The organism is Nonomuraea sp. IBHARD001 (assembly GCF_056106265.1).
Map to the genome: position 1 here is coordinate 4,977,149 of NZ_JBWBBW010000002.1, position 112,806 is coordinate 5,089,954.

103 protein-coding genes and 1 pseudogene (2 of these 104 only partly in view) are annotated in these 112,806 nt (G+C 71.9%); 61 read left to right on the forward strand and 43 right to left on the reverse strand.

Features of this window, described 5'->3' with window-relative positions:
• The 5 genes in view from ACTWNK_RS24740 to ACTWNK_RS24760 are tightly spaced (at most 17 nt apart) and all read left to right on the forward strand, a layout consistent with a single transcriptional unit that may run on beyond the window.
• On the forward strand, nt 1-398 hold the 3' portion of the coding sequence (locus tag ACTWNK_RS24740; RefSeq protein WP_474306883.1) for a MauE/DoxX family redox-associated membrane protein. The gene continues 100 nt to the left of window position 1, outside the view; the window shows 398 of its 498 coding nt (coding positions 101-498); the start codon falls outside the window, past its left edge; it ends in the stop codon at nt 396-398.
• A complete protein-coding gene (locus tag ACTWNK_RS24745; RefSeq protein WP_474306884.1) occupies nt 395-901 on the forward strand; it encodes a TlpA disulfide reductase family protein in 507 nt (168 codons plus the stop codon). The genes ACTWNK_RS24740 and ACTWNK_RS24745 overlap by 4 nt, the downstream gene beginning before the upstream one ends.
• Nucleotides 898-2,688 carry an ABC transporter ATP-binding protein gene (locus ACTWNK_RS24750; protein ID WP_474306886.1) on the forward strand — a complete coding sequence of 597 codons (1,791 nt, stop codon included), beginning with the start codon at nt 898-900 and terminating at the stop codon, nt 2,686-2,688. Before ACTWNK_RS24745 ends, ACTWNK_RS24750 begins: the two co-directional genes overlap by 4 nt.
• Entirely contained in the window at nt 2,685-3,134 is a 450-nt protein-coding gene (gene lepB / locus ACTWNK_RS24755; RefSeq protein WP_474306887.1) for a signal peptidase I, read from the forward strand. Before ACTWNK_RS24750 ends, lepB begins: the two co-directional genes overlap by 4 nt.
• 17 nt (nt 3,135-3,151) lie before the next feature.
• The gene (locus tag ACTWNK_RS24760; protein ID WP_474306888.1) at nt 3,152-3,331 is read left to right on the forward strand and encodes a hypothetical protein; all 180 of its coding nucleotides are present in this window, start codon (nt 3,152-3,154) and stop codon (nt 3,329-3,331) included.
• A gap of 60 nt (nt 3,332-3,391) precedes the next feature.
• On the opposite strand, the gene ACTWNK_RS24765 is transcribed toward ACTWNK_RS24760, so the two are convergent.
• Nucleotides 3,392-3,718 carry a hypothetical protein gene (locus tag ACTWNK_RS24765; protein WP_474306889.1) on the reverse strand — a complete coding sequence of 109 codons (327 nt, stop codon included), beginning with the start codon at nt 3,716-3,718 and terminating at the stop codon, nt 3,392-3,394.
• 181 nt (nt 3,719-3,899) lie between these two features.
• On the opposite strand from ACTWNK_RS24765, the gene ACTWNK_RS24770 reads away from it, so the two are divergent.
• The 5 genes from ACTWNK_RS24770 to ACTWNK_RS24790 all read left to right on the forward strand — a co-directional run bounded on the left by ACTWNK_RS24770 (nt 3,900) and on the right by ACTWNK_RS24790 (nt 6,928).
• Complete coding sequence (locus ACTWNK_RS24770) at nt 3,900-4,289, forward strand: VOC family protein (RefSeq protein WP_474306891.1); 390 nt, start codon at nt 3,900-3,902, stop codon at nt 4,287-4,289.
• The gene (locus ACTWNK_RS24775; protein ID WP_474306892.1) at nt 4,289-4,723 is read left to right on the forward strand and encodes a hypothetical protein; all 435 of its coding nucleotides are present in this window, start codon (nt 4,289-4,291) and stop codon (nt 4,721-4,723) included. Before ACTWNK_RS24770 ends, ACTWNK_RS24775 begins: the two co-directional genes overlap by 1 nt.
• A 26-nt stretch (nt 4,724-4,749) precedes the next feature.
• Complete coding sequence (locus tag ACTWNK_RS24780) at nt 4,750-5,397, forward strand: SDR family oxidoreductase (protein WP_474306893.1); 648 nt, start codon at nt 4,750-4,752, stop codon at nt 5,395-5,397.
• Nucleotides 5,398-5,430: 33 nt separating this feature from the next.
• Nucleotides 5,431-6,150: a helix-turn-helix transcriptional regulator gene (locus ACTWNK_RS24785; RefSeq protein ID WP_474306894.1), complete on the forward strand. Its 720-nt coding sequence runs from the start codon at nt 5,431-5,433 to the stop codon at nt 6,148-6,150.
• A gap of 109 nt (nt 6,151-6,259) precedes the next feature.
• Complete coding sequence (locus ACTWNK_RS24790; protein ID WP_474306895.1) at nt 6,260-6,928, forward strand: hypothetical protein; 669 nt, start codon at nt 6,260-6,262, stop codon at nt 6,926-6,928.
• On the opposite strand, the gene efeB is transcribed toward ACTWNK_RS24790, so the two are convergent.
• The 4 genes from efeB to ACTWNK_RS24810 form a co-directional block, all read right to left on the reverse strand.
• Entirely contained in the window at nt 6,898-8,160 is a 1,263-nt protein-coding gene (gene efeB / locus ACTWNK_RS24795; RefSeq protein ID WP_474310973.1) for an iron uptake transporter deferrochelatase/peroxidase subunit, read from the reverse strand. The two genes, ACTWNK_RS24790 and efeB, sit on opposite strands and share 31 nt — an antisense overlap.
• Before the next feature lie 52 nt (nt 8,161-8,212).
• A complete protein-coding gene (gene efeO, locus ACTWNK_RS24800; protein WP_474306896.1) occupies nt 8,213-9,352 on the reverse strand; it encodes an iron uptake system protein EfeO in 1,140 nt (379 codons plus the stop codon).
• A 14-nt stretch (nt 9,353-9,366) separates the two neighbouring features.
• Nucleotides 9,367-10,191, reverse strand: coding sequence for an iron uptake transporter permease EfeU (gene efeU / locus ACTWNK_RS24805; RefSeq protein WP_474306897.1), 825 nt, complete (start codon nt 10,189-10,191; stop codon nt 9,367-9,369).
• A 100-nt stretch (nt 10,192-10,291) separates the two neighbouring features.
• The gene (locus ACTWNK_RS24810; protein ID WP_474306898.1) at nt 10,292-10,693 is read right to left on the reverse strand and encodes a hypothetical protein; all 402 of its coding nucleotides are present in this window, start codon (nt 10,691-10,693) and stop codon (nt 10,292-10,294) included.
• 293 nt (nt 10,694-10,986) lie between these two features.
• Here ACTWNK_RS24810 and ACTWNK_RS24815 point away from each other — a divergent pair, with 293 nt between their 5' ends.
• Nucleotides 10,987-11,217, forward strand: a complete 231-nt coding sequence (locus tag ACTWNK_RS24815; RefSeq protein WP_474306900.1) for a hypothetical protein — start codon at nt 10,987-10,989, stop codon at nt 11,215-11,217.
• A gap of 241 nt (nt 11,218-11,458) precedes the next feature.
• On the opposite strand, the gene ppk2 is transcribed toward ACTWNK_RS24815, so the two are convergent.
• Entirely contained in the window at nt 11,459-12,256 is a 798-nt protein-coding gene (ppk2, locus tag ACTWNK_RS24820) for a polyphosphate kinase 2 (protein WP_474306902.1), read from the reverse strand.
• A gap of 231 nt (nt 12,257-12,487) precedes the next feature.
• Between ppk2 and ACTWNK_RS24825 the strand changes: the two genes are divergently transcribed.
• On the forward strand, nt 12,488-13,249 hold the full coding sequence (locus tag ACTWNK_RS24825) for an SDR family NAD(P)-dependent oxidoreductase (protein ID WP_474306903.1): 762 nt from the start codon (nt 12,488-12,490) through the stop codon (nt 13,247-13,249).
• Between the two features lie 17 nt (nt 13,250-13,266).
• Here ACTWNK_RS24825 and ACTWNK_RS24830 read toward each other — a convergent pair whose 3' ends face one another.
• The 4 genes from ACTWNK_RS24830 to ACTWNK_RS24845 form a co-directional block, all read right to left on the reverse strand.
• Nucleotides 13,267-14,730, reverse strand: a complete 1,464-nt coding sequence (locus ACTWNK_RS24830; RefSeq protein WP_474306904.1) for a catalase — start codon at nt 14,728-14,730, stop codon at nt 13,267-13,269.
• A 111-nt stretch (nt 14,731-14,841) separates the two neighbouring features.
• Nucleotides 14,842-15,807, reverse strand: a complete 966-nt coding sequence (locus ACTWNK_RS24835; RefSeq protein WP_474306905.1) for a phosphotransferase — start codon at nt 15,805-15,807, stop codon at nt 14,842-14,844.
• A 113-nt stretch (nt 15,808-15,920) separates the two neighbouring features.
• The gene (locus ACTWNK_RS24840; protein ID WP_474306906.1) at nt 15,921-16,442 is read right to left on the reverse strand and encodes a snapalysin family zinc-dependent metalloprotease; all 522 of its coding nucleotides are present in this window, start codon (nt 16,440-16,442) and stop codon (nt 15,921-15,923) included.
• Between the two features lie 75 nt (nt 16,443-16,517).
• Nucleotides 16,518-16,817 (reverse strand): hypothetical protein, encoded by a 300-nt coding sequence (locus tag ACTWNK_RS24845; RefSeq protein WP_474306907.1) that lies wholly within the window; start codon nt 16,815-16,817, stop codon nt 16,518-16,520.
• A gap of 182 nt (nt 16,818-16,999) precedes the next feature.
• On the opposite strand from ACTWNK_RS24845, the gene ACTWNK_RS24850 reads away from it, so the two are divergent.
• The 4 genes from ACTWNK_RS24850 to ACTWNK_RS24865 are packed head-to-tail and all read left to right on the forward strand — an operon-like array spanning nt 17,000 to nt 20,510.
• Complete coding sequence (locus tag ACTWNK_RS24850) at nt 17,000-18,211, forward strand: cytochrome P450 (RefSeq protein WP_474306908.1); 1,212 nt, start codon at nt 17,000-17,002, stop codon at nt 18,209-18,211.
• A gap of 58 nt (nt 18,212-18,269) precedes the next feature.
• Nucleotides 18,270-18,839: an ArsR/SmtB family transcription factor gene (locus tag ACTWNK_RS24855; protein ID WP_474306909.1), complete on the forward strand. Its 570-nt coding sequence runs from the start codon at nt 18,270-18,272 to the stop codon at nt 18,837-18,839.
• Nucleotides 18,836-19,792: an ABC transporter ATP-binding protein gene (locus tag ACTWNK_RS24860; protein ID WP_474306910.1), complete on the forward strand. Its 957-nt coding sequence runs from the start codon at nt 18,836-18,838 to the stop codon at nt 19,790-19,792. Before ACTWNK_RS24855 ends, ACTWNK_RS24860 begins: the two co-directional genes overlap by 4 nt.
• Nucleotides 19,773-20,510 (forward strand): ABC transporter permease, encoded by a 738-nt coding sequence (locus tag ACTWNK_RS24865; RefSeq protein WP_474306911.1) that lies wholly within the window; start codon nt 19,773-19,775, stop codon nt 20,508-20,510. The genes ACTWNK_RS24860 and ACTWNK_RS24865 overlap by 20 nt, the downstream gene beginning before the upstream one ends.
• Here ACTWNK_RS24865 and ACTWNK_RS24870 read toward each other — a convergent pair.
• On the reverse strand, nt 20,484-21,692 hold the full coding sequence (locus ACTWNK_RS24870) for a cytochrome P450 family protein (protein ID WP_474306912.1): 1,209 nt from the start codon (nt 21,690-21,692) through the stop codon (nt 20,484-20,486). The two genes, ACTWNK_RS24865 and ACTWNK_RS24870, sit on opposite strands and share 27 nt — an antisense overlap.
• A 91-nt stretch (nt 21,693-21,783) precedes the next feature.
• On the reverse strand, nt 21,784-23,808 hold the full coding sequence (locus tag ACTWNK_RS24875; RefSeq protein ID WP_474306913.1) for a M4 family metallopeptidase: 2,025 nt from the start codon (nt 23,806-23,808) through the stop codon (nt 21,784-21,786).
• A 203-nt stretch (nt 23,809-24,011) separates the two neighbouring features.
• Between ACTWNK_RS24875 and ACTWNK_RS24880 the strand changes: the two genes are divergently transcribed.
• The gene (locus ACTWNK_RS24880; RefSeq protein ID WP_474306914.1) at nt 24,012-24,569 is read left to right on the forward strand and encodes a GNAT family N-acetyltransferase; all 558 of its coding nucleotides are present in this window, start codon (nt 24,012-24,014) and stop codon (nt 24,567-24,569) included.
• A gap of 69 nt (nt 24,570-24,638) precedes the next feature.
• Here the strand turns inward: ACTWNK_RS24880 and ACTWNK_RS24885 are convergent, their stop codons facing one another.
• Complete coding sequence (locus ACTWNK_RS24885) at nt 24,639-25,142, reverse strand: RICIN domain-containing protein (protein ID WP_474306916.1); 504 nt, start codon at nt 25,140-25,142, stop codon at nt 24,639-24,641.
• Between the two features lie 89 nt (nt 25,143-25,231).
• Nucleotides 25,232-26,629: an MFS transporter gene (locus tag ACTWNK_RS24890; protein ID WP_474306917.1), complete on the reverse strand. Its 1,398-nt coding sequence runs from the start codon at nt 26,627-26,629 to the stop codon at nt 25,232-25,234.
• A gap of 140 nt (nt 26,630-26,769) precedes the next feature.
• Between ACTWNK_RS24890 and ACTWNK_RS24895 the strand changes: the two genes are divergently transcribed.
• Together ACTWNK_RS24895 and ACTWNK_RS24900 are read left to right on the forward strand one after the other, a co-directional pair.
• Complete coding sequence (locus ACTWNK_RS24895; protein ID WP_474306918.1) at nt 26,770-27,237, forward strand: MarR family winged helix-turn-helix transcriptional regulator; 468 nt, start codon at nt 26,770-26,772, stop codon at nt 27,235-27,237.
• 5 nt (nt 27,238-27,242) lie between these two features.
• A complete protein-coding gene (locus tag ACTWNK_RS24900; RefSeq protein WP_474306919.1) occupies nt 27,243-28,460 on the forward strand; it encodes an epoxide hydrolase family protein in 1,218 nt (405 codons plus the stop codon).
• A gap of 26 nt (nt 28,461-28,486) precedes the next feature.
• Here ACTWNK_RS24900 and ACTWNK_RS24905 read toward each other — a convergent pair whose 3' ends face one another.
• Nucleotides 28,487-29,365: a methyltransferase domain-containing protein gene (locus ACTWNK_RS24905; protein WP_474306920.1), complete on the reverse strand. Its 879-nt coding sequence runs from the start codon at nt 29,363-29,365 to the stop codon at nt 28,487-28,489.
• 143 nt (nt 29,366-29,508) lie between these two features.
• Here ACTWNK_RS24905 and ACTWNK_RS24910 point away from each other — a divergent pair, with 143 nt between their 5' ends.
• The 4 genes from ACTWNK_RS24910 (at nt 29,509) to ACTWNK_RS24925 (ending at nt 34,021) form a co-directional block, all read left to right on the forward strand.
• A complete protein-coding gene (locus ACTWNK_RS24910) occupies nt 29,509-31,605 on the forward strand; it encodes a peptidase domain-containing ABC transporter (RefSeq protein WP_474306921.1) in 2,097 nt (698 codons plus the stop codon).
• Between the two features lie 107 nt (nt 31,606-31,712).
• Nucleotides 31,713-31,868, forward strand: coding sequence for a hypothetical protein (locus tag ACTWNK_RS24915; protein WP_474306922.1), 156 nt, complete (start codon nt 31,713-31,715; stop codon nt 31,866-31,868).
• An 87-nt stretch (nt 31,869-31,955) separates the two neighbouring features.
• Nucleotides 31,956-32,954: an MvdC/MvdD family ATP grasp protein gene (locus tag ACTWNK_RS24920; RefSeq protein WP_474306923.1), complete on the forward strand. Its 999-nt coding sequence runs from the start codon at nt 31,956-31,958 to the stop codon at nt 32,952-32,954.
• Complete coding sequence (locus tag ACTWNK_RS24925; RefSeq protein WP_474306924.1) at nt 32,951-34,021, forward strand: TIGR04500 family putative peptide maturation system protein; 1,071 nt, start codon at nt 32,951-32,953, stop codon at nt 34,019-34,021. The genes ACTWNK_RS24920 and ACTWNK_RS24925 overlap by 4 nt, the downstream gene beginning before the upstream one ends.
• A gap of 32 nt (nt 34,022-34,053) precedes the next feature.
• Here the strand turns inward: ACTWNK_RS24925 and ACTWNK_RS24930 are convergent, their stop codons facing one another.
• Nucleotides 34,054-35,805, reverse strand: coding sequence for an SPFH domain-containing protein (locus tag ACTWNK_RS24930; RefSeq protein ID WP_474306925.1), 1,752 nt, complete (start codon nt 35,803-35,805; stop codon nt 34,054-34,056).
• Nucleotides 35,802-37,223 carry a TIR domain-containing protein gene (locus tag ACTWNK_RS24935; RefSeq protein WP_474306926.1) on the reverse strand — a complete coding sequence of 474 codons (1,422 nt, stop codon included), beginning with the start codon at nt 37,221-37,223 and terminating at the stop codon, nt 35,802-35,804. Before ACTWNK_RS24935 ends, ACTWNK_RS24930 begins: the two co-directional genes overlap by 4 nt.
• A gap of 574 nt (nt 37,224-37,797) precedes the next feature.
• Here ACTWNK_RS24935 and ACTWNK_RS24940 point away from each other — a divergent pair.
• From ACTWNK_RS24940 to ACTWNK_RS24955, 4 genes are all read left to right on the forward strand, one after another.
• Complete coding sequence (locus ACTWNK_RS24940; RefSeq protein WP_474306928.1) at nt 37,798-40,503, forward strand: helix-turn-helix transcriptional regulator; 2,706 nt, start codon at nt 37,798-37,800, stop codon at nt 40,501-40,503.
• Nucleotides 40,504-40,578: 75 nt separating this feature from the next.
• A complete protein-coding gene (locus ACTWNK_RS24945) occupies nt 40,579-43,332 on the forward strand; it encodes an AAA family ATPase (protein ID WP_474306929.1) in 2,754 nt (917 codons plus the stop codon).
• 254 nt (nt 43,333-43,586) lie between these two features.
• A complete protein-coding gene (locus ACTWNK_RS24950; protein ID WP_474306930.1) occupies nt 43,587-43,757 on the forward strand; it encodes an alpha/beta fold hydrolase in 171 nt (56 codons plus the stop codon).
• Between the two features lie 94 nt (nt 43,758-43,851).
• Nucleotides 43,852-44,646 carry an alpha/beta hydrolase gene (locus ACTWNK_RS24955; protein ID WP_474306931.1) on the forward strand — a complete coding sequence of 265 codons (795 nt, stop codon included), beginning with the start codon at nt 43,852-43,854 and terminating at the stop codon, nt 44,644-44,646.
• 52 nt (nt 44,647-44,698) lie between these two features.
• Here ACTWNK_RS24955 and ACTWNK_RS24960 read toward each other — a convergent pair whose 3' ends face one another.
• The 3 genes from ACTWNK_RS24960 to ACTWNK_RS24970 all read right to left on the reverse strand — a co-directional run bounded on the left by ACTWNK_RS24960 (nt 44,699) and on the right by ACTWNK_RS24970 (nt 47,585).
• A complete protein-coding gene (locus tag ACTWNK_RS24960; RefSeq protein ID WP_474306932.1) occupies nt 44,699-45,493 on the reverse strand; it encodes an alpha/beta fold hydrolase in 795 nt (264 codons plus the stop codon).
• A gap of 121 nt (nt 45,494-45,614) precedes the next feature.
• Nucleotides 45,615-46,841 carry an MFS transporter gene (locus ACTWNK_RS24965; protein ID WP_474306933.1) on the reverse strand — a complete coding sequence of 409 codons (1,227 nt, stop codon included), beginning with the start codon at nt 46,839-46,841 and terminating at the stop codon, nt 45,615-45,617.
• 96 nt (nt 46,842-46,937) lie between these two features.
• On the reverse strand, nt 46,938-47,585 hold the full coding sequence (locus tag ACTWNK_RS24970; protein WP_474306934.1) for a DUF998 domain-containing protein: 648 nt from the start codon (nt 47,583-47,585) through the stop codon (nt 46,938-46,940).
• A gap of 138 nt (nt 47,586-47,723) precedes the next feature.
• Between ACTWNK_RS24970 and ACTWNK_RS24975 the strand changes: the two genes are divergently transcribed.
• From ACTWNK_RS24975 to ACTWNK_RS24990, 4 genes are all read left to right on the forward strand, one after another.
• Nucleotides 47,724-48,047, forward strand: coding sequence for a YciI family protein (locus tag ACTWNK_RS24975; RefSeq protein WP_474306936.1), 324 nt, complete (start codon nt 47,724-47,726; stop codon nt 48,045-48,047).
• Complete coding sequence (locus ACTWNK_RS24980; RefSeq protein ID WP_474306937.1) at nt 48,047-50,071, forward strand: sigma-70 family RNA polymerase sigma factor; 2,025 nt, start codon at nt 48,047-48,049, stop codon at nt 50,069-50,071. The genes ACTWNK_RS24975 and ACTWNK_RS24980 overlap by 1 nt, the downstream gene beginning before the upstream one ends.
• Before the next feature lie 78 nt (nt 50,072-50,149).
• Entirely contained in the window at nt 50,150-52,072 is a 1,923-nt protein-coding gene (locus tag ACTWNK_RS24985) for an NACHT domain-containing protein (protein WP_474306938.1), read from the forward strand.
• Nucleotides 52,073-52,245: 173 nt separating this feature from the next.
• Complete coding sequence (locus ACTWNK_RS24990) at nt 52,246-53,304, forward strand: hypothetical protein (RefSeq protein WP_474306939.1); 1,059 nt, start codon at nt 52,246-52,248, stop codon at nt 53,302-53,304.
• A gap of 84 nt (nt 53,305-53,388) precedes the next feature.
• On the opposite strand, the gene ACTWNK_RS24995 is transcribed toward ACTWNK_RS24990, so the two are convergent.
• Both ACTWNK_RS24995 and ACTWNK_RS25000 read right to left on the reverse strand, forming a co-directional pair.
• Nucleotides 53,389-53,598 carry a hypothetical protein gene (locus tag ACTWNK_RS24995; protein ID WP_474306941.1) on the reverse strand — a complete coding sequence of 70 codons (210 nt, stop codon included), beginning with the start codon at nt 53,596-53,598 and terminating at the stop codon, nt 53,389-53,391.
• 15 nt (nt 53,599-53,613) lie between these two features.
• Nucleotides 53,614-54,585, reverse strand: coding sequence for a GTPase family protein (locus tag ACTWNK_RS25000; RefSeq protein WP_474310975.1), 972 nt, complete (start codon nt 54,583-54,585; stop codon nt 53,614-53,616).
• A 146-nt stretch (nt 54,586-54,731) separates the two neighbouring features.
• Here ACTWNK_RS25000 and ACTWNK_RS25005 point away from each other — a divergent pair, with 146 nt between their 5' ends.
• Both ACTWNK_RS25005 and ACTWNK_RS25010 read left to right on the forward strand, forming a co-directional pair.
• Entirely contained in the window at nt 54,732-58,154 is a 3,423-nt protein-coding gene (locus ACTWNK_RS25005; protein ID WP_474306942.1) for an AAA family ATPase, read from the forward strand.
• A gap of 97 nt (nt 58,155-58,251) precedes the next feature.
• Entirely contained in the window at nt 58,252-59,094 is an 843-nt protein-coding gene (locus ACTWNK_RS25010; RefSeq protein ID WP_474306943.1) for an SMP-30/gluconolactonase/LRE family protein, read from the forward strand.
• A 61-nt stretch (nt 59,095-59,155) separates the two neighbouring features.
• Here ACTWNK_RS25010 and ACTWNK_RS25015 read toward each other — a convergent pair whose 3' ends face one another.
• Nucleotides 59,156-60,763 carry a helix-turn-helix domain-containing protein gene (locus tag ACTWNK_RS25015; protein ID WP_474306945.1) on the reverse strand — a complete coding sequence of 536 codons (1,608 nt, stop codon included), beginning with the start codon at nt 60,761-60,763 and terminating at the stop codon, nt 59,156-59,158.
• 128 nt (nt 60,764-60,891) lie between these two features.
• Between ACTWNK_RS25015 and ACTWNK_RS25020 the strand changes: the two genes are divergently transcribed.
• From ACTWNK_RS25020 to ACTWNK_RS25050, 7 genes are read left to right on the forward strand one after another with little or no spacing between them, the layout of a single operon-like run.
• A complete protein-coding gene (locus tag ACTWNK_RS25020) occupies nt 60,892-62,757 on the forward strand; it encodes an SIP domain-containing protein (RefSeq protein ID WP_474306947.1) in 1,866 nt (621 codons plus the stop codon).
• Nucleotides 62,758-62,797: 40 nt separating this feature from the next.
• Entirely contained in the window at nt 62,798-63,814 is a 1,017-nt protein-coding gene (locus ACTWNK_RS25025) for an ABC transporter substrate-binding protein (RefSeq protein WP_474306948.1), read from the forward strand.
• Nucleotides 63,811-64,854: a FecCD family ABC transporter permease gene (locus tag ACTWNK_RS25030; RefSeq protein ID WP_474306949.1), complete on the forward strand. Its 1,044-nt coding sequence runs from the start codon at nt 63,811-63,813 to the stop codon at nt 64,852-64,854. Before ACTWNK_RS25025 ends, ACTWNK_RS25030 begins: the two co-directional genes overlap by 4 nt.
• Complete coding sequence (locus tag ACTWNK_RS25035) at nt 64,851-65,891, forward strand: FecCD family ABC transporter permease (RefSeq protein WP_474306950.1); 1,041 nt, start codon at nt 64,851-64,853, stop codon at nt 65,889-65,891. Before ACTWNK_RS25030 ends, ACTWNK_RS25035 begins: the two co-directional genes overlap by 4 nt.
• A gap of 52 nt (nt 65,892-65,943) precedes the next feature.
• Complete coding sequence (locus tag ACTWNK_RS25040) at nt 65,944-67,128, forward strand: alpha/beta hydrolase (protein WP_474306951.1); 1,185 nt, start codon at nt 65,944-65,946, stop codon at nt 67,126-67,128.
• Nucleotides 67,125-68,867, forward strand: a complete 1,743-nt coding sequence (locus ACTWNK_RS25045) for an ABC transporter transmembrane domain-containing protein (RefSeq protein WP_474306952.1) — start codon at nt 67,125-67,127, stop codon at nt 68,865-68,867. The genes ACTWNK_RS25040 and ACTWNK_RS25045 overlap by 4 nt, the downstream gene beginning before the upstream one ends.
• A complete protein-coding gene (locus ACTWNK_RS25050; protein ID WP_474306953.1) occupies nt 68,864-70,615 on the forward strand; it encodes an ABC transporter ATP-binding protein in 1,752 nt (583 codons plus the stop codon). The genes ACTWNK_RS25045 and ACTWNK_RS25050 overlap by 4 nt, the downstream gene beginning before the upstream one ends.
• Nucleotides 70,616-70,802: 187 nt before the next feature.
• On the opposite strand, the gene ACTWNK_RS25055 is transcribed toward ACTWNK_RS25050, so the two are convergent.
• A complete protein-coding gene (locus ACTWNK_RS25055; RefSeq protein WP_474306954.1) occupies nt 70,803-71,222 on the reverse strand; it encodes a pyridoxamine 5'-phosphate oxidase family protein in 420 nt (139 codons plus the stop codon).
• 181 nt (nt 71,223-71,403) lie between these two features.
• Here ACTWNK_RS25055 and ACTWNK_RS25060 point away from each other — a divergent pair, with 181 nt between their 5' ends.
• Entirely contained in the window at nt 71,404-71,646 is a 243-nt protein-coding gene (locus ACTWNK_RS25060) for a universal stress protein (protein ID WP_474306955.1), read from the forward strand.
• Nucleotides 71,647-71,678: 32 nt separating this feature from the next.
• Nucleotides 71,679-72,341 (forward strand): CBS domain-containing protein, encoded by a 663-nt coding sequence (locus tag ACTWNK_RS25065; RefSeq protein WP_474306956.1) that lies wholly within the window; start codon nt 71,679-71,681, stop codon nt 72,339-72,341.
• A 53-nt stretch (nt 72,342-72,394) separates the two neighbouring features.
• On the opposite strand, the gene ACTWNK_RS25070 is transcribed toward ACTWNK_RS25065, so the two are convergent.
• Nucleotides 72,395-72,826 carry a hypothetical protein gene (locus tag ACTWNK_RS25070; RefSeq protein ID WP_474306957.1) on the reverse strand — a complete coding sequence of 144 codons (432 nt, stop codon included), beginning with the start codon at nt 72,824-72,826 and terminating at the stop codon, nt 72,395-72,397.
• A 469-nt stretch (nt 72,827-73,295) separates the two neighbouring features.
• On the opposite strand from ACTWNK_RS25070, the gene ACTWNK_RS25075 reads away from it, so the two are divergent.
• Nucleotides 73,296-75,479, forward strand: a complete 2,184-nt coding sequence (locus ACTWNK_RS25075) for a hypothetical protein (RefSeq protein WP_474306958.1) — start codon at nt 73,296-73,298, stop codon at nt 75,477-75,479.
• Between the two features lie 385 nt (nt 75,480-75,864).
• Here the strand turns inward: ACTWNK_RS25075 and ACTWNK_RS25080 are convergent, their stop codons facing one another.
• Nucleotides 75,865-76,461: a CBS domain-containing protein gene (locus tag ACTWNK_RS25080; protein ID WP_474306959.1), complete on the reverse strand. Its 597-nt coding sequence runs from the start codon at nt 76,459-76,461 to the stop codon at nt 75,865-75,867.
• A 2-nt stretch (nt 76,462-76,463) separates the two neighbouring features.
• Nucleotides 76,464-76,907, reverse strand: a complete 444-nt coding sequence (locus tag ACTWNK_RS25085; protein WP_474306960.1) for a CBS domain-containing protein — start codon at nt 76,905-76,907, stop codon at nt 76,464-76,466.
• A gap of 165 nt (nt 76,908-77,072) precedes the next feature.
• Here ACTWNK_RS25085 and ACTWNK_RS25090 point away from each other — a divergent pair, with 165 nt between their 5' ends.
• The 3 genes from ACTWNK_RS25090 (at nt 77,073) to ACTWNK_RS25100 (ending at nt 81,062) form a co-directional block, all read left to right on the forward strand.
• Entirely contained in the window at nt 77,073-77,291 is a 219-nt protein-coding gene (locus tag ACTWNK_RS25090) for a hypothetical protein (RefSeq protein WP_474306961.1), read from the forward strand.
• Between the two features lie 780 nt (nt 77,292-78,071).
• Complete coding sequence (locus tag ACTWNK_RS25095) at nt 78,072-79,067, forward strand: Acg family FMN-binding oxidoreductase (RefSeq protein WP_474306962.1); 996 nt, start codon at nt 78,072-78,074, stop codon at nt 79,065-79,067.
• Nucleotides 79,068-79,346: 279 nt separating this feature from the next.
• Nucleotides 79,347-81,062, forward strand: a complete 1,716-nt coding sequence (locus ACTWNK_RS25100) for a sensor histidine kinase (protein ID WP_474306963.1) — start codon at nt 79,347-79,349, stop codon at nt 81,060-81,062.
• 101 nt (nt 81,063-81,163) lie between these two features.
• On the opposite strand, the gene ACTWNK_RS25105 is transcribed toward ACTWNK_RS25100, so the two are convergent.
• Both ACTWNK_RS25105 and ACTWNK_RS25110 read right to left on the reverse strand, forming a co-directional pair.
• Nucleotides 81,164-81,472, reverse strand: coding sequence for a hypothetical protein (locus ACTWNK_RS25105; protein ID WP_474306964.1), 309 nt, complete (start codon nt 81,470-81,472; stop codon nt 81,164-81,166).
• Nucleotides 81,473-81,515: 43 nt separating this feature from the next.
• Nucleotides 81,516-81,938, reverse strand: coding sequence for a pyridoxamine 5'-phosphate oxidase family protein (locus ACTWNK_RS25110; RefSeq protein ID WP_474306965.1), 423 nt, complete (start codon nt 81,936-81,938; stop codon nt 81,516-81,518).
• Nucleotides 81,939-82,204: 266 nt separating this feature from the next.
• Between ACTWNK_RS25110 and ACTWNK_RS25115 the strand changes: the two genes are divergently transcribed.
• Genes ACTWNK_RS25115 through ACTWNK_RS25140 form a run of 6 tightly spaced genes read left to right on the forward strand, consistent with a single transcriptional unit; the run spans nt 82,205 to nt 85,217 of the window.
• Nucleotides 82,205-83,071: a universal stress protein gene (locus ACTWNK_RS25115; RefSeq protein ID WP_474306966.1), complete on the forward strand. Its 867-nt coding sequence runs from the start codon at nt 82,205-82,207 to the stop codon at nt 83,069-83,071.
• Nucleotides 83,072-83,092: 21 nt separating this feature from the next.
• A complete protein-coding gene (locus ACTWNK_RS25120; protein ID WP_474306967.1) occupies nt 83,093-83,860 on the forward strand; it encodes a DUF6544 family protein in 768 nt (255 codons plus the stop codon).
• A gap of 42 nt (nt 83,861-83,902) precedes the next feature.
• Nucleotides 83,903-84,214, forward strand: coding sequence for a flavodoxin family protein (locus ACTWNK_RS25125; RefSeq protein WP_474306968.1), 312 nt, complete (start codon nt 83,903-83,905; stop codon nt 84,212-84,214).
• Nucleotides 84,211-84,687 (forward strand): CBS domain-containing protein, encoded by a 477-nt coding sequence (locus ACTWNK_RS25130; RefSeq protein WP_474306969.1) that lies wholly within the window; start codon nt 84,211-84,213, stop codon nt 84,685-84,687. Before ACTWNK_RS25125 ends, ACTWNK_RS25130 begins: the two co-directional genes overlap by 4 nt.
• A 1-nt stretch (nt 84,688) precedes the next feature.
• A complete protein-coding gene (locus ACTWNK_RS25135; RefSeq protein WP_474310976.1) occupies nt 84,689-85,000 on the forward strand; it encodes a PLD nuclease N-terminal domain-containing protein in 312 nt (103 codons plus the stop codon).
• Nucleotides 84,993-85,217, forward strand: a complete 225-nt coding sequence (locus ACTWNK_RS25140; protein WP_474306970.1) for a hypothetical protein — start codon at nt 84,993-84,995, stop codon at nt 85,215-85,217. Before ACTWNK_RS25135 ends, ACTWNK_RS25140 begins: the two co-directional genes overlap by 8 nt.
• 37 nt (nt 85,218-85,254) lie before the next feature.
• On the opposite strand, the gene ACTWNK_RS25145 is transcribed toward ACTWNK_RS25140, so the two are convergent.
• Nucleotides 85,255-85,896 carry a TetR/AcrR family transcriptional regulator gene (locus ACTWNK_RS25145; protein WP_474306972.1) on the reverse strand — a complete coding sequence of 214 codons (642 nt, stop codon included), beginning with the start codon at nt 85,894-85,896 and terminating at the stop codon, nt 85,255-85,257.
• Nucleotides 85,897-85,997: 101 nt separating this feature from the next.
• Here ACTWNK_RS25145 and ACTWNK_RS25150 point away from each other — a divergent pair, with 101 nt between their 5' ends.
• A complete protein-coding gene (locus ACTWNK_RS25150; protein WP_474310978.1) occupies nt 85,998-86,948 on the forward strand; it encodes an NAD(P)-dependent alcohol dehydrogenase in 951 nt (316 codons plus the stop codon).
• A 60-nt stretch (nt 86,949-87,008) separates the two neighbouring features.
• On the opposite strand, the gene ACTWNK_RS25155 is transcribed toward ACTWNK_RS25150, so the two are convergent.
• From ACTWNK_RS25155 to ACTWNK_RS25185, 7 genes are all read right to left on the reverse strand, one after another.
• On the reverse strand, nt 87,009-90,239 hold the full coding sequence (locus tag ACTWNK_RS25155) for a S8 family serine peptidase (RefSeq protein WP_474306973.1): 3,231 nt from the start codon (nt 90,237-90,239) through the stop codon (nt 87,009-87,011).
• Nucleotides 90,240-90,498: 259 nt separating this feature from the next.
• Nucleotides 90,499-90,774: a DUF6355 family natural product biosynthesis protein gene (locus tag ACTWNK_RS25160; RefSeq protein ID WP_474306974.1), complete on the reverse strand. Its 276-nt coding sequence runs from the start codon at nt 90,772-90,774 to the stop codon at nt 90,499-90,501.
• Nucleotides 90,775-90,948: 174 nt separating this feature from the next.
• Nucleotides 90,949-91,329 carry an immunoglobulin domain-containing family protein gene (locus ACTWNK_RS25165; protein WP_474306975.1) on the reverse strand — a complete coding sequence of 127 codons (381 nt, stop codon included), beginning with the start codon at nt 91,327-91,329 and terminating at the stop codon, nt 90,949-90,951.
• A 58-nt stretch (nt 91,330-91,387) separates the two neighbouring features.
• Nucleotides 91,388-92,203 carry a lysostaphin resistance A-like protein gene (locus ACTWNK_RS25170; RefSeq protein ID WP_474306976.1) on the reverse strand — a complete coding sequence of 272 codons (816 nt, stop codon included), beginning with the start codon at nt 92,201-92,203 and terminating at the stop codon, nt 91,388-91,390.
• A gap of 396 nt (nt 92,204-92,599) precedes the next feature.
• The gene (locus ACTWNK_RS25175) at nt 92,600-93,394 is read right to left on the reverse strand and encodes a hypothetical protein (protein ID WP_474306977.1); all 795 of its coding nucleotides are present in this window, start codon (nt 93,392-93,394) and stop codon (nt 92,600-92,602) included.
• 183 nt (nt 93,395-93,577) lie between these two features.
• A complete protein-coding gene (locus ACTWNK_RS25180) occupies nt 93,578-94,060 on the reverse strand; it encodes a transcriptional regulator (RefSeq protein ID WP_474306978.1) in 483 nt (160 codons plus the stop codon).
• Complete coding sequence (locus tag ACTWNK_RS25185; protein ID WP_474306979.1) at nt 93,967-94,230, reverse strand: hypothetical protein; 264 nt, start codon at nt 94,228-94,230, stop codon at nt 93,967-93,969. The genes ACTWNK_RS25180 and ACTWNK_RS25185 overlap by 94 nt, the downstream gene beginning before the upstream one ends.
• A gap of 187 nt (nt 94,231-94,417) precedes the next feature.
• On the opposite strand from ACTWNK_RS25185, the gene ACTWNK_RS25190 reads away from it, so the two are divergent.
• Nucleotides 94,418-94,870, forward strand: a complete 453-nt coding sequence (locus ACTWNK_RS25190; RefSeq protein WP_474306980.1) for an SRPBCC family protein — start codon at nt 94,418-94,420, stop codon at nt 94,868-94,870.
• 70 nt (nt 94,871-94,940) lie between these two features.
• Here ACTWNK_RS25190 and ACTWNK_RS25195 read toward each other — a convergent pair whose 3' ends face one another.
• Both ACTWNK_RS25195 and ACTWNK_RS25200 read right to left on the reverse strand, forming a co-directional pair.
• Nucleotides 94,941-98,027, reverse strand: coding sequence for an AfsR/SARP family transcriptional regulator (locus ACTWNK_RS25195; protein WP_474306981.1), 3,087 nt, complete (start codon nt 98,025-98,027; stop codon nt 94,941-94,943).
• Between the two features lie 39 nt (nt 98,028-98,066).
• The gene (locus ACTWNK_RS25200) at nt 98,067-98,381 is read right to left on the reverse strand and encodes a hypothetical protein (RefSeq protein WP_474306982.1); all 315 of its coding nucleotides are present in this window, start codon (nt 98,379-98,381) and stop codon (nt 98,067-98,069) included.
• Between the two features lie 40 nt (nt 98,382-98,421).
• Here ACTWNK_RS25200 and ACTWNK_RS25205 point away from each other — a divergent pair.
• Nucleotides 98,422-98,604, forward strand: a pseudogene (locus ACTWNK_RS25205) (DNA-binding transcriptional regulator); the annotation flags it as partial.
• Between the two features lie 160 nt (nt 98,605-98,764).
• Here ACTWNK_RS25205 and ACTWNK_RS25210 read toward each other — a convergent pair.
• Both ACTWNK_RS25210 and ACTWNK_RS25215 read right to left on the reverse strand, forming a co-directional pair.
• On the reverse strand, nt 98,765-99,382 hold the full coding sequence (locus ACTWNK_RS25210; RefSeq protein WP_474306983.1) for a hypothetical protein: 618 nt from the start codon (nt 99,380-99,382) through the stop codon (nt 98,765-98,767).
• A 92-nt stretch (nt 99,383-99,474) separates the two neighbouring features.
• A complete protein-coding gene (locus ACTWNK_RS25215; RefSeq protein WP_474306984.1) occupies nt 99,475-101,748 on the reverse strand; it encodes an ATP-binding cassette domain-containing protein in 2,274 nt (757 codons plus the stop codon).
• A 98-nt stretch (nt 101,749-101,846) separates the two neighbouring features.
• Here ACTWNK_RS25215 and ACTWNK_RS25220 point away from each other — a divergent pair, with 98 nt between their 5' ends.
• From ACTWNK_RS25220 to ACTWNK_RS25240, 5 genes are all read left to right on the forward strand, one after another.
• On the forward strand, nt 101,847-102,566 hold the full coding sequence (locus ACTWNK_RS25220; RefSeq protein WP_474306985.1) for a MerR family transcriptional regulator: 720 nt from the start codon (nt 101,847-101,849) through the stop codon (nt 102,564-102,566).
• A gap of 140 nt (nt 102,567-102,706) precedes the next feature.
• Nucleotides 102,707-104,674 carry a GTP-binding protein gene (locus tag ACTWNK_RS25225; RefSeq protein WP_474306986.1) on the forward strand — a complete coding sequence of 656 codons (1,968 nt, stop codon included), beginning with the start codon at nt 102,707-102,709 and terminating at the stop codon, nt 104,672-104,674.
• Between the two features lie 3 nt (nt 104,675-104,677).
• Complete coding sequence (locus ACTWNK_RS25230) at nt 104,678-106,396, forward strand: ABC transporter ATP-binding protein (RefSeq protein ID WP_474306987.1); 1,719 nt, start codon at nt 104,678-104,680, stop codon at nt 106,394-106,396.
• Entirely contained in the window at nt 106,393-108,180 is a 1,788-nt protein-coding gene (locus ACTWNK_RS25235; RefSeq protein WP_474306988.1) for an ATP-binding cassette domain-containing protein, read from the forward strand. The genes ACTWNK_RS25230 and ACTWNK_RS25235 overlap by 4 nt, the downstream gene beginning before the upstream one ends.
• Before the next feature lie 32 nt (nt 108,181-108,212).
• Nucleotides 108,213-109,163 (forward strand): extracellular catalytic domain type 1 short-chain-length polyhydroxyalkanoate depolymerase, encoded by a 951-nt coding sequence (locus ACTWNK_RS25240; protein ID WP_474306989.1) that lies wholly within the window; start codon nt 108,213-108,215, stop codon nt 109,161-109,163.
• 4 nt (nt 109,164-109,167) lie between these two features.
• Here ACTWNK_RS25240 and ACTWNK_RS25245 read toward each other — a convergent pair whose 3' ends face one another.
• Together ACTWNK_RS25245 and ACTWNK_RS25250 are read right to left on the reverse strand one after the other, a co-directional pair.
• Nucleotides 109,168-111,402: a glycoside hydrolase family 3 C-terminal domain-containing protein gene (locus tag ACTWNK_RS25245; RefSeq protein WP_474306990.1), complete on the reverse strand. Its 2,235-nt coding sequence runs from the start codon at nt 111,400-111,402 to the stop codon at nt 109,168-109,170.
• Nucleotides 111,399-111,983: a TetR/AcrR family transcriptional regulator gene (locus ACTWNK_RS25250; protein WP_474306991.1), complete on the reverse strand. Its 585-nt coding sequence runs from the start codon at nt 111,981-111,983 to the stop codon at nt 111,399-111,401. Before ACTWNK_RS25250 ends, ACTWNK_RS25245 begins: the two co-directional genes overlap by 4 nt.
• A gap of 45 nt (nt 111,984-112,028) precedes the next feature.
• Here ACTWNK_RS25250 and ACTWNK_RS25255 point away from each other — a divergent pair, with 45 nt between their 5' ends.
• Nucleotides 112,029-112,806: the 5' portion of an alpha/beta hydrolase gene (locus ACTWNK_RS25255; protein ID WP_474306992.1), read on the forward strand. It continues 158 nt past the right edge of the window; only the first 778 of its 936 coding nucleotides appear in the window; its start codon is at nt 112,029-112,031; its stop codon lies off the right edge, out of view.

The window sequence follows — 112,806 nt, forward strand, 5'->3', positions numbered from 1 at the left end:
TCGTCCGGGCGCGCCTGGCGCCGGCGCGCGCGAGCACCGCGATCGCCGCCGCCGTGCTCGCCGCCGAGGCCGCCGTCGTCCTCCTGCTGCTGCCGCCCGCGACCGCCGCGTACGGCCTGGCCGGGGCCACCGGGCTGAGCGCCGTCCTCACCGCGGCCGTCGCCGTGACCATGGCCAGGGGCGTACGGGCGCCGTGCCTGTGCTTCGGAGCTTCGAGCACGCCGATGGGTCCGGCGCACCTGGCGCGCAACGCCCTGCTCACCGCGCTCGGCGTGCTCGGCTGGGTCACCGAGGGAGGCGCCGTCCCCTGGGAGACCGCGGTGCCCGCCTGGCTGACCGGCGCCGTCGCCGCCGCCCTGCTCATCAGGTTCGACGATCTCAGGAGCGTGTTGCGATGACCTATCTGACGATTTTCTCCACCGTGCTCGGCCTGGTGAACCTGCTGCTGTTGCTGGCGCTGCTGTCCAGGCTGCGCAGCCAGGCGCAGGGCGTGCGCGAGCAGCAGATCAAGATGCCGGTCCTGCCGCCCGGCACCAGGCCCGATCACTTCGTCGCACCGGCGCTCGGCGGCGGCCAGGTCGAGAGCGGCGACTTCCGGCTGGTGGCCTTCATGTCGCCCGCCTGCTCGCTGTGCCACGACCGGCTGCCCGAACTGCTCGACTACTCCAGGCGCACCGGACTCGGCCTGCTGGCCGTACTCGCCGGGACGCCCGAGGAGGTGGCCGGGCTCGCCGAGGAGGTCGGCCCGCACGCCAGGGTGGTCGTGGAGGAGCCGGAGGGCACGGTCTGGCGTGCCTTCGGCGTGCGCGGCCTGCCCGCCTACTACCTGCTCGACGCCCAGGGGGTGGTCCGCGCCTCCGGCGTGGAAGTGGTCGACCTGCCCGCAGCGGAGTACGTGTGAGCCCGCGCGCCGTCGGCGCCGCCGTCGCCCTGGCCTGGGCCGCCTGCCGTTGGGCCGTGGCGCTGCAGGTCGTGCTGACCTGCGTGGCGGGAGTCGTCCCGGTGCTCGCCGCCTGGTACACCAAGCTGGTCCTCGACGGCATCGTCGCCGGTGGCGCCGGGGTCGTGCCGTACGTCGTGGTGTTGCTGGTGCTGGCGGCGCTGGCCGGGACGGTGCCGCATCTGATGACGTTCGCCGAGGCCGAGGCCGAACGCCGGGTGGGGCTGCTGGCCCGCGACCGGCTCTATGCCTCGGTCAACCGGATGCCCGGTCTGGCCAGGCTCGAGGACCCGGCCTTCCAGGACCGGCTGCACCTGGCCGAGCAGGCCGGGCGCTCGGGGCCCGGCCGGGTGGTGACCAGCGGGCTCGCCCTGGTCCAGGCGCTGATCACGATGGGCGGGTTCCTGCTCACGCTGGTGCGGGTCGGCCCGGTCGTGGCCGTCCTGGTGGCGCTGGCCGCACTGCCGCTGCTGCGGGTGCATCTGCGCCTGAGCAGGGAGCTGGCCGAGGTGCTGTGGAAGAGCGGGCACGGGCAGCGCAGGGAGATGTTCTTCGCCGCGCTGCTGAGCATGCCGCACGCGGCCAAGGAGATCCGCCTGTTCGGGCTCGGCGACTTCTTCCGGGCCAGGATGCTCGCCGAACTGCGGGCGATCAACGACGAACAGCGCCGCAACGGCCTGCGCCAGGTACGCGGGTACGGCGGGCAGGCGCTGCTGGCCGCCGTGATCGGCGGGGCCGGACTGGTGTGGATCGTCGGCGAGGCGGTCGCCGGGCGCGCCTCGGTCGGCGACCTGTCGGTGTTCGTCGCGGCGATCGCGGGCACACAGGCCGGGCTCGCCGGGGCCGTCGGCGGGTTCGCCGCGGCGCACCAGGCCCTGCTGCTGTTCGAGCACTACCGTGCCGTCAGGAGCGCGCCGCCCGATCTGCCGCTCGCGAGCGCGCCAGCCCCGCCGCTGGCCGAGGGCGTGGAGCTGCGCGAGGTGTGGTTCCGCTACGGCGAGGACCAGCCGTGGGTGCTGCGCGGGGTCAATCTGCACATCGCGTTCGGCCGCTCCCTCGCCCTGGTCGGACTGAACGGCGCGGGCAAGTCCACCCTGGTCAAACTGCTGTGCAGGTTCTACGACCCGACCCGGGGCGCCATCCTGTGGGACGGCGTCGACCTGCGCGAGATGGACCCCGCCGCACTGCGGGCCCGGATGGGCGCGGTCTTCCAGGACTTCGAGACCTACGACCTGAGCGCCGCCGAGAACATCGGCGTCGGCGACCTGTCGGCCGATCGCGGGCGCATCGAGGGCGCGGCGGTCAGGGCCGGGGCCGATGCGATGGTCCAGGCGCTGCCGCACGGCTACGACACGCTGCTGACCAGGATGTTCATGCGGGGCGGCGCGGACGAGGACGAGCAGTCCGGCGTGCTGCTGTCCGGCGGGCAGTGGCAGCGCGTGGCCCTGGCCAGAGGGCTGCTGCGCGACCGGCCCGACCTGATGATCCTCGACGAGCCGAGCTCCGGGCTCGACCCGGCCGCCGAGCACGAGGTGCACACGATCCTGCGCGAGCACCGACAGGGCCGTACCACGCTGCTGATCTCGCATCGGCTCGGCACCGTGCGCGACGCCGACGAGATCGCCGTGCTCGACGAGGGCAGGGTCGCCGAGCGGGGCACGCACGCCGCACTCGTCGAGGCGGGCGGGCGTTACGCCGAACTGTTCGCCGTCCAGGCCAGCGGCTACCTGCCCGCGGGCGCCCGATGATCGCGGCGACGGGCGGCGGCCTGGCCCTGGCGGTGCTCGTGCTCCTGCTCGTGCTGAGGGCCAGGTTCGCGACCGTGACCGTGCGGGGGCGCAGCATGGAGCCCACGCTGCACGACGGCGACCGGGTGCTGATCCGCAGGACGCGTCTGCGCGAGGAGCACCGGGGCCGGCTCGTGGTGCTGGCCGCCGTGCCCGAACTCGGCACCGACCGGATGGTCAAACGGGTGCGCGCGGTGCCCGGCGATCCCGTGCCCCGCGCCGACGTGCCCGCGCTCGCCGTGCATCCCTCCCCTGTCGTCCCCGCCGGCCAGTTGGTCGTGCTCGGCGACAACCAGGTGCTCAGCCTCGATTCCCGCAGGTTCGGCTACGTCTCGGCGCGGCACCTGCTCGGCGTCGTCGTACGGCGCCTGCCCATGACTCCGCACCGGCGCCTCGCCGGGCGGTGAGGAAAAGGAGAACAGCAATGCTCAAGCTCGCGGAGCGTATGCTCGCCGGCGTCCTGCCTCAGACCACTGCCAGCGCCGCCTGCACCCCGAGGAACTGGTGCGACCACTGTGGCGGCAGCTTCTACAAGCGGATCTTCTTCCGCTCCGACTGCACCGTGGACTACACCGCGTGCAACAACCCCTGCCCGTGGTCGTAGCCACCCGCTGACGGACGTGGCCGGGTGTGCGCCCGGCCACGTCTGCGGCTCGCGGGCGGGTCAGCGGTCCTGGCCGGTGTCCAGGCCGCCGACCACCGCGTCCAGGCAGACGTGCTCGCCGAACACCTCGTCGTAGGGGCAGTCCTGCGGCCGGTGCGGGCCGAGCAGCCCTCTGGCTCTGTGGGCCAGGGTGGCGTTGCCCTCGGCGATCAGCCGCTGGATCTCCTTCGACAGCTCCTCGGCCGTCAGCCTGTCGTACACCTGCGGATCCAGGTCGACCCCGCCGAGCATGCCGCCGAACCTGACCGTCACGCCGATGAGCCCGTCGGCCGATCTGGCCGTGGTCTCCAGGCTCCTGATCTTCTCGATGTCTCCCGCTGCCACCACACTTCCCTCCCTGCAGACCTTGGCCATTTCGTCCCAGCCGATACTCCACTGGAAACGTTTAACGATCTTCGTGGGTCGTGCGAAGCGCCGCAATACCCGCAAAGGTCAAACAACGCACCATTCCTGCCTTCGATGGCCGTTCGCCGGGCAGGTGAACCGGATCTCCGGCAAGATCTCCTCCATGGTCTCGGTAGTACAGAACGTGGCGATCGACTGCGCCGACCCCTATGAGCTGGCCCTCTTCTGGAGCGAGGTCACCGGCGGCGAGCTGAACCCCGACGACGTGCCCGGCGGCGACGAGGCGCAGGTGCTCCTGCCCGAAGGGCCGGTGCTGCACTTCAACCAGGTGCTCGAACCCAAGGAGGGCAAGAACCGGCTGCACCTGTGCCTGCGCCCGGAGACCTCGCGTGAGCCCGAGGTCGAAAGGCTGCTCGGGCTCGGCGCCACCCTCGTCACCGACCGCCGCCGCCGCGACGGCTCCGGCTGGGCCGTGCTCGCCGACCCCGAGGGCAACGAGTTCTGCGTCCTGCGCAGCGAGTCCGACCGTGCCGCCATGGGCGACTACTACTGATGATCGAGAAGTCGGGGCAGTGGTGGCGCGGCGACAGCTTCGACGACCTCGCCGCCTACATCAGGGAGTTCAAGGCCGAGGGCCATCCGGTGTCGACGGTCGTGGAGTCGGTATGCGGGGCGTGCGGGGAGCGGCGCTTCCGCGTGTTCGTCGAGGAGCACGGCGGCTGCGCCCAGCGGGTGTGCGCGGGGTGCGGCGAGGTCTGCTTCGTCGCCGACAGCGGTGACTACTGGGGCGAGGAGGAGCCGGGCGCGTGCGAGTGCCCGTGCGGAGGCGGCGAGTTCGCGGTCGGCGTCGGGTTCTCGCTTCTGGCCGACGGCGAGGTGCGCTGGGTCAGCGTCGGCCTGCGCTGCCTGAGCGACGGCACGCTGGGCGTCTACGCCGACTGGAAGATCGACTACGGCCCCTCCGAACACCTGGTACGCCAAGCCTGACCACCCTGTGTGACATAGTGGGCACTATGCGCGTTTTTGTCATCGGAGGACACGGCAAGATCGGACGACGCCTGCTGCACCTGCTGCCGGCGGCCGGGCACACCGGCGTGGGAGTCGTCCGAGCCGAAGGCCAGGTCGGCGAGCTCGCGGGCGACGGGCTCGACGGCGTACACCTCGACCTGGAGCACTCCTCGGCCGAGGACGTCGCCGCCGTGCTCAAGGGCGCCGACGCGGTCGTCTTCGCGGCCGGAGCCGGAGGCGGCAGCCCCGTCGAACGCACCTACGCCGTCGACAGGGACGGCGCGATCCTGGCCGCGGCATCGGCCGAGCCGGCCGGGGTACGACGCTTCCTGCAGATCTCCTCCGTCGGGGCCGGGTCGCCGGTCGCCGAGGGCAGCGAGCCCGGCTGGGTGGCGTACATGGCCGCCAAGACGGCCGCCGAGCAGGACCTGCGCGGGCGCGACCTGGACTGGACGATCGTGCGCCCCGGCTATCTGAGCGACGACCCCGGCACCGGGCGCGTGCTGCTGAAGGAGCCGCCGGTGCCGGTCGGCGGCGTGCCTCGCGACGACGTGGCCGCCGTGCTGGTGGCGCTGCTGCCGGTGGCGTACGGCAGGACGCTGGAGCTGATGGGCGGCGACACCCCGATCGCCGAGGCCGTCGCCGCGCTCTGACCACGCCGGACCCGCCCCCGGTAGGCTGCGTGGGTGCACTCCCTCGACGCTCTGGCCAGTCGCCTGGAAGAGGTGGTCGGCGAGCTGCGGGGCCTGCCCGTCGACGTCACGCGCCTGGAGGGCGGCGAGCAGGTCCGGCAGGAGATCGCCCGCCTGGCCGGCACCGCGCGCGAACTGCGTGCCATGCACCCCGTGGGCACGGCGCAGCAGGGGCGCGAGGAGCAGCGCAGCCGCAGGGACGTCCTTGACGCCCTGGCGCGCGGTATGAGCATGCGCACGATCGTGCACGCGGGTGTCCTGGACGACGAACGCCGCGCCGCCCGCCTCGGCCAGCTGCATGCCGCGGGCGATCTGCACCGCGTGATCGACGAGCCGATCCAGCAGATGCTGATCTTCGACCGGGACGCCGCCTTCGTCCGGATCACACCGGTCGACCGCTCGCCGGGTGCGCTGCTCATCAGGCAGCAGAGCCTGATCACCCTCCTCATCGACCTGTTCGAGCGCACCTGGGCATCGGCACGCGACCTCGGCGCACCGCCCGCCGTCCCCCTGAGCCCGCGCGAGCGCGAGGTGCTCGCCCTCATCGCCGAAGGCCGCTCCAACGCGGCCGTGGCCAAGGCCCTGTCGATCAGCGAGGCCGCGGTCGGCAAACACGTGGCCGGGGTGTTCACCAAGCTCGACCTGCCCGCCGGAGACGAGGTCAACCGACGCGTCCTCGCGGTGCTGGCCTTCCAGCGGGGCGCGGCCAGGTAGGGGCGGGCCAGGTAGGAGCGGGCCGGGTAGGGGTGGCCATACCCGGGCCTATGGCCAGCACCCGTGCGCCGGGCGTGGCCGGGGGGCTTGGATGGCGGACATGCAACGGATGACCGGATTACTGGTGGGCGCCGTGTTCGGCGCGGTCTTCGTGTTCGTCAACGCGGGCAGCCCGCTGGACGACGTGGTGACGATGGTGTCGCGGGTGCTCGCGGGGCTGGGCGCGGCGGCGGTGCTCGCCCTGTGGTTCGGTACGGCGAAGCGCCTGAGGGGCGAGGGATCGGCTACCGAGATGCCTGCCGTACCGGGCAGGGTGGCCGTGGCGGCGGAGGTCACGGGAGGCGACGCCGGGCGGCAGGCGGGAAGCGGCACGGGGAGCCCTGCGGTGCGCGGTGGGCGGCCCGCGGGGATGTTCGGGCGCGGGTACCTGGTCGTGGTCGGCGTCGAGGTGGTGGCGTTGTTCGGAGGGCTGCGGGTGCTCGGCGCGCTCGGTGTGGACGAGCGGGCCAATGTGGCCTGGGTGGCGATCGTCGTGGGTGTGCACTTCCTGGCCCTGGCCCCCGTCTGGAAGGACAAGGCCATCGCCGTGCCGGGCGCGCTGCTCACCCTGCTCGGCCTGGCCGGGTTCCTGCTGGCCTGGACGGGTACGCCGGACTGGGTGCCGATCGTCAGCGGGGTGGCGTCGGGCCTGGTGCTGCTGGCCGGATGTGTGACGTCCGGCTGGCTGCTGTCACGCGGAGCCGGGTCCTACCCCTCCAGCAGCCCCCTCCCCCAGTAGTCCCCCGCGTCCTGCACACCGGGCGGCACCGCGTACAGCCCGCTGGAGACGTGCTTGATGTACTCGTTGAGCACGTCCTGCCTGGCCAGCGCCATCTGCACGGGCACGAACTGCCGATGCGGGTCGCGCTGGTAGGAGATGAAGAACAGCCCGGCGTCCAGCCGCCCGAGCCCGTCGGAGCCGTCGACGAAGTTGTAGCCGCGCCGCAGCAGCCGGGCGCCGTTGTGGCTGCTCGGATGGGCAAGCCGGACATGAGCGACATCGGCGATCAGCGGCAGTCCGTCGGGCCCCTTCCGCGCGAAGTCGGGCTCGTCGAACTCACGCCTGCTGCCGAGCGCCGCGCCCTCCCCCTTGTTCCTGCCGAAGATCGCCTCCTGCTCGGCGAGCGAGGTGCGGTCCCACGTCTCGACATGCATCATGATCTTGCGGGTGACCAGGTAGCTCCCGCCGGTCAGCCAGGCGGCCCCGTCGCCCGGCGCCACCCACAGGTGCTCCTTCAGCATCGCGGTGTCCTCCAGCTTCAGGTTGGCGGTGCCGTCCTTGAAGCCCATGAGGTTGCGCGGCGTCGCCTGGGCCCGCGAGGTGGAGGAGGTACGGCCGAAGCCGAGCTGGGAGTAGCGCACCGACACCCGGCCGAACCCGATCCTGGCCAGATTGCGTACGGCATGCACGGCGACCTGCGGATCGTGCGCGCAGGCCTGGACACAGATGTCTCCGCCCGAGATCTCCGGCCTGAGCGCGTCACCGGGGAACCTCGGCAGGTCGGCCAGCCGCTCGGGTTTCCTGGCCGCGAGCCCGAACCTGTCGTCGAACAGCGACGCCCCGAACCCGATCGTCAGCGTCAGCCCGGAGGCGGGCAGGCCGAGCGCCTCGCCGGTGTCGTCGGGCGGAGCCTCGGGCACCCCGCCGACCGCGCCGAACGTGCCCGCCTCCCTGCCCTGCGTCATCCGCGCGGCGGCGGCCGTCCACTCCTGCAGCAGTTCGGCCAGTTCCGCACGCTTGGAGGTGACGACGTCGAAGGCCACGAAGTGCAGCCGGTCCTGGGCGGGTGTGACGATTCCGGACTGATGCGCGCCGTAGAAGGGCACGGCGTCGGAGGTCGAGGCGGCATGCGCCCCCGTCCGCTCCTGGGCCCGGTCGCCGGCCGAGGTGATCGCGATGGCGCCCGCCCCGACGACCGCCACCCCGGCGGCGCCCGCCGCGCCCATGCCGAGCAGCCTCCTGCGACTCATTCCGCTCACGATCTCCCCTTTCCCCGCCGCGCCCGCGCTCCGTGCCCGCCCGCTACTTGGCGACGACGGCCGAGATCTTGCTGACCGGCTCGCCGAGCGCGTTGATCGCGTCGGACAGGACCTTCAGCTCCTGCTTGGACAGCTCCGTGTGCAGCTTCCAGCCGTCGCCCTTGCGGTGCGCCTCCAGCGCGCTCTCGGCTCCGGCGAACTTCTCGTCCAGCGTCTTGACCAGGTCCGGCGCCCGCTCCTCGAGCACGGGACGCAGCGCCTGCACGGCGGCCTTGGAACCGGCCAGGTTGGCCGCGAAGTCCCACAGGTCGGTGTGGGAGTAGCGGTCCTCCTCACCGGTGATCTTGCCGGTCGCGACCTCGTCGAGCAGCTCCTTGGCGCCGTTGCCGAGCTGCAGCGGGGAGAGCTTCTCGGCGTTGGCCTTCTCCACGACGAGCTTCACGTCCGCCATGAGCCGATCGGCCATCGGGCCGGAGGAGGAGATGTCCTTGGTCTGCCAGAGGTCCTTCTCCAGGCGGTGGTACCCGGTGAACTCCATGCCCTCCTCGATGACCTCCTCGCGGCCGTCGATCTTGGGGTCGAGGTCGCCGAAGATCTCCGCGACGGGCTCGATGCGCTCCCAGTACGTGCGCGAGATCGGGAAGAGCGTCTTGGCCTTCTCCGCGTCGCCCGCCTTCACCGCGTCGACGAACTCCTGCGTCTTGACCAGCAGCGCGTCGGTCTGGCTCTTGACGTAACGCTGGTAGCTGGCCGCCGCGCCCGCGAGTGCGGCGTCGTCCGACAGCGGCGTGTGCTGACCGGTGACCTTGAGCGCGTTGCGGATGCCCTTGCCGATCATGCCCGGCTTGCAGGCCGTCTCGTACGTGCCCGCGGGCAGTTCGACGACGAGTTCGCGGGTCAGGCCGGGGACGATGTTCTCCACCTCGCCCATCACGCGGTCGCCCGCGGCGAAGACGTAGAACTCGGTGACCTTGCTGCCGCCGTTGGTGATCGCGAAGGTGGAGGTGCCCGCGGCGACCTCGGCCGAGGCGACCGCGCACTCGGTGTCGTTGGCCGCCACCGCGACCTTGCCGGGCGCGGCGGCTGCCGCACCCGAGGGTCCGGCGGTCCCGGAGCTCTCCACGCCCGCGCACGCGGTGAGGGTGGCCAGGGCGAGCGCCCCGAGGAGGAGGGACTTGCGCATGGGAGTACTCCTGATCACGAAACGGGCTGGGGGGCGGCCTTGTCGCCGACCGGCCTGAGGAAGAGGAAGAGGACGGGCACGACATACGCCGCCCAGGCCACGACCTCGAGCACGGTCGGCTGGGCCGTGATGTTGAACATGCCGCCGAGCAGCGCCGAGTACCAGGCGCCGGGGTCGAGCACGGCGCTGATGTCGAAGGCCTGGACGTTCAGGCCGGGCAGGATGCCCGCCTCCTGGAGGTCGTGCACGCCGTACTTGAGGATGCCACCGGCGACCAGGATCAGCAGCAGGCCGGTCCAGGTGAAGAACGTGGTGAGGTTGACCCTGATCGCACTGGCGTAGATGCCCCAGCCGATCACGATCGAGGTGAGGATGCCGAGGCTGATGCCGATCAGCGGCGTCGAGGTGGTGGCCGCGCCCTGGGCCGAGGCGAAGAACAGCAGCGAGGTCTCCAGCCCCTCCCTGACCACCGACAGGAAGGCCATCACGGCCACCGCGACCGATCCGACCTGCAAGGCTTCGCCGAGCTTGGCCCGCAGGTCCCCGGAGATCCTTCTGGCCGCCCCTCGCATCCAGAAGATCATCCAGGTGACGAACACCGTGGCCGCGATCGACGCCACGGCCTCGAACAGCTCCTGGTGCTCGTACTGGAGCCGGGCGGCGGTGAACGACAGCAGGGCGCCGAAGCCGATCGACAGCGCCACCGCGGCGGCGACCCCGATCCACACCAGCGGCAGTTTGTCGCGCCGGTCGCTCTTGACCAGGAACGCCACCAGAATCGACACCACCAGCGTCGCTTCCAGCCCTTCCCGCAAGCCGATGAGGTAGCTGGCGAACACGTGAACGCTCCTGGGGGTGAGCCATACCTAATTTAGGTGAGGGTTACCTTACCCAGAGCCGAGCCCGGCCATGCGTCGCGGGGTCCCCGACCTGTGTCGATCAAGGATGGCGGTCCTCGCTCAACCCGTCGGCGGGCGGCGGTGTCATCGTGAGCAGGCCACCGGCGAAGGCACGCTGGGTGAGCGCGCCGAGCCTGACGACGGAGCTGGGGTAGACGCTGCCGCAGCTGGTGTCCTGGGCGACGAGGTCCGGCCTGATGACCGCCAGGTCGATGACGCCCTGCCCGTATCCGGCGAGGAAGGCCTGCAGCGCCACCGGGTCCGGCGGCATGCCCTCGGCCTCGATCGCCTGGTCCAGGGCCGACATCTCCCTGGCGATCGCCTCCGACAGGGCCGGATCGGCCGCCGCCTGCGCCAGGATGTCGCGCCCGAACCTCGCATAGAGGAACTCCAGCGACAGCCCGGAGTGGCTGCGCGTCCTGTTCAGACGATGCTGTCGCAACCTGGCCAACAGCCTGATCCACGCGATTCTCATACCTAACGAGACGACGGCGGAGCCCATCTGGTTGCGCAAGTGCATCAAATCGTTACCCACGGTCATCGGTCTCCTCCCCCTCGGGACACCGTCGCCAACCCGGCGAAAGGGCGTCAAGAATGGCGTCACTAAATCGGCCGCGACCGATTCAAACAGCGGAAAAAGAAATGGCCGGACCGGCGATCCGGCTATCTTGGCAGCCCGTGTTCACGTGACTACAATGAGCGACTATTGGTCAGCCTGAGAGTCAGGAGAGTTCCATGTCCGACCTAGCCGCAGCCGCTGCGGATCTCGAAGCCAAAGCCCGTCATCTGGCCCGCCAGGCCGAAATTCTGCACGACGTCCTGGAGGGCGGCAACGGTCACGCGCCGCCCACGCCCGCACACGCCGCCAGCGCGACCGCGCGCTACCGCACCGCACACGCCGACCTGCTCGGCGCCATCAAGACACTCGACAACCGGGCCAGGACACAGGGCACCGGCCCGACCTAGCCACGCGCCGCAGCCACCCAAGTACTCGGTGGGTACTTGGCCGCATGCCCGGAGCGGCGCGCCGCTCCGGGCATGCGCACAACACATTGTCCGACAAAAGGCCGGAGAGCCCCTCTCTCCGGCCTTGACGTAAACCCGGGGGCCTTGACTAAAACCCGGGGATTGAAGACACCCTCATTCTTCAAGCCCCCGGCTTCTTCAAGCCCCCGGCGCCTTTTACCGCGCCCGCCGGAGAAAAGGCTCAGTCGTCCAGTTTCGCCGCCGCGTCCGGCACTTCGGTCTCCGCACGGCGAGGCGGCCTGCGGTAGCCGGAGGCGGGCGGCCTGGCCGGGATGCGCAGCTTGGGCGGCTTGACCGGCTGGTAGGGAATCGTGGACAGCAGGTGCGAGATCATATTGATCCTGGCCCGGCGCTTGTCCTCGCTCTCGACGTCGTACCAGGGCGCCTCGGGGATGTCGGTGTGCACGAGCATCTCGTCCTTGGCCTTGGAGTAGTCCTCCCAGCGGGTGATCGACTCCAGGTCCATCGGCGAGAGCTTCCAGCGGCGCATCGGGTCGTCGAGCCTGGCGTTGAAGCGCCGTTCCTGCTCCTCGTCGCTGACCGAGAACCAGTACTTACGCAGCAGCACGCCGTCCTCGACGAGCAGGCGTTCGAAGATCGGGCACTGGTGCAGGAACCTGGTGTACTCCTCCTGCGTGCAGAAACCCATCACCTTCTCCACGCCCGCACGGTTGTACCAGCTCCGGTTGAACAGCGTGATCTCGCCCGCCGCGGGCAGATGGGCGACATAGCGCTGGAAGTACCACTCCGAGCGCTCGCGGTCGTTCGGCGCGGGCAGGGCCGCGATCCGGGCCACCCGGGGGTTGAGGTACTCCGACACGCGCTTGATGGTCCCGCCCTTGCCCGCCGCGTCGCGCCCCTCGAAGACGATGACCACCCGCTGCCGCTCGGCGCGTACCCACTCCTGCATCTTCACCAGCTCCCCCTGCAGCCGGAAGAGCTCCTTCTCGTACGGCTTGCGCGCCAGTCTCTTGCCCATCGCCCGGACCTCCACCCCACCTGATGATCACGCCATGGTAGAAGACCGGCACGGCGCGAGACCGCCTGCCGCACGGCCCGATCTGCGACCTTTGCCGCAGCGTGAGGCGACGATCACTGAACGGAATATTCTTCCCCCTGACCGCGCTGTCGCAAAGGTAAGCGGAAAGTGCCGCCCCGTGCGCTCTGACCTGCGCACATGGGGCGGGCGACAGCGTGGGGGGATGCGGCGATGAAGCTGCTCGAAGGCAAGAACGGACTCGTCACAGGCGCGGGAAGCGGCATCGGGCGTGCGATCGCCGCGACGTTCGCCGCCGAGGGCGCACGGGTGGTGGTGGCCGACATCAACGAGGCCGCGGCCAAGGAGACCGTCCAGCAGATCGAGCGCGCGGGCGGCACCGCCTTCGCCGTACGCGCCGACGCCGCCTCCGAGGACGACGCCAGGACCCTGGTCGAGACCGTGGGCGAGCAGTACGGCTCGCTCGACTTCGCGGTCAACAACGCCGGGCTGTCCGCGCCGACCGCCCCGGTCACCGAGCAGACCGCTGCCAACTGGGACAAGGTCCTGCAGATCGATCTGGTCGGCGTGATGTTCGGCCTCAAGCACCAGATCGCCCGCATGCAGGCCCAGGGCACCGGCGGCAGTATCGTCAACATCGCCTCGACCGCGGGCCTGACCGGGCAGTACGGCCTGTCGGCCTACGTCTCGGCCAAGTGGGGTGTGATCGGCCTGACCAAGACCGCCGCCCTGGAGAACGCCCGCGCCGGAATCCGCGTCAACGCGGTCGCGCCGGGCATGACGCTCACGCCCGCCGTGGCCTCCTGGACGAACGAGGTGCCCGAGCAGGCCGCGATGGTGCTCGACCGCATCCCGATGGGCCGGGCGGCCGAGCCGGAGGAGCAGGCGCAGGCCGCGCTCTGGCTGGCGGGCGACCGCTCCTCCTACGTCACCGGCATCGTGGTGCCGGTCGACGGCGGCGACACCATCGACTGATCGCTCCGGCTGATCGCTCAGCCCCTGCCCATCCCGGCCGCGATCCGGTCCCCGACCGTCCGGTCGATGCTGCGCCAGTACGCCAGGGCGTTGCCGAGCACCTCGTCGGTGACGCCCTGGGACAGATGGCCGACGACATTGCTCACCAGGCGGTCGCGGGCCGCCTGGTCCATCACCTTGTTGATCAGGTCGTTGGCCTGGCGGAAGTCGTCGTCCTCCGGGTGCGCGGAGTAGGCCTCGCGGACCAGGTCCGCGCCCGCCACCTGCCAGCTCGCGTAGTCGGCGCCCTGCTGCGAGGCGGCCTCGGGCCCGCCGTAGGAGTTGGGGTGGTAGACCGCGCCGACATTGGCCGGGACCTGCCGCATCGGCCCGTCCTTGGCATAGGAGCGCACCTCGACGCGCGGCCGGTTCGGCGGCAGCTCGTTGTAGTTCACGCCGATCCGGTAGCGATGGGTGTCGGGGTAGGAGAACAGCCGCCCGAGCAGCATCTTGTCCGGCGAAGGCCCGATGCCGGGCACGAGGTTCGACGGCTCGAACGCGGCCTGTTCGATGTGCACGTGATAGTCGGGCGGGTTCTCGTTCAGCGTCATCCGCCCGACCTCGATCAGCGGGTAGTCGCCGTGCGGCCATACCTTGGTCAGGTCGAACGGGTTGAACCGGTAGCCGGCCGCGTCCGCCAGCGGCATGATCTGCACCTTGAGCGTCCACGACGGGTGCTCGCCCCTGGCGATGGCCTCGCGCAGGTCGCGCAGGTAGTGGTCGGTGTCCTGCGCGACCATGGCGTCGGCCTCGGCCTGGGTGTAGAACTCGTTGCCCTGGTCGGTGAGGAAGTGGTATTTCACCCAGACCTTCTCGCCCCCGGCGTTGATCCACATGTAGGTGTGGGAGGAGAAGCCGTCCATGTGCCGCCAATTGCGCGGGATGCCCCGGTCGCCCATCAGCCAGGTCACCTGGTGCGCCGACTCGGGCGAGAGCGACCAGTAGTCCCACTGCATGTTGTTGTCGCGCAGGTGGGTCTCGGGATGGCGCTTCTGCGAGCGGATGAAGTCCTGGAACTTGTTCGGGTCGCGCATGAAGAACACCGGGGTGTTGTTGCCGACCATGTCGTAGTTGCCGTGCCGGGTGTAGAACTTCAGCGCGAAGCCGCGCGGGTCGCGCCAGGTGTCGGGGCTGCCGAGCTCGCCCGCCACACTGGAGAACCTGGCCAGCATCGGCGTGCTGCGGCCCGGCTGGAACAGGTCGGCGCAGGTGTACTGACTGACGTCGGCCGTCGTCTCGAACGTGCCGTAGGCGCCGCCGCCCTTGGCGTGCACGACCCGCTCGGGCACACGTTCGCGGTTGAACTGCGCCATCTTCTCGATGAGGTAGATGTCGTGCAGGGCGATCGGGCCGTCGCGGCCGACGCTGAGCGAATGCTCGTCGCTCGCCACCTCCGTGCCCGCGTTGGTGGTGGTCACACCCCTGGATGATGTGTCGCTCATCGTCGTTCTCCCCCGAGAATGCACTTCTGACGTCCGAACGCGTCGATACCCTGCTCTTCTCGCCGGGTACGTCAATGTGGGGTCGAAAGCTCTTTACCTTCGCATTCTTCGTCAGGTCAGGCGGGTCAGGATCGAGACGAGCTCGTCCCAGGACTGCCGTGCGTCCGGGCCGTCGCCGTGCGCGCTCCTGAAGGCGTCGGTGTAGACGGCGATCTCCTCCAGGTCCCACCGCATGCCGTACATCGCGATGGCCTGGCGGTCCGGCCGTCTGCCCGTCGCCTGTTCGTAGTGGTCGAGGTCCTGCTCGCCGCCGGTGAGCAGCCACAGGTCACGCTCAGGTACGGCCAGGCCGGCGGTGTCCCAGTCGACCAGGCGCCACCCTTCGTCCAGGCGCAGCAGGTTGCCGGGGTGCGGCTCGCCGTGCGTGAGGACGAGCGCGCCGCCGTCGGCCCGCACACGTGCGACCGTCTCGTCGTATCCGGCCAGCAGCGCCCGCAGCCCGTCCACGCGTGCGGCGAGCAACTGCCTGGCCGGCTCGGAGTACGGCCCGCCGTGCCAGGGGACGCCGAGCTCGGCCAGTGCGGTGTCGAGCCTGGCCCTGGTCCACAGCTCGGGCGCCTGGACGGGGGCGACGGCCGGGGCGGGGGCGGCGTGCAGGGCGGCCAGCAGGTCGACGATCTCACCGCGTTCGCGCTCGGTCCGCTCCTGGCCGTACTGCCCGTCCAGGCCGTCGAGGTGGGGGAAGAGCGCGACGGCGTGATGGGCGCCGAGCCTGACGGCGCTGCGGCCTTCGCGGGTGGGCAGCGGCGCCACCACGAACGGGTGCTCGCCCAAGGCCAGTGCGGTGTCCATCGCGCGGCGCAGGCCGTGCCATGCGGCGGCCGTGCCGTCGCCGCAGTGCGTCTTGGCCCGCAGGTCGGACACGGTGACGAACCAGCGCGCCTGCTCGCCGGTCGCGATCCAGTGGTGGTCGCCGAAGCCCACGGGCGTGTGCGCGAGCGAGACGGGCCCGACGTCCCAGGCCGTCAGCGCCTGGGCGAGGTCGTCGTCGTCCAGCCCTTCGGGCCGCTCCTTCATGCGGCCGAAACTAGCCCGGCGACCGTGTCGTGCGCATCGGCTTTTCGCGCTCGGGACGTGAGAAGGCCGTGAGGTCCATGTCCTCACGGCCTGTTCCCGGTGTGTTGCCGCGGTCAGCGGTCCACGTGCAGCGTGTCGAACTCCACCAGCGGAGTGGCTCCGGCGAAGTTACGGTCGACCTCGGCCCGCTCGGCCGCATTGGGGTTGGGGTTGGTGCAGCTCGTGCCCGCGCTCGCACCCGACATCAGGTCCGTGCACCGGCCGGTGCGCCGGTCGGGCAGGCCCAGGATGTGGCCGATCTCGTGGGTGGCGATGCGCAGGGCGTTGTGCCCCTGCTGGGTGGCCTGCCTGCCGATCCACACCGTGCCCCTGCCGAGGCTGGTGGGCAGCGCCCTGGGCCAGCCGTTGTCGGCGTAGACCACGAACTGGGCCGGTGTGCCGGGGACGAGCCTGACGTTGCTCACGCTGGAGTTCCAGATCTGGGCGGCCTGGTCCACCGCGCCCCTGAACTCGGCCGCCCTGCTGGCGTCGTACTTGAGCACCCTGACCATGGACACGGCGTGCGCGGGCGCGCTGATCAGCAGGAAGGTGAGGCTGAGGACGATGGAGAGCGTGATACGGAGGGCTCTTGTCATGGGGTCTCCTCGGACATTGGGGGGTGTTGTCACGGTATGCGTGACCCCATGTCAGGGGAATGTGTCAATTGACCCCTACTCCGGTGATATGCCCCCCTCATGGCAATAGGAGGCCCCTATGGACCCGTTCCACGGGAAGACCGTGCGACAGGTGTGCACACCGGCGGCCGGGCCGAACTGCACGGTGATCACCACCCCGGCCAGCCCCCAGCCGTCGCAGCCGAAGCCGGACAGGCCGTAGCCCTCCGAGCTCGGGGTGCGCTCGGCCCAGAAGCAGGTGTGCTCCCCCGCGGCCCACGCGGCGGGCGCGGGCGTCAGCGCCACGGCGAGCAGCGCCGCGGCAGCGACCACACTCCATCGTCGGGCGAGTCTCACGATGTCCACCTCCTGGTGCGATCTGTGACGGGCGCCCCACACGCTAACCAGTGCGGCGCCGGGCGCCCAGAGTGATTCCGCACCGCCACCCAGTGGATTTCACACGGTTGACGGTCCGCATCTGCTTTCGTACGTTCCGCTGGGGCGGCCCATCGGGGCCGTCCGGGACGGAAAGGGTGGCGATGACCGCTGAGCCGGATCCGACGCGAGAATGGCCCGACCTGAAGCCGGGCCCGCTGGGCACCCCCTCTCCCGAGTTCGCGCACCGGCGCGAGTCCGGGCCGCTCGCCCCCGCCGCGATGCCGAGCGGCGACCTGGTCCCGCTGGCCGTCGGCTACGAGGACGTGCGCGCGCTGCTGGCCTCGCCCGCCTCCAGCAGGAACCTGCGGCTGCCGGGCCTGCCCAGGTTCGTCAGCGGCATCGGCATCGACGACGACCCCGACTCCCTGGTCAACCAGGACCCGCCCGAGCACACGCGCTACCGCCGGATCATGCAGGGCACCTTCACCCCGCGCCGGATCGAGCCGTGGCGGCCCCGGGTCACCCGGATCGCCGAGGACCTGCTCGACGGGCTCGGCGAGGAGTTCGAGCTGATGGAGGACTACGCGCTGCAGCTGCCCGGCCGGGTGATCTGCCTCATGCTCGGCATCCCCATGGCCGACTACCCCAGGTTCCGCCGCTGGACCGACCTGTTCCTGACCACCTCGACGGCCGACGAACAGGTCCGCCACCAGGCCTACGCCGACTTCATGTCCTACGCCACCCGCCTGGTCGCCGAGCACCGGGCCGCGCCGGGCGAGGAGCTCATCGACCTGCTCGTCCAGGCCAGGGACGAGGGCGACAGGCTGAGCGAGGGCGAACTGGTCAACACCGTGTTCTCGCTCATCACGGCCGGGCACGAGACGACCGCGTCGATGATCGGCAGGGGTGTGTTCAGGCTGCTGCTGCACCGCCCGCAGTGGGAGGAGCTCGTCGCCGACCCCTCGCTCACCGCGACGGCCGTCGAGGAGATCCTGCGCTACGACGGGCCTCCGGCCAGCGCCTTCATGCGCAGGCTCACCCAGGACGTCGAGGTGCCCGGCGGCTCGCTGTGCGCCGGGACGGTCGTCATGCCCGACCTCAACGCCGCCAACCACGACCCGGCCGCCTTCCCCGACCCCGGCCGTTTCGACATCCACCGCTTCACCGAGCACCCGCCGCACCCGCACGTGGCCTTCGGGTACGGCCCGCACCGCTGCCTGGCCGCCGCCCTGGCCAGGGTGGAGCTGACCGAGGCGGTCAAGGCGCTGGTCACGCGACGTCCCGCCCTGCGCCTGACGGGGACACCGGAGTCGGTGGAGTGGACGACGGGACTGGTCTACCGGCCCTACCGCCTCCAGGTGACGTCCGCCTGACGATCCCATCTTGCCAAGAGGTCTTGGCCAAGAGCTCTTGGCAAGATAGTGTTCCGCCATGCCGTACACGCACCGCAACCTGGACGCGCACGCCCTGCGCGGCCTGGCGCACCCGCTGAGGGTGCAGATCCTCGACCTGCTCAGGCTGGAGGGCCCGGCCACCTCGACCACACTCGCCGAGCGCCTGAACGTGCGGTCGGGCTCGACCAGCTGGCACCTGCAGAAGCTGGCCGAGCACGGCTTCATCGAGGAGGTCGCCGAGCGCGGCACCCGGCGCGAGCGCTGGTGGCAGGCCGTGACACCGCTGTGGGGCGTGGACGGCGCCGACATGCTGGCCGACCCGGAGCTGTCGGAGGCGACCAAGGTGCTCATCGACTCGGTCATCGGCCTGCAGATGCGCAGGGCCGGGCAGTTCTTCGAGCAGGAGTGGTCGCACGCCTGGCGCCGGGCCGCCGTGCTCACCTTCGAGGACGGCCTCACCCTCGACCCCGCCTCGCTCGACGCCCTGCGCGAGGAGTTGCGCGACCTCATCGACCGCTACCGCGAGCGGCCGAGCGACGCGGGCGACGCCGAGCTGGTCGCCATCCAGATCCAGGGCTTCCCCTACCGGGCCGGAGGCGAGTCGTGAGCCTGCTCAGGGTCGAGCACGTCACCAAGGACTACGGACGGGTGCGCGCCAACGACGACATCTCGATCGAGGTCGCGGCCGGATCGGTGTTCGGGCTGCTCGGGCACAACGGCGCGGGCAAGTCGACACTCCTCAACCAGATCGTCGGCCTGGCCAGACCCACCTCGGGCTCGATCACGATCGACGGGCACGACGTGGTCGCCGCACCGGCGATCGCCAGGCGGCTGTGCTCGGTGCAGCCGCAGTCCTCGGCCCCGCTGGAGGGCGTGACGCCGAGACAGGCGGTGGAGTTCATGGCACGGGTACGCGGGCTCGGGCGGGCCGAGGCACGGCGGCGGGCCCGGCACCTCATCGACGCGCTGGAGCTGCAGCCGTGGGCCGACCGGGTCTGCGACCATCTGTCGGGCGGGGTGCGCAGGCTGACGGCCTTCTGCATGGCCGCGGTCGAGCCGGGGCGGCTGGTGCTGTTCGACGAGCCGACCAACGACGTCGACCCGGTGCGCCGCAAGCTGCTGTGGCAGCAGGTGCGGGCACTCGCCGACGACGGCCGCGCCGTCCTGCTGGTCACCCACAATGTCGTCGAGGCCGAGCGCGCCGTCGACCGGCTGGCCGTACTCGACCGGGGCCGGGTGCTCGCCCAGGGCAGTCCGGCGCAGATCAGGGGGCCCGAGCGCGACACGCTGCGCCTGGAGGTCGTGGCGGGCGGCGACGAGACGGTCGCCGCACTGCTGCGGCGCTTCCCCTCCGCCCGCACGCACTCGGGGCGGCGCGTCACCGCCGCGATCGCCTCCGCGCAGGCCATGGAGACCATCGCGTACGTCCAGGCGCTGCACCGGCAGGACGAGATCGAGTCCTACGCGCTGACCCCGACCAGCCTCGAAGACGTCTACGTCGCACTCGTGGGCGCCCGCACCGACGAACCGGGGAGGGCCGATGCGGCACTGGTCGCGTAGCTATGGCCTGCTCCTGCGCTGGGGGCTGCTGCAGCGCAGGTCGACGCTGCCCTTCGTGGTGCTGCTGCAGACGGGGATGGCCGCGGCGATCGTCGTCGGCTTCTCCTTCCTGGTGCCGCGGGCCGATGCGGTCACCGTGCTGTACCTGACGACCGGCGGCATGACGTTCACCCTCGTGCTCATGGGCATGGTCGTCACGCCGCAGACCGTCTCGCAGCAGAAGATCGCCGGGGTGCTCGACTACCAGAGGACGATGCCGGTCCCACGCATGGCGATGCTGGCCGCCGACGCCACCGTGTGGGTGCTGGTGGCGCTGCCCGGTGTGGCGGCGGCCGCGATCGTGGCGGCGCTGCGCTACGGGATGACCTTCAGGCTCAGCCCGCTGCTCGTCCCCGCCGTGCTGCTGGTGGCGCTCGGCTCGGTCGCGATCGGGTACGGCATCGCCTACGCCACCCGGCCGCAGACCACCAATCTGATCACGCAGGCGGTCGTCATGCTCGCCCTGGTGTTCGCGCCGATCAACTTCCCCGCCGATCGCATGCCGGCCTGGCTGGCCTCGGTGCACGAGGTGCTGCCGTTCGCCTCGATGGCCCAGGTCATCAGGGAGACGGTGCTCGTCCCGCCCACGGGGGTCAGCCCGCTGCCCTTCGCCGTGCTGGCCGCATGGGCGTGCGCGGGGCTCGCGCTCACCTCACGGGTGATGATCCGCCGCAGCTGAGCGGGTGATCGGCAGGCTCTCCAGACCGCGCATGACCCGCGAAGGCCGCCACCGCAGCCGCTCGGCGGGCACCGCGAGCCGGGCTCCCGCCAGGCGCCTGGCCAGCAGAGGGAAGGCCACGACGCCTTCGAGCCTGGCCAGCGCCGCGCCGATGCAGAAGTGCGGGCCCCTGCCGAGCGACAGGTGCTCGTTGGGACGGCGCAGCAGGTCGAGCGTGTCCGGGTCGGCGAAACGGGCGGGATCGCGGTTGGCCGAGCCGATCACCAGGCTGACCACCTCGCCCGCCGGGATGCGACCAGAAGGCGTCTCGATCGGCTCGGCGGCGACCCGGAACGTGGCCTTGCGCACGGGAGCGTCGTAGCGCAGCAGCTCCTCCACCGCCGAGCCCGCGACATCGGGCCCGGCCCGCAGCAGCTCCAGGCTCCCGGGGTCGCGCAGCAGGGCGAGCATGCCGTTGCCGATCAGGTTGACGGTCGTGTCGTGCCCGACGAGCAGCAGGATGTAGGCGGTGCCGACGAGCTCGTCGGGCGTCAGCGCCTCCCCGCTGTCGCAGGCCTCGACGAGCAGGCCGAGCAGATCGCCGTCGGCGCCGCCGCCCTCACGCCGTTTGAACTCCACCAGCTCACTCAGATAGGCGTGCAGCCGACGCTCCAGATCGGCCTGCGCCTCCCGGCCCGCGGTGTCGCCCGCGAGACTGTCGAGCAACATCGTGCGCAACTGCGGCCCGGCGAGCCGGTCGGGCACACCCAGGATCGTGCGGATCATCGCGAACGCCAGCGGAGCCGCGAAGTCGCCGACGAGATCGGCCCGCCCCTCGGGCAGCCTGTCGAGCAGCTCATCGGCCCTGGCCTCGATCAGCGGCCGCAGCGCCGCCACCCTGGCGGGCGCGAACGCCTTGCTCACCAGGCGCCTGAGCCTGGTGTGGTCGGGCGGGTCGGCATTGACCAGGTTGTGGCGCAGGCTCTGCGGCCCCGCCGCCCTGGCCCCGCACTCCCCCGCCTGCCCCTTGCTCAGCCGGGGATCGGCCAGCAGCCGGTGCACGTCGTCGTACCTGGTGACCTGCCATACCGGCAGGCCGCTCGGGCTGAGCTCCCGGTGGAAGGGCGCGTGCTCGCGCAACCACGCGAAATACGGATAGGGATCGCGCAGCCGCGCCGCGACCAGCTCGTCAGGCACGCTCACGGAGAGCACAAGAGACATGACTCCATGTAATCATCTCATCACGCGAGGTCAGGCCGCGCCCGAGCGGAGCGCGGCCTGACGGTTCAGCGGGTCAGACCCGGCTCCACAGCGCGGGTACGGCGGGCGGTGTCCAGTTCGGCAGCGAGGTGTGGGCCACGCGGCAGCGGTAGATCACACCGCGGTAGGTGACCTTGTCGCCCTTGGCATAGTGCTTCCACGCCTTCCAGGCGGGCGGGCTCGGCGGGGCCTCGACGACGAGGGTGTAGGTCGCCTCCCTGTCGACCTGGCGGCCGTCGGCCAGGATGCGGATGGTGTAGGTGCCGGGAGCCGTCGTCGCCGACGTCATCAGCGTGAGGGTGGAGGGGTCGCCCGCGTTGACGGCCGAGGGGTTGAACGACGGCGCCACGCCGGGAGGCAGCTGGGTCGCGGCGAAGGTGATGACGTCGCGGGTGGGGCCGGTGGCCCTGGTCTCGATCGTGGTGGTGACCGCCTGACCGGGGAGGGCACGGCCGGACGACGGGTTGACCTGGATCTCGAACCCGGCGCCGTCGCAGATCGGCTCGGCCTGGGCCGGAGGCACGTTGACCGCGTTCCAGGCCGCCTTCACCGCGTTGTACTCGGCGCAGGAGGTGGGGAACAGCGCCGCCGCGGCGCGCACGGTGGCGGCCCTGGCCTTGGCGTGCGTCCACGGCACGGTCTTGAGGTTGAGCCCGGCCATGTAGATCATCCCGGCCTTGTGGATGCCGATCCCGCCGAGCACGGCGGGCCCGGCGCACACCGGGCTGGCCGGCTTACCGACCGGGTTGGTGCCCTCGGCGAGCAGGTAGAACCAGTGGTTCTGCACACCCGATGCCTCGTGCGGCTCGGCGCCCGGGATGGTGGAGGAGAAGCAGTTGGGGTGCCCGGCGAGCGACGGGTCGTACATGTAGCGGATCGGGCCGGTGCCGAAGATGTCGACCGACTCGCCGACCGTGTAGTCGGGCGTGTCGACCGGGTTGTTGGCGTAGTGCTCGGTCAGCGCGCCGAAGATGTCGGCGGTCGACTCGTTGAGCGTGCCCGCCTCGTTGCCGCTGCCCGCGCCGCCCGAGCCGGACGTCTGGAAGATGCCGTGGCCGTACTCGTGGGCGACGACGTCCATCGAGGTGAGTTCGGCGGTGTTGGGCTGGTTGCGGCCGAAGACGGCGTGGGTGTCGCCCCAGTACGCCGCGACGTCGTTGAAGCCGACCCTGGCGGGCCAGCCTCTGCCCGCGCCGTCGAATCCGTTGCGGCCCAGCCAGGCGCGCAGCATGTCCCATTCGCGTTGCGCGCCGTACATGACGTCGACGCAGGCCTTGAACAGCCGGTCGGGCACCTCGGGCGGGTAGCGGTAGGACTCGCCGGTCATACTGCCGCAGGCCAGGCCGGACCTGGTCGGGTCGACCATGGTGTAGCTCTCGGGGGTGCCGGTGACCTCGATCTTCACCCGGCCGTTGTGGTGGCCGTCGGCCTCGACCTCGATCTGCCTGACGTTCTCCACCGTGTCGACGATCGAGCCGTCGGTGGCGTCGACGAACACGCGCAGCACGCTCGGCCTGTCGCCCTCTCCCCTGCCGGTGACCTTGACCTCCCAGGCCAGCACCGGCTTCGCGCCCGCCGCGTGCACGACCAGGACGGGCGCCTCCGAGCCGGAGGCGTCGCGCACCTGGGCCCTGGCCTTGGCCAGCGCCGCCTGCGCGGTCAGGACGGGCTTGGTGCCAACGGTGATCGCGGCACGCTGGCCGGTGACCACGTCGTGGACGAGGGTGCCGTCGCGGTCGGTGTTGACGATGACATCACCGCCGTATACCGGCAATCCGGCGTGGACCCGCCGGTAGGAGAGGTACTGCAGGCCCTGGGCTCCGGCGACGGTCCTGCTCAGGACGTAGGAGTCGGCGCCGGTCGTGCGTAACTCCGCGGCCCTGTCGGCCAGGACCGACTGTGAGGTGGAAAGGGCGGCCTGGCGCTGTTCGGCCGTCGGCGGGGCGAATACCGAAGGGGTGGGTGGGGGTGGCGCCGCCTGCGACGGCGCGGACGCCATCGTGGTGATCATCGTCGCGGACAAGGCGGCGACGGCGGCCGATCTGAACACACGCTTCATCAGTGGGAGTTCCTCTCAGGAGATCACTTCCAAACTCCACCGAGAACGGCTCCGCGAGTACCAACCACCTCTCCATAGGACGCCGTTATGGCCCCGTCCGGATCACCCGGCGAACGCGGTTCGGGCAGGACCGGAACCCGGGTGCGTAGAAGCTGCTGAAAACGCGTTGCGGGCGGCGGCGGCCGTTGGCGACCATCGACGGCATGGGGCTGCAACCGGTGATCGACAGGGGCGAGGTAGTCCTGCGGCGCTGGCGGCTGACACGGGACTTCGCCGTGCTCTTCCGGCTCATCGAGGAGTCGCTGGAGCACCTGACGCCCTGGATGCCGTGGGTCGCGGGTCACAGCAGGCTGGCCACGGCGGCCTTCCTCACCGGCTGCGGCCCGCAATGGGATCGCGGCGAGGCCTACAACTACGCCATCACCCGGCGCGGCGACGTCGTGGGCAGCTGCTCGGTGTTCGGCGACTCCGACCCGACCGGCCGGGAGATCGGCTACTGGCTGCATCCGGCCGCGACCGGCCAGGGCCTGGCGACGCTGGCCGCCACCGCCCTGACCGAGCAGGCGTTCACCCTGCCCGGTGTGACCTATGTCGAGATCGTGCACGACGCGGCCAACGCGGCGAGCGGCGCGGTGGCCAGACGGGCCGGTTTCGTCGAGGTCAGACGCCAGATGGCCAGACTGCCCCTGGCGCCGGGCGAGAGCGGCCTCGACATCGTCTGGCGCCGCCTGCGCCCACTGGATGCCACCCGATCCCTCTGACGCCTCTCGGGCCTGCCGCCTTTCCCTCCTTTCGTGACAGCCCGCCCCCTTCGACAGGAGACCCGTCAACTACACCTTCGTCTGCACCCAGCGCGCCCTGTCGCTGCCGCACGCCATGAGGGTGATCCTGCCGATCATGTCGGGCGCTCCCTCGACCGCGCCGAGGCAGAGGGCGGCGTGGTGGAGCGGCTTGTAGCTGCGGACGGTGGCGCCCGCACTCTTGTCCTCGTAGAAGGCCTGGTAGTTGCTGTTGTTGCAGTGGTTCAGGGAGATCTTCTTGTCCAGGTCGACGTCCAGGCACCTGCCGGTCGACACGTGCATGAGCGACACCGTGCCGCTGGGGTAGGTGGTGACCTTCCACTTGTCCGCGCTCTTAGCGGCGCAGAGGTTGGAGCCCAGCCACACCCCGGAGTGGCTGCCCACCAGGCACTTGCCCGAGGCCACGTTCTTGTAGGTGTAGGGGCCGTACACGCCCGCACCGGCAGGGGTGGCCGCCAGCAGGGTCAGGGTCGCGGCGGCGGCGAGGGCGAATGCCGCTCCGCGGCCGGTTCGGCGGTATGCGTGGACAGACATGTGGTGCTCTCCCTTGCTGGGGCCGGTTCGTGGCGCCACCGTAGGGCGGCGCCGTTGGGCGGCCGTTGGCCGGCCCCGGCACGGGCGGCTCACACCTGCGCGGGTACGGCCTTGCTCCTGCGGATGAGGAGGGCGGACAGCAGGGCGCCGAGCAGGGCCACGGCGGCGGCACCGGCGAAGGCGGCCTGGAAGCCGTCGGTGAGCCTGGCCGGGTCGCCGAGTTCGGCCGCGCCCCGCGAGGTGGCGACGGCGGTCATCAGGGCCAGGCCGAGCGCGGAGCCGACCTGGTAGGTGGTGTTGACGATGCCCGAGGCCAGACCGCTCTCCTCCGGCCGCGCGCCGGACATGGCCGACATCATCGCCGGAATGTAGGCCAGCGACATCCCGACCGCGGCCACCAGCGAGGCGGGCAGCACATCGCTCACGAACGCCCCGTCCGGCCGTACCAGCGACAACCCGGCCACGCCCGCGGCCAGCACCAGCAGTCCGACCACGATGAGCGGCTTTGCGCCGAACCTGCCGAGCAGCCGGGCGGTGACACCGATCATGAAGATCATGATCGCGACGGTCATGGGCAGCAGCGCGGCCCCGCTGGGGAAGGCGCCGTAGCCGAGAACCTGCTGCAGGTAGAGGTTGAGGAAGTACCACATCGGGATCCACGCCGCGCCGAGCAGCGCCATCGCCAGGTTCGCGGTCGCCAGTCCGGGCGTGCGCCAGATGCCGAGCGGCATGAGCGGCTCGCGCACCCTGCGCTGGAGGACGAGGAACAGCCCGAGCAGCACCACCGCGCCCGCCGCCTCCAGCAGCGTCACACTCACGCTCTGCCCTGGAGCACGCACGATGGTGTAGACGGCCAGCGCGATCCCCCCGGTCACCGCGACCGCGCCGAGCACGTCGACCGACCCCCGCCTGCCCTGTACGGCGGGCAGCAGCGCGGGCACGGCCGCCAGCGTCGCCAGGCCGATCGGGACGTAGACGATGAAGACCCACGGCCAGCTCAGGTACTCGGTGATGACCCCGCCGAGGAACACACCGGCCGTGCCGCCCGCCGGGGCCGCGGCGCCGTACAGGGCCATGGCCTTGCCCAGTTCCTTGGGCGTGTGCCCGAACAGCATCATCAGCAGTGTCATGGAGGCCGGTGCGATCAGCGCGCCGCCGACGCCTTGGACCGCGCGGCCCAGGATCTCCACCCAGGCGGTGCTCGCGGCGGCGGCCAGCACCGATCCGGCGATCAGGACGAGCCATCCGGTGGTGAAGACCCGGCGGGCGCCGAACAGGTCGGACAGGCGTCCGCCGAGGAGCAGTAAGCCGCCGAACGCGATGACGTAGGCGTTGAACACCCACTGCAGACCGCTGGGCGAGAAGCCGAGTTCGCGCTGCATGTCGGGGAGGGCGACACCGATGATCGAGGTGTCCATGATGACCATGAACTGGGCGGTGGCGAGCACGATGAGCGCCCACCACCTACGCGGATTGACGGCGTCCATGCCGTTTTCCTTTCTCGGACAGGGCCTGAGGTTACCCCCATGGGGTATGTCTGCGAGCGACGATAACATACCCCTAGGGGGTTCTATTTCCAGCCTGCTTTACATTAGGGATTTATATAAATTGCTGCTACATTTCGGCCATGAGCATGACGGGGCAGGACAGGCCCGAGCTGGATCCGGGCGAGATGGCGGCGGCCGTGGAGGAGTTCAACGGCTTCTACATCCGGCTGCCGTCGGTCCAGCGGCTCAGCTTCACCACCCTGTCCGTCCTGCACACGCTGGCCGGGCGCGGTCCGATGCGGCTCGGCGAGCTGACCGCGACCGAGCAGGTCACCCAGCCGGGCATCACCCAGATGGTGACCAGGCTTGAGGACGACGGCCTGGTCGAGCGGCGGCCCGACCCGCGTGACGGCCGGGCCGTGCTCGTGCACATCACCGCGGCGGGCGCGCAGATCGTCGCCGCCCGGCGCGCCGACCGGGTGGCCAGGCTGGCCCCGGTCCTGCTGCGGCTCACGGCCGACGAGCGCGCCGCGATCGCCGCCGCGCTGCCCGTACTGCACCGCATCGCCGCACTCGGCCGCAACCACGACGACGACCAGCGAGGATGACCGGCATGCCCCTGCCCCTGACGCCGACGCCCGTCCAGGTGCCGGACGACGTGCTCACCGACTTACGCAGGCGGCTCGCCGCCACCCGATGGCCGGACGACGAGGGCAACGACGACTCCTACTACGGCGTCGACCGGCGCTATCTGCAGGAGCTGGTCGAGTACTGGCACGACGGCTACGACTGGCGCGCGGCCGAGGCGGCGATCAACGCCTACGAGCACTACCGGGTCGAGGTCGACGGCGTTCCGGTGCACTTCATGCGCCGTCCGGGCGCCGGGCCCGACCCGACGCCGCTCATCCTCACGCACGGCTGGCCGTGGACGTTCTGGCACTGGTCCAAGGTCGTCGATCCGCTGGCCGATCCCGGGGCGTACGGGGGCGATCCGGCCGAGGCGTTCGAGGTGATCGTGCCTTCGCTGCCGGGGTTCGGGTTCTCGGCGCCGCTGACCGGACGGCCGGACATGAACTTCTGGAAGATCGCCGATCTGTGGCACACGCTGATGACGGAGGTGCTCGGCCACAGGCGCTACGCCGCCGCCGGGTGCGACGTCGGGGCGTTGATCACCGGGCAGCTCGGGCACAAGTACCCCGGCGAGCTGCACGCCCTGCACATCGGCTCGGCGCTGAAGCTCGACCTGTTCAACGGCGACCGGGCCTGGGACCTCAGCGGCGGCAGGCCCATACCCGAAGGCCTGCCGCCCGACGTCCACGCCCGGATCGTGGCCCACGACCGGCGCTTCGCCGTGCATCTGGCCGCGCACGTGCTGGACTCAGGCACGCTGGCGTACGGACTGTCGGACTCGCCCGCCGGGATGCTCGCCTGGATCCTGCGGCGCTGGATGAGCTGGAGCGACAACGGCGGCGACATCGAGACCGTGTTCACCAAGGACGACCTGCTCACCCATGCCATGATCTTCTGGGCGAACAACACGATCGGCACCTCGATCCGCACCTACGCCAACAACAACCGCTACCCGTGGACCCCCTCGCACGACCGCCTGCCGGTTGTCCAGGCGCCCACGGGCGTCACGTTCGTCGCCTACGAGAACCCGCCGGGCGTCACGACCGCCGAGCGCGTGGCCCACTTCCTCGGCACCGACCGCGCCGCCTGGTACAACCACGTCAACCTCACCGTGCACGAGCACGGCGGCCACTTCATCCCCTGGGAGATCCCCGGCGAGTGGATCGCCGACCTGCGACGCACGTTCCGGGGACGCCGCTGACCCCGCGGCCTCCGGCGCGCCCGCCGTCAGGCCGGTTTGCGCAGCAGGAACAGGTAGGAGCCGAGGTGGTCGGCGATGAACGCGCGGACGAGGGGGACGGCGAGGTCCATGTGGGCGACGGCCTCCTCGCCGTAACGCGCGACGATGTCGGCGCGGCGCTCCTGGTAGAGCAGGCCCATGAGGTGGCCGGTGAAGGCGCAGTTCTGGGTCATGCTCTCGGCCCTGAGCACCTCGAACCCGGCCGCCTCCGCCATCGCGACCAGGCCGGGCAGCGTCGTCGGCGCCGGGCAGCACCAGGTGCGCACGTAGGCGTCGAGCTCCTCGGGCGTCGGCACGCCGATCAGGGTGAAGTCGCTCATCAGGAAGATCCCGCCCGGCCTGAGCACCCGCGCCGCCTCGTGGAAGCCGCGCGGCCGGTCGGAGAAGTGGGCGAACGCCTCGATCGACAGCGCCGCGTCGAACGTCGCGTCGGCGAAGTCCAGCGCCATGGCGTTGCCGTGCACGAACCTCACCCGGTCGGCCACGCCTTCGGCCTCGGCCAGCGAGGTCGCGATCTTGATCTGCTCACGGCTGACGGTGACGCCCGTGACCCTGCCCCCGCCGCTCAACGCGGCCTGGACGGCGGGCCGGCCCGTCCCGCACCCGATGTCGAGCAGGTGATCGCCCGGCTTCAGGGCCAGGGTGCGCAGGTGGTGCTCGGTCTGCCGTTCCTGTGCCCGGTTGGCCAGGTCGGCGAGGGTGGAGGCGGGGGCCCGTTCGCCGGGCGGCGTCCACATGCCCAGGTGGATGCCCACGTCCCCGATGGTCAGCGCGTAGAGATCGCCGAACTGGTCATAGGTGGCGCCGACCTCCTCCGGAGTCGGCGCCGTCGTGCTCGCGGGTCCTGCATCGTCCGACACCGTCACGGCGCGCTCCCACCCTCGAACCTCACCATGTGATCCACATCACGCTAACACCGGCCGGGCGGCCCGGCCAGGCTCGTGTCCGGAGGTGGCCGACGAGCCCGCTGCAAGCCGGATCCAAGCAGCGCCGTGCAGAGTGCCGCCCTGTGAAGGTTCCGGTGGCGCTGCAGCAGAGCACGGTCGAATGCGGGGCCGCGTGCCTGGCGATGATCCTCGGCGCGCACGGGCGGCACGTGCCGGTCCGGGTGCTGGCCGAGGAGATGGGCGTGGGGCGTGACGGCGTCACCGCACTGGCCCTGGTCCGCACCGCGCGGGCGCACGGCCTGGACACTCGGGCGCGCTCGGTGCCCGCCGGGGCGGTGGCGCGGGTGGCGCTGCCCGCGGTGGCGTACTGGAGGCACAGTCACTTCGTGGTGGTCGAGCGGGTGTCGGCGCGAGGCGTGGTGGTGGTCGACCCGGCGCTCGGCCGGGTCGGGCTGACCCCTGCCGAGTTCGCCCGGGATCACAGCGGCGTGGTGATGACGTTCGCGCCCGGTCCGGGTTTCGTCAGGGAGCGGGTCGGCGGGGCGTCGAGCTGGTGGTCGCGGTACGTGCGGGTGGTGGTGGCCAGGCATCGGGGGCTGCTGGCCGTACTGGTAATGCTGAGCGTGGTGGTGCAGGCGCTCGGGCTGGTCCTTCCGGCGGCGACCGAGGTCGTCGTCGACCGGGTGCTCGGTGCGGGGGCGGCCGGGCTGCTGCCGCTGCTGGGGGCGGGGCTGGTGGTGATGGCCGTCGTCCAGCCCGCCGCCGGGGTGCTGCGCGCGTGGGCGATGGTCGCGCTGCGGACCCGGGCCGACACCGCGCTCCTGGACGAGCTGGCCAGGCGTCTGCTCGCGCTGCCGTTCCGGTTCTTCGCCCATCGCGGGTCGGCCGATCTGGTGTCGCGGGTCGCGGGGGTGGGCCTGTTGCGGGAGATCCTCACCGGGCAGGCGTTGACGGCGCTGCTGGACGGGCCGCTGGCGCTCGGCTATCTGATCATGGTGGGGGTGCGCGCGCCGCTGCTCGGCGCGATACTCGCCGCCTTCGCCGTGGCGCAGATCCTGGTGCTCACCCTCACCCACCGCCGGGTCGCCGACCTGCTCCACCGCGAGACCGACGCCCGCAGCCAGGCCCAGGGCCTGCTCGTCGAGACCGTTCGTGGCATCGAAACGGTGCAGGCCGCCGGGGCCGGACCGCGCGTCCTGCACCGCTGGTCACGACTGCTCGACGCCCAGATGACCCAGGTACGGCGTGCCGGACTGGCCCAGGGCGTGCAGGACGCGATCCTGTCGGCCCTGCGCTTCGCCACTCCCCTGGCCCTGCTGTGGGCGGGAGCCTGGCAGGTGGTGCGCGCCGAGATGAGCGCGGGTGCGATGCTCGGCGTCCTGGCCCTGGTGGCGGCCACGCTGGGACCGCTGGCCGCCCTGACCGGCAGCCTGCGCGGACTGCAACTCGCCCGGGTGCACGCCGAACGCCTCTCCGACATCTGGGACACCCCTCCCGACCCCGCCCCCGTGTCCCGGGTGTGCGGCACGCAGGAGGCGGGCATCGAGCTGCGCGGCATCGGCTTCCGCTACGCACGCGAGAGCCCGTGGATCGTCAGGGGCGTCGACCTGCGGATCCGCCCGGGACAGAAGGTCGCCCTCGTCGGGCGTTCGGGGTCGGGCAAGTCCACCCTGGCCCGCCTGCTGCTCGGGCTGCTCACCCCGACCGAGGGCGAGATCCGCTACGGCGCGGGGCCCGACGACGGCCGGTTCGGGGTGGTCACCCAGGACCCCGCCCTGTTCACCGGGACGATCTTCGACAACATCACCCTGACCGCGCCCGATGCCCCCATGGAACGGGTCGTCGAGGCCGCCCGCACGGCCGCCGTGCACGAGGAGATCGCCGCCATGCCCATGGGGTACGCCACCCGCCTGGCCGAGGGCGGCGGCGTCTCGGGCGGCCAGCGCCAACGGCTCGCCCTGGCCAGGGCCCTGCTGCCGCGCCCGGCGGTCCTGCTGCTCGACGAGGCGACCAGCCAGCTCGACACCGAGACCGAGGCGGCCGTCGACGCCGCGCTGAGCCGGCTCGCCCAGACCCGCATCGTGATCGCCCACCGCCTCAGCACCGTGCGCGACGCCGACCTGATCGTGGTGCTCGACGGCGGCCGGATCGTCGAGTCGGGCACCCACGACACCCTGCTGGCGCTCGACGGCCTGTACGCCCGCCTGGCCGCACGGTAGGCGCAAGCCGAGCACAAGAGCGCGACAGGCGTTTCCAACCGGCTCACAAGATCGGCCGCCCAGGATGATCTCGACAACGTTCCCACGTCTCAGGAAAGGACGGACAGATGAGCTTCACGACGCACACCGAACTGGGCGACATCTCTGTCGTCGGAGCCGAGCTCGACGAGAGCGAGCTGCTCGGTCTCAGCGGCGGCGCGATGCCGGTCTACGGCACCTACACCTACGCCGACCCGCCCGGCGTCTGCCGCCACGACGACTGATCCTCCCGTACGGCGAAAGCCGGCCAGGAGCGGAGTGCGAGGGCCGCGCGCCCTCGCACTCCCCCGCAGACCATCGGAGAAACGGCCATGCCAGCCCCGCACGTTCTCGTCCTCACCGGCGACGGCGACCACCACGCCGACCGGGTGCACGGCCTGCTGTCCGGCCGCGGCGCCCGCGTCACGGTGTTCGATCCGCTGCACTATCCCGCCCGCGCCCACCTCGAGCTGGCCTACACCTCGGGCGGCCCGCGCGGGCGGCGGCTGATCACGCCCGAGCGCACGCTGGACCTGGACACGCTGAACGCCCTGTGGTGGCGCCGCCCGCGGCAGCCGCTCCCCCATCCCGACCTCACCGGCCCCGGCGCCGACCCGGCCGTGGCCGCCTACGCCGCGGCCGAATCGCTGGCGCTGACGCTGGACGTGTGGGAGCAGCTGCCCTGCCGCAAGGTGCCCGCCGCCGAGTCGGTGCTCAGGCGGGCCGCCCGCAAGCCGTCGCAGCTCGCGCTGGCCGCCGAGCTCGGCTTCGCCGTACCGGACACGTTGATCACGACGCGGGGCGAGGCGCTGTGGGACTTCCACGACCGTCACGACGGTGAGATCGTCACCAAACCGCTGTACCGGCCCTGGGTCGACGACGTCGGCGGGGGCGTGGTCACGCGCTACTGCCAGCCGGTCTCGCCCCGCGACCTCGCCTATGCCGACGCGCTGCGGCTGTGCCCGGTCATCGCGCAGCAGTACGTGCCCAAGCGGCTGGAGCTGCGGGTGACCGTGGTGGGTGAGCGCGTCTTCGCGGCGGAGATCCACTCCCAGGCGTCGAACCGGTCGCGCCTGGACTGGCGTCGCTACGACGCCGGTGTCACCCCGCATCGCGTGCACACCCTGCCCGAGGAGGTCGCCCGCCGCTGCCTGGCCATGCTGGAGCGTCTGGGGCTGTGCTTCGGCGCCTTCGACCTGATCCTCACGCCCGGCGGCGAGTACGTGTTCGTCGAGGTCAATCCGGGCGGGCAGTGGATGTGGATCGAGGACTTCACCGGCCTGCCGATCAGCGAGGCCGTCTGCGACCTGCTCATGGAGGAGAGATCATGACCGAGCCGGTCACGGGCGCCCTGCTGGCCGACGCGTTGCGCTGGCTGCGCGAGGTGTCCGGCGCCGCGCCGCAGCAGGCACGCGCGGACCTGGAACGGCTGCGCGCCCTTCATCCCGGGGTCGGCATGCGGCTGGTGTGGCAGCGCGAGGCCGCGACCGGCGAGCACCACTACGACCTGCTCCTCCCCTGCTCCGGCGGCACGGTGTCGCTGGCCTTCGCACCCGGCCGGGCGATCCCCTGGCCGTTGCGCGGCGCCCAGCGCGCCGGTGATCAGCTGCTGCTGCGGGTCAACGGCGCCGACGTGCTGATGGAGGAGGGCATCTCCCTGCTCGACGTCCTATGGAACGACACCGGCCTGGCCAGGCGGCTGGTCAACGCCTGCCTGGTCGAGCAGGCGGTCGACACCTGGGCGCCGCCGGTGTCCGGCGAGGAGCTGCAGGCCGCCGTCGACGCCTTCCGCCGGGCCCGGGGGCTGGTGACGGCCGGATCGGTGCGGGAGTGGATGGCCGAGCGCGGCCTGTCGCACGCCCGCCTCGAACGCATCGCCGCGACCGAGGCCGCCGCGGCGAATGTGCGCGCACGCGTGGCCGCCGACCAGGTCGTGCCCCACTTCGCGGCCCATGCCGGGTCCTTCGACCGGCTGCGCGTCCTCAGGATCCGCTACGGCGACCCCGCGCTCGCCGATGCCGCCGCGACCCGGCTGCGCGGCGCGCGAACCGGTGCGAAAGGCGCGATCGCCCTGGCGACCGAGGCGGTCCTGGCCGGGCTCGCCACCTGCCGGATGGAGGGCAACCACCGCGAGGACCTCGTCGCCGTGCACGGCGACCCCGCCCTCCGGGCCCGGACCGGCACCGTGCTCGGCCCCGACCGCCTGCCCGACGGCGGCCACGGCGTCACCCGCGTCCTGGCCGTCGAGCCCGCCGTACTGGACCGGACCACCCGGCTGCTCATCGAAGGCCACCTGTTCGACGCCTGGCTGACCGAGCAGCGCCGTCACGCGCACGTGGAGTGGTTCTGGGGCAGCCGGGCCCGCACCGACAGCCTCACGGCCCGGCTGCGGGGCTGAGGTTCGGGCGCTGGGGGTCAGGCGCAGGGGGGTCAGGCGGGGTGCTCGCCAGGTCCGACGGCCGGCTTGGGGGTGGCCGGGTCGAGGGCCTGGGGGTCGCGCATCTCGCGCAGGCGGCCGATCAGTTCGCGCAGGATGGGCATGGGCAGGACCTCGGCCGCGTTGGTGGCGTCGCCGATGAAGTCGGGCACGTCCATCTTGGCGATCGAGTCGATCATGCGGAGCATGGTGGCGTTGTCCAGGCCGACGGCGTCCACCTCGGCCCTGAGTTCGAGGGCGGCGCGGCGGCGTTCGGCGCGGGCGCGGTACTCGTCGATCTCGTCCTCGACGCTCATGAAGCCGCGCGTGACGAGCATGGTCTTGCCCCTGATCTGCTCGTCGGCCTCGCGTTGCAGGCTCTCGTTCAGCTTGGGATCGTCGGCCTCGACATTGCCGAGGTTCGTGCTGATGGCCTTGACGCCCCAGCCTTCGACCGCGGCGCGTACCTGGGTGGCGAACTCGGCGCGGGTCTCGGCGTAGGTCCGCAGGAACTCCTCGATCGTGCCCGATGTGGCGATCGTCGCGAAGTAGGAGGCGACGGTGTTGCCCAGGACCTTCTCCACGAATCGCTGCACCGGCTCGGGGTCGTCGACCAGGCCGCCGAGCCCGGACCCGCCGGTGCCGCCGAACTCGCTCACCAGTTTCGGCGCGGCCTTCTCGGTGATCTTCAGGGTCTGGCTCATGTCGACGTGCAGCCGGTAGCCCTGTACGCGGATCGTGATGCGCTCCAGTTCGGCGTCGTAGTTGCGCTGCTTCTCGTTGTCGCTCTTGTCGCGCCATTCCAGGATGAGCAGCCGGGTCGGGATGAGCACCACCCGGACGAACCAGGGGTTCAGCGCGTAGACGGCGCCTTCGCCCAGCGTCTGCTGCTGCACGCCCCTGGTGCCGCCCCTGGCGAGGAACACCCATGGGAGCCGGAAGCTGCGGTGGTCGCCTCCCCTGCCCGACACCTCGGCGCCGCCCTCGGCCCCGTCCAGCGTGATCACCACACCGACGTTGCCGACCGGGATCGAGATCTCCTTGAGGTGGTCGGCGGTCAGGCCGTCCTCGGCCTCGGCGACCCGGTCCACGGTGATCACGGTGAACAGGCGCGGGTTGATGTCGTAGGAGGCGCCGCCGCTGAGGATGGCGAGCTGGCGGCCCTGCTCGCCGCCTCCGACCAGGAAGGCCTCGCCGTCCTGGAAGTTGTCGCACTCCACGTGCCTGCCGAACGACTGGTCGGCGGGCCGGATCCGGCCCGTGCGCGCGAGGACCAGGCCGACCGTTCCCGTCGGTACGTACGTGCGCGGGACGATCTCCACACTGAACAGCCTGGGATTGATGGAGTAGGACATGTCGCCGTCGAGGGTGGAGACCTGGTAGCCCTGCTCCCCCTCGTTGAGCAGGAAGGCCGCGCCGTCCTGGAAGTTGTCGCACTCCACGTGCCTGCCCAGGGTCGTGCCGCGCGGGCGCTGACGGCCCTCCTCGGCCTTGACCAGACCGATCATCCCGGCGGGCACGTCGATCCTCCGCACGAACTCCACGTCGTAGAGGCCGGGCATCAGCCAGCGCACCTGGCCGGGTCGCAGCGTGCGCGCCTGGGGGCCGCGCGTGTTGCCCGGCGCGACCTTCGGGTAGCGGTGGTCCTTGCGGCCGAGGCGTCGCGCGAGCACGCCCACGTGGTCCTCGGGCACCACGACGCGACCGGCCACGCCGATCCAGACCCCCGCTCCGGCGAGCAGGACGAGCACGATCAGTACGGTCATCCGGTCTCCGTCCACGCCCGCAGCCGCTGGTGCACGGCGAGCACCGTCGCGGTCCACTGGTCGTACCAGTCGATGAACTGTTCGGTCTGCGGATTGCGCAGGGTGGGGAAGAAACCGGGCCCGCCCGAGCGCCCGGCGAACTCCCCGTATCGGCGTGGGACGACCTCGTCGGCCGTCAGCCGCCACCCGTAGGCGTACTGCTGTGCGGTGAACTCCGCGGCGCGTCCCCTGACGACCCCGGCCAGGCCGTACTGGACGCGCAGCCCCTGGGCGCCGCCGGTGTGCGCGGACCACAGGGCGTCGACCCCGGCCAGCAGGTCGAGCGGCAGCCGTGCGGCGTCCGCCCTGCGCAGCCAGCCCTGTTCGAGGCGGTCGGCGCCCTCCAGGAGGATCAGCGTCGTCAGCAGGTCGGCGTGGCGCAGGTCGCCGGCGCCGAGGTGGCGGCCGAGCCGGTCCAGCGCCGCCGGGGCCGGCTGCCGCAGCGCGCGTACGGGCGGGTCGGCCAGCGGGGCGGGCAGGACGTCTGCGTGCTCGACCGGCTGCCCGGCCGCGTGCGCCTCGCGCAGGCGGCGCAGGATCGCGATCTCGGCCTCGTCGAGCGGGCGGCCGTTCCTGGCGTCGACGTACCAGACGTGGGCCAGGTGGTAGTTGCGCGGACCGGACAGCAGCAGCGGGAAGAAGGGGCGGGCGTGCAGCTGGCCTTCGATGATCATGCGGGTGATGTCGTCGGAGTCCTGGGAGTGCGGCGACATCAGGACGACGACCGCGAGCGCGTGCCGTATCTGCCGTCTGATGTGCCAGAACTGCTCGTCGCCCGGCCGCAGGTCGCCCGGCCACCACACGGGCAGGCCCTGGGCGCGCAGCTGGCGGACCAGGGCGAGCGCCCTGTCGTGGTCGGCGCCCGCGTGACAGACGACGAACGCGGGCTGCTCCGGTGCGCTGAGCGGTCGCGGCGCCGAGCCAAGCGCCGCGGTGATCGTCTCGGGGGCGGCCGGGCCCGTCGTCCCGCCGTCCTGGGCCCGCCCGGCCACGGCGTCGGCGAGGACGGCGGCCTTCGCGGCGAACTCCGCCGGGCCGAGGCCCCGGAAGTCGCACCACACGCGGGAGGCGGCGAACGGCGGCAGTTCGACGTCGCCGACGAGTACCGGGACGAATCGCAGCCCGCGTCCGGCCGACTCCCCCATCAGGGCGGCGTATTCGTGCAGCGCCCATCGCGACCGGTTGGCCTCGGCGCTGATGACCGCGATCCCGCTCATCGACGTGCGCATGGCCTCGTCCAGTTCGTGTACGACGATGTCGCCGGGCCCGATGTCCCATTCGTCGAAGAAAACGCGCAGACCGTGCCCGGCCAGGCGTTCCGCCAGCGCACGGCTCCATTCGGCATCCGCACGCGCATGCGAGACGAACACGTCGATCACGCGGAACGCCTTTCTGGCAGCGGCCGGTGCTGGAAGAGAAGCGTCCCACTATTTCGTGACGCGGGCAGCCCATCCGGCCAACTGGAATTCCGGCGCGAAGGGTCTGCTTTTGTCGTGCATTTCGGAAATGTCGGTCATTTCGCGAGGGGCGGGTTTTCGGGCTGCGATTTACTGGCATATCTGTTACCGGCATATCTGGTACCGGCATATCTGGTACCGGCATATCCGCCCGCCACGACCACAGCCGGACGAACATGTCGCACGCGCCGTCAGAAGAGGACGCCAAGGCGAGCGGGTAGCGGGCCTCGGGCGCGCGGGTGACGCTTCTCGCGGGTGACGCTTCTCGCGGGTGACGCTTCTCGCGGGTGACGCTTCTCGCGGGTGAGGCCCTGGGTGAGGAGCCCCGAGATCACCGGTGGGCGGCATGCCGTACCGGAAGGTCAGAAGGCGGGTTCCGGTGCGGGGCTGCGTGTGACGGCTCCGGGGGCGACGCCGGGGCGGCCGTAGGTCCGGCATTCGTCGTATGACGTATGTCTGCGACAATCCGGGTGGCGATCAGAGGAGGATTCGGTCAGTGGTCTCGTTGGTCGGACGCGGGCCCGAGACCGCGCGCCTCGAAGCGCTTGTGGACGGCGTGCGGGAGCGGGGCGAGGCCCTGGTCGTACGGGGTGCGCCCGGCATCGGCAAGTCCGCCCTGCTGGCCCTCGCCGCGGCCCGCGCACGGGCTCGTGGGATGACCGTTTCGAGCACGTCGGGCGTGCAGAGCGAGACGCATCTGCCGTTCGCCGGGCTGCACCAGCTCGTGCATCCGCTGCTCGACTCCGTGCGGGAGTTGCCCGCGCGCCAGCGTGAGGCCCTGCTGGGGGCGTTCGGCATGGTGGAGGTGAGCTCGCCCGAGCCGTTCCTCATCGCGCTCGCCGTGCTCAACCTGCTCGGCGAGGCGGCGGCCGAGCGGCCCCTGCTCATGCTCGTCGACGACGTGCAGTGGCTCGACCGGCCCACCGTCGAGGTGCTCGGCTTCGTGGCCAGGCGGGTGCGCTCGGAGCCGATCGTGCTGCTGCTGGCGGTGCGCGACGGCTGGCTGACCAGCCTCGACGACAGCGATGTGACCGACATGCGGCTTTCCGGGCTCGGCCCCCGTGACGCCGAGGCGCTGCTGGACTCGCGGGCGCCCGCGCTGCCTGCCGGGATGCGCTGGCGGGTGCTGTCCGAGGCGGCGGGCAATCCGCTGGCCCTGGTCGAGCTGCCCAGGGCGCTGCCTTCGGCGCGTACGGGACATCTGGAGTACCTGCCACTGACCGCACGTCTGGAGCGTGCGTTCGCCGCCAGGCTGGTGCTGCTGCCGCCGGGGACCCGTCTGCTGCTGGCAGCCGCCGCCAACGACGGGCCCGACCTGGGCGCCGCGATCGAGGCCGCCTCCATCGTCGCGGGTACGCCCGTCGGCGCACAGGTGCTCGACCCCGCCGTGGCGGCCGGGCTGGTCCGGGCCGAGGGCGGCGGCGTGCACTTCCACCACCCGCTGGTGCGTTCGGCCGTCTACCAGAAGAGCGGTCCCGCCGAGCGGCTGGCCGTACACGCCGCGCTGGCCGAGGTGCACGGCGGCAGTCCCGACCGCAGGACCTGGCACCGTGCTGCCGCCATCGCCCATCAGGACGACTCGGTCGCCGCCGATCTGGAGCAGGTCGCGGCGCGGGCCAGGCGGCGCGGCGCGATCACCGTCGCGGTCGCCGCGCTGCGCCGTGCCGCCGAGGTCAGCCAGGAGCCGGACGGCCGGGGCGAACGCCTTCTGCGCGCCGCCGAGCTCTCCTTCGAACTCGGCCAGGCGGGCCAGATCGCCGAGCTGGTCGCACTGGCCGAGCCGGAGCTGACCGGTGAGCGCCAGCGGGCCAGGCTGGCCTGGCTGAAGGAGGTGCTGGAGGAGAACCGCAACGAGGGGCTGCCGCGCATCATGCGGCTCATCGCCGCCGCCGAGAGCGCCGCCGACCGCACACTCGCCCTCAACTTCGTCCGGGCCGCCGCCCTGCGCTGCTGGTGGACCGACTCGGGCCAGGACCTGCGCCGGCGTGTCGTCACCCTGGCCGAGCGCCTGGCCACCGGGCCCGACGACCCGGAACTGCTGCAGATCCTGGCCACCGCCAGCCCCATCGAGAGCGGCGCCCACGTCATGGAACGCCTGGCCGCCCTGCGTGACACGCCCTTCGAGGCGCCGATGGCCCGGATCCTGGGCGTGGCCGGAAGTGCGATGGGCGCGCACGACCTGGCGGTGCCGTACCTGAATGCGGCCATCGCCGATCTGCGTGCGCAGGGCCGGTTGGGGCTGCTGGCCCAGGCTCTGGTCTCGCTGGTCTGGAGCCTGCTGTTCTGCGGCGACGCGCCGAGTGCGCTGCTGGCCGCCGAGGAGGCCGAGCGCCTGGCCCGCGAGACCGCGCAGGCCCGATGGCAGTCGGCCGCCTACGCCGGGCAGGCGATGGTCGCGGGGCTTCGGGGCGAGGAGGCGCAGGGCCTGGCGCTGGCCGCCGAGGGCGAACGGGTGCTCGGCGCCCGCGCCAACAGCTCGGCCGTCGCGCTCATCGAGCACGCCCGGGGGATGATCGCCCTGTGCGCCGGGCGGCACGAGGACGCCTACGGCCATCTGCGGCGCCTGTTCGACCCCGCCGACGTCGCCTACCACCACCTGACCCGGCTGTGGGCCATCGCCGACCTGGTCGACGCCGCACTGCCCGCCCGCAAGGAGGAGCTCAGGCCGCTGCTGGCCGAGGCGGAGGCGATCGCCGAGCGCACCCCCGCCACGCTGCTGCACCAGGGCCTGCGCTACGCGCGTGCGCTGATGGCCGACGACGCCGACGCCGAGCTCCTCTACCGGCAGGGCCTGAGCGGCGAGCCGTGGCCGATCGGCCGGGCCAGGCTGATGTTCGCCTACGGGGTGTGGCTGCGACGCCGCCGCCGCATCCTGGAGGCACGCGTGCAGCTGCGCACCGCGCGCGACGCCTTCGACGCGCTCGGCCTGCTGGTGTGGGGCGAACGGGCCCGCCAGGAGCTGCGGGCGGCGGGCGAGGCCAGCGACCTGCGTGTCTCCAGCGGCGTCGACCGGCTCACCCCGCAGGAGCTGCACATCGCCAGGCTGGCGGCGGGCGGGCTGTCCAACCGGGAGATCGGCCAGCAGCTCTACCTGTCGCACCGCACGGTCAGCACCCATCTGTACCGGCTGTTCCGCAAGCTCGGCATCACCGCTCGCGGGCAGCTGCGCGACGCGCTCGATCCCCCGGTGTACGTCGGCTGACGGATGCCCGCCGATCGCGGCCCCGCATAGCGTCGATCCCGGCGGCGTTCGGCGCCTCGGGAAGGGAACACGAGCATGGTGTCGGGCGGCAGGCCCCCTGTGATCATCGGGCGCGACGGCGAACGCGCGGCGCTCGGCCGTTTCGTGGCCACCCTGCGCGAGGGCTTCAGCGGGGTCGTCGTCCTGCGCGGCGAGGCCGGGATCGGCAAGACCGTGCTGCTGGAGCACGCCTCCGCCCAGGCGACGCCCTCGGTCGGGGTCGCCCGGGTGGCGGGGGTGCGGGAGGAGGCGGCCTTCGCCTACGCGGGGCTGCACCGGCTGCTCATCCCGTTCCTGAATCGGCACGAGAGGCTGATCCCGACGCAGGCCCGGGCGCTCAGGGTGGCGTTCGGGCTGGCCGAAGGTCCCGCACCCGACCGGTTCCTCGTCGGCCTGGCCACCCTGAGCCTGCTGGCCGACGTGACCCGCGACCAGCCGGTCCTGCTGTGTGTCGACGACGCGCAGTGGCTGGACGGCGAGTCGCTCGCCGTCCTGGCCTTCGTGGCGCGCCGGGCCTACGCCGAAGGCATCGGCCTGCTGTTCGCCATGCGCACCGACCTGCCGGGCCTGGCCGGGCTGCCGGTCACCGAGGTGGGCGGGCTGCCGGAGCGGGACGCGCTCGAACTCCTGCGCACCACCGTCGACGGCACCCTCGACGAACGCGTCGCCGTCCGGATCGCCGCCGCCACGGCGGGCAACCCGCTCGCGCTCACCGACCTGGGCAGGGAGCTGTCGTCCGAGCAGCTCAGGGGCGGCCTCTCGCTGCCCGACCCGCTGCCGATCGGCGGCAAGCTGGAGGAGCACTACCTGCGCCGGGTGCGCGACCTGCCGCCGGACACGCAGACCTGGCTGCTGCTGGCCGCCGCCGAGCCCGGTGGCGACCTGGCCTACATCACCGCCTCGGCCCGCGCCCTGGGCCTGGACCCGGCGGCGAGCGCCCCGGCCGAGTCGGCCAGGCTGCTGACCGTGGGCGCGAGCGCCGCCTTCCGGCATCCGCTGATCCGCTCGGCCGTGTACGGCGGCGCCACCAGTGTGCGGCGCGCGCACGCCCATGCCGCCCTGGCCGCGGCGACCACCCGCCCGGCCGATGTGGACCGCCGGGCCTGGCATCTGGCCGCCGCGTGCCCGCAGCCGGACGAGCAGGTCGCGGCCGAGCTCGAACGCTCCGCCGACCGGGCGGGCGCGCGTGGCGGTTTCGCGGCCAGGGCCACCTATCTGGCCAGGGCGGCCGAGCTCACCCCGCAGGGCGCCCGCCGCGACCGGCGCCGGGTCTCGGCCGCCGAGGCCGCCTTCGCCGGCGGCGCGCCCATGCAGGCCCAGACCCTGCTCGACGCCCTCGACGACGACCTCGACGACGTCACGCGGGGCCGCGCGCTGATCGTCCGGGGCAGCGCCTCGTACTCCCTGGGCAGGCCCGGCGCCTTCGGGCAGGCGCCCGCCCTGTTCATGGAGGCGGCACGCGCGTTCGCCGGGGCCGCCCCCGACCTGGCGAGCGACGCCCTGCTGCGGGCGGCCGAGCGCGCGGTGACCTCCGAACACCTGACGACCGGCACCACGCTCACCGAGATCGCCAAGGCCGCGCAGGCGCTGGGCAGCGACGATCCCGTGCTCACCTCGTTCCGGATCCTGGTGCTCGACGGATACGAGGCGGCCGTGCCTCATCTGCGGCGTGCGGCCGAACGCGTGCTCGACCCGGCGACCTCCGACGAGGAGGTCCTGCTCAAGGCCATGCTGACCGTCACGCTCGTCATGGTGCTCTGGGACGACGACACCCAGCGCGCGGTGATGCGGCGCATCGGCGAGGTGGCCCGCAGGACCGGCTCGCTGTTCAGCCTCGACGCCTCGCTGTACGCCTGGTCGATGCAGGAGACCATCCTGGGCGACCTCGACCGGGCCGACGCGCTGATCGTGCAGTGCCACCAGATCCGCTCGGCGATGGGCGCGAACGAGGAGCTGTGGGAGGTCTACCGCCATCCGGAGCTGCTGGCCAGGCGCGAGGTCGAGCACCTGGAGGTCCGGATGGCGCGGGCGATGGAGGCCTCGGCCGCACTCGGGGTGGGCGCGATCGAGGCGCAGGGCCGTATCGGCAAGGCCCTGATCGCGCTGAGCCGGGGCGAGTACGCGCGTGCCGTCGCCATCCTCCGCCATCTCGTGGACGGCGACGGCATGGGCATGCACACGCGCCTGCTGCCCGACCTGGTCGAGGCGGCGATACGCTCGGGTGACCGGATGCTGGCCGAGCAGACGCTGCGGACGCTCACCAGCCGGGCCACCGCGAGCGGCGCGCCCCGCGCCTTGGGCGTGCTGGCCCTCGCCCAGGCCCTGCTGGCCCACGACCCGCACGCCGAGGAGTCGTACCTGCGGGCGCTCGATCTGCTCGGCGGCCTGCACGCGCCGAGCGACCTGGGCAGGGCGCACCTGCTGTACGGCGAGTGGCTGCGCCGCCGCAAACGCCGCCGCGACGCCCGGCGTCATCTGCACGCCGCCATCACCGTCTTCGAGGACAACGGCCTGGTCGGGTTCGCCGCGCGTGCGGGCAAGGAGCTCGTCGCCACCGGCGAGCAGGCGCGCGCCCGCGGCGGCGGCGGCGACTCCGACCTCACCCCGCACGAGGTGACGATCGCGACGCTCGCGGCCGAGGGCGCCACCAATGCCGAGATCGCCGCCCAGCTGTTCCTGTCGGCCAGCACGGTCGACTACCACCTGCGCAAGATCTTCCGCAAGCTCCGGGTCAACTCCAGGCGCCGGCTCAAGGACGCCCTGCGCGACGCATCGGGCGAGCAGCGGTGACGACTACGTGCCGCACCGGATTCGAACGGGCCCCGTGTGCCCCCAGCATGGCCGCATGCCGTTCGTCACGACGCCCGACCGCGTCCGTGTCTGCTGCACGGACATCTTCTACACGGACATCTTCTACGCCGACATCTTCTATACAGACCACGGAGCGGGACGCCCGGTGGTGCTCAGCCATGGCTGGCCGCTGAACTCCGACAGCCGGGAGTCCCAGGCCGCGGGGTATCCGGGACGCCTTCCGGCGTCAGAGCATGGAGTCCGACCACCGTGCCGCCCACGAGTGCATCGCCGCGTTCTCCGCCACCGACTTCCGCGCCGACCTGGCCGCACGCGACGTGCCGACCCTGGTCGTGCACGGGGACGACGACCAGGTCGTGCCGTACGAGGCCGGTGGGGCGCGCTCGTGCCGGGCGCGGAGCTGAAGATCTACCCCGGGACGCCGCACGGCATCACCGACACCCACAAGGAGCAGCTCGGCGACGACCTGCTCGCCTTTCTCGAAGGAGACGGACTGCTATGAGACCGGACACGATCGTTCTCGTCCACGGCTTCTGGGTCACCCCGCGTTCCTGGGAGCACTGGATCACGCACTACGAGGCCAAGGGCTTCCGCGTGCTGGCGCCCGGCTATCCCGGCTTCGAGGTCGAGGTCGAGGCCCTGCGCGCCGACCCGACCCCGATCGTCGACCTGCGCGTCCCGCAGATCGTCGAGAAGCTGGAGGGCATCCTCGACGGCCTGGACACCAAGCCGATCATCATCGGCCACTCGGCGGGCGGCGCCTTCACCCAGATCCTGCTCGACCACGGGTACGGCGCCGCCGGGGTCGCCCTGAACTCCGCCCCCACCGAGGGGGTGCGCGTCGTGCCGCTGAGCCAGGTGAAGTCGACCTTCCCGGTGCTCAAGAGCCCGGCCAACCACCACAAGGCCGTGCCGATCGAGTACGACCAGTGGCGCTACGCCTTCACCAACACCTTCCCCGAGCAGGAGTCGCGCGCCCTGTACGAGCGCTACTCGATCCCGGTGTCCGGCCGGATCCTGTGGGACAGCGTGCTGGCCAACTTCCAGCCGGGCAAGCAGGCCGTTGCGGTCGACTACCACAACGACGACCGGGCGCCGCTGCTGTTCGTCTCGGGCAGCGAGGACCACATCATGCCCCCGGCCATCCAGGAGTCCAACGCCAAGCACTACAAGTCCAACACCGTGACCGAGGTCAAGCACTACGAGGGCTACCCGCATCTCCTGCCCGCCGCGCCCGGCTGGCAGGCCATCGCCGACCACGTCCTGGACTGGGCGCTGACCCACAGCGAGTAGCGGGGACGGCGAGGAAGGCCCGCCGGTCGGGCGGGCCTTCTTCCTTTCGGCGTCAGCGACCGGCGGCCCTCTGGATCAGCGAGGTCACCACGTCGGGGTGGCTGATCATCGGGACGTGCGAGCTGTCGACCTCGACGATGACGCCCTTGGCCCGCTTGGCCATCGCGCGCTCGGCGACGGTCGGGATGATGTTGTCGCGCTTGGCGACCACGAAGTAGCTCGGGATCGTCTTCCAGGCGGGCGGGCCCGACGGGGTCACCAGGGCCGCGAGCGCGCCGGGACGCTGGGTGGCGGCCAGCAGGGCGCTGGTGCTGCGGGGCAGGTCCTGGGAGAACAGGCGGTGGAAGTGGGCCGGGTCGATGTAGGCGTCCTGGTCGCCGCCCTGGGCGCCGGGGAAGGGCTTGGTCTTCAGGTGGTTGGTGACCTCGGTCTCGCCTCCGGCCAGGTGGTTGGCGTCCGACACGCTCTCTCCCTCGTCGAGGGCGTAGGCGGCGACGTACACCAGGGAGGTGACGTCGGCGTCGCCGGTGGCGGCGTTGGAGATGACCGCGCCGCCGTAGGAGTGGCCGACCAGGACGATCTTGCCCTCGATCGTGCTGAGGAACTGACGCAGGTACTCGGCGTCGGAGTGCGGCCCGCGCAGCGGATTGGAGAAGGCGACGACCGGATAGCCCTTGCGGATCAGCCGGGCGGCGACCTCGTTCCACCCGCTGGAGTCGGCGAACGCGCCGTGGACGAGCACGACCGTGGGCTTGGTCTTGGGCGTGCCCGTCGCCTGGGCCGGAAGGGCGAACGCGAGGGCTGCCAGCAGGAAGGCGGCCACCACTGTACGGATAAACCTGGACATGACGCTCCTTGGGTCGGTTTGACCCACACATCGTCGGCCGGGCGGCCCGGGAGTCGCATCCCGCGTTCCGCGTAGTCCGACAGGCCATGTCGCAGTCCTGTGAGCCGGAACGCCGGACGCGCTAGACGTGGCTCGCGAGGAGATCGCCGCGAACGGTACGCGTCGTGGAGGCGATGATGAGCCCGGCGACCAGGCCGGGCACGGCGATCGAGACGACCGCGCCGGGCGTGCCGAAGCTCGCCTCCACCGTGCTGAGCAGCCCGGCCCCGGCGAGCCCGCCGATCGCCAGGCCGATGCCGAACAGGCTGGCCATGTAGCTGCGCTGGGCCGGTACGGTCACCGCGATCATGATCATGGTGATCATCGGGACGAGCAGCGGCATCAGCACCAGCCCGGCCATGAACGCCCCTAGCGCCAGCGGCAGCGAGGGCGCGACCGCTCCCCCGGCGAAGGCCAGCGCCGAACCGGCCAGCGCCCAGGCGACGACGACGGGCAGCCTGCGCGCGTCGGCCTGGAACACCGCGTCCAGCCGCCGCCCGATCGTGACCAGCACCACGATCGCCGCACCCGAACACGCGGCCGTGAACAGCCCCCGCGCACCGGTGTCCAGCCCCCACCGCTCCTTGAGATGCACCGCGAGGAACGTCGCGGCGGGCACCAGCAGCATCCCGTAGGCGATGAAGGTCGCGAACACCCTGCGCAACGTCCGGGTCCGCAACAACCCGCCCCGGCCGGACACCACCACGTCGTAGCGCCCGATCCCCGGATCGCGCAGCCGCGTTGCCGCCAGGCACCCCGCCAGCGAGAGCAGCCCGAGCACGACATAGACCGCACGCCACTCCAGGCCGAACCACCCGGACAGCGCCGAGACCGTCAGCGGGCTGAGGATCGCCCCGGCCGGCATCGCGGCGCCGTACAGGGCCAGGACACGGCCGCGCACGGCGGGCGGGTAGAGGTCGGCGAGCAGGGGGGCGTGCAGGGCGATCTGGCTGCCGTTGGCCAGGCCGCTGAGCAGCAGCAGCCCGCCCAGTGTCCACATGTCGGGCGCGAAGGCGATGGCGACGGTGCACACGCTCCACACCAGGCCGGTGACGATCGACACGGCCGCCCTGATCGGCCGCCCGCCGACCAGCGCCGACATCAGGAACGGCGCCACGCCCACGGCCAGCAACTGGATGGCCAGCAGCGAGGTCAGCGCGCCGGTCGAGCCGCCGAGCGAGGCGGTGATGTCGGGTGCGAGCACGTTCAGCGCCTGGTTGACGAAGGCGTCGGTGATCGCCAGCATGCCGACGGCGAGCACCGGATACAGCCGCATGAGGGAGCGCCCGTCGCCCTGGGAGTTCTTCATGGGGCAACCCTGTGCGAAGCGGGCACGGCAGTCCTTGGCCGATCGGCCAACCATCGGGGCGTGCGCTTGGCCGATCGCGGACCCGCGTGCGGGCGCTCACCGCAGCCGGGCGGCGACGAGCGAGATCCACAGCATGGCGGTGATCGCGCCGACGGCCAGCGTCAGCGAACCGGCCGTGCCGCCGCCCATCGCCCAGCCGTTGCCCAGCAGCAGCGCGCTGCCCGCCACGACGGACGCGACGGCGTCGGCACGCCTGCCCGTACGCCCGAAGTGCACGGCCAGCACGTAGCAGGCGGCGATGAGCGCGGCGAACGCCACCGACCCGGCCGCCATGTGCCCGTAGGCGTGCCAGCTCATCGAGGCGGGCATCCCGGACGGCGTGCCGACGGGGAAGCCGTCCGCCGGATCCATCACCAGCAGCCCGGCCGCGACCATGCCGACGCCGTTGATCAGCACCAGGCGCGGCGCCCAGGTGCCGCCCGGCCCGCCCGCCAGGGCCCGGCGCAGCCCGCTCGCCCCCGCGACGGTGAGCAGCCCGGCGACGACGAAGGTGGCGATCTGCAGCCAGCCGGTCGAGCCGGTGCTGAGCGCGCTCAGCGGGTGCCTGGTCAGGTCGAAGCCCTCGCGGGTGGCCGCCTGGGCCAGCGAGAGGCCCGCCCACAGCGGCGCGGCGACCGCCGCACAGGTGAGCAGGGTACGGGTACGCACGCGGGGGACGGCGGGGGCGGCGGTGGTGGTGGCCATGATCGATGCCTTTCGGAGGTACGGCTCGCGCTTTCACCGTTGCGTCGCTTGAGGCATGTGACAGGGAACGTCTAGAGTTCCCTGTCACATCGGTTGTCCGACGCTCAGGCGGGACAACCAAGGGAAAGAGAGAGCCCCATGCGCTACCTGATGATGTCCAAGGCGTCCGAGACCGCGCCCGACGAGAACCTCTACATCGAGATGGCCAAGTTCGTCGAGGAGCTGAGCGCCTCCGGCGTGCTGCTGGCCACCGGCGGGCTGGAGCAGGGCGGCGTCGTGCTGACCTCGGTCGGCGGCGAGGTCACCGTGACCGACGGGCCCTTCGCCGAGGCCAAGGAGGCCGTGGCCGGGTTCGCGCTCGTCGAGGTGCGCTCCAAGGAGGAGGCGATCGAGCTCGGCCGCCGCTTCCGCGCCATCGTGGGCGACGGGCAGAGCGTGCTGCAGCAGGTGTTCGGCCCCTGATGGACCCCGGCGCACCCTCCGGCCACCCGTCGGCCGGAGGCGATGTGCACCGCACGATCGACGCGGTGTGGAAGATGGAGTCGGCCAGGATCATCGCCGGGCTGACCCGGATGGTGCGCGACGTCGGCCTGGCCGAGGAGCTGGCCCAGGACGCCCTGGTGGCCGCGCTCGAACAGTGGCCGTCGACCGGCGTGCCCGCCAGCCCCGGCGCCTGGCTGACGACGATCGCCAGACGCCGGGCCGTCGACCACATCCGGCGCGCCCGCCGCCTCGACGACAGGCACGAGCAGCTCGCACGTGAACTCGGCGACCCCGGCTCCCCAGGCGACTCCGACGACTCCGACGACTCCGACGACGTGCTCAGGCTGATGTTCATGTCCTGCCATCCGGCGCTGAGCACGCAGGCGCGGGTCGCGCTGACGCTGCGGCTGCTCGGCGGGCTGACGGCGGCGGAGATCGGCAGGGCCTTCCTGACCTCCGAGAGCGTGATCGCCCAGCGGGTCGCGCAGGCCAAGCGCACCCTGGCCGAGCAGGGTGCGGTGTTCGAACTGCCCTCCGGGCCCGAGCTGGCCGTACGGCTGTCGTCGGTGCTTGAGGTCGTCTACCTCGTCTTCAACGAGGGGTACTCGGCCACCTCGGGCGACGACCTGATCCGCCAGGACCTCTGCCTGGAGGCGCTGCGGCTCGGCCGGATGCTGGCCGAGCTCGCCCGCGACGAGCCCGAGGCGCACGGGCTCGTCGCGCTGATGGAGATCCAGGCCTCGCGCTCGGCCGCCCGCATCGGTCGCTCCGGCGAGATCGTCCAGCTGCACGAGCAGAACAGGGGCCGCTGGGACCAGCTCCTCATCCGCCGGGGCTTCACCGCCATGCTCCGCGCCCGCCAGGCGGCGGCCGGACGCGGCCTGGCGCCGGGCCCGTACGTCCTTCAGGCCGCCGTCGCGGTCTGCCACGCCCAGGCGCGCACCGCCGAAGCCACCGACTGGGCCCAGATCGCCGCCCTGTACGCCGCGCTGGCCGCCGTGATGCCCACGCCGGTCGTGCAGCTCAACCGGGCGGTGGCCGTCGGCATGGCGTACGGGCCGCAGGCCGGGCTCGACCTGGCCGACGCGCTGACCGCCGATCCGGCGCTGCGCGACTACCACCTGCTGCCCGGCGTCAGAGGCGACCTGCTGCTGCGTCTCGGCCGTCACGCCGAGGCGCGCCTGGAGTTCGAACGCGCCGCCTCGCTCACCGGCAATGTCGCCGAGCGCGCGTTCCTGACGCGCCGGGCGCGTGAGATCGCGGTGGAGGAGACGCCGGACGGCCGCACGCTCGGCGCGGCGGCGACGGCCTTCCTGGCACGCGACGACCTGGACGCCGAGACCGCACGCTCCTACGGCCAGACGGTGCGCCGCCTGTGCCTGGCGCTCGGCGAGCGGCTGCCCCTGGCCGGGCTCGACGCCGGGCGGGTGGAGGCGGCCTTCCGCACGGCGTGGGGGGCGGCGGCCCCGGCGACCTGGAACCGGCATCGTTCGGCGTTGCGCTCGTTCGGCGGCTGGGCCGGGCTCGGCGACCTCGGCGCCGGACTCGAACGCAGGAAGCAGAGCAGGCAGCGCGCCGCGCCGATCGACGGGGAGTCGCTGGCCGCCGTCTGGGCGCTGCCCGGTGTGGCCGTGCGTGAGCTCACGTTGTGGCGGCTGCTGCACGAGTCCGGCGCGGCCGTACGGGCCGTGCTCGCCCTTGACGTCGAAAGGCTCGATCTCGGCGACCGTGTCGCGCGCACGCCCGGCGGGCCGATCGGCTGGCGCTCCGGGACGGCGGCGTTGCTGCCCCTGCTGCTGGAGGGGCGTACCCGGGGGCCGCTGTTCCTGGCCGACCGGCGGCCATCGCCCGCCAGGGCGCCCGCCGCCGCCGACCTGTGTCCGGAGACCGGCCGGGGAAGGCTGTCCTATCCCAGGGCCGAGTACCTGTTCAAGCAGGCCACCCGTCGCCTCGACCCGGCCGGGCACGGTTACACGCTTCGCCTGCTGAAGCCCGGACGCTGACGTCCCGGTAGCACCGGACCCGTCCCGCGCGATGCACAGGGGAGGTCGGACGCACCACCGAGTGGGCGGGAGAGCGGTTTGCCGCGGCTGGCGAGAGTACTCAGGTATGTCTGCGGGGCGCTGGCCGTCGCGTTCGCACTCGTGGCCGCCGCCGTGGCCTCCAACCAGATCCTCGCCGACGGCCGATGGCAGCTGGGGTGGGCGGCGTGGGCGTTCGGCCTGGCCCTGCTCGGGCTGCTGCTGACCTCGGCCTGGGAGCGCGCCGGTGACGGCGGCGGCGGGCCCTCCGGCATGTCGCGCCGCCGCTACCGCCGCCGCGTGCGCGTCTCGGCCGAGCAGATGGAGACGCTCGGCCTCGTCACCCAGTCCGAGTACGTGATGCGCACCCGCCAGGTGTACGTCGACGTCGTCCTGCAGCCGAGGCCGGTCGTGGAGACGACGGGCGACCGCGGCGTCGGCGGCGCCGCGCCCGGCCATGCCGACAGGGCCGTCGGGCGGCGCACCCGGCTGGCGCCGTTGCTGGCCCCCGGCCGTGTCCTGGCCGTGCTCGGCGCGGCCGGGTCGGGCAAGACCACGCTGGCCCGCCACACCGCGCTCGAACTGGCCGGACGCGAGTGGCGGCCGTGGCTGCGCGGGTTCTGGGTCAGCCGCCCGCTGCCGGTGCTGCTGTACCTGCGCGACCACGCGACGACGATACTCGGTGGGAGCGACGCGGCCTCCGGGCTGGCCGAGGCGGCGGTCGCCGCCCGATTCCTGCGGGGCGTGGTCACCGCCGCCTGGCTGGGCAGGCAGTTGGACAGGGGCCGGTGCGTGGTGCTCCTCGACGGCCTGGACGAGGTCGCCGACCAGGGCGAACGCAAACGCGTCGCGACCTGGGTGGAGGACCAGATCGCCCGCTATCCCGGCAACGCCTACGTCGTCACCTCACGCCCGCGCGGCTACCACGACAACCGGCTGGCGGGCGCCGAGGTCCTCCAGGTCCAGCAGTTCACCTCCGAGCAGATCAGGCGGTTCCTGCACGCCTGGTACCAGGCCGTCGAACGGCGGGCCAGACAGGGCGACAGGGCCGAGATCGACCGCGTCGCCGCCGAGTCCGCCGACTCGCTGTTCGCCCGCATCAGCGCACAGCCCGCCCTGTACGACCTGGCCGCCAACCCGCTCCTGCTCACCATGACCGCCACCGTCCACCGCTACCGAGGCCAGCTGCCCGCGGGCCGGGCCGCGCTGTACGCCGAGATGTGCCAGGTGCTGCTGCACCGCCGCCAGGAGGACAAGGGCGTCACCCATCCGATCGACGCCCTGCTGAACGGCGGCCAGAAGGAGCACGTCGTCAGGGAACTCGCCTGGCACATGATGACCGCCAGGCTGCGCGACATCTCCGGCGCGGCGGCGTGCGAGGCGCTGCGCCCGGTGCTGAACCGCGCCGCGCCCGGCCTGGCGCCCGAGGACTTCCTCGAACACGTACGGCGCAGCGGGCTGCTGGTCGAACACCGGCACGAGCACTACGCCTTCGTGCATCTGACGCTCCAGGAGCACCTCGCCGCGGCCTCGGCCGCCTCCGACGAACGCCGCCGGAGGCTGCGGCTGCAGGTGAGCGATCCCTGGTGGCGCGAGACGATCCTGCTGTGGACGGTCGGCGCGGACGCCACCGAGGTGGTACGGGCCTGCCTGCGCGCTCGTACCGTCCACGCCTTGAGCCTGGCCTTCGCGTGCGCGGAGCCGCCGAGCACACTGGAGCCCGGGGTACGGGAGCGGCTTGAGGGGGTGCTCACGGAGGGGCCGGGCGGTCCCGACGAGAGGCTGCTGCTGAACGGGGTCGCCGCCGCACGGGCACTGCACGACACGCTTCCGCTGGTTTCGGGGGCGCGGATCTGCGCTCGGGCGGTCGGGGAGGAGTTGTGGGACCGGTTCACGGACGACGGTGGGCTGGAGCGGGGGATTTCGGTGGGCGGGGGCTGGCGTTGCGGGGGGAGGACGTCGCCGGGTTGGTGGGATGGGTGAGGGAGATCGTGCCTGACGTCTCCTATCGGTTGCCCACCGCCGAGGAGGCGCGGGAGGCGTTGGACACGCACTTCGCCGGGTGGTCGTCGTTGTGGGCGGTGGGCGAGGATGGGCGGCTGGAGCTCGGCAGGTCGTCCGGGGGCGTTCATCCGTATGCGTTGACGAGCAGGCAGGTGGCCGATCGCGCACTGGACGTCGTGGAGCACGTGGGCCTGCTGTTCTTTCTCGCTTCGCTGTCGAGCCCGGTGGTCATTCGCACGACGGTCGGCTGGCCGCGGGATCACGGCTCCACTCCTGCCGAGAATCTGTTGCTGAGATCGCTCGATCTGGTCATCCTCGTGAACCTCATGGACGGACTCCATCGCACCGAAGACCAAGTGCTTGCTCAACAGGCTGTCGGTCGAGCCGCGGACGGCCTGGCGCACGCGCTTGCGCATGAGGCCCTCACCCTTCCCATCGAGCTCAGAGACGCGCGAACTCGACCGCACGCGCATACGTCCGACCTCGCGCTCTTCGTGGACTTCGCCCTCACCCTCGACCGCTCACCGACCGCCTCCCCCGCCCCGCTCACTCTCGACCTCGACCACCTTCGCAGCGTCGCGAGAGAGCTCGACCTCGATCCGGAGTCCTTCGACACCTCTCTCCTCGCGCGCAGCCCCGCCACGCCTGGTGGCCACAACCTCAGCGAGGCGCTCGGCCGTGGCCTGAGTCTGGCCGCCGGCCTCGACCCGGCTGCCGCTTCATCGGCGGGACTGGACACGATGCTGCGGCACCGAGGCTGGACAGAGGTCGACCACCTGGCGAGAGTCGGCCTGATGGTGTCCTGCCGCGACCTTGTCCACAGGTTTCGCGTCGGCCGCCCCGGCCTCGCCGACCCCCTCAAGAAGGCACACCTGTTCGAGGGCTTCGCGACTTTCGTTCTCACCGAGGTGAGCGGGAAGACCGGTCGACACCCCGCCGGAGATCCGCTGACGGAACTCGTCGAGGTCGCTCAGACGGTCCCCGTCGTCTCCCTCCAGCTCCTGGCGGCCATCCTCCTGACCAGGCAGGCGAGGCAGTCCCACAGCAACTCCGAGCACCGCCTGTCCGAGGCGTCGGTCTGCGTCCTGTCCGCGCTTCATCGCATGCGGCCGGGCGAACACGCCACCCGCCTGGCCGGAGTCCTGGCCTCCCTGATCGCCTTGATCCCCTCCACGCCGCACCCCGCCGCCGTCGTCCTCGTACGCGCCTAACACTCGTACGCGCCTAGAACCTGGAGGATGGCGCCTCGCCGACCGGACGGGGGCTTCCGGCCGGCGAGGCGCGCGGGGAGATGGTCAGGGGCGGCCCAGGATGATGTCGATGACGGCGTAGGCGACGTCGACGCTGATGCCGAGGATGTCCGTGACGGCGGTGCGGACGAGGTGGGCGACGTCGTCCTCGTCCTTGGCGCGGACGGCCGCGTCGAGGCGTCGGCGGTAGGTGGCGTCCTGCCTGCTGCGCTGGCTGACCGCGTAGAGGATGTCGTCGTCGCTGATGGCCGTCACGGGCGGCGCCTTCCGTCAGAGCCGGGGCGGGATGGCGGGATCGGACAGGTCGAGCAGTTTGCGCTCGCCGTCCCAGATGAGGAAGTTGCCGAGGCCGCGCATGGTGGCGAGGGGGATCTCCGCCAGCCGGTTCACCTCGGCGAGCAGGCGCTGGAACCTGACGGCGCCGCCCGGCCCGACCCTGTTGACCACGGCCGCCATGAGCTGGGCGAGGTTGTACCTGAACTGCGAGGAGCAGGCCAGGACCCGATGGTTGTCGCGCAGCCTGGCGAACACGGCGGCGTGCTGGGGGAAGTGCGTCTGGTAGGCGGAGCAGATCTGGTCGCTGAAGTACCCCCGGTAGCGCACGGTGTAGTCGTCGTGGGCCAGCCGGTCGTCGCGTACGGCGAAGTCGCCCGGGTTGTAGGTGGTGGCGACGAGCACCTGCGACCACGGCTTGATGAACACCTCCTCGTAGTGCAGCGCCTTCTGCCCGAGCTTGACGCTCAGCCGGGGACTGGGCGCGAAGACGCCGACGCCCTCGCGCAGCGTGTAGACCCACGGCGGCGGGGTGAGCAGGTCGGCCTTGGTCATCACGAAGACGAGCTTGTTGGCGATCAGCACACGGGTGACGGGGTCGGCGGTCTCCAGCAGCCTGCGCAGGCACAACGCCTCGTAGGTGGTGGAGCGGTTGTCGGCATGGATGGCCCAGACCGCGACGTCGCATTCAATGAGCTTTTCTTGATACATCGCCATGTAATCGACATCAGCTGCCATGGATTCCCCTATTCCCGGCATATCCCAAAAAGTGACCGAATGCCCCGACATTCCCGACACGTTGATTGGTTCCGGTTTTTTGGTCACAGGGCGGATGTCACCGGTGGGCAGATCGGCGCCGAAGAGCACGTTCAACAGCGAGGACTTGCCCGCACCTGTCTGCCCGAGGATGGCCACTGCCAGCGGTTTTGCCGACTCTTCCTGGTATATGCGCGTTATGTCCTCCTTCATGTGGTCCAGTTCTTCGGCGGAGAAACCTGTGATCTGCGACACCTGCGCACACCTCGTGGGAATAGGTGGATTCTCAAGGGGATGGCTTGTTTACTATTGTCCGGGCCGATCATTGCAATGATCTTGCGGACCGGACTGGAGGCCCCGTGACCCTCGACATCCGTGTGCTGGGCCGCACGGCCGTACTGGCCGACGGACAGCCGCAGACGGTGTCCACGCAGACGGCGAAGGCGCTGAGCCTGCTCATCGCGGCGGGAGGCAGGCAGGTCTCGCGCGAGACCCTCACCGAGGCGCTGTGGGAGGAGGGCAAGGCGCCGTCCAGCGACGGGGTCGCGCCGCTGTTCTCCAGGTTCAGGCCGACACTGGCGCTCGGCGGGCTGAACGTCGGGTCCAAACGCGGCTCGGGCGAGTACCTCCTCGAAGGCGACCTGAGCGAGGTCGTCGACGCCCACCGCTTCGAGCACCGTGTACGCGCCGGGCTCGGCCTGCTGACCGGAGGCGGCGACGAACGCGCGCTGGGCGAGTTGGCCGCGGCGGCGGCCGAGTGGCACGGCAGGCCCTACGCCTCGTGGGGCGAGGACCCGCCCGCCGCCTGCGCGGCCCACGCCAAGCGCCTGGAGGGCACCCGCGCCGAACTCGTCCGCAACCTCGCCCAGATCGGCCTGCGGCTGGCCGCATACGACCAGGTCGGGCCGCTGCTGGCCGGGCCGGTCGGCGAGGGGCACGGCGAGATGGGCGCGGTGTGGCTGCTCGCCTTCCTCAGGACGCTGCGCGAGGAGGGCGCCAGCGCCGCCGAACGCCTGCTCGACCTGCGCGGGCGCGACGGCAGGCACCGCGACCAGGTCGTCGAACGGGCCTACCGGCTGTTGATCCTGCACGAGCACGGCATCGACGTGCACCGCCCGCCCGACGGCGTGCGCCCGGCCGACCACGGCGAGGCGCCGCGCGAGCTCGTCGGCAGGCGCGAACACCTGGCCGCCCTGCTCGGCCTGCGCCGCGACCTGCCCGGCCTGGTGAGCCTGCAGGGCGTCGCGGGCGCGGGCAAGAGCAGGCTGCTGGCCGAGGTCGCCGCCCGTAGCGCCGGCGCCAAGCCGCATACCGTGATCGTCGCCTGCCAGGACGGCGGCGAGCTGCAGCCGTGGCGTTCGCTGGCCGGAGTGCTCTACGCCCAGTTGCTGCGCGACCTGACCACGGGGCCCGACCCGCTCGGCAGCGCCGATCACAAGACGTTGGAGGACTTCACCTCCGCCATGCCCGACGCCTCGGCCGCCTCCGGGCGCGAGCCGTTCGGGCAGCGGCTGCTGTCGTTGCTGCCCGGCCTGCTGCGCTGGGCGGCCAGGGGCGGCGGTCTCGTCGTCGCCTTCGACAACGCCGAACTGCTCAGCCCCGCCGCCTGCGATCTGCTGCACCAGGTACGCACCAGGCTCGGCGAGGCCGCCGTCGGGTTCGTGCTGGCCGGCAGGCCCGGCGGCGGCTGGCAGGCGCCCGCCGCCGTGCCGCTGGTGCTGACGCCGCTGAGCCCGATCGACGTACGCTCCTGGCTGAGCGCCGCCTGGGGGCGTGATCCCGCCGAGAGCGAGATCGGCGAGGCGTTCAAGCTGACCGGCGGCCTGCCGCAACGCCTGTGCGAGCTGCGCGAATCGGACGGCGGTCTGGTCGTGCTGCCCGGTCTCGGCAGGCGGCCCGGCCCGTTGCTGCCCTGGCTGGCCGCCGCGGCGATCACCTGTGCGGGCGGCGAGGTCGACACCGCGCTGGTCGCCGCCATGCTCAAGGTCGACCCCGAGGAGGCCGACAGACAGCAGGCCGCCGCCGTGGCGCTGCGTGCCGTACAGGCGCACAGCGGTGTGCGCTTTCGCTACGAGTTGTGGCGTGAGGAGGTGCTGACCGCCCTTGAGGAGGACCCGGCGCTGGCCAGGAGGCTGCATCGCCGGGCGTTCGAGGTCCTCGGGGAGCGGCTGCGCACGGCCGGGAGCGTGGGCGCCGATCTGCCGGTGCGGATGGCCGTGCACGCCAGGGCCGCCAGGCCCGACATCCCGGAGGAGCGCATCGCCACCGCGTGCCTGGCCGCCGCGCGGGCCGAACAGGCGGCGCCCGCCGCCCAGCGCTGGGCCGAGTACGGCCTGCGGCTGCAGTGCGGGCAGGTCACCAGGTTCGGGCTGCACATGGCACTGGCCGACGCGCGCAACGACCTCGGCGACATGCACACCGCCGGGCTGCACTACCGCACCGCGCACGACTGCGCCGCCGGGCTGCCCCGGCTGCGGGCCTCGGCGGCGATCAGGCTGGCCAGGCGGTGGTCCGACCCCGGCCAGGCCGACGAGCACCTGCTGCGGCTGCTGGAGGACACGCTCGCCGAGCTGGGCGAGGACACCGGCGAGGTCGCGGCCGACCTGCGCGTGCAGCTCAGCGCGCACCTGGTGCACAAGTCGACGATGGCCGTCAGCGACGACCTGCTGGCCGAAGGCGTGCCCACCGGGCCGGACCTGGCCCGCCGTACCCTCGCGCAGCTACGCCCCGACTGCCCGCCCGAGGTGCGCTGCGAGGTGCTGAACGAGTGCAGGTGGGGGCTGTACGACCATGCCTCGCCCGCCGAGCTGCTGCCGATCGCCAAGGAGCTGCACGACGCCGGGATCAGGGCGGGATCGGCCTACTTCCACAGCGAGGCGCTGGTGGCGCTGGCCATCGACCAGCTGCGGCTGGGACGGCTGCGCCCGGCGTTCGCGACCGTCAAACGGCATCGCGACCAGATCGCCCGCCATCCCCGCGTGCTCGGCGCCTGGCTGCAGACGACGCTCGACACGATGCTGGACCTGTGGCGCGGGCAGTTCGAGGAGGCCACGGCCCGGCTGTTCGGCGAGGCGGAACGCGCGGTCAAGGAGCTGGAGGCCGAACGCGTGCTTCCCGCCGAGACACTGCGCCAGACGTGGGACGCACAGGTGTTCTGGTTGCTGCGCGAACGCGGTGAGCTCGCCGTCCTGCTCACCTCCGACGTCGCCGACCGCGTCGAACAGCACAGCTACTTCCCGATCTGGCGAGCGGCCCTGGTCCTGGCCCACGCCGAGAGCGGCCGGTACGGCGAGGCCATGGACAGGCTCACCCAACTGGCCGACGAGAGCGACGACTTCTCCTCCTTCCCTCCGCACGGCTGGGCGGTGCCCGCCCTGGCCCTGCTGGCCGAGTCGTGCGCGATCCTGCACGAGGGCGGCGCCGACCCCGCCGCGTTGACGCCGGTCGCCCGGCTGGTCTCCGGCCTGCTGGCGCCGCACGAGCGGGAGATCGCGATGGCCGGGTGGCCCGCCGTACTGATGGGTCCGGTGGCGAGGTTCGCCGGGGCGGCGGCGCTGGCGGCCGGGGAGACCGATGTCGCGCTGGAGCGGCTGCGGGCGGCCGGCGCGTTCGTCGGGGACTCGCGGCCGCAGCGGGCTCGGCTGCGCTACGACGCCGGTCGGGCGTTGTCGCTGAACGGCGAGGCGTCGAGGGGGGCGCCGTTGTTGCGTCAGGCGCTGGAGACGGCGTCGGAGAAGGGGATGGCGTCGTTGGCGGCGCGGTGTGAGAGGGCGTTGGGGTGAGGGAGACGACGCCGGGCGTAGCGGTCACGGAAAACGTCGTACCCGCTGCGTAGGATCGGCCGGGATGGACGACCTCTTCCGGCGAACGGAGCCACCCTTGTCCGCACCACGCCTCTGGCTGACCGGTCTCGGCCTGGTCGAAGCCCCGCGCTGGCACGACGGCAGGCTGTACTTCTCCGACTGGACCGCAGGCCAGGTCATCGCACTCGGCCTCGACGGCACCCACGAGGTGATCGCCGAAGTCGACTCCCTCCCCCTGTGCACGGCCTGGCATCCCGACGGGCATCTCGTCCTGGTCGACTCCAGGCGGGAGAGGCTGCTGCGCCTGGAGCCGGACGGCGCCCTGACCGCGTTCGCCGATCTCGGCGGCCTCGGTGGCGGGTGGAACGACATCGCCATCGACGGCCGGGGCGGCATCTACGTCAACCGCATCGGCTTCGACATGTCCGTCGGCGCCCCGCCCGCCCCCGGCTCCGTCGTCCACGTCACCCCCGACGGCACGGTCCGCGAGGTCGCCGACGGCCTGCTGTTCGCCAACGGCATGGCCGTGACCCCCGACGACTCCACGCTGATCGTCGGCGACTCCTACGCCAACGCCCTCATCGCCTTCGACATCGCCCCCGACGGCGCCCTGTCCGGCCGCAGGACCTGGGCGCACACCGGCGACGACCACCCCGACGGCATCTGCCTCGACACCGAAGGCGCCGTCTGGTATGCCGACGTCGGCAACAGCCGCTGCGTCCGCATCGCCGAAGGCGGCGAGGTGCTGCACACCGTCGAGGTCGACCGAGGCTGCTTCGCCTGCGCACTCGGCGGCCCCGACGGCCGCACCCTGTTCATCACGGCCGCGGAGTGGCGAGGCCCCGAAATGGTCCCACCCGGCACCGGCCAACTCCTCTCCGTCGAGGTCGACGTCCCCGGCGCGGGCCGGGCGTACTGAACCGGCAGGCTTCCGGACAAGCGAGCCACCCCAGCGATGGTGTCCGGCACAACGGCACGGGCTACTCGTTCTGGTCGGACTCTCGTTGCTGGTAGTCGCGTGGGGGGAGGCCGTGGAAGCGGGAGAAGGCGGCGCTGAAGGTGGGGAGGTGGGCGTAGCCGACGCGGCGGGCGACGGCGCTGGGTGGGGCGCCTCCGGCGAGCAGGTCGCGGGCGATGCGCATGCGGGCGGCGTAGCGCCAGCGGCCGAGGGTCATGCCTGTCTCGTCGCGGAAGGCGCGGTGGATCTCGGCGTGGACGTCGACGTCCTGGGTCCCGCCGGGCTCGCCGATGCGGCGCAGGCACTCCATCGCGACGGCACGGGCGCGCGGGTCGCTGGGCATCGGCACCGACAGCGCTCGCCGGGCGGCGACCTGTTCGGTGAACAGGTCGAGGATGTGGCGGGGGTTGTGGTCGTCGGGGCGTAGTGCGGACCGGGCGCTGACCGAGCAGAACATCAGGTAGTCGTCCCACGCGGGCGAGAACCGCACCTGCAGCGGCGCGGTCAGCCGCAGGTCGCCGGTGCTCGCGTTGCCCAGCGGCAGCGAGACGGAGTTCTCGCGCAGACCGGTGACGTGGTCCAGTTCCGCGGGGATCCAGGTCGCCACCCCTCGCTCGCGTTCGTAGCGCCGCTCGCCGATGTCGAGGTACCCGCTGCCCCGGTACATCCAGCTGAGGACGTGGATGTCGTTGGTGTGCGACGGCGTGCTGGCGGCGGGCAGCATCTCGGGCGCGGCGGGCGTGTCCGTCCTGCGCATCATCCGGATCAGGTCGTCGCTCTGCCGTGCCGCCGCCGCCCGTTGCGTCAGCCCACCGGCGCCGGGCCTGGCGGACAGCTCCCGTCCGAACTCGTGCGGGGTCAGTCCGAACCGTCCCTTGAAGGCCCGGGTGAGGCCGTTGCGGCTGGCGAAACCGACCCGTGCGGCCACCTGGTCCACGTCGTATCCGGCGGCGAGGTACTCCACGGCGGCGCCGAGCCGGCACAGCAGCCGCCACTGCTCGAACGTGTGCCCGGTGTCGGCGAGGAAGTCGCGGCGAAGGGTACGCGCGCTGGAGAGCACCCGCGCCGCCCACTGCTCGACCGTGAGGTCAAGGGCGGGGTCGCGGACCAGCTCCTCGGCGACCGCTCTGGCGCCACGCGCCCGCGGCATCGCAGGCGAGGCGAACTCCGCCGAGCCCGGATGCCGCCCGGCCTCGGCGGGCGAGGGCGAGCGCGAGCCGGGACGCCGCAGGAGCCCCTCGATCGCCTCGGGCGCGTACCCTCGACGGCTGAACGGCGTGACCTGCAGGTTGAAGAGCTGGATCAGCCAGTCCTGCCAGCCGGCGGGAACGTCGAACCGCGTCGGCCGCGACGACTCCCACACCCCGACCCCGGCATGGGGCCACAGCGGGAAGGCGACCGTGCCCGGCTCCGTGGTGATGGCACGCCCTGCCCAGCCGTCCGCGGGAATCCAGACGCCCTCGCCGCTCCTGAGGTGGAGCGCCGGGCCGTCGTCGAGACGCACGTGCGCAGCGCCGGCGCGTACCCAGAGCAGCAGTGGCCGGTCGGGGGCCTCGGCCGTACCCAGCCGTGCGCCCGGAATCGGCGGCGGGTCGCCGGTGCCCGCGGCGAACGACGAGGTCACCACCATGTCCTAACCATCCGGCAGTCTGCGCACACTATTGTTAGTGAGGTTTGCCTAACCTTACCAGTGCATGCCGCCTCAATACCGATGTGCGGCTTCTGTCCTCCAAACGAGCGGAAAGTTCGGTTCTCCGTATGCCCAAGACCTCGCGCCGGCTCACCGTGCACCCGCCGACCCTGCGTGCGGCCGAGGTGGTCCGGATCGTCGACATCACCCCGGGGATGCGACGGGTCACGCTGGGCGGCGACCAGCTGCGCGCGTTCACCACCGCGGACCTCGTCGTACGGCCGGGCTTCGCGTCATCGGGCTTCGACGACGACGTCACGCTCTACTTCCCGTACCCGGGCCGGCGCGATCCGGTGCTCCCGGTCCAGGGCGAGGCCGCGTTGACCGTGCCCAAGAACCCCCGACCGCTGTCGAGGGCCTACACGGTACGCCGATGGGACCCCGAGGCCGGCGAGCTGGACGTGGACTTCGTCAGGCACGGGGTGGGCGCCGGAACGACGTGGGCCTATCGCACCCAGCCGGGTGAGCGCGTCCACCTCAGCGGCCCGAGCACGTCCAAGGCGTTCCCGGCCGGCGTCGACTGGCTGCTCGTCGCGGGCGACGACACCGCGCTCCCCGCGATCGGCCGCCTGCTCGACGAGCTCCCGGCCGACGCCAGGGCGCAGGTGTTCATCGAGATCGCCGAGGACGCCCACCGCCAGGAGCTGCGCGAGCCGCCCGGGGTGGAGGTGACGTGGCTGGTACGCCCCGGCGGGCAGGCCGCAGGTGTGTCGCCGCTGACCGAGGCCGTACGCGGTGCGCGGTGGTGGCCTGGCCAGGCGTTCGCCTGGCTGGCAGGCGAGCACACGGCCGTACGGGACATCCGGCGGCACCTGGTCGAGGACCGCGGCATGGCCAAGGAGGACGTCGACTTCGCCGGCTACTGGCGTCGCTCCCAGGTCGTCGCCCTGGACGACGACGGAGCGGTGCCCGACCCGGGCAGGACGGTCACCCCGTTCCAGAGGCTGCACGACCTGACCGAACTCGTCGCGCCGATCGCGATCCGTACCGCCGTCGAGCTGGGCGTCCCCGATCTGCTCTCCCGCGGCATGAGCGGTGTGACCGAGCTGGCCGCCAAGTCGGGCGCCGACGTGCGCGCTCTGGGCAAGCTGCTGCGCTACCTGCGCACCCTGGACGTGGTGACCGAGACGGAGCCGGGGCACTACGCCCTGACGCCGGTCGGCGATGTCCTCACGCTGGACTTCATCGCGGACCGGCTCCACTCCGCCGGGGTGGTCGGCCGCGAGATGCTCGGCATGCACGGCCTCACGGAGGCGGTCCGCACCGGCCTGCCCGCCTACGCCTCGGTCACCGGCCAGGCCTTCGCCGACGTGCGAGCCGAGCAGGACTACGAGGACCGGCACCTGGAGCGCCTGGCCAGGTTCCAGCCCGCGCTGGCCGAACCGATCGCCGCGTCCGGCCTGCTCACCGGGGTCCGGCACCTGGTGATCCACTCCGGTGGCGCAGGCGCGCACGCCCGTGCGTACGTCGCGGCACACGAAGACCTGCGCGTGACGATCTGCGCTCTCCCGGCCCAGGCCGACTGGCTGCGCCGCGACCTGCCCGCCACGATCCCGGACGAGAGGCAACGCGCGCGGGTCGGCGTACTGGAGCAGTCCGTCTTCGAGGCCGGGCCGGCAGCCGACGCCGTGCTCGTCAGCCGCGCCTTCAAGACGCTGCCCGACGCCGACGCCGCGCACGCCCTGCGCCGGGCGGCCGAGAACCTCACGCCCGGGGGGCGGGTGCTGCTGATCGAGGAGGTCTTCGACATCGGCGCCCTCGACGAGCACGACGGCGAGGAAGACCTGATCGGCCTGGCCTGCCACGGCTCCGGCCTTCGCACCGCGGCGGAGCTGGACGCCGTCATCGCCCGGGCCGGCCTCACGCGCAGGGCGGCGCACACCGTCGGCCTGGGCGTCACCGTCCACGAGCTCCTCCGCTGCAGCACCGACTGAACCCCCTCCCTCCCGAGAAGAAGTGAAAGAAGAGCCACCCATGAGCAACATCCCCCTGAGCAGGCGCGGCGCCGCACTCGCCGCCGCGCTGATGAGCGCGTCTCTCCTCCTCACCGCCTGCGGCGCAGACGGCGGCGGCGGCGACACCGGCGTCAAGGCCGCGCAGTCCCCCACCGCCAAGGCCGCCGAGACGCGCAGTGTCAAGGCCGAGAACGGCACCATCGAGGTTCCCGCCAACCCCCAGCGGGTCGTCACGATCGGCAACACGAACCTGCCCTTCATCGACCTGGGCGGCAAGCCGGTGGGCGTCACCGAGGCGTCCGACGCCGAGCTGGCCGTACTGCCGCCGGACCAGAGGGCCGCCTACCAGGCGGCCGAGGTCATCGGCAGCAACGGCGGCGAGGTGGACCTGGAGAAGCTCGCCGCGCTCAAGCCGGACCTCATCCTGGTGCAGTTCCACACCAACGACTGGGACAAGGTCGGCAAGCGGCTCGAGGCCATCGCCCCGACCGTGCTCTGGGGGCTCGACACCGAGTGGAAGGCCTTCGCCGACGCCATCGCCGAGGCGGGCAACGTCGCGGAGGCGCTCAGCAAGCAGAAGGCGGAGTTCAAGGACAAGGTCGCCAAGATCCAGACGACGTACGGAAAGGTCATCGACGGCACCTCGTTCGTCGACGTCTCCCGCGGCGACTGGAACGATCCCGGAACCTTCTACATCGCCGACATCGGCTGCTCCGAGATCGCCCGCGACGACATCGGCCTGAACCTCCCCGAGGCGGCCGAGGGCAAGGACCCCCTGGCCTACGAGTCGTTGCCGTTCGAGCAGATCGGCGAGCTGTCCAAGTACGACGTGATCACCTACCCCGTCGACGCCGCGGGCAAGGCGACCAAGCCCTTCGAGCCGGTGATCGCGACCAACACCTGGAAGGCGCTGCCTTCCGTGAGCTCCGGTCGTGCGCTGGGCGTCTTCTGCCCCGGCAACAACTCCTACGGGCCCGTCATCCGATACCTGGACTCCCTCGCCGGCGCGCTGGCGGCCCTCCCCGCCGCGAAGTGACAGCCCTCGCCCTGCGGCAGGACGGTCCGGGCGCCACGACGGCGCCCGGACCGCGTCGTCGGCTGATCGGCCTGGTCGTCGTCCTGGTCGTCCTGGTGGTCCTGCTGGTGCTCAGTGTCATGATCGGATCGACGGCGATCGCACCGTCGGTGGTGTGGGACGCGCTGGTCCACGCCTCCTCCGGCATCGACCAGTTCGCGATCCGCGACTTCCGGCTGCCGCGCACGATCGTGGGTCTGGTCGTCGGCGTCGCGCTCGGGCTGTCGGGCGCGTTGATCCAGGCGCTCACCCGCAATCCCCTGGCCGATCCGGGTGTGCTCGGCGTCCATGCGGGTGCGTCGTTCGCGGTGACGGTCGCCGTGGGGCTGTTCGGCGTCAGCGACGCCACGGGCTACATGTGGTTCGCGTTCGCGGGAGCGCTGGTCGTCACGCTGCTGGTGCTCGCACTCGGGTCGACGCGGCAGGGCTCGTCGCCCGTGGTCATGGTGCTCGCCGGGGTCTGCGTCAGCGCCGTGCTCGGCGGCGCCAGGGAGGCGCTCCAGCTGACCAACCCCGACGCCTTCGACGCGATGAGGTACTGGAACGCCGGGTCGATGGTCGGTCGCCCGCTCGAGGTCGTGTGGCCGGTCCTGCCGTTCCTCTCGGCGGCACTCGTCCTGGCCTTCGTGGTGTCGGGCCCGCTCAACGCCCTGGCGCTGGGCGAGGAGGTGGCGCTCGCCCAAGGGGTCGGGCTGGCCCGCACCCGTGTGCTCGCGGTGATCGCCCTCACCCTCCTCGCCGGTGGCGCCACGGCGATCGCCGGGCCCATCGGGTTCGTCGGGCTCATGGTGCCGCACGTGGCCCGCTGGATCGTCGGCCCGCACCAACGCTGGATCTTCGCCTACAGCATCCTGCTGGCGCCGAGCCTGCTGCTGGTCTCCGACATCCTCGGCCGCGTCGTGATGAGACCCAGCGAGATTCCCGTGGGTGTCGTCACCGCCTTCGTCGGCGCTCCCGTCCTCGTCGCGCTGGTACGGCGCAAGAAGGCGAGCGGGCTGTGAGCACACACCTTCCGCGGGTGCTGGTGCTGCGGCACCGGTGGCTCGCCGTACGGCTGCAGTGGCGCTCGGTCGTCGTCTGCGCGGTGCTCGCGGCCGCGGCGGCGGGTACGGCGGTGCTCGCGCTGATGACCGGCTCGTACGGGCTGAGCGCCGGGCAGGTGCTGTCGGCGCTGACCGGCCAGGAGAGCGGCATCGTGCACGACGTCGTGCTCGAATGGCGGCTGCCCCGGGTGACCGCGGCGCTGGTGTTCGGCGCGGCGCTGGGCGTGAGCGGGGCGCTGTTCCAGTCGCTGCTCCGCAATCCTCTCGCCGACCCCGGCGTCATCGGGTTCTCCCAGGGCTCCTACACCGGCGCGCTGGTCGTGATCCTGGTCGTCAACGGCAGCTACGTGCAGCTGGTCGGCGGGGCGTTGCTGGGCGGGATGGCCACCGCCGTGGCCGTGTACGTGCTCGCCTACCGGCGAGGGGTACAGGGGTTCCGGCTGATCATCGCCGGGATCGGCGTCTCGGCCATGCTCGGGTCGCTCAACATCTGGCTGATCCTCAAGGCCGACCTGGACCAGGCGATGTCGGCGGCGGCGTGGGGCGCCGGGTCGCTCAACGGCGTGTCCTGGGACCAGGTCGCCATCGGGGGCGCCTGCATCGCCGTACTCCTGCTGCCGACCGGGATGCTGAGCCGGCCGATGCGGCAGATGGAGCTGGGTGACGACGCGGCCGCCTCGCACGGGGTACGGGTCGGGCCCGCGCGCCTCGGGCTGATCCTGGTGGGCGTGGCGCTGACGGCGACGGTCACGGCCGCGTCGGGGCCGATCGCGTTCATCTCGCTGGTCGCCCCGCAGATCGGACGCAGGCTCGCCCGCACCGCCGGGATCACTCTGGCCCCCGCGGCCTTCTCCGGGGCGCTGCTGTGCCTGGCGTCGGACTACCTCGCCCAGCACGTCGCCCCCACCCCACTGCCGGTCGGCATCATCACCGTCGTGCTCGGCGGCGGCTACCTCGCACACCTGCTGTTCGGCGAAGCCAGGAGACGCCTGTGAGCGCGCCACCGCCCGAGGCCCGCCGACGACCCCGACCTGGAGAGCGCGAGAAATGACCGATCCGTCTGTCGAGAAGCTGTCGAGCGGCGCGTGGAGCCCGGAGAGGTTCGGACGACATCTCGCGGAGACGGGGACGCCGCTCGTCGAACGGGTCGCCGCGGACGAGGTGGAGGTGACGTTCGTCGACGCGCCCGGAGACGACACGGCTGTCACCCTCTCGGTGGTGATCGGCCCCCGGATCGGCTTCAACCCGATCGGCGCGGAGTTCACCCCGGTGGCGGGGACGCCGTTCCATTTCCTCACCCTGCGCATGCGTTCCGACCTGCGCTTCTCGTACGTGTTCGCACGACGTGGGCCCACGGGTGAGGTCGAACGGATCCCGGACCCGTTCAATCCGCCACCGAGGTTCTCGACGTGCTCGGTGGCGCGGTTCTCCGGCGCCTCGGTGGCCGTGCTGCCCGACGCCGCGCCGCTGCCCTGGCTCGATCAGGCCGAGGCGCGACCGGCTCCGGCGGCGGACACCGCCGTGCTGACGAGCGAGATCCTGGGTGACGAACGCCGGATCCGGGTCTCGATGCCGCCGGGCGAGTACTCCGGCGAGAGCGCGCTGCCCTTCGTGATCCACCTGGACGGCACGCCGGACCACAGCGCGCCGAGCGTTCGCGACGCCCTGGTCCGGGCGCGACTGCTCCGGCCCTGTGTGGTGGTCCTCGTCGGCCAGTCCGCGCTGCGCCGCGACGCGGAACTGCTCTGCAACCCGGCCTTCTCCCGGATGCTGGTCCAGGAACTGCTGCCGTGGCTGCGCCGCCGCTATCCGCTCTCGCGGGATCCCGGTGACGTCGCGCTGGCCGGGGAGAGCTTCGGCGGTCTTTGCGCCGGATGGACGGCGCTGCACCATCCGGCGGTGTTCGGCAACGCCATCCTCCAGTCCCCGTCGTGCGGGTACCACCCCGACCTCACGTGGGGCACCGGCCCGGGTGAGCTGCTGCGCCGTACCCCCGTGCCGACGCTGATCGCCGACTTCCTGGCCGCGCCGACGGCGCCGATCCGCGTCTTCCACACCGTCGGTGAGCTGGAGAGCTCCAACACCCACAGTCGCTGGCTCGACCACGTCCTCACCGGGAAGGGATACGACACCCTCTACCGGGAGTACGCCGGAGGACACGACTACGCCTGGTGGCGAGGGCTCCTGGCCGACGCGCTGCTCTGGTGCTTCCCGCTCGGGGGCCGGGCATGAGGAACTCCCCGCGTCTCCCGGACGCCGACGCCGCAGGACTCGGGCGGGGCCCGCTCACCCGCCGGTTGCCGGTGCTCCTGCCCGCTCCCGCCGAGCCGCCCGGCTCTCCGCCGTTCGCATCCGGGCCGGGGATCACCCCGGACCGGTTCCTGCTGCGCGTGATCTTCTCGGTGAGGCGGGTCAGCGTGCCCGCGATGCTGCTGGCGATCGTGTGGCAGGTGGGTGAGTCCGCGGTCCCCGTGGTGATGGGACTCGCGATCGACCGGGCCCTGGCGACCGGGGACCAGGGGCAGCTGCTGCTGTGGCTCGGCGTGCTGGTGGCCCTCTACCTCGCACTGACGTCGGCGGCGCGGCTCTCGCTGCGGCTGACCGCCTATGCCGTGCAGGTACTGCAGCACCGGCTGCGCGACACCCTGTCCAGGGGCGTGCTGCACCCGGTCGGCGGCACCGCCAAGGCGCCGGACGGCAGTGTGGTCTCCGTGATGACGAGCGACGTCGCGCGCCTGTCCAACGCGGTGATCCTGACGATCATCCCGGTCTCGCGGATCACGGCCATCGTGTTCATCGCGGCCTCGCTGCTGGCCACGCATCGGCTGCTCGGAATCGTGGTGCTGCTCGGGGCGCCCGTCGCGGTCTGGTCGATGGGCGTGCTCAGCGAGCGGCTCTCCCGCGACACCCGCGAGTACCAGGGGCTGCTGGCCGCCACGGCCGGACGGGCGACGGACCTGGTCGCCGGATACCGGGTGATCAAGGGGATGCGGGCCGAGGCCGAGGCGACCGGCCGGTACCGGCAGGCCAGCCAGGAGACCCTGAACGGCGCCAGGCGCAACGCGGGCCTGCTGGGCGGGTTCCTGGTCGGCTCGGGCGTGGTCAGCGGTATCTTCGTCGCCGCGGTGATGGGGCTGGCGGGCTGGTTCGCCGTGGACGGCCGGCTCGGTATCGGCGCGCTGATCGCCACCGTCGGCCTCACCCAGGCGCTGCTGCCGCAGATCCAGGCCATCGCGAACACGTCGGTCCCGAACCTCGCCGGAGCCCGCGCCTCGTCCTCGCGCGTACTCGACGTGCTGCGCGACACCACCGGGCCCGACGACGCGACATCGCGCGACATCGCCGTCGCCGCGCTTCCGGAGCTGGACGTCGTCGTGCCGAGCGGCTCCGGGCCCGGCGTGACGATCCGGGTCGGGCCCGGCGAGCTCGTGGGCGTACGCGCCGACGACCGGACCGCCGCCCGTGTCGTCGCGGCGCTGCTGGACCCGCGGGCCGGGTCGGGGATCGAGGCGCGGCTGGACGGGGTCGCGGCGCGGGAGCTGTCCCCGGCCGAGTACCGCTCCCGGGTCACCGTCGCGCCGCACCACGCCACCCTGTTCAGCGGCACCCTCCGCGACAACGTCACCGTGATCGCGGGCGCGCCCGAGCGGGTGGACGCCGCGGTGCGCGCCGCCGCCTGCGACGACTTCGCGGCCGACCTCGACCTGCCGGTCGGCGAGAACGGCAACCGGCTGTCGGGCGGTCAGCGCCAGCGGGTCGCGCTCGCCCGCGCGCTGGCGAGCGACGCACCGGTGCTCGTGCTCCACGATCCGACCACCGCGGTCGACTCCGCCACCGAGCACACGATCGCAGGCCGGCTGGGCGCTGCCCGCGCGGGCCGCTCGACCCTGCTGATCGCCTCGGCCCCGGCGCTGCTGGCCGCCTGCGACCGCGTCGTCGAGCTGCCCGTGCTCTCAGGGGCGGCGCAGTGAGCGGCGGCTCCGCCGTACCGGAGGGCGGGGGCCGCGAGGGCGGGCTGCCGGTCGCGGGCGGCCGTGAGACGGTCGGGCAGGTGTGGCGGCTCAGCCGCGGATACCGGCTCCGGCTCGCCGCGACCGGGGTGCTGGGGGTCGTCAGCACCGCCGTCGACCTGATCGTGCCCGCCGCGATCGGGTTCCTCGTCGACCGCGTGCAGGCGGGCGTCGCGGACCTCGCCACGGTGCTGACGGTCACGGCCGTCATGGCGCTCTCGGTGATCATCGGTACGGCGGGCACCGCGCTGACGATCGTGCTCGCCACCCGCGTCTACCACTCCGTCCTGGCCGCGCTGCGCGAGCAGCTCGTGGGTCATGCGATGGCGCTCCCCCAGCATCTCGTCGAGCGCGCGGGCACCGGGGACCTGATCTCGCGCTCCAGCGACGACGTCACCGCGGTCGCCGACGCCGCCCCCGCCGTGATCCCGGTGCTCACCGTCACCACCTTCACCATCGTCGTGTCGCTGGGCGGGCTCGCGGCGCTGCAGTGGCCCTACGCGGTCGCCTTCGCCGTCGTGCTGCCGGTGTACGTGCTGGCCGTGCGGTGGTACCTGCGCGTCGGGCCCGGGGTCTACCGCGCCGAACGCACGGCGATGAGCGCACGTGCCCAGCAGATCCTGGAGTCCCAGCGCGGCTATGCCACCGTGCTCGGCTTCGGGCTCGCCGAACGCCGACACCGGGCCGTGATGGCCGACTCCTGGCGCGTCGCCGGGCAGTCGCTGCGCGCACGCACGGTGCTGAGCATGCTCAACTCCCGGCTCAACCTCGCCGAGTGCCTGAGCCTGGCCGCCGTCCTCGTCGTCGGCTTCGTCCTCATCCGGCACGGCGCGTCGTCCGTCGGCGGCGCCACCACCGCCATGCTTCTCGTGCTACGCCTGCTGGGGCCGGTCAACCAGTTGCTGCTGGTCGTCGACACCCTGCAGTCGGCCCTGGCCTCGCTGAGCCGGATGATCGGTGTTGTCACGATCGCGCACAGCTCGCCCGACGCCCCGGCCCAGGGCCTCGGCGCCGCCGTACGGCTGGAGGGGGTTTCGTTCCGGTACGGCGAGGGGCCGCGGGTGCTCGACGGCATCACGCTCGACATCCCGTCCGGTCAGCGTGTGGCCGTCGTCGGTGTGTCCGGGGCGGGCAAGAGCACGCTCGCCGGTGTGGTCGCCGGGACCCACCTGCCGGAGGCCGGGAGGGTGACCCGCCCCGGCCGTACCGCGATGGTCACCCAGGAGGTCCACGTCTTCGCGGGCACGGTGCGCGACAACCTCACGCTCGCCGCTCCCCGTGCCACCGATCACGACCTCCACGCGGCGCTCGACGCCACCGGCGCCGCATCGATCCTCGACGCGCTCCCCGACCGGCTGGACACCCTGATCGGCGCCGGCGGCCACCCGCTCACCGACGCCCAGGCCCAGCAGCTCGCCCTCGCCCGCCTGCTGCTCACCGACGCCGACCTGGTGATCCTCGACGAGGCCACCGCCGAAGCCGGCTCCACCTACGCCGGGCAACTCGACCGGGGCGCCGACGCGGTCCTCGCCGGGCGTACCGCGGTCGTCGTCGCGCATCGTCTTTCGCAGGCGGCGACGTGCGATCGGGTGATGGTGATGGAGGGGGGGCGGGTCATCGAGTCAGGGACGCATGGGGAGCTGGTTGCCGCCGGGGGTGTGTACGCCGGGTTGTGGAGGGCTTGGGAGGCGGCTGCCGCCGCACGGTGAGGATGAGACGAGCAGGCTGGGGTTCGCCGCGGTTCGCGGGGCTTGTCGTCCCGGTGGGCCAGTGAGGGTGGCGGGTCGAGTCGAGGAGTCGGCAGGCCGGGTGGCCACGAGCGCGGCATGCCCGTTGCCCGCGCTCACAAGGCAAGCCGCGCCGCAGCATGGTGGGGCCTCGGCCTTCTGTCGGCGTTCACAGATCGGTGATGCTGCGCCCGGTGATCTGCTGCGGGATGATTCGGACGTAGAGTCTGCGGTCCTGGCCGGCCCATGACCGCAGACCCGACCTCTGTACGGCGGGCAGCTCGTCGTCGCGCACGTGGTGAACGGGTCCTTGGACGAGCACGCTCCAGCCGGTGTGGTGCTGCTCGTCGATGTGGTCGACCTCGAAGCCGACGATGATCTCGACGCCGTCCAGCCCGGTGCGCAGGTCGGCGTCGACCGAGCCGCCGTGCCGGGTGCGGAAGACGACGTCACCTTCGTGCATGAGGTAGGTGACCGGCAGGATCACCGGCCCCCGTGTGCCGGTGAAGGCGATACGGCCGATGCCGCCGGGTTCGAGCAGGCGCAGGCATTCCTCGAAGGTGAGCTCGCGCAGCGTGGTGGGTGTCATGGTCGTTTCCCTCTCGTCCGGGCCGCCTCCGACGCTATGGCGGCGAGCGCGATACAGGGCAGGGCCGTTCGGCTCCGTATCGGTGGCGAAGGTCCTGGCGTTCGCGGTGCGGAGGGGGACTTCCGGCCCTGGTGGCGTGAGGCGGGCCGGGGTCGGATGGAGGTGACCGAGGAGGACACCCATGTCTGTGAGGATCATCGTCGGGACCGATGGTTCGGCTCCCGCGTCGCGCGCCGTTGACTGGGCCGCCGATGACGCCGCCCGTGCCGCTTCGCCGCCGCACGTCGTCACCGCCTCCGCCACCGGCGGCCTGCTCGTCGTGGGCTCGCACGGGCGTGGGGCGGTGGGGGCGTTGCTGGTCGGATCGGTCTGCAGGGGGCTGCTGCACCACGCGCACGGCACGCTCGCCGTCGTGCGGTCGTAGAGGCGCTTTCAGCGAGAAGGAAGGACATGATCATGGCGATCACCGTCAACGAGGTGATGGGCCGCACCGCCATCGCCGTACAGGAACAGGCCACCTTCGCCGACATCGTCGCGGCCATCCAGCGCTTCGCCGTCGGCGCGGTCACCGTCATCGACTCCGAGCGCCGGCCCGTCGGTGTGGTCTCGGCCGACGACCTTCTGCTCAAGGAGAGCAGGCAGGAGCGCGCCGCCCTCTTCGAGTCGCCGGGCGGCAGGCGCGAGCGCGCCAAGGCGGCGGGCCGGCTGGCCAAGGATCTGATGAGCACGCCCGCGATCACGGTGACGCCGCTCACCACGGTCAGGGACGCGGCCAAGCTCATGCACGACCGGAAGTTCAAGCAGCTGCCGGTGATCGACCCGGTGAGCGGTCGTATCGTCGGCACCGTGCACCAGACCGACCTGCTCAGCGTCTTCGAGCGGGCCCACCCGGCTCTGCTGGCCGAGATCGAGGCGGTCGTCGCGGACCTCACGGCGTCGCCGGACGAGGTGCTGGCCGGCGTCGAGCACGGTGTCGTACGGCTGGGCGGTTCGGTCAGGCGTCGTTCGCAGGTCGTGCAGCTGGTTCAGTCGATACGCCGGATCGAGGGCGTGATCGACGTCGTGTCGTCGCTTCGTTACAGCAGTGACGATCTGCTGTCGCTGCCTCCGCTGCTGTGACGGCGGCCTGCCCGGGCAGGCGGCTGGGACCGCCTGCCCGGACGATCGGTGTGTCAGTCGGTGCACCAGCGGCCGCCGTCGGAGTACAGGCCGACCGGGACGCCGGTGTTGCGGACGAACCGGATCCTGAGGCACTGGTTCTTGTCGGCGGTCTGGGACAGCTTCCAGCGGGCGGCGGCGACAGCTCCCAGCAGGGAGCCGCACGCGGCCCGGACGTGGAGGCTGGGTGAGGACATGCACCGCATACGGAACTCGGGCGAGATGTCGGACAGCGTGGCCAGCTTGCGGGTGAGACCGCGGGTGAGGTAGACGCTGCAGGTCCAGATCCCGCAGTCCACCTTGCCCAGCTTGAGTGCCGACACCGATGTCGGCGCGGTCGCCGTGGCCGAGGTGGCCGAGGTGGCCGCATTCGCTCCCGAGCCGAGGGGGGCGAGCAGGGCGAGGCTGAGCGAGAGTACGGCCGTGCTCTTGAGAATCCACTTCATGGGGGATCGAACTCCTTGTCGTGTGACGGAGGGACTCGACGAGAGGGCGCCGATCCGAGCGGTGCCGGATGGCGGCGTCGCACAGGCGGACACACGCCGCGGAGCCGAGGTGGAGATCCAGTCCTGAAGTGGGCCGCTACCCGGCGGGGCCTGTCACGTGCGCCCTGTCGTCCTGGCTCCACATTCGCTGGCCAGGCGGGCGGCTTCGAGAGAGGAAGGTCCTCGATGGGCGGCTGGAGGTCCCGAAGAGGATGAGCACCCATTCAATACGCCGAGGTGCCATATTTCCGATAAATTAAACTAAAAGGTGATTTGGTTATTCGGTTAGTAACACTTACCTAACCTGCGCCTGCCATTTGGAGTGGTTCGGGACCTTGGTCCGTTGCATCGGGAATTTCGGGCCGGATATAGATGGTCGCGCCGCCATAAGACGGCACAGGGCGCGAACCAGCCAACAAGGAGCATCTCGATGAAGACAGCAGTTGCCGGCAAGGGAGTGGCATTACTCGCCGGCTCCATGCGACGGCGCCCGCCCGGCGCCCACGCGGCTCCGCGCGATCGTCCCCGGCGCGGGTGGCGGCGCCGCACCGTGATGGCGGTCGGCCTGGCCTTGTTCGCCGCCTTTTCCATCATGGCGAGCGGCGAGGACGCAGGCGCGGCCGCGGGGTGCGACGGCAGAAGGTGGCCGGGCACCGGCAGGTTGGAGCTCGGCGCTCCGCCCGCCCTCGGCTCCTACTCCCTCGCGTTCCGGTTCACCCTGACGCCGGACGAGCTCTGCTCGTTGCGTGCACTCAGATACGACCACCACCTGGAGCTCGACTTCGCTCTTCTGGGCTTCGCCGTGCCCAAGGGGTGGTCGTCGTACTCCATCAGCAGCGACCTGCCGGGAGGCGTGAAGGACGTCGCGCTCACCGACCCCGCCAACGAGCCGCACCCGGCCGTCACCGGCATCGATGTCGGCAAGCTCCAAGCCGGAAAGGAGTACTACGCCGCCATATTCTGGAACGCTCCACTCCAGGTGGGGAGGCAACCCGAGGCTGTCATCAGCTGGGTGCCGAGCCACTGGGCCGGCGAAGCCGACTACCTCAGCACCGCCAAGCAGACGAAGGAGGACATCTCCTGCCTGCGGGGCGGCACATCCGACGCAGGCTGGTGCGTGTTCCCGAACGAGATCGGCGAGACGGTCAAGCTGTTCGGCCCTCTCGGTTTCGACAACGGCTTCACCAACGGCGTGGTCCCGATCGCGCTGAGCTCCTACAGCTGGAAACCCGGTCCGAGCGGCAAGCCGGTCATCACCCGCCACGAGCTGTCCGTGCCCACTCCCAGGCCGGGCAACAAGCTACCTGTCGCCGCCTTCTCCTACAGTCGCAAGAGCGGAGCGGGCAATCTTCTCGCCTTGGACGCGAGCGCGTCACAGGATCCGGACGGGAGCATCGCCTCCTGGACCTGGTACCTGAACGGCAAAGCCGCGGCATCCGGCCAGAAAGCGACGATCTCGCTGGGCGCGGTCGCCTCGGCGGCCGTCATGCTCGTCGTCACCGACAACCGCAACGCGAGTGGCAGTGTGGTGAAGCAGATCACGACGCCCAACCGCACACCGGTCATCACCACCATCACGCCCGCAGACAAGGCCGTCGTCGGCACCAACGCCCCCAGGCTCGCGGCGAGCGCCAAAGACGACGACGGCGATGCCCTGCAGTACCTCTACCGCGTGACGGGCCCGCTGACCGATGTGAGCTCAGGCTGGACGACCGGAGCATGGAACGTTCCAGCACAGAAGCTCGACCCCGGCACGACCTACGCGTGGACGGTCTCCGCCCGCGATCCCCGAGGCGCGACGGCCTCCGGTGGCGGCTCGTTCACCGTGGCGATGCTGCCCACGGCCAATGAGCTGGTCTCGCTGTCGACCGGCACCGGGTACTGGGAGGTGGCAGGCGACGGCGGTGTCTTCAGCTACGGCTCGGCCCAGTTCTACGGTTCGCTGCCCGGTCTCGGCATCCGGGTGAACAACATCATCGGCATGGCCAGGACGCCCAGCGACAAGGGGTACTGGCTCATCGGCAAGGACGGCGGCGTCTTCGCCTTCGGAGACGCGCCCTTCCACGGCTCACTGCCGGGGCTCGACGTCAGGGTCGGCAACATCGTCGGCATGGCGCCGACGAAGAGCGGCAAGGGCTACTGGCTGGTCGGGGCGGACGGCGGTGTGTTCGCCTTCGACGACGCTCCGTTCCACGGCTCCATGGGCGGCAGGCCGCTGAACAAACCGGTTCAGGCGCTCGCGCCGACCGCCTCCTCGCAGGGGTACTGGCTCGCGGCCGAGGACGGCGGGGTCTTCGCCTTCGGTGACGCCCCCTTCCACGGCTCCATGGGCGGCAGGCCGCTCAACTACCCGGTCGTCGACATCGACACCACACCCGACGGCCGGGGCTACTGGCTGACCGCCCAGGACGGCGGCGTCTTCGCCTTCGGCAACGCCGGCTTCCACGGATCGCTGGCGGGCAAGCCGCTCAACGGTCACGTCAACAGCATGTCGACGACGCCGAGCGGGGCGGGCTACTGGCTCAACGGCTGCGACGGTGGCGTGTTCGCCTTCGGCGACGCGCCCTTCCACGGCTCCCAGCCACGATACGCGTGCCGAGGTATCTCGTACTGACTCTCGTCCCGGCCGGACCACACGATGTGAGGTTCGGCCGGGACTCCGCTCCCGAACGGCCAGGCGACCGTGGGCCACCGCGCCGATGGGATCGAGTTGCTGGCACACGCCTGGGCGCTGTTCGAGCCGGACAGTGGTTCGGCCCCCCGAGGATGTCGACGACCATGCGGGTGAGGTCCGGCTGCTGAAGGCGGCGCCGACCGGAATGTGGGAGAGGTGCACGGGTCGTCGAGGGAGATTCGGTTCAGGCACTGCGGCAGGTGAAGGAGGGGTCGGGCCTGCTCGTGGTCGGCTCGCGCGGGCGCGGCGAGGTCGCCGGAATGCTCTCGGCCCGGTCAGCCACGGCATGCCGCACCATGCCGCGACGCGCTCCGGTAGCGGCCTGCTAGGGCAGGTGCCTGGCCCGGACGACGCCGGGGACGGTTCTGGTCAGCAGGTCGGCGATCTGGTCCTGGCAGGCGTCGCCGTGGCCGCGCAGCTCGGCGACGCCGTCGTGCACCGACACCCGCCAGTGCGGCCCCGAAGGGTAGTGCGCACGCAGTGCGGCCAGCACCTCGGCGCGCAGGTCCTCATCGGAACGGGCGAGTACGGCCAGCAGCTCGCGGCGGCCGACCACGGCCACCACCCGGTCATCGGCCACGACGGGCAGGCTCCCCAGACGCTTGGTGAGCAACAGGTCGATGAGGGTCGCGGCGTCGGTCGAGGGCGTCACGGTGATCACCTGCCTGGTCATCACGTCCGTCACCCGGCACGGCGGCGGGCCGGTGTGCCCGAGTACGGCACGCATGGTGGCACGGGGGTCGGGCTGGAACTCTCCCTTCAGCAGGTCCATCTCGCTGACGATCCCGACGAGGGTGCCTGCGGGGTCCAGGACGGGGGCGGCGGTGATGTCGTAGGCGTGCAGCACCCGGACGGCTTTGCGTACCGAGTCGGTGGGCGAGAGCGTGACGGCCGGGCTGGTCATGATGTCGCGTACCAGCATGGTCAGCGCCTGCCTTCGCGTGTGGCGACGCCGTCCTCGACGACGACTCGCACCGTGCTCTCGTGCGTGAGGACGTCGTCGCGGACGAACGCCCCGAGCAGGTCGCGGCGGCTGACGATGCCGGTCAGGCGCCCTTGGCGGTCGACGACGGGCAGGCGTCTGACACCGAAGTGCTCCATCGTCCTGATGGCGTAGACGGCGGCCTGGTCGGCCCTGGCGGTGATGGCGGGCGTGCTCATCAAAGCGGCGGCCGTGTCGTGCTCCCGGTGCCCGTCGGCCAGCAGGTCGGCCTCGGAGACGACGCCGACGACGTGCCCGCGCGCGTCCAGGACGGGCAGCGCGCTCACACCGTGCTCGACGAGCAGGGCGGCGATGTCCTTTGATGGGGTGTCGGTATGGACGGCGACCACATCGGTGGTCATGACGTCGGCGATGTTGACGCGCATGCTGCGCTCCTCCTGAAGGCGAGGGCCTGGCGGCCACCTCCAGGAGAACGCACCGGACATCGCACGCATGAGGGCCGGAAGTCCCTCGTCGAAGGTCCTTCGGCCCTACGGCCCGGCGCCGGTCGGCTCCGACGATGAGGGCGGCACCTCATCGAGGAGACACACGTGATGAAGATCGGCATCAACGGGTTCGGCAGGGCCGTCCTGCGGCGTGGAATGTCGCGATCGAGGCGGTGGGCGCGCCCGAGACCTTCGAGCTGTGCGCCCGCCTCGTCCGGCCGGGCGGCCACGTCGCCGACTTCGGCGTGCACGGCACACCCGCCCGAGGTGTTCGCCCGTCCCGGTGACACGGGAGCGCTCAAGGTCGCCCTCAGCCGCGACTGACGCGACGGCGACCCCTCACCTTCACACGATCTCGGGGGCGGGCGCAGGCCTGTCCGATCACGCGGTCGATCGGGAGTCGTTGTAGGCGCTCAGATGGTGTTCGCAGCAGGACCAGAGCCTGCCCGCACGGTCGGTGACGGTGCACTTGACCTCCTCTGTGCAGGGGGCGCTGGGGCCGTTCCCACCCCAGGTACACCGGTCTCGGCTGACGCGCCCGGGTGCGAAGTCCTCAGGGGCCCAGGGCTTGACGTCTGCGGCTTTCATCCGACCTCCAGAGCGGTCCCGGTGAAGGAGTCGAGAGAGAATGGCGGCTGGCAGAAAGGTCGTCGTCGGATACGACGGCTCCGACTATTGCGTACAGGCCCTGGGCTGGGCCTCAACCAGGCGGAGTCGCGGCATCGACCGCTCACGAATCAGTCGCGCCCAGGCCCGGCCCTACGGCGAGGCGGCGCAGGAGGACAAGCACTCCCTGGCCGAGGCGATCGATCATGTGCTGTGGCACGGGGGTGTATCTCGGGACGAGGCTGCCACCGCTGCCCGACATGTCGCCACACTGGCGGGCGGATCGGACCAGGCTGGACATCTGGCGCGACAGGCACCCCGCGTCGGCTGCCACCTCTGATGGGATTCCGTCGCCCGAAGGACGTCCTGGCCGATGATGGCCGACACGCCGGTTCGTGGCCGGCCCGGCCGACACCCTGCCCGCAGGTGACGAAGGCCTGCCGTGGCGCGGGTCCTTCGCCTCTGCTCCTGGCGCGTGTGCGGTGATGGGCTGTGCTCATGAACAGGGAGCGAACAGCACACGAGATCGCGACGCTCTTGCGTGAGGCCGTCAAGGCGGCCACCTGGGCGCCGTCGGTGCACAACACCCAGCCCTGGTCGTTCGCGATCCGGGGTGAGGAGATCAGCCTGCGAGCCGACACCGGCAGGCGGCTGCGCCTCGGCGACCAGGAGGGCAGGCAGCTGCTGATCAGCTGCGGCGCAGCCCTGTACAACCTGCGCACGGTGCTCCTGGCCGCAGGCGTGGAGGCGATCACCACGGTGCTGCCCGACCCGGACAGGCCCGCCTTGCTGGCCACGGTCAGGCCGGGCGCCGTGGTGGAGGCCGGGGAGCACACGCGCCTGCTCCGGGCGCAGATCGAGCGCCGCCGCACCCATCGGACCGGCTTCACCGCCCTGCCCGTGCCGGACAAACTCATCGACGCCCTGGTACGGCAGGCACACGATCAGGGCGCCCGGCTGACCCCGGTGCGGGCCGAGAGCGCGGTCAAGGTGCTGGCCATGCTGACCGGCGCCGCTCAAGCCGTCCAGTCCCAGCACCAGCCGCTGTCGCTCGAACTGATCCGCTGGGCCCGGCCGCCGGGCAGTTCCCGGCCGGACGGCGTGCCCGCCGACGCCTACCCGAGCACGAACACCTCCGACTTCGCCCAGCGTGACTACGCCTTCGGCGCCGACACCGCCAACACGCCGTTCAACGTGGAGACCGGGCTGGTGGCGATGCTCAGCACACGCTCCGACACCCGGCCGGAGTGGATCGCGGCCGGGCAGGCCCTGCAAGCGGTGCTGCTGCACGCCTCGGCGTTCGGGGTGAGCGCGGCCTTCCACACCCAGGCGCTGGAGATGGCGCACCTGCGGGCGTTCCTGCGCGAGGAGCTGTGCTCCGGCGAACACCCACAGATGATCATGAGGCTCGGCCTGACCTTCGACACCGCCACCACCGTCCGCAGGGACCTGGCCGATGTCCTGGAAGAGCCGAAGGTCCCGCACCGGTCATGACCTCGACAAGACCTTCGGCCTGGGGTTCGCCACCCCGGCGGAGCGGGTCTGGCCGACCGGCGGCAACCCGACGACCGGCTTCCTCAAGGGCGCGAGCGACAACGCGCTCGGCGGCTTCTTCGCCGCCCTGGCCGGGGCCGGCGACACCCTGGGCATCGGCAGGTGGTGGGGGCCACCGCACTGGTCCGGCGATACCCCATCCTCCGATGGCCCGATCGCGCGAAGCCCCATCCCGGGAAGCGGGTGGGCCTTCGCGCGCAGGGATGCCACACTGCGCCTATGGCCGACAAGGAAGCTCGTCCTCTGCTGCCGAACATGCGTCTCGATGAGTTGCTGGCGGAGCTGCAAGGCAGGCTGGAGGCGGTGCTCGCCACCCGCGACCGGGTGCACGCACTGCTGGAGGCGGTGGTCTCGGTGGGCAGCGATCTCGACCTGGAGACGGTGCTGCGGCGCATCGTCGAGACCGCGACCACGCTGGTCGACGCCAGCTTCGGCGCCCTGGGCGTGGTCGGGCAGGACAACACGCTGCTGCAGTTCATCCCGGTCGGGCTGAGCGAGGAGGAGATCGCCAGGATCGAGCACTGGCCGCACGGCCTCGGCCTGCTCGGCCTGCTCATCAAGGAGCCGCGCCCGCTGCGCCTGGCCCGCATCTCCGACCATCCCGAGTCCTACGGCTTCCCGCCGGGCCACCCGCCGATGGGCTCCTTCCTCGGCGTGCCCATCCGCGTGCGCGACGAGGTGTTCGGCAACCTCTATCTCACCGAAAGGCGCGGCGGCGGCGAGTTCGACGAGGAGGACGAGGCCATCGTCATCGCCCTGGCCACCGCCGCGGGCGTCGCCATCGAGAACGCCCGTCTGTACGAGGAGACCAGACGCAGGGAGACCTGGCTGGTCGCCTCCTCCGAGATCACCACCAGCCTGCTGTCCGGCGCCGACCCCCAGCAGGTGCTGACGACGATGGCCCGCAAGGCCAGGCAGATGACCGACGCCGATCTGGTGGCGATCCTGCTCCCGGACGGCGACAGACGCGTTCTGCGCGTGGCGATCGCCGACGGTGAGCACGCCGAGCAGGTGCAGGACATGGAGGTGCCGGTCACCGGGTCGCTGGCGGGAAGGGCCTTCACGGACGGGCTGCCCGCCATGGTCAGCGACGTGACCGACGGGGATCTGCGCAGTGTGCTGTCTGACTACCTGCCGGGCGGTCCCGCGGGCGCGGTGCCGATCGGCGTGACCGACACCGTCAGAGGCGTGCTCGCCCTCGGTAAACGATCGGGCCGCATTCCCTTCAGCCACAGCGAGTTGCGCACCCTGCACGCCTTCGCCGGGCAGGCCGCCATCGCACTGGAACTGGCCGAGACGCGCAAGGACGCCGAGCGCCTGGGCCTGCTCGAAGACCGCGACCGCATCGCCAAGGACCTGCACGACGTGGTCATCCAGCGCCTGTTCGCCATCGCGATGACGCTGATGAGCGCGGTACGCCTGGTGGAGCGCCCCGAAGCCTCCACCCGGCTGCAGCACGCGATCGACGAACTCGACGGCACCATCCGGCAGATCCGCTCGACCATCTTCGCCCTGCAGGCACCCAGCGGCGCCAGCTCACCCAGCCTGCGCGCCCAGATCGTCGACATGGTGGAGAACGCCCGAGGCCACCTGGGCTTCATGCCGGGCCTGACCCTGGAGGGCCAGCTCGACAACCGGGTGCCACCCGAGATCGCCGACCACCTGCTCGCCGTGCTGCGTGAGGCGCTGTCCAACACCGTACGGCACGCCAAGGCCACCAGAATCGACGTCCTGGCCGAGGTCGCCCAGGACAGGCTCACCCTCATGGTCAAGGACGACGGCACCGGCCTGCGAACCGACGGTAGGCGCAGCGGCCTGCGCAACCTCCAGGAACGCGCCACCGAACTCGGCGGCACGTTCGACGTCTCCTCCCAGGAGGAGGGCGGCACCCGGCTGACGTGGAGTGTGCCGCTGGAGCAGGCCGCACGCAGGTGAGCTCTACCGCAGGAACTCGCCGACCGCCGCGCGATGCACAGGTGGCAAGATCTCATCGCGCAAGGCGACGAGCAGGGCGTCCTCATGGGGTGTGATGTGCTTCAGAGCCACCGCCAAAGCCTTGGCCGCATGGTCGTCCGCGAGACGGCTTCCGCGTCCGTTGCCTTCTGCCTGCCCGGACTGATGCGCCGGATCGCACTGACGCCTTTCGCGAGCGCGTCCGAGGACCACGCCTCACCCGCCTGGTCCTCGCTCCTGTGCCAGCCGGGCGTGCCTGTGCGGTACATGTCGCGGCCGCCGTCGGGGCCGACGCCCATCACCTGAATCCTGGGGCCGAAGACCTGGAGGGTGAGTGCCGCCGCAGGATCCTGGAACCCGATAGGGCCCAACTGCTCAAGGTCGTACGCCAAGGCGCACCCTCCCCACACCCACGCCGAGGGAGATCCGAAACGCTCACCTACCGCCCCGAAGGGGGGAAACACGGCGTCCGGACAGGTGCTCGCAACGGAGCACGATGTAGTGGTGAAGACGGCCAGGAGCCCAGGGGGCCAAGGGAAGCAGGGACAGGCGCTCAAGCTCCTGCGGCTCATGCACGACGTGGGCCGGACCGACCACTGTGACCGACCAGCCGGTGCGCTCGACCGGGTCGAAGTCGTCGGCCTCGAAGGCGACGATCGCGTCGCGGGCGGCGGAGGCGAGTCTGGAGCTCACGGCTGTGCGGATGACGACGCTCTCGCCGTCCATGACGAAGGCGACCGGTTGCACGGCGGGCAGTGCCCGGTCGGTGAAGACGATGCGACCTATCGCTGCTGCGCCCAGGAGGTGGAGGCATTCCTGGCGGGAAAGAACGTAGAGGCCTGCCGAGTCGCACTTCATGCCGTCAAGGCTGTCATTCGCGACAAGTCCGGCGTTAGGGGCGAAGGTCCCTGTCTCCGGCTTTCAACCGGGCGGCCAGGCCCCGCCGTACCACCTCGTGGTCGTCCAGCAGGAACACGCGAATCGTGTCTCGCACGTTGGTCCTCGTTGATGGCCGCCATCCAGGACGGAGGTCCCGGATGGGGAGGACCTTCGGCCGGTGCCTTCCGGTGGCACCGAGGGTGCAATGGAGGTGAGGACCCGAGCCACCAGCAAGGAGACCTGTGATGCGCGCACTCATCGTCGTCGGTGTGGACGGCTCGGAGGCGGCCACGGCCGCCGTGCGCTGGGCGGCCGTGGACGCCGCTCGCCGCGATGCCGACCTGAAGATCGTGCACGTGATGGAGCCATGGTCGCCGAACCCGCTGCTGATGCCGTCCAGGGAGGATTTCACCCGCTACTGCGACGGACTGCTCGCCTTGGCCGCCGATCGGGCCAAGGCGGAGGCGCCGGGTGTGCGGGTGACGACGGACCTGATCACAGGAGAGATCACGGCGGCTCTGCTGCGGGAGGCCGAGCAGGCCGACGGCCTGGTGCTCGGCAGCCGTGGGATCGGCGGGTTCAGCGGACTCCTCCTCGGCTCCACCGGCCTGGCCGTGGCTGGGCAGGCGGCCGCGCCGGTCGTCGTCGTCAGGAACGAGAGCGAGAGCGAGCACGGTGAGGTCGTCGTGGGCTACGACGGCTCGGCGCACTCCGAGGCCGCGATGGCGTACGCGATCACCGAGGCGACGTTGCGCAAGGCCAGGCTGCGGGTGCTGTACGCCTGGACGCCGCCCATCGTCTCGCCCTACGCCATCGGATACGGGGTGCTGATGGAGGACTTCTCCCGGAACGAGGCACGGCAGGCCGCCGAGCGGCTCTCACCCTGGCGCGACAAGCACCCCGGCCTCGAGCTGATCGAGTCGACGATGGGCCGGCACCCGGTGGATGCGCTCGTCGAGGCCTCGCGTACCGCCGACCTGGTCGTCGTCGGCTCCCGCGGCCGCGGCCCTCTGGCCTCGACCCTGCTGGGCTCGGTCGGTCACGGCGTCCTGCACCACGCGCACTGCCCGGTCGCGGTCGTACGGGCCGCCGAGACGCCGCCGACGTCGTAGCGGCATCCCAAGGAGACGATCATGACCACTCTGAGCGGCGAGGCCCGCCACGACTGGGACCTGCTGGCGACCGCCACCAGCGCGCCGCAGACGTTCGACCCCATCATGGCCGAGCGACTGCCGGTCCCCGCGAGACGGTGGATCCTGCACGCGATCGCGCCGGGTACGCCCTTGCGCCGAGCGGTGGAGCTCACCATGCACGGCATGATCCGCCTCAACACCTGGAACAGGTTCACCGCCAGGCAGATCCTGTCCCCGCCCCACGGTTTCGTGTGGGAGGCCACCGCCTACATCGGCGGGCTGGTACCGGTTCACGGCTTCGACCGATACCGGGACGGGAAAGGTGAGATGCGCTGGCGGGTCCTCGACGTCTTTCCCGTGATGTCCGGGACAGGCCCGGACATCACTCGCAGCGCCGCCGGAAGGCTGGCCTGCGAGTTCGTCCTGACGCCGGCAGCGGCGCTGGACCCGGCCTGTGTGTCCTGGCAGGCCGCCGACGGCGACGACCGGCACGCCGTGGCCGTGCTCACCGTCGGCGAGCACCGGGTGAAGGTGACGCTGGAGGTGGAACCCAACGGCGCCCTGCGCTCGGTTGCCGCCTCCCGCTGGGGCGACCCCGACCACAGCGGCTTCGCCGAGCACGTCTTCGGCGTCGAGTGCGCGCACGAGGCGAGCGCCGACGGGTTCACCGTCCCGGTCGAGATGTGCGGCGGCTGGTGGCCGGGCACCGCCCGCTGGAACGAGGGGGAGTTCATCCGCATGCACATCAGCCGGCTGCGATACCGATAAGCCGGGGCCCGCAGGCCCGCCGTCTGCGCCGTGGAGGTCACCATGAGAGCGCTCGTCGTCTACGAGTCCATGCTCGGCAACACCCAGCCGATCGCGCACACGGTCGCCGATGGGCTCGCGCTCAGCATGAGCGTCGAGGTCCTTGAGGTCGGATCGACGCCGGCAGGCGCGGCGGAGGAAGTCGACCTGCTCGTCGTGGGCGCACCGACGCATGATTTCGGGATGAGCGTGCCCACGACCAGGAAATCGGCCGCCGAGGATGCCCGGTTGCACAGTCGTCGGTGTGGACGGCTGCGCAGGCATGACGCGCACTGCCCAATCGCCGTCGTAAGGCCTGGAAAGGAGATCCGATGAACGCCGAACAGGTGATGAGCCGCATCCTGGTAGCCGTCAAGGCGCGCGAGTCCGTGCTGATGGCCTGGGAGATCATGCGCAGGGCCGGCGTGCACCACCTGCCCGTCATGCAGGGCACCCGCCTGCTGGGCGTCGTGACCCGCGAGGACCTGACGACGAGCTGGTACGGCGGGCCCGAGAGGCAGTCGCGCCGTGAAGTGCGCTCCCTGCTGAACGGACGGCGCACACCGCACGTGAACGTGACGGACTCGCTGGAGCACGCCTGCGAAGTCATGCTCGACGCCTCGTGCGACGCCCTCCCCGTCATGAGCGCCGACGGTGACCTCGCTGGGCTGATCACCTCCAGGGATGTGCTGGCCGCCGTCGCCGGACGGCTACCGGTGCGTGCGCAGGCCGGGCAGGTGGTGACAGGCATGTTCCGCCTTGAGCCCGTCCTGCCGTCAGGTGTGGAGGCATGCGATGAGATGGCGTGAGATGAGTCCTGGACAGCAGGCCGCGCTCCTGACACTCGCGTCGGTCGAACTCTCCCTCACCGCGACCGCGACAGCGGACCTGTGGTTCCGCCCGCAGTCCGAGGTCCGCGGCCCCAAGGCCCTGTGGTGGCTGGGAATCTTGGTCCAGCCGGTCGGGCCTGTCGCGTACCTGCTGTGCGGGCGGCGGGCAGGCGCCGCCGCCCGGATGGGAGGGCGGGCTCGATGTGATCGAGGTCGGGCCGCTGCCGCCCGGGGCCGCGCGGCGGTTGCCGGCCCGCCAGCCGGGCGTACCAGGAGGTGTGCGGTTGCGTGAACGGGTATTGGCCGAGGCAGCGGGCAATCCGCTGGCGATCATCGAGTTGGCCAGGGCTGTGGGCGACGCCGCCGATCCGGACAGGTGGCCGGTGCCTGGGCTGCCGCCGGGTGGGTGGATCGGGCGTCTGTACACCTCCCAGCCGGCGGCGCCGGCCGGGCAGGTGAACGTGCAGCCCTTCTCGACGCGGGCGACGGGCTCGGCCTGGAGGCGCTGACACCGACGTCCTGGCCGATCCGCCGTGACCGGCCGCGTCAGGTCGACCGGTGGAGGTGATGCAGCCCCAGAAGTACGGCCGGAGGCAGAGGTTCGTACTGCCCGGCCCGGCAGGACTGCAGGAAGTAGGCGACCAGACGCCGGGACGCGGCGGCCGAGACCTGCGGCGGCTGACCGGCGACGCCGCCGTTGGCCAGGAGCAGCAGGGCGATGTCGGCGTCGTCGAAGTCCGGCCGCAACCGCCCCGCGTCCTTGGCCCGCCGTACCAGCAGGGCGAGGGCGGTCTCGGCGCGGGCACGTTCGCGTTCGTGGTCGACGGCGTCGGGGAAGCGGGACAGGAACGCGGCCGTGAAGCCGCGGTCGGCGGCCTGCATCGCACACACCTTCTCGACGAACGAGCAGAACCCGCGCCAGGGATCGGGATCGCGCAACGCCTCGTCCAGTACGGCGGCGCAGCGGGCGAACTGTTCGGCGAAGGCCTCGGTGACGAGAGCGGCGCGGGTGGGGAAGCGCCGGTACAGGGTGGCGGCGCCGACCCCGGCGCGCCTGGCGATCGTGGTGAGCGGGACGTCGATCCCCTGGGTCGTGAACGCCTCGCGGGCGGCTTCGAGGATGCGCCTGCGATTGTCGCGGGCGTCGGCGCGCAGCCCACCTGGTTTCCGAGAGGGCTGAGCAGGCATGTCTCTCACTTTAGCCCAAGTGGAAGGTGTCATCCGTTTACCGCGTTAGCGTGGGCGGGCGAGCACAGGACACCCACAGACAGGACGACGCCGTGAACGAGATGCGCGCAGCCCTCTACGACCGGTACGGCCCGCCGGAGGTGCTGTACGAAGGCAGGGTCGCGATGCCGCGGATACGGCCCGGCGAGGTGCTGGTGCGCGTGCACGCCGCCGGCGTCAACGGCGGCGAGCTGGCAGGCCGGGCCGGGAAGCTGCGCCTGGTGACGGGACGCCGCTTCCCGCAGCGCGTCGGGATCGACTTCGTCGGCGAGATCGCCGAGTCCGGCTCCGCGGTGCCCGGTGTCCGGGAGGGGCGGCGGGTGTGGGGATTCCTGGGGCGCACGACGTTCGGCAGCGCGGCCGAGTACGTGGCCGTGCACCCCCGGCGGATGGCTCCCGCCCCGGCCGGCCTCAGCGCCGTGCAGGCCGTCTCCCTGCTGGCGGGCGGAACGACCTCGATCACCGCCCTTCGGGACAAGGCGCGCCTGCGCCCCGGCGAGCGCCTGCTGGTACGCGGGGCCGCCGGCGGCGTCGGCAGCGTCGCGGTCCAGATCGGCAAACTCTACGGCGCGCACGTCACCGCACTCGCGAGCCCTGCCACCCTCGACTTCGTCCGCGGTCTGGGCGCCGACGAGGTGCTCGACCGTACGGCGACCCGCCCGTCCGACCTGGGGGCGTTCGACGTCATCATGGACACCGTCGGCACCCAGCATCGCGCCTACCGCCGGTTGCTGGCTCCGGGAGGACGCATGGTGGCCATCACCTTCGATGTCGACAACCTGCTCGCCAGCCTCTCCTACCTGCTGGGCTCTGCCGTACACGGTTCCAGGCGGGTGCGTTTCTTCAGCGGCGACCCCCGGCACGAGCTGTTCGCCGAGTTGACCCGCCACGTGCGGAACGGCGACCTCCGACCGGTCGTGGACACCGTTCACCCGCTGGCCTCCATCGGCGCCGCGCATCGCGCCCTTGAGGCCGGTGGCGTCCGCGGCAAGCACGTCATCCAGATCGCGTGAGCGGCGGCGGTCCGGGCTGATGCCGGGCCGCCGCCGCGCTGGTCGTTCAGATGGTCCGGGTCAGTTCCTTACGGCGTAGGCCCGGGTCGTGGTCTGCTTCACCTCCAGGGCGCCGGGGCCGGAGCCGGTGGCGCGCAGGGCGACGTGCCCGGGGGTGGCGGGGTTGGGCACCGAGGCGGTCCAGCCGGCGCCGGTACGGGTGAGGCTCAGGTCCTGCCACGTGCCGCCGTCGTCGAAGGACGCCTCGACCTGGAGGGTGTCCAGGCCGCCGCCGTCGGTGGTGATCGCGATCTCGGTCGTCGAGCCGGGACGGGCCCGGTTGGAGTCGTCCAGGCCCTGCGGGACGTAGCGGATCGACGGCACCGCGTACGTCACGGCCTCGGCGGCGTGTGCCGAGGCGAACGTCCACGCGGTGTCGACCGCCGTCGACAGTCCGCGCCCGGCGTCACGACGGGCCGAGACCGCGACGGTGTAGACGCCTTCGGCGGGCGGGACCTGTGCCGACACCCGGCAGTCGGCGGGGAGGTCGCAGTCGGCCAGGTCGGTCTCCCGCAGGACGGTGTCGCCGTCGAGGAGCTTCATCGTGCCGGTGATGTCGGCGTCCCAGCCGGTGTGGGCGGGGTCGCTGTCGTTGAACAGGTCGTCGGGAAGGTATTCGAGGGTGTCGCCGTCCCGGGAGGCGCGCAGCGTGCCCGCACCGGCGACCGCCGCGTTCCACGTCTCGGTGTGCTGCCCGGGTGCGATGGTCCGTTTGTCGCGGTCGCCCAGGGTACGGCCCGGCTGGGTGAGCGTGCCGTACCACTGGGTGCCGGTGATGGGGGTGAGGTAGTTGTCGAGCGTGCTGGGCAGCGTGACGGCGGTGGGCCAATAGCTGACGTCCTGCTTGCCTGGCAGGTCGAACTTCCGCGTGAACTCGGCGGCGCCCCCGGTGTCCTGGGCGCGGAAGGTCATCGCGACCTTGGTCAGACCGGCTCGGGTGAACCGCTTGGCCGCGTCGACCGGCAGCCCGCCGGAGCGGATGTCGAGCAGGTCGTACCTGCTCGGCGCCGTACCCGGGGACGCGAGCACCTGGTAGGCCATGTACGTCATCGCCTCCTGGCTGGAGGGCAGCACGAACACGGGTATCCCCTTGAGGAAGTCGTAGGAGGTCGCGATGCGCCTGCCCTCGGTGTTCGCCAGCTCGACCCTGAGGTCGCCCGCCGGTTCGGCCGCGGGGTCGTCGACGGACAGCGTCAGCGGCCTGGCCAGGCGGGCGTCGAGCGTCAGCCGGAGGTCGGCGGGCCCGACCCGGTACGTACGGTAGACGAGGGTCTCGCTGACGATCACCACATCGTCCGGGTCCGGCCCCTCCCACTTCTCCGTCAGCCTGGCCCTGAGGGTCCAGGTGCCCGGCTTCAGCCGCCGGTGGGCGACGCCGTCGATGAACTTCAGGAAGGTGCGCTCACCGGTCCTGGCGTTGTGGAGCTCCGACACGACCGCCGCCACCGGTTGGCCGTCCCGGCCGAGCGCGGTGATCGTGATGCTGTGCGACTCGGGTTCGACGTAGGCGCCCGCCAGAGTGCGCAGGACGGTCCGGCCCGCGGTGGCGGTGAGGGTGCCCGGGTAGTCGCCGGGCGGCAGCGCCGCGTCCAGGGTCAGCCGTACGGTGGCGTCACCTCCGGCGGGAAGGGTGAGCCGATCGGCCGACAGCGTGTACGGGCCGTCCTCGGCCAGGGACAGCTCCACCGGACGGTCGGAGGCGTTGGTGTAGGTGACCTCGTGGGTGAGCGGCGTGTCGTTGTGCGGCCAGGAGCGGTACGTCCACACGTTGCCGCTGTCGCTCACCACGTCCTGCGTGATCGCCCTGGCCACGTCGACGCGCCCGGCGCCCTGCTGGTACTGGGTCAGCTCGGCGTTCGGCCTGGCCGACGCCATCAGCGCGGCCTTCAGCTGCCTCCCGTTCCAGCCGGGGTGCTGCTGCAACAGGATGGCCGCGGCGCCCGAGACGTGCGGGGTCGCCATCGAGGTGCCGCTCAGCGCCTCGTACGGGGCCTCGGCGCTCCATGGGCTGCGGGCCGCGACGATGCCCACGCCGGGTGCGGTGATGTCCGGCTTGACGGCCCGGTCGATGGGGCGGGGGCCGCGGCTGGAGGTGCTCGCCAGGCTCTCGTCGCGCTCCACCGAGCCCACCGCCAGTGCGGCGTCGGCGCTGCCCGGGCTTCGGATGCTCTCCTCGCCCTTGGTCCCTTCGTTGCCTGCGGCGATCAGGAACAGGCTTCCGGTCTGCTCGGACAGGGTGTTGACCGCCTCCTCCAGCGGGTCGAGTGCCGGTGTGTCCGTCATGCTGAGGCTCATGCTGACGATGGGAGCCTTGATCTCAAGGGCGGCCCACTCCATGCCGACGAGCACGTCGGACGTCCTGTTGTTGCCGATGCCCTTGAGCACCTTGCCGATGGCTAGCCTCGCGTCGGGCGCCGCGCCCCGGTACTTGCCGCCGGAGGCTGCTCCCGTGCCTGCGACGGTGGAGGCCACGTGAGTGCCGTGGTTGACCATGTCCATCATGTCGGGCGCGTCGGTGAAGTTGACGGCGTGGCTGACGACGCCCTTCAGGTCCGGATGGTTCGCGTCGTAGCCGGTGTCGAGCACGGCCACGGTGACGCCCTTGCCGGTCAGGCCCTTGGCCCACGCCTGCGGGGCGCCGATCTGCGCGACGCTTCTGTCCAGGGCGGGGAACACGCCGCCGTCCAGCCACAGCTTGGACACCCCTGCGGCCATGGTCTTGGCGCCCGGCTCGGGGTGCAGTCGTTTCCACACGGTCGCGGCCCGCGCCTTGGGCACCTCGGCGGCCTTCATCCCGACCGACTTCAGGCTGACCCCGGCGACCGCGGGCCCCGGTGCCGCGCCGCCCTTGGTCAGGACCGGGATACGGGTACTGCGGGCGTCGCCGTACCCCCATTCCAGCAGTTGCGTGACGTTGAACAGCCGCTCGTCGACCAGCCCCGCCTCGACCAGCGGGGCGGCATCGGACGGCAGGACGAACGTGTGCGCGCCCCTCTTCTCGATCGAGAACGACACCTTGCGCCCCGCGCCCGGCTGCACCCGGTGCGCCAAGGCGCCCGGCCTGCCGTACACGCTCACCCGGTCGCCGGTGACGAGCGTGATGGTCTCGCTGCTTGGTGCATGTGTGGGGGTGGGGGTGGCGGGTGGTGCGGTTGTGCCGGCGGCCGGGGTGGCCACCGGCGCGGCTAAGACGCCAAGGGCGACGAGTACGGCAAGCCCGCGCCGTTTCGTCGGTCTTTGTGATGTGGTCATGGTGGTTCTTCTCCTTCGGGGACGCCCTGGTTGGGTGAGAAGGGGCTTCCGCATTCGGCGGAAGCGGGGCGTCCTGCCGGAAAGCATCCCGCGCTGGTCGTACCTTGATCGATCCCGCCTGCTGCCGGTGTGCGGTACAGCCTGCGCTACCGCTTCGCGGTCGTCGATCGGGGATCGGGGATCGTCAACCAAAAAAGGGTGCGCAGACGGAAATCTGCGCACCCTCGTACCTGTCCTTGTACCTGTCCTCCAGTGAACGTCAGCAGCCCCAGCTGTCGTGATGGACGCTGTAGACATTGAGGTAATGGCCGAGTTCGACCTGACCCCACGGCGCGACACAGAAATGCCGGTTCTGGCCCGGGATCCGGTAGGTGACCCAGATCCTTTCGCTGGTCGGCGTACAGTTGCGGTAGTACTCCGTCGGACGGAAGACGTAGTGTCCGCACGGCTCGGCCGTGACCGCGGTCGACTGCGCGTCGGCCGGGGCGGCGAGGGCGGCAAGCCCGAGGGCGAGCGCGACGGCGGCGGTCTTCATCTGAACACGCATGACGATTCCCGTTCTGTGAAGGACTTCGGGTACGGACGACTGTCCGCCGATTTCCGGAGCCGCCGCGAGGGGTTTCCCGTTGCCCGTGTGCCCGGTGCTCAGGGAAACCCGGAGGTATCGCCAACTGCGTCGCGGGGTGGCGAATCGTGAGGGCTGCGGGGACTACTGCTGCTTCCTGCTACACGTGTGGCTCTGGACGTCCGTGAAGCTGTCGAAGGCATCTCCTACCGTGACGACCGCTCTGTAGGGTCTGCCCGGTACGCAGCCGGTCCTGATGACGATGTGGTTCAGCAGGTCCGGGCGTGGGACGCCGTCGATGGTCCAGGAGACGGTCACCGGTGACGTACCGCCCTCGTAGGACACCCCGCAGACGAGAAGCGCCGCGCCGGTGTCGCAGTCGAAGTAGGTGAGCTTGAGAGGCTTGCCCCGGCAGGTGAATCGCGTACTCCCCATGATCTGCTCGACGTCTTCGATGAAGCCGATCGTCACTCCGATCACGAACGTCTCGCCGGGCGATTCGCACACCAGGGCTGTGCGGATCATCGATTCCAGGATCGTCTGCCTGCGGACGAGATTGGCGCGGCCTCGTCGGGAGGGCCGATCACCCGGCCAGTCGGTTCGGCGTGCTCGACCGGCTCGGGCGCATCAGCCATACGGCGGCGGCGAGGGTGAGCACCCAGCCGATCACTTCGATGAGCAGGTGATCGGTTGCGTTCGGCACGGATTGCAGCAGGTACACCCGGACGCTGTTGATCGCTCCGTGTGTCAGGACCGCGGGCCAGACGCTCCCCGACTGCCAGCGGAGGGCCAGCAGCAGCGGCGCCCACGGCAGCATGCCGGCGAAATAGACGACGATGCCCCAGAACGGCAGGTCACCGATGACGGCGAGGACCGGGAGGTGCCAGACGATCCAGACCAGACCGCTGACAAGGGCCAGCCGCCAGAACCCCCAGGACGCGGCGCGCGTCACCAGCCAGCCGCGCCAGCCGAACTCCTCACCGATGGCGAAGACCGACTGCATGACGAAGACCGGAAGAATCCAGATGGCCGCGGTGACGATCTGGTCGAGCGGGTTGAGCTGCCAGATCCCCAAGGCCAGTGCGGTGGCGGTCTGGAACGCGGCGATCGCGGCGATGAGGCCGATGCCGATGCCCGCCCACTTGGGTGTGCCGCGCCAGGTGGTGGCGAACGTCTCGCGGAACGTTCCTGGGCGTCGGGCGAGCCACATGATGATCGCTGCCAGCAGCGGGGTCAGCTGCAGGGCCGGAGTGATCAGGTTGTTGTAGTCCGCCGGGACGAGCCGGAAGACCATCGGTACGGACAGCGCGAAACACAGCAGGACGGCGATCGCGAAGAACCACGTGACGTCGGCCGTGGTTGATCCGGCAGGACGGGAGCGCGTCGGAGGCGCGGTCATGATGAACTCGTTTCGTACGGGCGTGGGAGCGAAAACGGTGAATGACGTCCGGGGCGCACACCCCTGGCAACGGGCGATCGTCTCGATGGACGCCCGTCGATCACGGCAGCTGCGGCACCCGGCATCGGCCGGAGACCGTCCGGCCGGCGAGCACGACGACGCCGAGAGAGCCGAGAGGTATGAGACGCGGGAAAGGCACAAGCTCGAAGCTAGGCCAGGCGGTATCGGCCCGACCTCACCCGAAAGGGTGAACCGGGTACCACCCATCAGGATGGAATGCCCGGCGAGCGACACCCCCGTGCTCGAAGGCGCAGTCATGGCCGCCCACGCAGCCGCCGCCTCCGTCCTGACCGCCCCAACCGCGCCGACGCCTCCCGCCCCAGGCGGCGCACGCGGTCACTCCCAGCGGAAACGACCTGTCCCCATCGAGGAATGACCGCGTCCCTGACACGGGCGTACGCGTGCCACCGACCCACGACAACACCGCCCCGTTGCCGCCCGCCCACGACACGGATGCCATCCCGTCAACGCGGGAGCGCCTCCCCCGATGCCGTCGAAGAACGCGTTGGCGCGTACCAGGCTGCCCGACGCCCCCGGCGGCAGCAGCTGACCGAAGGTGGCCCACCCGCTGGGCAGCCAGTACGGCCCGGCCATTCCGGACAGCGGATTGCCCACCAGCATCATCACGGCGGCTCCCGCCCCGAGCCCGGCCGTCCCGAACAGCGACTCCAGGGCCAGGAAGGGGAGCGACAGTGCGGCCATGCCGAGCGACAGGCCGAGCGCGGTGAGCCGGTAGGCGCCGTGCAGGGAGCCGAAGCCGTACTGCGGGACGGCCGCGGCGGCGGCTCCGGCCACCAGGGCGAACAGGAGAACTCCGGCCAGGCGGCGGCGCAGGTTCGCCTGGCCGGGGAACAGGCGCGGCAGCAGGACGGCGGGCAGGATGCCACCGATGATCATCGGAAGGGCGGCGGCGGTGTGGACGGTGAGGCCGTCGGCGCCGAAGGCGAAGCCGCCCATGACCTCGCGCTGCTTGATCGCGTTCTGCAGGGACGCGGTGTCGGGGTAGGCGGTGACCTGCCAGGCGTCGGTGGGCAGACGGGACTGTACGGCCTGCGTGGCCTGCGGGGTCCGGCCAGGCCGAGCGGAATGCCGTGCGGGCCGCCCTTGACGGCGGGCAGCGCGAAGGCGCACGACATCACGACGACCAGCACGGTCGCCCCGAGGATGACTACCGGCGAGCAGGCGCACGGCGTTCGGCTTCGGCGTGTCGGGAGAGGGGACATGGGAGAGGTCCTGTTCTGGTCGGTCACGGCGCCGCGACCGACTGCAAGCGTGCAGGGGCCTACGACAAAGAGTGGTTCCGGTTCTGGTCGGTCACGGCGCCGCGACGGCGCGCAGGAAGGCGTCGGCGAACACCGTGCAGGCCTGGTCGGCGTCGGGCAGGTCGAGGCCGATGACGCGCTCGTAGGCCGGGCGGGTGACGAAGTGCGTCAGGACGGGGCCGATCAGCTGCTGCAGGACCAGCGGCAGCGGCAGGGGCCGCATGCGCCCGGCGGCCATCTCCCCGGCCGCCAAGGCGCCGAGCCTGGCGAGCATGCGTGGGGTGAAGTGCTCCCGCAGGGCGCGAAGGGCGGGTTCGCCGGGGCGGGCGAGGGCTTCGGCGAGCATGGCGGGGACCACGCGCGGCTCGCGGGTGAGGGCCTCGGCCAGCAGACGATAGATGCTGTTGACGGTCTCGCGCAGGTCGGTCCGCGGGCCGCTGATCACCTTCTCCACGTCCACGATGGGGCTGTGCGTCTCGAAGATCGCGCGCAGGAGTTCGTCACGGCCGCCGAAGGCCGCGTACAGGCTGTGCACGGAGCATCGTCCAGGGCCTGGCGGGAGCCGCCGATGCGGCGCAGCAGGGTGCTGCGCGACAGCCCGGCCTCCTGGGCGATGGCCAGGACGGGCACGTCGGCGACGTCCCTGCCCAACCGGCGGGCGGCCCGCAGAGCGGCTTCGACCAGCTCGACGCGAATCTCGGTCATCGGCATCCTCCCACCTGATTCACGAACACCTGATTCACGAACACCCTCCAGCCGGATACACGAAACAACGCAGCATGTAGTCATGTGTCACAGCCAATCCAGACGTCGGCCGTAAGCACACCGGAAGCCGGTCGTAAGGCCGACGCGAGAGCGTGAACGCACAGCAGGCGAACCGAGAGGCCCCGACATGACCCAGCACGCCGAGTACGAGATCGTCCGCGACTTCGACACCTCCCCCGAGCAGGTCTTCGACGCCTGGACCCGGCCGGAGCGGCTCACCCGGTGGTTCGGGCCGCGTGTCTTCGCCACACCCGCCGACCGGATCGACCTCGACCTGCGGCCGGGCGGCGGCTGGCAGGTGGTGTTCGTCGGGGAGGAGGGCTTCGAGGTGAAACTGGGCGGCCACTACCGGGAGGTGGCGAAGCCGGGCCTGCTCGTGTTCACGACCGGCGACCCGGACAACCCGGGCGACGCCCCCGCCTCGATCGCCACCCTCACCCTGACCGCACGCGACGGCGGCACCACGATGCGCCTGCACCAGTACGGCGTCAACACCGACGCCGAGCACGCCCGCCAGGCCGAAGCCGGATGGCAGGAGTTCTTCGACCGCCTGACCGAACACCTGGCCCTGACACGCTAGCGACGAGCGGCGCCTGTCCGAGTCCCGGAAGCGTCACGGCCTGGCAACCTCACGGCGCCTCTCCGCCCCTCTACCCGCGCACGTACTCGAACGTCAGCCCCCTCCCCTTCCCATGCGCGGCCGCATAGCCCGCCTCCCCCAACGCCGCCCGCACCCTGGCCTCCACCCGCTCGATCTCGACAAGCTCCGAAGCCCCCGCCGGAGTCCGGTGCGCCTCCCGCGCGGCCTCGGCCAGCCCGAGCAGCACCGCCGCCTCCCCCGACTCCGCCTCCCCCGAATCCAACGACGACACCGCCGCCAGCCCCACCACGGCGAACGCGACCGACCGAGGATCCCCGATCGCCTCGGAAGCGGCGAACGCCTCGGTGAACAGCTCGCGTGCCCTGGCCGCCTCCCCCCTGCCCTCGTGCACGAAGCCGAGTTCGCTCAGCACCGTGGGCAGGAACAGCGGCGGCTCCCCGTCACGCGGCACCCCCTCCAGCAGGCGCAGCAGCCCGGCCTCGGCCCGTTCGACCTGTCCCGCCCGCCTGGCGGCCAGGGCGAGGCCCATCTCGGCGAAGATCTGCCCCTCCCGGTAGCCCTGCCCGGTGGCCAGCGACAACGCCTGCTCGCAGTGGGCGATGGCGGGGCCGTGCTCGCCCGCGCTCATCGCCAGCCAGCCCAGCCAGGAGCGCAGCCGTACGGCGTCCGGCCACAGGCCGAGGTCCTCGGCGATCGCCAGGCCGTCGGCGAAGCGCGCGGTCGCCGCCTCGTAGTCGCCGTGTATCTCGGCCAGGCCGCCCAGCCACTCGCCCGCCTGCAACCGGCCCCACCGGTCGCCGAGCAGGCCGAACAGCCGATCGCTCTCCTCGCCCGCCTGCTCCAGTGCGGCCAGGTCGCGCTGGGCGAAGGCGTCACGCGCGTGCCTGCTGAGCGCCGCAGCCACCCCCCAGCGGTCGCCGAGTTCGCGGAAGGCGGCCAGCGCGTCGTCGACGAGTCCCCTGGCCGTCGGCAGGTCGGCGATGCCGAGCGAGACGAACCACTGCGCATGGGCCCGCGCACGCGGATCGGCGACCCGCAGCGCCGCCTCCCAGTCGCACTTCTGCCCCAGCTGCAACGCGAACCCGGCCTGCCACGCCCTCGCCCGCTCGACCAGGCCCCCGTCCACCTCACCGGGCGCCGCGAGCGCCGCACCCAGCGCGCGGTGCGCCTCGCCGAGCCTGCCGCGCAGGAACCAGTACCACGCCAGGCTGCTCGCCAGCCGCAACGCCGTCGCGCCCGGCGCCGCGTCCAGGGCGACACGCAGATTGGCCGACTCGGCGTCCAGGCGGCGCAGCCACTGCGCCTGCTCGGGCCCGCGCAGCCCCTCCTCCGCGCCCGCCGCGAGATCGGCGTAGTAGGCGGCGTGCGCCAGCCGTACCGTGTCGACCTCGTCGGCGTCGTGCAGGCGCTGGGCGCAGTAGGCGGCGACCGACTCCAGCAGCCGGTACCTCACGCCATGGGCCCCTTCGACGACCACCACGAGCGAGCGGTCGACCAGCCTGGCCAGCAGGTCGAGCACATCGAGCCCGGGCTCGGCGCACACCTGCTCGGCGGCGTGCAGCGTGCACCCGTCGGCGTGTACGGCCAGGCGGCGCAGCAGGACGCGTTCGGGGCCGGTGAGCAGGGTCCAGCTCCAGTCGATCATCGCCGTCAGCGTCTGCTGCCTGGCCGGAGCGCCACGCTGGAACCCGGCCAGGACCTTGAACCGGTCGTCGAGCCTGGCCACCAGCTCCTTGACCCCGAGCGCGCGCACCCGCGTGGCGGCCAGCTCCAGCGCCAGCGGGATACCGTCGAGCCTGCGGCACAGCTGCGCCACCGCCTCGGCGTTGCCGGCGTCCAGGGCGAACCCGCGCGAGGAGGCCGCCGCCCTGGCGACGAACAGCCGCACCGCATCGGCCTTGGCCACACTGAGCAGCTCGCCGCCTTCGGGCACGCCGAGCGCGGGCACACTCCACACGACCTCTCCCGAGACGTTCAGCGGCTCACGGCCGGTGGCCAGCACCCGCACACCCGGCGCGGCCCGCAGCAACGTCTCGGTGAGCTCGGCCGCCTGGTCGACGACGTGCTCGCAGTTGTCCAGGACGAGCAGCAGCCGCCTGCCGCGCAGCGCCTGGACCAGCCGTTGCGGACCGGTGGCGCTGTCCTGGCGGATGCCGAGCGCGGCCAGCACGGCTTCGGCCAGCTCCGCCGCCGTGGTGCTGTCACGGTCGTAGGGCGCGAACTCCACCAGCCACGCGCCGTCGGGCTGCGTTCCGGTCAGCGTGCGGGCCACCTCAAGGGCGAGGCTGGTCTTGCCGACGCCGCCCGAACCGGTCAGCGTGACCAGCCTGCCCTCCTGCAGCAGCGCCGCCACCTCGGCAAGCGCCTCCTGACGCCCGATGAGCACGCCGAGCGCGGCGGGCAGGTTCGTCGGTGCGAGCGGGGCCCCGGCGCCGAGCTCGGGATCCTGGCGCAGGATCGCGGCCTGCAGCGCGGCCAGCTCGGGCGAGGGGTCCAGGCCGAGCTCGTCGGCCAGGCGCGTGCGCACCTCGGCGTAGGTGGCCAGCGCCTCGCTCTGGCGACCGGCGCGGTAGAGCGCCTTCATGTGCACCGCGCGCAGCCGCTCGCGCAGCGGGTGCGCGGCGACCAGGTCGCCCACCTCGACGCTTTCACCGGCGGCCAGCCGCTGCTCGGCGAGGGTCTCGGTGGCCGTCAGCCTGGCCTCCTCCAGCCTGGCGATCAGCGGGGCCAGGAACGGCGCGTCGGCGAAGTCGGCGTAGGCGGCTCCCCGCCACAGCCGCAGCGCCTCGTCCGGCTCGCCGGCCGCCACCAGGTCCGCGAACCTGGCCGCGTCGACCGCGCCCGGCCCGGCCTGCAGCGCGTAGCCCGGCGCACGCGAGAGCACCAGCTCCCTCGCGCCCGGCTCGGCGTCCTCGAGCGCCTTGCGCAGCTGCGAGACGCGTACCTGCAGCGCCGCCGCCGGGTTGGCCGGGGCGTCCTGGCCCCACAGGTCCTCCACCAGGCGATCGGCCGACACCACCCGCCCCTCGCCCGCCAGCAGTGCGGCCAGCAGCAGCCTGACCTTCAGCCCGGGTACGACGACGACCTGCCCCGCATCGGTCCACGCGGTGACCGGTCCCAGCACACCAAAACGCATATGACCGACCTTAAGGGCACACCGTCGCGGGCCGGATCGTCACCGGTAGGCGGCGAACAACTCCCGCATGTCCTCCAGCAGCACCTCGCCCGCCTCCATCGCCGCGAAGTGCCCGCCCCGGTCGAAGTCGGACCAGCGCACCACGTTGTTGACCCTGTCCTCGTCACGCCGCAACGCGATGTCCTGCACGGTGAACAGCGCCACCGCCATCGGCGTCGCACACACCCGCTCCTCGCCCCACCCCTGCCCGCCCACCTCGCCCGGCCACCGGGTACGGCCGAGCCGCTCGCGCAGGTCGGCCTGCGGGGCGTCGATGCGGAAGGGGCGGATCTGCGTGGTGTCGTTCTCGCGCATGACTCCAACCCAGGAGCCACCTAGGACGACTACTGTCCTAGGTGGGCGGCAGGATGGATCTCATGCTGGACACCTCCGCACGCCTGCTCCGCCTGCTGTCCCTGCTGAGGAGGCCGTCGCCATCGCGGTCGGCCTGCGCACGGCGGCCGTCGCGCCGGTCAGCGGCATCGAGGACAGCTCCGTGCGCGCCCTGGCCAAGCTGGAGCAGGTGCTGCCCTCGCGGCCGGGTGCACGCCCTGCAGAGCATGACGCTCACCCTCGGCCCGGGCTCGGGCGCCGTCACCCCCGAGACGCTCACCTTTCGAACAGCGTGTTGGTCAATGCGAGCGTCGCGGGTGGCAGCAGCACACCGCCGACGCTCTGCACCGCCCTGGCCGCGATGATCACAACGAGGCCACCGCCTTTACAAAGTAGATCTCAAAGCTGCGGCCGTACGGCATGAGCGCCGTACGGCCGCGCCCCAACGGGTGCCACGCCGTGCGCTTGGCCCAGAAGTGCGGGCCGATCTGGGCGAACTGCGACAGCGGCGCATTGGCCGCGCCGCTCTGGCCCAGGTGCTTGAGCGTCTTGACGTTCTTGGTCGGCAGCGTGCCGCCGGGTCCGGAGACCGCCGTCGGGTGGAACCACTTCTGGGCCTCGGAACCGTTGCAGCGTGCCACCGTGACGCTGACCGTGTCCTTGGCCGTCAGGCACAGCTCGGGACCGCTGTCCAGGCTGGCCTTGAGCGTGTAGAAGAACGCGGGCTGGCCGCCGCCCGACGAGACGGTGGCGGTCTGCGCCCACTGCCCGAACCTGCTGTTGGTGTCCGGCCTCAGGAAGACGTCGGCCCCGTCGACGTTCCCGAGTGCGGTCAGCACCAGCCCGGCCGAGTTGCCCCGGTACTCCAGTTCCTTGAAGACCACGGCGTGGGCGGGCGCGGCGACCGCGGCGCCGACCCCGGTCAGGCTCAGCGCGGTGAGCGCCACCGCCGCCGCATGCCGTGGGCCGTACTTGGGTGACATCGTGACTTACCCCCTGCTGACGTGCGGGGGCCGGATGGGCTCCCGCTGTGCCAGCAGTAGAACCCGCGGTTCACCTGTCGGTCAGCGCACAATTACACCTTCGCGGCCACCGGCCGCCTGAGCGACTCGCGCAGGTGCCTGCCGGTGTGCGAGCGCGGGTGGTCGAGCAGGCCCGACGGCTCCCCCTCGTACATGATCTGGCCGCCTCCGCTGCCGCCTTCGGGACCGAGGTCGATCACCCAGTCGGCGTGCGCGACGACGTCCAGGTTGTGCTCGATCACCACGACCGTGCCGCCGTGCACGTCGACGAGCCGGTCCAGCACCTCGAGCAGGCGCGAGACGTCGGACATGTGCAGCCCGCTCGTCGGCTCGTCCATGACGTAGACCGTGCCCTTCCGGTGCAGGTGGGTGGCCAGCTTGACGCGCTGGCACTCGCCGCCGGACAGGCTGGTGAGCGGCTGGCCGAGGCGCAGGTAGTCCAGCCCGACGTCGGCCACGGCCGAAAGGATCGGCGCCGCCGTCCGGTGCCCGGCGAAGAACTCCAGCGCCTGGGCGACCGTCATCTCCAGCACGTCGCCGATGGACCTGCCGTTCAGCCGGTAGCCCAGGACCTCGTCGGTGAAGCGCCTGCCCTGGCACGCGGTGCACACGGAGCTGACCACGTCGAGGAAGGCCAGGTCGGTGTAGGTCACGCCGAGCCCGGCGCAGCCCTGGCAGGCGCCCGCCGAGTTCGCGCTGAACAGGGCCGCGCTCACCCCGTTGGCCTTGGCGAACGCCTTGCGGATCGGGTCGAGCACGCCTGTGTACGTCGCGGTCGTCGAGCGCCTGTTCGCACTGGGCGCGGCCTGGTCGACGACGACGGCGTCGGGGTGCTGGGCCCGGAAGGCGCCGTGCACGAGCGACGACTTGCCCGACCCGGCCACGCCGGTGATCGCGGTGAGCACGCCCAGAGGGATCTCCACACTGACGTCGCGCAGGTTGTGCACGCTCGCGCCCCTGACCGCGAGCACGCCGGTGCGCCGCCGTACGGCGGGCTTGAGTTCGGCGGTCGCGCCCATGAAGCGGCCGGTGGGCGTGCCCGACGCGGCCAGGCCTTCGGGATCGCCGGTGTAGGTGACCGTGCCGCCCGCGCCGCCGGCGCCGGGGCCGATGTCGATGACGTGGTCGGCGGCGGCGATCACGTCGCGGTCGTGCTCGACGACCAGGACCGTGTTGCCGTTGTCGCGCAGCCGGTGCAGCAGGGCGGTGAGCCTGCGCACGTCCCTGGCGTGCAGGCCGACACTGGGCTCGTCGAAGATGTAGAGCAGGTCGTTGAGCGTGCCCGACAGGTGCCTGACGACCTTGACGCGCTGCGACTCCCCTCCCGACAGGCTGTCGGTCGCCCGGTCCAGGCTCAGGTAGCCGAGCCCGATGTCGGCCAGATGGCGCACGCGCGGCAGCAGCGCGGCGACCACCGGCGCGGCCTCGGGCAGGTCGAGGGCGGCCAACACCTGCACCAGCCTGTCGACCTCCATGGCCGACAGTTCGGCGATGTTGCGGCCGTCGATCCTGCAGTCGAGGGCGAGCTTGGACAGCCGGGCGCCGCCGCACTCCGGGCACGGCACGGACGTGGTGAACCTGGCCGCCGCCTCCTTGGCCTTGGCGCCCTCCGCGTGGACGTACAGACGTCTGAACTTCGTCACCGCGCCCTCGTAGGTGACGTTGACCTGCTGGCCCTTCACCTCGATCGGGACGGTGCCGGTCGTGGCGTACAGCAGGTCCTCGCGTTCGGCGCCGGTGTAGTCGGCCACCGGCTTGGCGGGGTCGAGGCGGCCGGAGCCGGCCAGGATCTGCCAGTGCCAGGTGCCCACCTTGAAGGCGGGGGCCAGCAGCGCGCCCTCGTCGAGCGAGCGCGAGGGGTCGAGGAAGGCCCGCATGTCGATGTCGGTGATCTCGCCCAGCCCCTCGCACGCCTGGCACATCCCGGCCGGCATGTTGAAGGAGAAGGAGTCGGCGTACCCGACGTAGGGGTGGCCCGCCCGGGAGAACAGCAGGCGCAGCAGCGGCGCGATGTCGGTGATCGTGCCGACCGTGGACCTGGAGCCGCCGCCGAGCCTGCGCTGGTCGACCGTGACCACGGCGGGCAGGTGTTCGATCATGTCGACGGCCGGTCGGCCGAAGCTCGGCAGGAACCCGCGCACGAACGCGGGCAGCATCTCGTTGAACTGGCGCTGGGCCTCGACCGCGATCGTGTCGAAGACCAGGGAGGACTTGCCCGACCCCGAGACGCCCGTCACGACGGTGAGCCGCCGCTTGGGCACCGCGACGTCGACTCCGGTGAGGTTGTGTTCACGTGCTCCGGTGACCCGGATCCATTCATCCACCATGGCTTCAAGCGTATCTTTGAACCATTCATATCAACTTTTCGCACGTTTCTCCGGAGTAGACTGCCCTAACCCTCAAGTACGTACATAAGGTGGCCGCCATGGCGAACGGTGTTTCACGCAGGCTGCGTCCTGTCGATCTGGCCAGGGCCGCCGGTGTCTCCACCCAGCAGATCCGCAACTACGAGGACGCGGGCGTCATGCCGCCCGTGCCGCGCAGCGCCTCCGGCTACCGGGTCTACGGGCCGGAGCACGCCGAGGCGCTGCTGGCCTACCGGGCGCTCGCCCAGGGCCACGGGCCGCAGGGCGCGCAGGACGTCATGCGGGCCGTGCACGCGCACGACGTGCCGCGCGCCCTCGCCCTCGTCGACGCCGCCCATGCCGAACTGCACCGTCTGCGCCTGGCCCTGCAGGCCACCTCAGAGGCGCTCGAGGCCCTGGCCGGGCAGGCGCCGGACGCCTCGCCGCGCTCGGGGATGCGGGTGGGCGAGCTGGCCGGGCATCTCGGCGTGCGCTCATCGGCCCTGCGCGTGTGGGAGGCGGCGGGACTGCTGGCGCCCAAGCGTGAGGCGATCACCGGGTATCGCCGCTACGGGCCCGCCGATGTCAGGGACGCGCGGATCGTGCACATGCTCAGGCTCGGCCACTACCCGCTGCCGCAGATCAAGGCCGTGCTCGACGGCCTGCACCGCACCGGGAGCACCGAGGCCCTGCGTGCCGTGATCGCCGAACGCCGTGCGGCGCTGGGCCTGCGCTCGCTGGCCATGCTCGAAGGCGCTGGCCGCCTGCACGCCTATCTCACCGAGCACGGCCAGGGCTAAAACCGTTTGCCCGGCCCGCAAGACCCCTGGTGTACTCACCCTGACCGATCGCCGACCCAGGAGAGCCTCCGACATGCGCAAGGCAACCATGTTCCGCCAGACGATGACATCCATCTCTCTGTCAGAGGACATGAAGACCGTTGCGCACACTGAACCTGGGCATCCTCGCGCATGTAGACGCCGGTAAGACCAGCCTGACCGAGCGGCTGCTGCACGCCGCCGGTGCGATCGACGAGATCGGTTCCGTCGACGCGGGCAACACCCAGACCGACTCGCTCGACCTGGAGCGCAGGCGCGGCATCACGATCAAGTCGGCCGTGGCCTGTTTCACCGTCGGCGACGTCGTCGTCAACCTGATCGACACGCCGGGCCATCCCGACTTCATCGCCGAGGTGGAACGCGCGCTCGGCGTCCTCGACGGCGCCGTGCTCGTCGTCTCGGCCGTCGAGGGCGTCCAGGCGCAGACCAGGGTGCTCATGCGCACGCTGCGCAGGCTCGGCATCCCCACGCTGATCTTCGTCAACAAGATCGACCGGCCGGGCGCCAGAGCCGAGGCCCTGCTCGGCGACCTCGCCGCGAAGCTGACACCCGCCGTCCTCGCCATGGGCACGGCCCAGGACGCCCGCTTCCTCCCGTACGGCGGCGCCGACCGGCCCTTCGTCTCGCGGATGGCAGCCCTGCTGGCCGAGTACGACGACGCGCTGCTGGCCGACTTCGTCCGCGACGAGCACTCGCTGCCGTATGCCGGGCTGCGGCGCGCCCTGGCCGCACGTACGGCCGACGCGCTCGTGCATCCGGTGTACTTCGGATCGGCGATCACCGGGGCCGGGATCGCCGAACTGGCCGAGGCGATCGGGCGGCTGCTGCCCGCACGTGAGGGCGACGCCGACGGGCCGCCTTCGGGCACGGTGTTCAAGGTCGAACGCGGCCGGGCGGGCGAGAAGATCGCCTATGTCCGGATGTTCGCCGGCACCGCACGCACCCGCGACCGGCTCGTCCTGCCCGGCGGCGTGGAAGGCCGGATCACCGCCATCGACGTCTTCGAGCCGGGCGGCGCCGTACGCAGGGCGTCGGTCGCGGCCGGGCGGATCGGCAGGCTGTGGGGGCTCGGCGCGATCAGGGTCGGCGACGTGATCGGGCCTGGCGCGGGGCCCGCCGTACGGCACTTCGCGCCTCCCACGCTGGAGACGGTCGTCGTGCCGAGCAGGCCGGGCGAGCGGGGCGCGCTGCACGTGGCGCTGACCCGGCTGGCCGAGCAGGACCCGCTCATCAACCTGCGTCAGGACGAGGCGGGCCGGGAGATCTCGCTCTCGCTCTACGGCGAGGTGCAGAAGGAGGTCATCCAGGCGACGCTCGCCGAGGAGTTCGGCGTCGAGGTCGTCTTCGGCGAGTCCGGCACCGTGTGCGTCGAGCGGCCCGTCGGCGTGGGCGCGGCGTTCGAGGTGATCGACGTGGCGCCCAATCCTTTCCTGGCCACCGTGGGGCTGCGGGTGCGGCCCGCGCCGGTCGGCTCGGGGGTGCGGTTCGGCCTTGAGGTGGAGCTGGGCTCGATGCCCGCGACGTTCATGAAGGTCGTCGAGGACACCGTGCGCGAGACGCTGCGCCAGGGCGTGCACGGCTGGGAGGTCGTCGACTGCGAGGTGACGCTGACCCACTCGGGGTACTGGCCGAGACAGAGCCACGCGCACGGCACGTTCGACAAGAGCATGTCGAGCACCGCGGGCGACTTCCGCAACCTCACGCCGCTGGTGCTGATGGACGCGCTCGTCATGGCCGGGGTGCGGGTGCACGAGCCGATGCACCGCTTCGTGCTCGACCTGCCCGCCGACGTGCTCGGCCAGGTGCTGCCGGTGCTGGCCAGGCTGCGGGCGACGCCGCACGCGTCGAGGGTGGAGGGCGGGGCCGCGGTGCTGGAGGGGCGGATACCGGCGGCGCGGGTGCACGAGTTGCACCAGGTGCTGCCCGGCCTGACGCGGGGTGAGGGGGTGCTCGAATGCGCCTTCGACGGCTACCTGGCCGTGCACGGGCCGCCGCCGTCCAGGCGCAGGACGGACCACGATCCGCTCAACCGCAAGGACTACCTCCTGCACGTGCTGAGGAGGGTCTGAGCCGTGGCCTCCCCTGTGCTGAGCAGTCTGCGTCCCCGTCCGGGCGCCGCCGTGGCGCTCGCCGCCGGCGTGCTGGCCTCGACGCTGCTCCCGCTGGCCGCACCGCAGGTCACCGGGTACTTCGTGGACGAGGCGATCGGCGGTGCGCCGCTCGGCGAGCTGAGCGCGATCGCACTCGGCTACCTCGCCCTGGCCGCCGCAGGGCAGGGCGCGCGGATGTGCACCGCCTGGCTGGCCGGAAGGCTGGCCTGGGACGGCGCCAACCGGCTGCGTGAGCGGCTGGCCGGGCACGCGTTGCGGCTCGACCTCGCCTTCCACGCGGGGCGCACACCCGGCGAGATGATCGAGCGGATCGACGGCGACGTGGAGGCGGTGGCCGCCTTCGCCGTGGCGCTGGTGCTCGACGTGCTGGCCGGGGTGCTGCTGGTGGCCGGGATGCTGGTCGTCGTGTTCGGCGTCGACGCGGTGCTGGGCACGGCGCTGCTGGCCTACTGCGCGCTGATCGGCTGGGTGACGGCCAGGGCGCAGCGGCTCGCCGTGCCCTCGGCGGCCGGGGCGCGTGCGGCGAACGCGGCGGTGTTCGGGCATCTGGAGGAGCGGCTGGCCGGGGCCGAGGACATCCGGGCCAACGGGGCGGGCGAGCACGCGGTGGGCGCCTTCCAGCAGGTCTCGGCCGCGCTGTACTCCGCCGATCTGCGGGCCTCGCGGATCGGCAGCGGCCTGCTCGGCGCCACGTCGGCCGCCTGTGCGGCGGGCACCGCGATCATGCTGGGGCTGGCCGCCTGGGCGCAGCGTTCCGGCGTGCTGAGCGTGGGCACGGCCGTGCTGCTGCTGCAGTACACGCTGATGGTCAGGACGCCGTTCGAGCGGCTGATCGGCCGGTTGCGGGAGTACCAGAAGGCCATGGCGGGCGCGGCGCGCGTCGGCGAACTGCTGGACACACGGCCCACGCTGCCCGCACCGGCCTCTCCCCTGCCGCTGCCCGCCCGAGGGGCGCTCGGCGTGCGGTTCGCCGGGGTCGGGTTCGGCTATCCCGACGACGCCTCCGCACGGGTGCTGTCCGATGTGAGCTTCACCCTGGCCCCCGGCGAACGGCTCGGCCTGGCCGGGCGCACGGGCAGCGGCAAGACGACGATCGCCAGGCTGCTGCTGCGCCTCTACGACCCGGTCGAGGGAGTCGTCGAGGTGGGCGGGCTCGACCTGCGCGAGATCGCCCCCGCGTCCCTGCGTACCCGGGTCGCCGTCGTCACGCAGGACGTGCAGGTGTTCGCGGCCAGCGTCAGGGACAACCTCACGCTGTTTCGCCCGTGGCACGACGACGACCGGTTGCGCGAGGTGCTGGCCGGGGTCGGGCTCGGCGACTGGCTCGAACGGCTGCCCGGCGGGCTCGACGCCGATCTGGGCACGGTCTCGGCCGGCCAGGCGCAGCTGCTGGCCTTCGCCCGCGCCTTCCTCGCCGATCCCGGGCTGGTCGTGCTGGACGAGGCCTCCAGCAGGCTCGACCCGGCGACCGAGCGCCGCATCGAGCGCAGCATGGACACGCTGCTGGCCGGACGCACCGGGGTGGTCATCGCACACCGGCTCGCCTCGCTGGCCAGGATGGACACGATCGCCGTGGTGTCCGAAGGCAGGATCGTCGAGTACGGCCCGCGTGCGGAACTCGCCGCCGATCCGGGCAGCAGGTTCGCCGAGCTGCTGCGCCTGGGCGGGGCGAGCCGGTGAGGCCGGTCCTGCGGGTGGCGGGCGACCTGGTGCGGTTCGAGGCGCGCAGGTTCTTCGCCGGGGCGCTGCTGTGGATGCCGGTCAGTGTGCTGCCGATCTGCACGGGGCTGGTGCTGCAACGCCTGTTCGACCAGATCAGCGGCGAGCGCGCGGCCGGGCTCGACGCCTCGTTGTGGCTGTGCGCGGTGTTCGCCGGGGTGGAGCTGGCACGCGGGCTGACCCTGTTCGTGGCCTGGTCCTACGGCGCGTACTGGTGGGACGCGGCGGCGACGCTGCTGCGGGTGAACGTGCTGCGCTCGGTGCTCACCGCCTCGGGGCCCGCATCGGCCAGGCTGCCGCGCTCGCCAGGCGCGACGGTGGCGCGGATGCGCGACGACGTGAGCGATGTGGTGGAGTTCGTCGACGAGAGCGTGCCGCTGGCGGGCGCGGCGCTGTTCGCGGGCACGGCCCTGGTCATCATGGCGTCGATCGACCCGATGATCACACTCGTCCTGGTGGCGCCGATGCTGGCCGCGGGCGTGCTGAGCCGCGTGACCGCCTCGCTCGTCGGACGGCTGCACCGCAGGGCCGCCGTGCTCGGCGCGGTCGTCACGGCGACGATCGGCGAGACGTTCGGCGCGGTGGCGGCGATCAGGACGGCCGGTGCGGAGGAGGCGGTGCTGGCCAGGCTCGCCGAGCACAACGCCAGGCGCAAGGACGCCGCGGTCAGGGACCGGCTGGCCACCGACCTGCTGGACGCGGCCAACGCCACGACCGTGGAGATCGGCGTCGGGCTGGTGCTGCTGCTGGCCGCGCCCGCGATGCGCACGGGCGCGTTCACGGTGGGCGATCTGGCGCTGTTCACCGGGTATGTGGGCTGGCTCGCCGGGCTGCCGCGCACGATCGGCGTGGTGCTCTACCGGATGGCGCAGGCCGAGGTCGCCGCCGGGCGGCTGGGCGAGCTCATGGCCCCGCACGAGGACACCCGCGCCCTGTCACGCGCCACCGCCGTACGCCTGCGCGGCGAGCCGCCCGCGCCGCCGCCCGAGCCGCCCGCGCCCGGCGACCCGCTGGAGGTGCTGGAGGCCCGAGGGCTGAGCGTGCGCTTCGGTACGGCCGGGCACGGGCTCGACGCGGTCGGGCTGTGTGTGCGGCGCGGCTCGTTCACCGTCGTCACCGGGCCCGTCGGGTCGGGCAAGACGACGCTGCTGCGCGCCCTGCTCGGCCTGCAACCGCTGGACGAGGGCACGATCCTGTGGAACGGCGTGCCGGTCGCCGATCCCGGCACGTTCATGGTGCCCGGCAGGGTGGCATACGCCGCCCAGGTGCCCCGGCTGTTCTCGGCGTCGCTGCGGGAGAACGTGCTGCTCGGGCACAGCGGCCAGGGCCTGGAGCGTGCGCTGGCCCTGGCGGCGCTGGACGGGGACGTGGCCGCGATGCCCTCGGGGCTCGCCACGGTCGTCGGCTCGCGCGGGGTGCGGCTGTCCGGCGGCCAGGCCCAGCGGGCCACCGCGGCGCGCGCGCTGGTCCGCAGGCCCGACCTGCTGGTCGTGGACGACCTGTCGTCGGCGCTCGACGTCGCGACCGAACGGGTGATGTGGGACCGGATCGCCGCCTCGGTGCGCGACGGCACCGGCCCCGCCGCCCTGCTGGTCGTCTCGCACCGCCCGGACGTGCTCGAACGCGCCGACCAGGTCGTGGTGCTCGAACACGGCCGCCTTGGGCACACGCACAATGCTCTCCCGCAGGTCGGGGGCGTGGGCATATCGACTCAGCCGTGCGGCGTCGCCGACGATCGGCCATAGGACACGACCGGAACCACCCCCTGGAGGCAGGCTTGAAACGCCTCGTCATCGCCCTCTGTCTCGCCCTGGCCGCCACCGTGCTGGTGAGCGCGCCCGCCTCGGCCGGGACCTCGATCACCGGCAGCTTCACCAACGCGGCGGGCACCAGGACCTACCGCGCGCACATCCCCGCCTCCTACCGGCCTGGCACGCCGATGCCGCTGCTGGTCGCCCTGCACGGCTGCACGATGGGCGCCAAGGACATGGAGGACCTCACCCGCTACAGCGCGCTGGCCGAGAGCGCGGGCTTCATCGTCGTCTATCCCGAACAGCCCTTCCTGGCCAACATCCTCAAATGCTGGAACTTCGCCAACCCCGCCCACCAGGCACGCGGCCGGGGCGAACCCTCGCTCATCGCGGGCATCACCGACCGGATCCGCTCGCAGTACACCGTCGACGCCGGCCGCGTCCACGTCGTCGGCGCGTCGTCGGGCGCGGCGATGGCCTCGATCCTGGGCGCCACCTATCCCGACCTGTACGCCTCGATCGGCATCATGGCGGGCGGGCCCTTCCCCGGCGACCAGGCGGCGACGCCCGAGCAGAACGGCCTGTACGCCTACCAGGCCATGGGGGCTTACGCCAGGAAGGTGCCCGTGTTCGTCATGCACGGCACGGCCGACGGCACGGTGAACCCGCAGAGCGGCAGGGACGCGATCACCCAGTGGGCGCAGACCGACGACCTGGCGCTCGACGGCGGTCTCGACGACGACGACATCGACGCGGTGGCCGACTCGACGCAGACGGGCGCCGAGAACGGCCGCACGTTCACCCGCCTCCTGCACACCGAGGCGGCCACCGGCGAGGGCGTCATCGAGGCGTACTTCGTCGACGGCATGGGACACCGCTGGTCGGGTGGCTGCTCCTGCCACCGCCTGGGCGACCCGCTGGGGCCGGACGCGAGCCGGCTGTCGTGGAAGTTCTTCGCGGCCCACCCCAAGTCCTGAGGCCTCACTCCCCCCTGGCGGCGCGCACCCTCGCCGCCAGGGCGGGCAGGGCCTGCGGGTCGAGCCGGGAGCCGGGGAACCTGGCCAGCCGGATGAGCGGCACCGAGCCGATCGTCCGGACGTACTCGTCGGTGAGATGGTGTGCCCGCTCCCCCATCGCCCCGAGCAGGGCGGCGCGGCCTTCGGGGTCGGCGAACCATTCGCCCAGCGAGGAGTCGGGCGTCAGGACCGGTCTGACGCAGGGGGCCGCCGACAGGGTGAGCTCGGCGCTCAGCCGCAGGTCGCGTGAGGAGGCGCCGAGCCGGACGAACGCCGTGCCCGGATCGCTCGCCCAGTGGCCCGCGGGGGCGTCGTAGTAGGCGAAGTCCCTGAAGCCGAGCGTGAAACGCACCTCGGCGCCGGCCCCGGGCGCGAGTGCGACCTTGGTGAAGGCGCGCAGCTCGTGCGGCGGGCGCCTGACCCTGACGCCGGGCGCGCCGACGTAGAGCTGGACGACCTCGCGCCCGTGCCTGGTCCCGGTGTTGGTGATCACGGCGCTCACCTCGGCCTTCAGCTCCCGGCCCGATCCCGAGACGTCGAGCCTCAGGTCCGAGTAGCCGAACGTGGTGTAGGACAGGCCGTGGCCGAAGGGGAAGGCCACCTCGCCCGCGGTCGCGTCGTGGTGGCGGTAGCCGACGAACACGCCCTCGCCGTAGCGGACCTCGCCGAGCTCGCCGGGGAAGTTCACATAGCCGGGCGTGTCGCTCAGCCGCAGCGGGATGGTCTCGGCCAGGCGGCCCGAGGGGTTGACCACGCCGTAGAGCAGGTCGGCCAGCGCGCCGCCTCCCGCCTGGCCGAGCAGCCAGCCCTCCAGCACGGCGGCCGTGTGCTCCAGCCAGGGCGTGAGGGTGACCACGCCGCCGTTGGACAGCACCACCACCACGCGCGTCCCGGTGCGCGCCACCGCGTGCAGCAGGGCGAGCTGCCCGGCGGGCAGGTCGAGGTGGGTACGGTCGTAGCCTTCCGACTCGCGGCCGTCGGGCAGGCCGAGGAAGAGCACGCCGACCTCGGCCGACGCGGCGAGCGCGACCGCTTCGGCCAGCAGCGCGGCGTCGGGCTCGTCGGCGTCGAGCCGGTAGCCTGGCGCGAACGGCAGGTCGGCTCCGGCCAGGGCGCTCATCTCGCTCAGCGCGTCGTCGAGCCTGGTCGGCACCACCTGCGAGCTTCCCGCCCCCTGGTAGCGGGGGGTGCGGGCGAGCTCGCCGAGCACCGCGACCCGGGTCCGGCGGGCCAGCGGCAGCACGCCGTCGTTGCGCAGCAGCACGGCGCACTGGCCCGCCGCCTCGCGGGCCAGCCGGTGATGGCCTTCGGCGTCGAACACGCCGTCCGGGTGCGGGGCGCGCGCCGTCTCGGCCTTGCGTACCAGGGTGAGCACGCGGCCTGCGGCGCGTCTGAGGACCTCGGGGGCGAGGCTGCCGTCGGCCACGGCCTGGAGCACCAGGGCGTCGGTGATGCCGCCGGTCGAGGGCATCTCCAGGTCGAGCCCGGCCTTCAGTGCGGCGACGCGGTCGTCGACGGCGCCCCAGTCGGAGACGACCAGGCCGTCGAAGCCCCACTGCTCGCGCAGGACCTCGGTCAGCAGCCAGCGGTGCTGGGAGGCGTATTCGCCGTTGAGCCGGTTGTAGGAGCACATGACCGTCCACGGCCTGGCGTGCCTGACGACGTGCTCGAAGGCGGCGAGGTAGATCTCGCGCAGGGTGCGCTCGTCGACCTGGGCGCTGATCTGCAGCCGGTTGGTCTCCTGGTTGTTGGCGGCGAAGTGCTTGAGCGAGGCGCCGACGCCCCTGGACTGCACGCCCTGGACGAGCGCCGCGCCGAGCAGGCCGCTGAGGTGCGGGTCCTCCGAGAGGTACTCGAAGTTGCGCCCGCACAGCGGTGAGCGCTTGATGTTGACGCCGGGCCCGAGCAGGACGTGCACGCCGAGCGCCCGCGCCTCGTCGCCGAGCGCCTGCCCCACCCTGCGCAGCAGCGCCGCGTCCCAGGAGGAGCCGAGTGCGACGGCGGGCGGCATGCAGGTGGCCGGGACGCTGTCACCGATGCCCAGCTGCTCGTCGTCCCCGGTGCGCAGGCGCACGCCGTGCGGGCCGTCGGCGAGCGTGACGGCGGGGATGCCCGCGCGCTCGATCGGCTGGGTGTGCCACAGCGAGGAGCCCGAGGTGAGGGCGGCCTGCTCGGCGGGCGTGAGGTCGTCGAGGTTCACGGCGTGATCGTGTCGAGGTAGGCGTCGAGGCTGGCCAGCAGGTCGAAGCCGCCCTCCGGGGAGTCGGCCTCCAGCAGCCACTGGGTCTGCAGCCCGTCGAGCACGGCGATGAGCACCGGCCCGGTCGCCCTGGCGTCGGCCTCGCCCCTGGCCTGCGCCTTGGCCAGGGTGGTGGCGAACAGCTCGCGGCTGGTGCGGTAGCGCTTCCTGAAGAAGTCGTGGGCCGGATGGTCGGGATCGCCCGCCTCGGCGGCCAGGGTGACGAACAGCCGCATGACCCCGGCCGCCGCCATGTTGCGCACCATGAGCTCGCGCACCGCCAGCCGGAAGCTCCCGACCTCCTGCCAGATCTCCTCGAACCAGGCGATGTCGATGTCGTCGCGCTGCTGGAGCACGGCGAACAGCAGGTCCTCCTTGGTGGGGAAGTAGTGCAGCACGCCCGCCAGCGTGAGCCCGACCTGGGAGGCGACGTCGCGCATCGAGGCCCCCCGGTAGCCCCTGAGGCTGAACAGGTCGCGGGAGGCGTCGAGGATCTGCTGCCTACGGGCGACGCCCACGGCGTAGGGCTTTCTTGAGACCATGGCACCAGGGTAGCAAAACCACCTATCAGTAGGTAGGTTTTTGTCATGCCACTCGACCCCCTCCTGCTCCCGCTCCTGCGCCACCACTCCGGCCGCCCGGCTCCCGCCTGGAAGGACGCGGCCGAGCGGCGGCGCCTCACCCGCGAGGCCGGTCCCAGCCCCTACGCGGTGCACGCCGAGCCCGCACCCGACATCGCCGACGTGCGCGAGACGACCGTGGGGCCCCGTCGCATCGGCGTGCGCCTCTACCGGCCATCGCCGTACGCCTCGGGCACGCTGGTCTACCTGCACGGCGGCGGCTGGTGGTCCGGCGGGCTCGACGACGGCGACACCCGATGCCGGATCATCGCGGACGGCACCGGGCTGGCCGTGGTCGACGTCGACTACCGTCTCGCGCCCGAGCATCCCTTCCCTGCGCCCTTGGAGGACTGCTACGACGCGCTGGTCTGGGCATCGGAGCAGGACCTCGGCAGCGGCTGGCTCGGCGTGGCCGGTGAGAGCGCGGGCGGCAACCTGGCCGCGGCCGTGGCGCTGCTGGCCAGGCACCGGGGCGGGCCGATGCTCGACCTTCAGGTCATGGAGATCCCCGCACTCGACCTCACGCTCTCCTCGCCCTCGATCACCGCGTACGGCCGGGGCCACGTGCTGACGGCGCAGGACCTGCGCTGGTGCGTGGCCGCCTACCTCGGCCGCCGCGACCCGGCCGATCCGCTCGCCTCCCCGTTGCTGGCCGCCGACCTGAGCGGCCTGCCACCCGCCGTCGTCCTCACCGCCGAGTGCGACCCGCTGGCCGACGACGGCTCGCGCTACGCCGAACGGCTCG

Coding starts and splice junctions, on each gene's coding strand:
- ACTWNK_RS24745 (WP_474306884.1), top strand. CDS start 395: ATGACCTATCTGACGATTTTCTCCACCGTGCTCGGCCTGGTGAACCTG.
- lepB (WP_474306887.1), top strand. CDS start 2,685: ATGATCGCGGCGACGGGCGGCGGCCTGGCCCTGGCGGTGCTCGTGCTC.
- ACTWNK_RS24760 (WP_474306888.1), top strand. CDS start 3,152: ATGCTCAAGCTCGCGGAGCGTATGCTCGCCGGCGTCCTGCCTCAGACC.
- ACTWNK_RS24770 (WP_474306891.1), top strand. CDS start 3,900: ATGGTCTCGGTAGTACAGAACGTGGCGATCGACTGCGCCGACCCCTAT.
- ACTWNK_RS24775 (WP_474306892.1), top strand. CDS start 4,289: ATGATCGAGAAGTCGGGGCAGTGGTGGCGCGGCGACAGCTTCGACGAC.
- ACTWNK_RS24780 (WP_474306893.1), top strand. CDS start 4,750: ATGCGCGTTTTTGTCATCGGAGGACACGGCAAGATCGGACGACGCCTG.
- ACTWNK_RS24790 (WP_474306895.1), top strand. CDS start 6,260: ATGACCGGATTACTGGTGGGCGCCGTGTTCGGCGCGGTCTTCGTGTTC.
- efeB (WP_474310973.1), bottom strand. CDS start 8,160: ATGAGTCGCAGGAGGCTGCTCGGCATGGGCGCGGCGGGCGCCGCCGGG.
- efeO (WP_474306896.1), bottom strand. CDS start 9,352: ATGCGCAAGTCCCTCCTCCTCGGGGCGCTCGCCCTGGCCACCCTCACC.
- ACTWNK_RS24815 (WP_474306900.1), top strand. CDS start 10,987: ATGTCCGACCTAGCCGCAGCCGCTGCGGATCTCGAAGCCAAAGCCCGT.
- ppk2 (WP_474306902.1), bottom strand. CDS start 12,256: ATGGGCAAGAGACTGGCGCGCAAGCCGTACGAGAAGGAGCTCTTCCGG.
- ACTWNK_RS24825 (WP_474306903.1), top strand. CDS start 12,488: ATGAAGCTGCTCGAAGGCAAGAACGGACTCGTCACAGGCGCGGGAAGC.
- ACTWNK_RS24830 (WP_474306904.1), bottom strand. CDS start 14,730: ATGAGCGACACATCATCCAGGGGTGTGACCACCACCAACGCGGGCACG.
- ACTWNK_RS24835 (WP_474306905.1), bottom strand. CDS start 15,807: ATGAAGGAGCGGCCCGAAGGGCTGGACGACGACGACCTCGCCCAGGCG.
- ACTWNK_RS24840 (WP_474306906.1), bottom strand. CDS start 16,442: ATGACAAGAGCCCTCCGTATCACGCTCTCCATCGTCCTCAGCCTCACC.
- ACTWNK_RS24850 (WP_474306908.1), top strand. CDS start 17,000: ATGACCGCTGAGCCGGATCCGACGCGAGAATGGCCCGACCTGAAGCCG.
- ACTWNK_RS24855 (WP_474306909.1), top strand. CDS start 18,270: ATGCCGTACACGCACCGCAACCTGGACGCGCACGCCCTGCGCGGCCTG.
- ACTWNK_RS24865 (WP_474306911.1), top strand. CDS start 19,773: ATGCGGCACTGGTCGCGTAGCTATGGCCTGCTCCTGCGCTGGGGGCTG.
- ACTWNK_RS24875 (WP_474306913.1), bottom strand. CDS start 23,808: ATGAAGCGTGTGTTCAGATCGGCCGCCGTCGCCGCCTTGTCCGCGACG.
- ACTWNK_RS24880 (WP_474306914.1), top strand. CDS start 24,012: ATGGGGCTGCAACCGGTGATCGACAGGGGCGAGGTAGTCCTGCGGCGC.
- ACTWNK_RS24885 (WP_474306916.1), bottom strand. CDS start 25,142: ATGTCTGTCCACGCATACCGCCGAACCGGCCGCGGAGCGGCATTCGCC.
- ACTWNK_RS24890 (WP_474306917.1), bottom strand. CDS start 26,629: ATGGACGCCGTCAATCCGCGTAGGTGGTGGGCGCTCATCGTGCTCGCC.
- ACTWNK_RS24895 (WP_474306918.1), top strand. CDS start 26,770: ATGAGCATGACGGGGCAGGACAGGCCCGAGCTGGATCCGGGCGAGATG.
- ACTWNK_RS24900 (WP_474306919.1), top strand. CDS start 27,243: ATGCCCCTGCCCCTGACGCCGACGCCCGTCCAGGTGCCGGACGACGTG.
- ACTWNK_RS24915 (WP_474306922.1), top strand. CDS start 31,713: ATGAGCTTCACGACGCACACCGAACTGGGCGACATCTCTGTCGTCGGA.
- ACTWNK_RS24920 (WP_474306923.1), top strand. CDS start 31,956: ATGCCAGCCCCGCACGTTCTCGTCCTCACCGGCGACGGCGACCACCAC.
- ACTWNK_RS24925 (WP_474306924.1), top strand. CDS start 32,951: ATGACCGAGCCGGTCACGGGCGCCCTGCTGGCCGACGCGTTGCGCTGG.
- ACTWNK_RS24930 (WP_474306925.1), bottom strand. CDS start 35,805: ATGACCGTACTGATCGTGCTCGTCCTGCTCGCCGGAGCGGGGGTCTGG.
- ACTWNK_RS24945 (WP_474306929.1), top strand. CDS start 40,579: ATGGTGTCGGGCGGCAGGCCCCCTGTGATCATCGGGCGCGACGGCGAA.
- ACTWNK_RS24950 (WP_474306930.1), top strand. CDS start 43,587: ATGGAGTCCGACCACCGTGCCGCCCACGAGTGCATCGCCGCGTTCTCC.
- ACTWNK_RS24955 (WP_474306931.1), top strand. CDS start 43,852: ATGAGACCGGACACGATCGTTCTCGTCCACGGCTTCTGGGTCACCCCG.
- ACTWNK_RS24960 (WP_474306932.1), bottom strand. CDS start 45,493: ATGTCCAGGTTTATCCGTACAGTGGTGGCCGCCTTCCTGCTGGCAGCC.
- ACTWNK_RS24965 (WP_474306933.1), bottom strand. CDS start 46,841: ATGAAGAACTCCCAGGGCGACGGGCGCTCCCTCATGCGGCTGTATCCG.
- ACTWNK_RS24970 (WP_474306934.1), bottom strand. CDS start 47,585: ATGGCCACCACCACCGCCGCCCCCGCCGTCCCCCGCGTGCGTACCCGT.
- ACTWNK_RS24975 (WP_474306936.1), top strand. CDS start 47,724: ATGCGCTACCTGATGATGTCCAAGGCGTCCGAGACCGCGCCCGACGAG.
- ACTWNK_RS24980 (WP_474306937.1), top strand. CDS start 48,047: ATGGACCCCGGCGCACCCTCCGGCCACCCGTCGGCCGGAGGCGATGTG.
- ACTWNK_RS25000 (WP_474310975.1), bottom strand. CDS start 54,585: ATGAAGGAGGACATAACGCGCATATACCAGGAAGAGTCGGCAAAACCG.
- ACTWNK_RS25015 (WP_474306945.1), bottom strand. CDS start 60,763: ATGGTGGTGACCTCGTCGTTCGCCGCGGGCACCGGCGACCCGCCGCCG.
- ACTWNK_RS25020 (WP_474306947.1), top strand. CDS start 60,892: ATGCCCAAGACCTCGCGCCGGCTCACCGTGCACCCGCCGACCCTGCGT.
- ACTWNK_RS25025 (WP_474306948.1), top strand. CDS start 62,798: ATGAGCAACATCCCCCTGAGCAGGCGCGGCGCCGCACTCGCCGCCGCG.
- ACTWNK_RS25040 (WP_474306951.1), top strand. CDS start 65,944: ATGACCGATCCGTCTGTCGAGAAGCTGTCGAGCGGCGCGTGGAGCCCG.
- ACTWNK_RS25045 (WP_474306952.1), top strand. CDS start 67,125: ATGAGGAACTCCCCGCGTCTCCCGGACGCCGACGCCGCAGGACTCGGG.
- ACTWNK_RS25055 (WP_474306954.1), bottom strand. CDS start 71,222: ATGACACCCACCACGCTGCGCGAGCTCACCTTCGAGGAATGCCTGCGC.
- ACTWNK_RS25060 (WP_474306955.1), top strand. CDS start 71,404: ATGTCTGTGAGGATCATCGTCGGGACCGATGGTTCGGCTCCCGCGTCG.
- ACTWNK_RS25065 (WP_474306956.1), top strand. CDS start 71,679: ATGGCGATCACCGTCAACGAGGTGATGGGCCGCACCGCCATCGCCGTA.
- ACTWNK_RS25070 (WP_474306957.1), bottom strand. CDS start 72,826: ATGAAGTGGATTCTCAAGAGCACGGCCGTACTCTCGCTCAGCCTCGCC.
- ACTWNK_RS25075 (WP_474306958.1), top strand. CDS start 73,296: ATGAAGACAGCAGTTGCCGGCAAGGGAGTGGCATTACTCGCCGGCTCC.
- ACTWNK_RS25080 (WP_474306959.1), bottom strand. CDS start 76,461: ATGCTGGTACGCGACATCATGACCAGCCCGGCCGTCACGCTCTCGCCC.
- ACTWNK_RS25085 (WP_474306960.1), bottom strand. CDS start 76,907: ATGCGCGTCAACATCGCCGACGTCATGACCACCGATGTGGTCGCCGTC.
- ACTWNK_RS25095 (WP_474306962.1), top strand. CDS start 78,072: ATGAACAGGGAGCGAACAGCACACGAGATCGCGACGCTCTTGCGTGAG.
- ACTWNK_RS25100 (WP_474306963.1), top strand. CDS start 79,347: ATGGCCGACAAGGAAGCTCGTCCTCTGCTGCCGAACATGCGTCTCGAT.
- ACTWNK_RS25110 (WP_474306965.1), bottom strand. CDS start 81,938: ATGAAGTGCGACTCGGCAGGCCTCTACGTTCTTTCCCGCCAGGAATGC.
- ACTWNK_RS25115 (WP_474306966.1), top strand. CDS start 82,205: ATGCGCGCACTCATCGTCGTCGGTGTGGACGGCTCGGAGGCGGCCACG.
- ACTWNK_RS25120 (WP_474306967.1), top strand. CDS start 83,093: ATGACCACTCTGAGCGGCGAGGCCCGCCACGACTGGGACCTGCTGGCG.
- ACTWNK_RS25125 (WP_474306968.1), top strand. CDS start 83,903: ATGAGAGCGCTCGTCGTCTACGAGTCCATGCTCGGCAACACCCAGCCG.
- ACTWNK_RS25130 (WP_474306969.1), top strand. CDS start 84,211: ATGAACGCCGAACAGGTGATGAGCCGCATCCTGGTAGCCGTCAAGGCG.
- ACTWNK_RS25135 (WP_474310976.1), top strand. CDS start 84,689: ATGAGTCCTGGACAGCAGGCCGCGCTCCTGACACTCGCGTCGGTCGAA.
- ACTWNK_RS25145 (WP_474306972.1), bottom strand. CDS start 85,896: ATGCCTGCTCAGCCCTCTCGGAAACCAGGTGGGCTGCGCGCCGACGCC.
- ACTWNK_RS25150 (WP_474310978.1), top strand. CDS start 85,998: ATGCGCGCAGCCCTCTACGACCGGTACGGCCCGCCGGAGGTGCTGTAC.
- ACTWNK_RS25155 (WP_474306973.1), bottom strand. CDS start 90,239: ATGACCACATCACAAAGACCGACGAAACGGCGCGGGCTTGCCGTACTC.
- ACTWNK_RS25160 (WP_474306974.1), bottom strand. CDS start 90,774: ATGAAGACCGCCGCCGTCGCGCTCGCCCTCGGGCTTGCCGCCCTCGCC.
- ACTWNK_RS25165 (WP_474306975.1), bottom strand. CDS start 91,329: ATGATCCGCACAGCCCTGGTGTGCGAATCGCCCGGCGAGACGTTCGTG.
- ACTWNK_RS25170 (WP_474306976.1), bottom strand. CDS start 92,203: ATGACCGCGCCTCCGACGCGCTCCCGTCCTGCCGGATCAACCACGGCC.
- ACTWNK_RS25185 (WP_474306979.1), bottom strand. CDS start 94,230: ATGACCGAGATTCGCGTCGAGCTGGTCGAAGCCGCTCTGCGGGCCGCC.
- ACTWNK_RS25190 (WP_474306980.1), top strand. CDS start 94,418: ATGACCCAGCACGCCGAGTACGAGATCGTCCGCGACTTCGACACCTCC.
- ACTWNK_RS25195 (WP_474306981.1), bottom strand. CDS start 98,027: ATGCGTTTTGGTGTGCTGGGACCGGTCACCGCGTGGACCGATGCGGGG.
- ACTWNK_RS25200 (WP_474306982.1), bottom strand. CDS start 98,381: ATGCGCGAGAACGACACCACGCAGATCCGCCCCTTCCGCATCGACGCC.
- ACTWNK_RS25210 (WP_474306983.1), bottom strand. CDS start 99,382: ATGTCACCCAAGTACGGCCCACGGCATGCGGCGGCGGTGGCGCTCACC.
- ACTWNK_RS25215 (WP_474306984.1), bottom strand. CDS start 101,748: ATGGTGGATGAATGGATCCGGGTCACCGGAGCACGTGAACACAACCTC.
- ACTWNK_RS25220 (WP_474306985.1), top strand. CDS start 101,847: ATGGCGAACGGTGTTTCACGCAGGCTGCGTCCTGTCGATCTGGCCAGG.
- ACTWNK_RS25250 (WP_474306991.1), bottom strand. CDS start 111,983: ATGGTCTCAAGAAAGCCCTACGCCGTGGGCGTCGCCCGTAGGCAGCAG.